This window comes from Nocardiopsis flavescens, assembly GCF_900141985.1.
GTDB lineage: Bacteria > Actinomycetota > Actinomycetes > Streptosporangiales > Streptosporangiaceae > Nocardiopsis > Nocardiopsis flavescens.
The window spans coordinates 165603-275240 of record NZ_FQZK01000001.1 but is presented as its reverse complement, the minus strand read 5'-3'; the positions used below and the strand labels follow the sequence as shown (position 1 = coordinate 275240).

At 75.6% G+C, this 109638-nt stretch carries 117 protein-coding genes (2 of these 117 running past the window's edge); 60 read left to right on the top strand and 57 right to left on the bottom strand.

The window, feature by feature from the left end; genetic code table 11:
* On the bottom strand, positions 1 to 154 hold the 5' end (the start) of the coding sequence (locus BUE45_RS33710; RefSeq protein ID WP_073374080.1) for a TetR/AcrR family transcriptional regulator. 425 nt of this gene lie to the left of the window's left edge; only the first 154 of its 579 coding nucleotides appear in the window; it begins with the start codon at positions 152 to 154; its stop codon lies off the left edge, out of view.
* A gap of 184 nt (positions 155 to 338) precedes the next feature.
* Here BUE45_RS33710 and BUE45_RS01385 point away from each other — a divergent pair, with 184 nt between their 5' ends.
* The gene (locus tag BUE45_RS01385) at positions 339 to 1658 is read left to right on the top strand and encodes an MFS transporter (protein WP_073374078.1); all 1320 of its coding nucleotides are present in this window, start codon (positions 339 to 341) and stop codon (positions 1656 to 1658) included.
* Here the strand turns inward: BUE45_RS01385 and BUE45_RS01380 are convergent.
* Positions 1598 to 2464: an AraC family transcriptional regulator gene (locus BUE45_RS01380; RefSeq protein WP_073374076.1), complete on the bottom strand. Its 867-nt coding sequence runs from the start codon at positions 2462 to 2464 to the stop codon at positions 1598 to 1600. The two genes, BUE45_RS01385 and BUE45_RS01380, sit on opposite strands and share 61 nt — an antisense overlap.
* Positions 2465 to 2711: 247 nt before the next feature.
* Here BUE45_RS01380 and BUE45_RS01375 point away from each other — a divergent pair, with 247 nt between their 5' ends.
* The gene (locus tag BUE45_RS01375; RefSeq protein WP_073374074.1) at positions 2712 to 3857 is read left to right on the top strand and encodes a baeRF2 domain-containing protein; all 1146 of its coding nucleotides are present in this window, start codon (positions 2712 to 2714) and stop codon (positions 3855 to 3857) included.
* 102 nt (positions 3858 to 3959) lie between these two features.
* On the opposite strand, the gene BUE45_RS01370 is transcribed toward BUE45_RS01375, so the two are convergent.
* From BUE45_RS01370 to BUE45_RS01345, 6 genes are all read right to left on the bottom strand, one after another.
* Entirely contained in the window at positions 3960 to 4925 is a 966-nt protein-coding gene (locus BUE45_RS01370; RefSeq protein ID WP_073374072.1) for an exonuclease domain-containing protein, read from the bottom strand.
* Between the two features lie 95 nt (positions 4926 to 5020).
* On the bottom strand, positions 5021 to 6244 hold the full coding sequence (gene thrS / locus BUE45_RS01365) for a threonine--tRNA ligase (RefSeq protein WP_073374070.1): 1224 nt from the start codon (positions 6242 to 6244) through the stop codon (positions 5021 to 5023).
* 247 nt (positions 6245 to 6491) lie between these two features.
* The gene (locus BUE45_RS01360) at positions 6492 to 7145 is read right to left on the bottom strand and encodes a hypothetical protein (RefSeq protein WP_143173230.1); all 654 of its coding nucleotides are present in this window, start codon (positions 7143 to 7145) and stop codon (positions 6492 to 6494) included.
* Positions 7135 to 7479 (bottom strand): helix-turn-helix domain-containing protein, encoded by a 345-nt coding sequence (locus tag BUE45_RS33985; protein ID WP_342745978.1) that lies wholly within the window; start codon positions 7477 to 7479, stop codon positions 7135 to 7137. The genes BUE45_RS01360 and BUE45_RS33985 overlap by 11 nt, the downstream gene beginning before the upstream one ends.
* Positions 7476 to 7688, bottom strand: a complete 213-nt coding sequence (locus BUE45_RS01350) for a BldC family transcriptional regulator (RefSeq protein WP_073374066.1) — start codon at positions 7686 to 7688, stop codon at positions 7476 to 7478. The genes BUE45_RS33985 and BUE45_RS01350 overlap by 4 nt, the downstream gene beginning before the upstream one ends.
* 253 nt (positions 7689 to 7941) lie before the next feature.
* Complete coding sequence (locus tag BUE45_RS01345) at positions 7942 to 8226, bottom strand: hypothetical protein (RefSeq protein WP_143173229.1); 285 nt, start codon at positions 8224 to 8226, stop codon at positions 7942 to 7944.
* Positions 8227 to 8322: 96 nt separating this feature from the next.
* Here BUE45_RS01345 and BUE45_RS01340 point away from each other — a divergent pair, with 96 nt between their 5' ends.
* The 5 genes from BUE45_RS01340 (at position 8323) to BUE45_RS01320 (ending at position 11888) form a co-directional block, all read left to right on the top strand.
* Positions 8323 to 9084, top strand: a complete 762-nt coding sequence (locus BUE45_RS01340) for a Scr1 family TA system antitoxin-like transcriptional regulator (protein ID WP_073375240.1) — start codon at positions 8323 to 8325, stop codon at positions 9082 to 9084.
* On the top strand, positions 9081 to 9260 hold the full coding sequence (locus BUE45_RS01335) for a DUF397 domain-containing protein (protein ID WP_073374062.1): 180 nt from the start codon (positions 9081 to 9083) through the stop codon (positions 9258 to 9260). The genes BUE45_RS01340 and BUE45_RS01335 overlap by 4 nt, the downstream gene beginning before the upstream one ends.
* A 295-nt stretch (positions 9261 to 9555) precedes the next feature.
* Positions 9556 to 9726, top strand: coding sequence for a DUF397 domain-containing protein (locus tag BUE45_RS01330; RefSeq protein ID WP_073374060.1), 171 nt, complete (start codon positions 9556 to 9558; stop codon positions 9724 to 9726).
* A gap of 331 nt (positions 9727 to 10057) precedes the next feature.
* Positions 10058 to 11227, top strand: coding sequence for a sensor histidine kinase (locus BUE45_RS01325; RefSeq protein WP_073374058.1), 1170 nt, complete (start codon positions 10058 to 10060; stop codon positions 11225 to 11227).
* 19 nt (positions 11228 to 11246) lie between these two features.
* Positions 11247 to 11888, top strand: coding sequence for a response regulator transcription factor (locus BUE45_RS01320; RefSeq protein WP_073374056.1), 642 nt, complete (start codon positions 11247 to 11249; stop codon positions 11886 to 11888).
* Positions 11889 to 11900: 12 nt separating this feature from the next.
* On the opposite strand, the gene BUE45_RS01315 is transcribed toward BUE45_RS01320, so the two are convergent.
* The 4 genes from BUE45_RS01315 to BUE45_RS01300 form a co-directional block, all read right to left on the bottom strand.
* A complete protein-coding gene (locus BUE45_RS01315) occupies positions 11901 to 12752 on the bottom strand; it encodes an NAD-dependent epimerase/dehydratase family protein (protein ID WP_073374054.1) in 852 nt (283 codons plus the stop codon).
* 269 nt (positions 12753 to 13021) lie between these two features.
* Positions 13022 to 14323, bottom strand: a complete 1302-nt coding sequence (locus BUE45_RS01310) for an ABC transporter substrate-binding protein (protein ID WP_073374052.1) — start codon at positions 14321 to 14323, stop codon at positions 13022 to 13024.
* A 22-nt stretch (positions 14324 to 14345) separates the two neighbouring features.
* Positions 14346 to 15218 carry a carbohydrate ABC transporter permease gene (locus tag BUE45_RS01305; RefSeq protein ID WP_073374050.1) on the bottom strand — a complete coding sequence of 291 codons (873 nt, stop codon included), beginning with the start codon at positions 15216 to 15218 and terminating at the stop codon, positions 14346 to 14348.
* Positions 15208 to 16173: a carbohydrate ABC transporter permease gene (locus BUE45_RS01300; RefSeq protein WP_073374048.1), complete on the bottom strand. Its 966-nt coding sequence runs from the start codon at positions 16171 to 16173 to the stop codon at positions 15208 to 15210. Before BUE45_RS01300 ends, BUE45_RS01305 begins: the two co-directional genes overlap by 11 nt.
* 421 nt (positions 16174 to 16594) lie before the next feature.
* Here BUE45_RS01300 and BUE45_RS01295 point away from each other — a divergent pair, with 421 nt between their 5' ends.
* From BUE45_RS01295 to BUE45_RS01275, 5 genes are all read left to right on the top strand, one after another.
* On the top strand, positions 16595 to 17908 hold the full coding sequence (locus tag BUE45_RS01295) for a Gfo/Idh/MocA family protein (protein WP_073374047.1): 1314 nt from the start codon (positions 16595 to 16597) through the stop codon (positions 17906 to 17908).
* Positions 17905 to 19065: a Gfo/Idh/MocA family protein gene (locus tag BUE45_RS01290; RefSeq protein ID WP_073374045.1), complete on the top strand. Its 1161-nt coding sequence runs from the start codon at positions 17905 to 17907 to the stop codon at positions 19063 to 19065. Before BUE45_RS01295 ends, BUE45_RS01290 begins: the two co-directional genes overlap by 4 nt.
* Positions 19062 to 19901, top strand: coding sequence for a DUF6807 domain-containing protein (locus tag BUE45_RS01285; RefSeq protein ID WP_073374043.1), 840 nt, complete (start codon positions 19062 to 19064; stop codon positions 19899 to 19901). Before BUE45_RS01290 ends, BUE45_RS01285 begins: the two co-directional genes overlap by 4 nt.
* A 54-nt stretch (positions 19902 to 19955) precedes the next feature.
* Positions 19956 to 20849, top strand: coding sequence for an NAD-dependent epimerase/dehydratase family protein (locus BUE45_RS01280; RefSeq protein WP_073374042.1), 894 nt, complete (start codon positions 19956 to 19958; stop codon positions 20847 to 20849).
* An 82-nt stretch (positions 20850 to 20931) separates the two neighbouring features.
* Complete coding sequence (locus BUE45_RS01275; RefSeq protein ID WP_073374040.1) at positions 20932 to 21966, top strand: LacI family DNA-binding transcriptional regulator; 1035 nt, start codon at positions 20932 to 20934, stop codon at positions 21964 to 21966.
* Positions 21967 to 22083: 117 nt separating this feature from the next.
* On the opposite strand, the gene BUE45_RS01270 is transcribed toward BUE45_RS01275, so the two are convergent.
* From BUE45_RS01270 to BUE45_RS01240, 7 genes are all read right to left on the bottom strand, one after another.
* Entirely contained in the window at positions 22084 to 23160 is a 1077-nt protein-coding gene (locus BUE45_RS01270) for a mandelate racemase/muconate lactonizing enzyme family protein (protein ID WP_073374038.1), read from the bottom strand.
* 137 nt (positions 23161 to 23297) lie between these two features.
* Positions 23298 to 24194 (bottom strand): sugar phosphate isomerase/epimerase family protein, encoded by an 897-nt coding sequence (locus BUE45_RS01265; protein ID WP_245832698.1) that lies wholly within the window; start codon positions 24192 to 24194, stop codon positions 23298 to 23300.
* Positions 24191 to 25351, bottom strand: a complete 1161-nt coding sequence (locus BUE45_RS01260) for a dihydrodipicolinate synthase family protein (protein WP_073374036.1) — start codon at positions 25349 to 25351, stop codon at positions 24191 to 24193. The genes BUE45_RS01265 and BUE45_RS01260 overlap by 4 nt, the downstream gene beginning before the upstream one ends.
* A complete protein-coding gene (locus tag BUE45_RS01255) occupies positions 25348 to 26502 on the bottom strand; it encodes a Gfo/Idh/MocA family protein (protein WP_073374035.1) in 1155 nt (384 codons plus the stop codon). The genes BUE45_RS01260 and BUE45_RS01255 overlap by 4 nt, the downstream gene beginning before the upstream one ends.
* A gap of 403 nt (positions 26503 to 26905) precedes the next feature.
* Entirely contained in the window at positions 26906 to 27757 is an 852-nt protein-coding gene (locus tag BUE45_RS01250) for an alpha/beta fold hydrolase (protein ID WP_073374033.1), read from the bottom strand.
* Positions 27754 to 28233: a GbsR/MarR family transcriptional regulator gene (locus tag BUE45_RS01245; protein WP_073374031.1), complete on the bottom strand. Its 480-nt coding sequence runs from the start codon at positions 28231 to 28233 to the stop codon at positions 27754 to 27756. The genes BUE45_RS01250 and BUE45_RS01245 overlap by 4 nt, the downstream gene beginning before the upstream one ends.
* Positions 28234 to 28327: 94 nt before the next feature.
* Positions 28328 to 29998, bottom strand: a complete 1671-nt coding sequence (locus BUE45_RS01240; protein ID WP_073374029.1) for a serine/threonine-protein kinase — start codon at positions 29996 to 29998, stop codon at positions 28328 to 28330.
* Positions 29999 to 30175: 177 nt separating this feature from the next.
* Between BUE45_RS01240 and BUE45_RS01235 the strand changes: the two genes are divergently transcribed.
* The 3 genes from BUE45_RS01235 to BUE45_RS01225 are packed head-to-tail and all read left to right on the top strand — an operon-like array spanning position 30176 to position 32765.
* Entirely contained in the window at positions 30176 to 31117 is a 942-nt protein-coding gene (locus BUE45_RS01235) for a metal ABC transporter substrate-binding protein (RefSeq protein ID WP_073374027.1), read from the top strand.
* Positions 31114 to 31881, top strand: a complete 768-nt coding sequence (locus BUE45_RS01230; protein WP_073374025.1) for a metal ABC transporter ATP-binding protein — start codon at positions 31114 to 31116, stop codon at positions 31879 to 31881. The genes BUE45_RS01235 and BUE45_RS01230 overlap by 4 nt, the downstream gene beginning before the upstream one ends.
* Positions 31869 to 32765 carry a metal ABC transporter permease gene (locus BUE45_RS01225; RefSeq protein ID WP_073374023.1) on the top strand — a complete coding sequence of 299 codons (897 nt, stop codon included), beginning with the start codon at positions 31869 to 31871 and terminating at the stop codon, positions 32763 to 32765. Before BUE45_RS01230 ends, BUE45_RS01225 begins: the two co-directional genes overlap by 13 nt.
* A 324-nt stretch (positions 32766 to 33089) precedes the next feature.
* Here BUE45_RS01225 and BUE45_RS01220 read toward each other — a convergent pair whose 3' ends face one another.
* On the bottom strand, positions 33090 to 33704 hold the full coding sequence (locus tag BUE45_RS01220; RefSeq protein ID WP_245832697.1) for an ABATE domain-containing protein: 615 nt from the start codon (positions 33702 to 33704) through the stop codon (positions 33090 to 33092).
* Positions 33705 to 33798: 94 nt separating this feature from the next.
* Between BUE45_RS01220 and BUE45_RS01215 the strand changes: the two genes are divergently transcribed.
* Positions 33799 to 34560: a metallophosphoesterase gene (locus BUE45_RS01215; protein ID WP_073374020.1), complete on the top strand. Its 762-nt coding sequence runs from the start codon at positions 33799 to 33801 to the stop codon at positions 34558 to 34560.
* 536 nt (positions 34561 to 35096) lie between these two features.
* Here the strand turns inward: BUE45_RS01215 and BUE45_RS01210 are convergent.
* The gene (locus BUE45_RS01210) at positions 35097 to 35912 is read right to left on the bottom strand and encodes a thioesterase family protein (protein WP_073374018.1); all 816 of its coding nucleotides are present in this window, start codon (positions 35910 to 35912) and stop codon (positions 35097 to 35099) included.
* Between the two features lie 141 nt (positions 35913 to 36053).
* Here BUE45_RS01210 and BUE45_RS01205 point away from each other — a divergent pair, with 141 nt between their 5' ends.
* Positions 36054 to 36818, top strand: a complete 765-nt coding sequence (locus tag BUE45_RS01205; protein WP_073374016.1) for a MerR family transcriptional regulator — start codon at positions 36054 to 36056, stop codon at positions 36816 to 36818.
* A gap of 70 nt (positions 36819 to 36888) precedes the next feature.
* Here the strand turns inward: BUE45_RS01205 and BUE45_RS01200 are convergent, their stop codons facing one another.
* A complete protein-coding gene (locus tag BUE45_RS01200; RefSeq protein WP_073374014.1) occupies positions 36889 to 37782 on the bottom strand; it encodes an NADP-dependent oxidoreductase in 894 nt (297 codons plus the stop codon).
* 72 nt (positions 37783 to 37854) lie between these two features.
* Between BUE45_RS01200 and BUE45_RS01195 the strand changes: the two genes are divergently transcribed.
* Positions 37855 to 38493: a class I SAM-dependent methyltransferase gene (locus BUE45_RS01195; protein ID WP_073374012.1), complete on the top strand. Its 639-nt coding sequence runs from the start codon at positions 37855 to 37857 to the stop codon at positions 38491 to 38493.
* A 291-nt stretch (positions 38494 to 38784) separates the two neighbouring features.
* Here the strand turns inward: BUE45_RS01195 and BUE45_RS01190 are convergent, their stop codons facing one another.
* The gene (locus BUE45_RS01190) at positions 38785 to 39570 is read right to left on the bottom strand and encodes a DUF4253 domain-containing protein (protein WP_073374011.1); all 786 of its coding nucleotides are present in this window, start codon (positions 39568 to 39570) and stop codon (positions 38785 to 38787) included.
* Between the two features lie 98 nt (positions 39571 to 39668).
* On the opposite strand from BUE45_RS01190, the gene BUE45_RS01185 reads away from it, so the two are divergent.
* The gene (locus BUE45_RS01185; RefSeq protein ID WP_342745976.1) at positions 39669 to 39929 is read left to right on the top strand and encodes a CsbD family protein; all 261 of its coding nucleotides are present in this window, start codon (positions 39669 to 39671) and stop codon (positions 39927 to 39929) included.
* 123 nt (positions 39930 to 40052) lie between these two features.
* Here BUE45_RS01185 and BUE45_RS01180 read toward each other — a convergent pair whose 3' ends face one another.
* Positions 40053 to 41039 (bottom strand): GNAT family N-acetyltransferase, encoded by a 987-nt coding sequence (locus BUE45_RS01180; protein ID WP_073374009.1) that lies wholly within the window; start codon positions 41037 to 41039, stop codon positions 40053 to 40055.
* A gap of 143 nt (positions 41040 to 41182) precedes the next feature.
* Between BUE45_RS01180 and BUE45_RS32345 the strand changes: the two genes are divergently transcribed.
* The 4 genes from BUE45_RS32345 (at position 41183) to BUE45_RS01165 (ending at position 46574) form a co-directional block, all read left to right on the top strand.
* Positions 41183 to 41359 carry a hypothetical protein gene (locus BUE45_RS32345; RefSeq protein WP_178378419.1) on the top strand — a complete coding sequence of 59 codons (177 nt, stop codon included), beginning with the start codon at positions 41183 to 41185 and terminating at the stop codon, positions 41357 to 41359.
* A 211-nt stretch (positions 41360 to 41570) separates the two neighbouring features.
* The gene (locus tag BUE45_RS01175) at positions 41571 to 42971 is read left to right on the top strand and encodes an MFS transporter (RefSeq protein ID WP_073374006.1); all 1401 of its coding nucleotides are present in this window, start codon (positions 41571 to 41573) and stop codon (positions 42969 to 42971) included.
* Positions 42968 to 45055: a molybdopterin oxidoreductase family protein gene (locus tag BUE45_RS01170; protein WP_073374004.1), complete on the top strand. Its 2088-nt coding sequence runs from the start codon at positions 42968 to 42970 to the stop codon at positions 45053 to 45055. The genes BUE45_RS01175 and BUE45_RS01170 overlap by 4 nt, the downstream gene beginning before the upstream one ends.
* Before the next feature lie 67 nt (positions 45056 to 45122).
* Positions 45123 to 46574, top strand: coding sequence for an FAD-dependent oxidoreductase (locus tag BUE45_RS01165; RefSeq protein WP_073374002.1), 1452 nt, complete (start codon positions 45123 to 45125; stop codon positions 46572 to 46574).
* A gap of 198 nt (positions 46575 to 46772) precedes the next feature.
* Here the strand turns inward: BUE45_RS01165 and BUE45_RS01160 are convergent, their stop codons facing one another.
* Positions 46773 to 47261 carry an anthrone oxygenase family protein gene (locus BUE45_RS01160; RefSeq protein WP_073373999.1) on the bottom strand — a complete coding sequence of 163 codons (489 nt, stop codon included), beginning with the start codon at positions 47259 to 47261 and terminating at the stop codon, positions 46773 to 46775.
* A 217-nt stretch (positions 47262 to 47478) separates the two neighbouring features.
* On the opposite strand from BUE45_RS01160, the gene BUE45_RS01155 reads away from it, so the two are divergent.
* The 4 genes from BUE45_RS01155 to BUE45_RS01140 all read left to right on the top strand — a co-directional run bounded on the left by BUE45_RS01155 (position 47479) and on the right by BUE45_RS01140 (position 53401).
* On the top strand, positions 47479 to 50385 hold the full coding sequence (locus tag BUE45_RS01155) for a helix-turn-helix transcriptional regulator (protein WP_073373997.1): 2907 nt from the start codon (positions 47479 to 47481) through the stop codon (positions 50383 to 50385).
* Between the two features lie 86 nt (positions 50386 to 50471).
* Positions 50472 to 52058 carry an OmpA family protein gene (locus BUE45_RS01150; RefSeq protein ID WP_073373995.1) on the top strand — a complete coding sequence of 529 codons (1587 nt, stop codon included), beginning with the start codon at positions 50472 to 50474 and terminating at the stop codon, positions 52056 to 52058.
* 10 nt (positions 52059 to 52068) lie between these two features.
* Entirely contained in the window at positions 52069 to 52785 is a 717-nt protein-coding gene (locus tag BUE45_RS01145; protein WP_073373993.1) for a hypothetical protein, read from the top strand.
* Positions 52769 to 53401: a Fic family protein gene (locus BUE45_RS01140; protein WP_073375227.1), complete on the top strand. Its 633-nt coding sequence runs from the start codon at positions 52769 to 52771 to the stop codon at positions 53399 to 53401. Before BUE45_RS01145 ends, BUE45_RS01140 begins: the two co-directional genes overlap by 17 nt.
* A 13-nt stretch (positions 53402 to 53414) precedes the next feature.
* Here BUE45_RS01140 and BUE45_RS33705 read toward each other — a convergent pair whose 3' ends face one another.
* From BUE45_RS33705 to BUE45_RS01125, 3 genes are all read right to left on the bottom strand, one after another.
* Positions 53415 to 54548, bottom strand: a complete 1134-nt coding sequence (locus BUE45_RS33705; protein WP_084736748.1) for a barstar family protein — start codon at positions 54546 to 54548, stop codon at positions 53415 to 53417.
* 25 nt (positions 54549 to 54573) lie between these two features.
* Positions 54574 to 55437, bottom strand: coding sequence for a CPBP family intramembrane glutamic endopeptidase (locus tag BUE45_RS01130; protein WP_073373991.1), 864 nt, complete (start codon positions 55435 to 55437; stop codon positions 54574 to 54576).
* Positions 55438 to 55718: 281 nt separating this feature from the next.
* Positions 55719 to 56096 carry a winged helix-turn-helix transcriptional regulator gene (locus BUE45_RS01125; protein WP_073373989.1) on the bottom strand — a complete coding sequence of 126 codons (378 nt, stop codon included), beginning with the start codon at positions 56094 to 56096 and terminating at the stop codon, positions 55719 to 55721.
* A gap of 83 nt (positions 56097 to 56179) precedes the next feature.
* Here BUE45_RS01125 and BUE45_RS01120 point away from each other — a divergent pair, with 83 nt between their 5' ends.
* A complete protein-coding gene (locus tag BUE45_RS01120; RefSeq protein ID WP_073373987.1) occupies positions 56180 to 56590 on the top strand; it encodes a RidA family protein in 411 nt (136 codons plus the stop codon).
* 24 nt (positions 56591 to 56614) lie between these two features.
* Here the strand turns inward: BUE45_RS01120 and BUE45_RS01115 are convergent, their stop codons facing one another.
* Genes BUE45_RS01115 through BUE45_RS01105 form a run of 3 tightly spaced genes read right to left on the bottom strand, consistent with a single transcriptional unit; the run spans position 56615 to position 58917 of the window.
* On the bottom strand, positions 56615 to 57856 hold the full coding sequence (locus BUE45_RS01115) for an RNA polymerase sigma factor (protein ID WP_073373985.1): 1242 nt from the start codon (positions 57854 to 57856) through the stop codon (positions 56615 to 56617).
* A complete protein-coding gene (locus tag BUE45_RS01110; protein WP_073373983.1) occupies positions 57853 to 58224 on the bottom strand; it encodes a YciI family protein in 372 nt (123 codons plus the stop codon). The genes BUE45_RS01115 and BUE45_RS01110 overlap by 4 nt, the downstream gene beginning before the upstream one ends.
* Positions 58225 to 58266: 42 nt before the next feature.
* On the bottom strand, positions 58267 to 58917 hold the full coding sequence (locus BUE45_RS01105; protein WP_073373981.1) for a DUF998 domain-containing protein: 651 nt from the start codon (positions 58915 to 58917) through the stop codon (positions 58267 to 58269).
* A gap of 124 nt (positions 58918 to 59041) precedes the next feature.
* Here BUE45_RS01105 and BUE45_RS01100 point away from each other — a divergent pair, with 124 nt between their 5' ends.
* Complete coding sequence (locus BUE45_RS01100) at positions 59042 to 59494, top strand: hypothetical protein (protein WP_245832687.1); 453 nt, start codon at positions 59042 to 59044, stop codon at positions 59492 to 59494.
* 46 nt (positions 59495 to 59540) lie between these two features.
* On the opposite strand, the gene BUE45_RS01095 is transcribed toward BUE45_RS01100, so the two are convergent.
* Together BUE45_RS01095 and BUE45_RS01090 are read right to left on the bottom strand one after the other, a co-directional pair.
* Entirely contained in the window at positions 59541 to 60140 is a 600-nt protein-coding gene (locus BUE45_RS01095; protein ID WP_073373977.1) for a dihydrofolate reductase family protein, read from the bottom strand.
* Entirely contained in the window at positions 60137 to 60988 is an 852-nt protein-coding gene (locus tag BUE45_RS01090; RefSeq protein WP_073373975.1) for a metalloregulator ArsR/SmtB family transcription factor, read from the bottom strand. Before BUE45_RS01090 ends, BUE45_RS01095 begins: the two co-directional genes overlap by 4 nt.
* 118 nt (positions 60989 to 61106) lie before the next feature.
* On the opposite strand from BUE45_RS01090, the gene BUE45_RS01085 reads away from it, so the two are divergent.
* Entirely contained in the window at positions 61107 to 61655 is a 549-nt protein-coding gene (locus BUE45_RS01085) for a PadR family transcriptional regulator (protein WP_073373973.1), read from the top strand.
* Positions 61652 to 62704: a serine hydrolase domain-containing protein gene (locus tag BUE45_RS01080; RefSeq protein ID WP_073373971.1), complete on the top strand. Its 1053-nt coding sequence runs from the start codon at positions 61652 to 61654 to the stop codon at positions 62702 to 62704. The genes BUE45_RS01085 and BUE45_RS01080 overlap by 4 nt, the downstream gene beginning before the upstream one ends.
* Before the next feature lie 37 nt (positions 62705 to 62741).
* On the opposite strand, the gene BUE45_RS01075 is transcribed toward BUE45_RS01080, so the two are convergent.
* Complete coding sequence (locus BUE45_RS01075) at positions 62742 to 63590, bottom strand: helix-turn-helix transcriptional regulator (RefSeq protein ID WP_073373969.1); 849 nt, start codon at positions 63588 to 63590, stop codon at positions 62742 to 62744.
* Positions 63591 to 63676: 86 nt separating this feature from the next.
* Here BUE45_RS01075 and BUE45_RS01070 point away from each other — a divergent pair, with 86 nt between their 5' ends.
* From BUE45_RS01070 to BUE45_RS01045, 6 genes are all read left to right on the top strand, one after another.
* On the top strand, positions 63677 to 64480 hold the full coding sequence (locus BUE45_RS01070) for an SDR family NAD(P)-dependent oxidoreductase (RefSeq protein ID WP_073373967.1): 804 nt from the start codon (positions 63677 to 63679) through the stop codon (positions 64478 to 64480).
* A gap of 93 nt (positions 64481 to 64573) precedes the next feature.
* Positions 64574 to 64867, top strand: coding sequence for an ArsR/SmtB family transcription factor (locus tag BUE45_RS01065; RefSeq protein ID WP_073373965.1), 294 nt, complete (start codon positions 64574 to 64576; stop codon positions 64865 to 64867).
* On the top strand, positions 64864 to 65250 hold the full coding sequence (locus tag BUE45_RS01060; protein WP_073373963.1) for a VOC family protein: 387 nt from the start codon (positions 64864 to 64866) through the stop codon (positions 65248 to 65250). The genes BUE45_RS01065 and BUE45_RS01060 overlap by 4 nt, the downstream gene beginning before the upstream one ends.
* 426 nt (positions 65251 to 65676) lie before the next feature.
* The gene (locus BUE45_RS01055; protein WP_245832686.1) at positions 65677 to 66180 is read left to right on the top strand and encodes an NUDIX domain-containing protein; all 504 of its coding nucleotides are present in this window, start codon (positions 65677 to 65679) and stop codon (positions 66178 to 66180) included.
* Between the two features lie 104 nt (positions 66181 to 66284).
* Positions 66285 to 67508, top strand: coding sequence for an alcohol dehydrogenase catalytic domain-containing protein (locus BUE45_RS01050; RefSeq protein ID WP_218619474.1), 1224 nt, complete (start codon positions 66285 to 66287; stop codon positions 67506 to 67508).
* Positions 67509 to 67568: 60 nt separating this feature from the next.
* Positions 67569 to 68159, top strand: a complete 591-nt coding sequence (locus BUE45_RS01045; RefSeq protein WP_073373959.1) for a TetR/AcrR family transcriptional regulator — start codon at positions 67569 to 67571, stop codon at positions 68157 to 68159.
* A 16-nt stretch (positions 68160 to 68175) separates the two neighbouring features.
* Here BUE45_RS01045 and BUE45_RS01040 read toward each other — a convergent pair whose 3' ends face one another.
* Entirely contained in the window at positions 68176 to 68580 is a 405-nt protein-coding gene (locus tag BUE45_RS01040) for a hypothetical protein (RefSeq protein WP_073373957.1), read from the bottom strand.
* A 138-nt stretch (positions 68581 to 68718) separates the two neighbouring features.
* Here BUE45_RS01040 and BUE45_RS01035 point away from each other — a divergent pair, with 138 nt between their 5' ends.
* The 5 genes from BUE45_RS01035 (at position 68719) to BUE45_RS01015 (ending at position 73818) form a co-directional block, all read left to right on the top strand.
* Positions 68719 to 69966: a DUF418 domain-containing protein gene (locus BUE45_RS01035; RefSeq protein ID WP_073373955.1), complete on the top strand. Its 1248-nt coding sequence runs from the start codon at positions 68719 to 68721 to the stop codon at positions 69964 to 69966.
* 319 nt (positions 69967 to 70285) lie between these two features.
* Entirely contained in the window at positions 70286 to 71059 is a 774-nt protein-coding gene (locus BUE45_RS01030; RefSeq protein ID WP_073373953.1) for a GbsR/MarR family transcriptional regulator, read from the top strand.
* Between the two features lie 323 nt (positions 71060 to 71382).
* Positions 71383 to 71910, top strand: a complete 528-nt coding sequence (locus BUE45_RS01025; protein WP_178378418.1) for a DUF1062 domain-containing protein — start codon at positions 71383 to 71385, stop codon at positions 71908 to 71910.
* Between the two features lie 148 nt (positions 71911 to 72058).
* On the top strand, positions 72059 to 73096 hold the full coding sequence (locus BUE45_RS01020; RefSeq protein WP_245832684.1) for a hypothetical protein: 1038 nt from the start codon (positions 72059 to 72061) through the stop codon (positions 73094 to 73096).
* Between the two features lie 395 nt (positions 73097 to 73491).
* Complete coding sequence (locus tag BUE45_RS01015) at positions 73492 to 73818, top strand: hypothetical protein (protein WP_073373949.1); 327 nt, start codon at positions 73492 to 73494, stop codon at positions 73816 to 73818.
* A 30-nt stretch (positions 73819 to 73848) separates the two neighbouring features.
* Here BUE45_RS01015 and BUE45_RS01010 read toward each other — a convergent pair whose 3' ends face one another.
* Entirely contained in the window at positions 73849 to 74238 is a 390-nt protein-coding gene (locus tag BUE45_RS01010; RefSeq protein WP_073373947.1) for a VOC family protein, read from the bottom strand.
* A 153-nt stretch (positions 74239 to 74391) separates the two neighbouring features.
* On the opposite strand from BUE45_RS01010, the gene BUE45_RS01005 reads away from it, so the two are divergent.
* Positions 74392 to 75258: an alpha/beta fold hydrolase gene (locus tag BUE45_RS01005; RefSeq protein ID WP_218619473.1), complete on the top strand. Its 867-nt coding sequence runs from the start codon at positions 74392 to 74394 to the stop codon at positions 75256 to 75258.
* An 84-nt stretch (positions 75259 to 75342) separates the two neighbouring features.
* Complete coding sequence (locus BUE45_RS01000; protein WP_449406657.1) at positions 75343 to 75717, top strand: HU family DNA-binding protein; 375 nt, start codon at positions 75343 to 75345, stop codon at positions 75715 to 75717.
* A gap of 93 nt (positions 75718 to 75810) precedes the next feature.
* On the opposite strand, the gene BUE45_RS00995 is transcribed toward BUE45_RS01000, so the two are convergent.
* Positions 75811 to 76773 (bottom strand): NmrA family NAD(P)-binding protein, encoded by a 963-nt coding sequence (locus BUE45_RS00995; RefSeq protein ID WP_073373941.1) that lies wholly within the window; start codon positions 76771 to 76773, stop codon positions 75811 to 75813.
* A 131-nt stretch (positions 76774 to 76904) separates the two neighbouring features.
* On the opposite strand from BUE45_RS00995, the gene BUE45_RS00990 reads away from it, so the two are divergent.
* The gene (locus tag BUE45_RS00990; protein WP_073373939.1) at positions 76905 to 77468 is read left to right on the top strand and encodes a TetR/AcrR family transcriptional regulator; all 564 of its coding nucleotides are present in this window, start codon (positions 76905 to 76907) and stop codon (positions 77466 to 77468) included.
* Between the two features lie 289 nt (positions 77469 to 77757).
* On the opposite strand, the gene BUE45_RS00985 is transcribed toward BUE45_RS00990, so the two are convergent.
* The gene (locus BUE45_RS00985) at positions 77758 to 78957 is read right to left on the bottom strand and encodes a DUF418 domain-containing protein (protein WP_245832682.1); all 1200 of its coding nucleotides are present in this window, start codon (positions 78955 to 78957) and stop codon (positions 77758 to 77760) included.
* 325 nt (positions 78958 to 79282) lie between these two features.
* Here BUE45_RS00985 and BUE45_RS00980 point away from each other — a divergent pair, with 325 nt between their 5' ends.
* Both BUE45_RS00980 and BUE45_RS00975 read left to right on the top strand, forming a co-directional pair.
* Complete coding sequence (locus BUE45_RS00980) at positions 79283 to 80263, top strand: GntR family transcriptional regulator (protein WP_073373935.1); 981 nt, start codon at positions 79283 to 79285, stop codon at positions 80261 to 80263.
* Positions 80264 to 80302: 39 nt separating this feature from the next.
* A complete protein-coding gene (locus BUE45_RS00975; protein WP_073373933.1) occupies positions 80303 to 80893 on the top strand; it encodes a DUF7691 family protein in 591 nt (196 codons plus the stop codon).
* Between the two features lie 63 nt (positions 80894 to 80956).
* Here the strand turns inward: BUE45_RS00975 and BUE45_RS00970 are convergent, their stop codons facing one another.
* From BUE45_RS00970 to BUE45_RS32340, 3 genes are all read right to left on the bottom strand, one after another.
* Positions 80957 to 82084, bottom strand: coding sequence for a hypothetical protein (locus tag BUE45_RS00970; protein WP_245832679.1), 1128 nt, complete (start codon positions 82082 to 82084; stop codon positions 80957 to 80959).
* Between the two features lie 172 nt (positions 82085 to 82256).
* A complete protein-coding gene (locus tag BUE45_RS00965) occupies positions 82257 to 82898 on the bottom strand; it encodes a DsbA family oxidoreductase (protein ID WP_073373931.1) in 642 nt (213 codons plus the stop codon).
* A 16-nt stretch (positions 82899 to 82914) separates the two neighbouring features.
* Entirely contained in the window at positions 82915 to 83079 is a 165-nt protein-coding gene (locus tag BUE45_RS32340; protein ID WP_178378417.1) for a hypothetical protein, read from the bottom strand.
* 86 nt (positions 83080 to 83165) lie between these two features.
* On the opposite strand from BUE45_RS32340, the gene BUE45_RS00960 reads away from it, so the two are divergent.
* The gene (locus tag BUE45_RS00960; RefSeq protein WP_073373929.1) at positions 83166 to 83567 is read left to right on the top strand and encodes a winged helix-turn-helix transcriptional regulator; all 402 of its coding nucleotides are present in this window, start codon (positions 83166 to 83168) and stop codon (positions 83565 to 83567) included.
* Between the two features lie 3 nt (positions 83568 to 83570).
* Here the strand turns inward: BUE45_RS00960 and BUE45_RS00955 are convergent, their stop codons facing one another.
* Positions 83571 to 84056, bottom strand: a complete 486-nt coding sequence (locus tag BUE45_RS00955) for a DUF6194 family protein (protein WP_073375218.1) — start codon at positions 84054 to 84056, stop codon at positions 83571 to 83573.
* Positions 84057 to 85291: 1235 nt separating this feature from the next.
* On the opposite strand from BUE45_RS00955, the gene BUE45_RS00950 reads away from it, so the two are divergent.
* Positions 85292 to 86197, top strand: a complete 906-nt coding sequence (locus BUE45_RS00950; RefSeq protein ID WP_073373927.1) for an ADP-ribosylglycohydrolase family protein — start codon at positions 85292 to 85294, stop codon at positions 86195 to 86197.
* A gap of 811 nt (positions 86198 to 87008) precedes the next feature.
* Entirely contained in the window at positions 87009 to 87950 is a 942-nt protein-coding gene (locus BUE45_RS00945) for a CPBP family intramembrane glutamic endopeptidase (protein WP_218619472.1), read from the top strand.
* A gap of 82 nt (positions 87951 to 88032) precedes the next feature.
* Here BUE45_RS00945 and BUE45_RS00940 read toward each other — a convergent pair whose 3' ends face one another.
* The 5 genes from BUE45_RS00940 to BUE45_RS00920 all read right to left on the bottom strand — a co-directional run bounded on the left by BUE45_RS00940 (position 88033) and on the right by BUE45_RS00920 (position 92722).
* Positions 88033 to 88542: a GNAT family N-acetyltransferase gene (locus tag BUE45_RS00940; protein WP_073375215.1), complete on the bottom strand. Its 510-nt coding sequence runs from the start codon at positions 88540 to 88542 to the stop codon at positions 88033 to 88035.
* 200 nt (positions 88543 to 88742) lie between these two features.
* Positions 88743 to 89840, bottom strand: coding sequence for a ribosome small subunit-dependent GTPase A (gene rsgA, locus BUE45_RS00935; RefSeq protein ID WP_073373924.1), 1098 nt, complete (start codon positions 89838 to 89840; stop codon positions 88743 to 88745).
* Between the two features lie 329 nt (positions 89841 to 90169).
* Positions 90170 to 90643 carry a hypothetical protein gene (locus BUE45_RS00930; RefSeq protein ID WP_073373922.1) on the bottom strand — a complete coding sequence of 158 codons (474 nt, stop codon included), beginning with the start codon at positions 90641 to 90643 and terminating at the stop codon, positions 90170 to 90172.
* Positions 90644 to 90857: 214 nt separating this feature from the next.
* A complete protein-coding gene (locus BUE45_RS00925) occupies positions 90858 to 91541 on the bottom strand; it encodes a hypothetical protein (RefSeq protein WP_073373920.1) in 684 nt (227 codons plus the stop codon).
* A gap of 308 nt (positions 91542 to 91849) precedes the next feature.
* Positions 91850 to 92722 (bottom strand): ketopantoate reductase family protein, encoded by an 873-nt coding sequence (locus BUE45_RS00920; RefSeq protein ID WP_073373919.1) that lies wholly within the window; start codon positions 92720 to 92722, stop codon positions 91850 to 91852.
* Between the two features lie 70 nt (positions 92723 to 92792).
* Between BUE45_RS00920 and BUE45_RS00915 the strand changes: the two genes are divergently transcribed.
* Positions 92793 to 93422 (top strand): TetR/AcrR family transcriptional regulator, encoded by a 630-nt coding sequence (locus BUE45_RS00915; protein WP_073373917.1) that lies wholly within the window; start codon positions 92793 to 92795, stop codon positions 93420 to 93422.
* Positions 93423 to 93734: 312 nt separating this feature from the next.
* Here the strand turns inward: BUE45_RS00915 and BUE45_RS00910 are convergent, their stop codons facing one another.
* Complete coding sequence (locus BUE45_RS00910; RefSeq protein ID WP_073375213.1) at positions 93735 to 94688, bottom strand: AraC family transcriptional regulator; 954 nt, start codon at positions 94686 to 94688, stop codon at positions 93735 to 93737.
* Between the two features lie 128 nt (positions 94689 to 94816).
* Here BUE45_RS00910 and BUE45_RS00905 point away from each other — a divergent pair, with 128 nt between their 5' ends.
* Complete coding sequence (locus BUE45_RS00905) at positions 94817 to 95569, top strand: SDR family NAD(P)-dependent oxidoreductase (RefSeq protein ID WP_073373915.1); 753 nt, start codon at positions 94817 to 94819, stop codon at positions 95567 to 95569.
* 218 nt (positions 95570 to 95787) lie between these two features.
* Here the strand turns inward: BUE45_RS00905 and BUE45_RS00900 are convergent, their stop codons facing one another.
* Positions 95788 to 96096: an ArsR/SmtB family transcription factor gene (locus BUE45_RS00900; protein WP_073373913.1), complete on the bottom strand. Its 309-nt coding sequence runs from the start codon at positions 96094 to 96096 to the stop codon at positions 95788 to 95790.
* A 61-nt stretch (positions 96097 to 96157) separates the two neighbouring features.
* Between BUE45_RS00900 and BUE45_RS00895 the strand changes: the two genes are divergently transcribed.
* On the top strand, positions 96158 to 97162 hold the full coding sequence (locus BUE45_RS00895) for a zinc-binding dehydrogenase (protein ID WP_073373910.1): 1005 nt from the start codon (positions 96158 to 96160) through the stop codon (positions 97160 to 97162).
* A gap of 91 nt (positions 97163 to 97253) precedes the next feature.
* Here the strand turns inward: BUE45_RS00895 and BUE45_RS33085 are convergent, their stop codons facing one another.
* A complete protein-coding gene (locus BUE45_RS33085; RefSeq protein ID WP_342745973.1) occupies positions 97254 to 97694 on the bottom strand; it encodes an HIT family protein in 441 nt (146 codons plus the stop codon).
* A 226-nt stretch (positions 97695 to 97920) separates the two neighbouring features.
* On the opposite strand from BUE45_RS33085, the gene BUE45_RS00885 reads away from it, so the two are divergent.
* The 5 genes from BUE45_RS00885 to BUE45_RS00865 all read left to right on the top strand — a co-directional run bounded on the left by BUE45_RS00885 (position 97921) and on the right by BUE45_RS00865 (position 103846).
* Entirely contained in the window at positions 97921 to 99573 is a 1653-nt protein-coding gene (locus tag BUE45_RS00885) for an alpha/beta fold hydrolase (protein WP_073373908.1), read from the top strand.
* Between the two features lie 564 nt (positions 99574 to 100137).
* A complete protein-coding gene (locus tag BUE45_RS00880; RefSeq protein WP_073373906.1) occupies positions 100138 to 101043 on the top strand; it encodes an NADP-dependent oxidoreductase in 906 nt (301 codons plus the stop codon).
* Positions 101044 to 101094: 51 nt separating this feature from the next.
* Positions 101095 to 101817 carry an alpha/beta fold hydrolase gene (locus BUE45_RS00875; protein WP_073373904.1) on the top strand — a complete coding sequence of 241 codons (723 nt, stop codon included), beginning with the start codon at positions 101095 to 101097 and terminating at the stop codon, positions 101815 to 101817.
* Between the two features lie 168 nt (positions 101818 to 101985).
* The gene (locus tag BUE45_RS00870; RefSeq protein ID WP_073373902.1) at positions 101986 to 103128 is read left to right on the top strand and encodes a Gfo/Idh/MocA family protein; all 1143 of its coding nucleotides are present in this window, start codon (positions 101986 to 101988) and stop codon (positions 103126 to 103128) included.
* Between the two features lie 268 nt (positions 103129 to 103396).
* Positions 103397 to 103846: a VOC family protein gene (locus tag BUE45_RS00865; protein ID WP_245832677.1), complete on the top strand. Its 450-nt coding sequence runs from the start codon at positions 103397 to 103399 to the stop codon at positions 103844 to 103846.
* Between the two features lie 124 nt (positions 103847 to 103970).
* On the opposite strand, the gene BUE45_RS32335 is transcribed toward BUE45_RS00865, so the two are convergent.
* On the bottom strand, positions 103971 to 104363 hold the full coding sequence (locus tag BUE45_RS32335) for a class I adenylate-forming enzyme family protein (protein ID WP_073373898.1): 393 nt from the start codon (positions 104361 to 104363) through the stop codon (positions 103971 to 103973).
* Positions 104364 to 104786: 423 nt separating this feature from the next.
* On the opposite strand from BUE45_RS32335, the gene BUE45_RS00855 reads away from it, so the two are divergent.
* A complete protein-coding gene (locus BUE45_RS00855) occupies positions 104787 to 105692 on the top strand; it encodes an NADP-dependent oxidoreductase (protein WP_073373896.1) in 906 nt (301 codons plus the stop codon).
* Between the two features lie 203 nt (positions 105693 to 105895).
* On the opposite strand, the gene BUE45_RS33700 is transcribed toward BUE45_RS00855, so the two are convergent.
* From BUE45_RS33700 to BUE45_RS00840, 4 genes are all read right to left on the bottom strand, one after another.
* Positions 105896 to 106024: a hypothetical protein gene (locus BUE45_RS33700; protein ID WP_281256315.1), complete on the bottom strand. Its 129-nt coding sequence runs from the start codon at positions 106022 to 106024 to the stop codon at positions 105896 to 105898.
* A gap of 143 nt (positions 106025 to 106167) precedes the next feature.
* Positions 106168 to 106434: a hypothetical protein gene (locus tag BUE45_RS00850; RefSeq protein ID WP_073373894.1), complete on the bottom strand. Its 267-nt coding sequence runs from the start codon at positions 106432 to 106434 to the stop codon at positions 106168 to 106170.
* Between the two features lie 183 nt (positions 106435 to 106617).
* Entirely contained in the window at positions 106618 to 107415 is a 798-nt protein-coding gene (locus tag BUE45_RS00845; RefSeq protein WP_073373892.1) for a methyltransferase domain-containing protein, read from the bottom strand.
* 100 nt (positions 107416 to 107515) lie between these two features.
* Positions 107516 to 107974, bottom strand: coding sequence for a helix-turn-helix domain-containing protein (locus BUE45_RS00840; protein ID WP_245832675.1), 459 nt, complete (start codon positions 107972 to 107974; stop codon positions 107516 to 107518).
* 139 nt (positions 107975 to 108113) lie between these two features.
* On the opposite strand from BUE45_RS00840, the gene BUE45_RS00835 reads away from it, so the two are divergent.
* A complete protein-coding gene (locus BUE45_RS00835) occupies positions 108114 to 108599 on the top strand; it encodes a VOC family protein (protein ID WP_073373890.1) in 486 nt (161 codons plus the stop codon).
* Between the two features lie 43 nt (positions 108600 to 108642).
* Here the strand turns inward: BUE45_RS00835 and BUE45_RS00830 are convergent, their stop codons facing one another.
* Positions 108643 to 109410: an SAM-dependent methyltransferase gene (locus BUE45_RS00830; protein ID WP_073373888.1), complete on the bottom strand. Its 768-nt coding sequence runs from the start codon at positions 109408 to 109410 to the stop codon at positions 108643 to 108645.
* A 93-nt stretch (positions 109411 to 109503) separates the two neighbouring features.
* On the bottom strand, positions 109504 to 109638 hold the 3' portion of the coding sequence (locus tag BUE45_RS00825; RefSeq protein ID WP_245832673.1) for a (2Fe-2S)-binding protein. 627 nt of this gene lie beyond the right edge of the window; only the last 135 of its 762 coding nucleotides appear in the window; its start codon lies off the right edge, out of view; the stop codon is at positions 109504 to 109506.

Sequence of the window (109638 nt, the reverse complement as noted above, 5' to 3'; positions counted from 1 at the left end):
AGCCCAGGGGGACCCGGGCTCGGGTGGCGACCTTGCGGTGGGTGAGGTGGGCGGCGCCTTCGGTGACGATGAGGTGGGCGGCGGCCTCGATGATGGCCCGGCGGCGGCCCTGGGGGTCGCGGGGGCGGGGGGTGCCGGGGGCGGCCGGTTCCATGGGTGCACCTCGCGGGGTCGGAGGACGAACGTAGGTGTACAACTGTACATGTACGTTTGTTCGGTTTCGCCCGTCCTGCTGTGCGGGGGCGGTCCTCTGCCGTCCGCAGAAAGGCTCCCTGCGGGGCGGGGGCCCGTGCCACGATGGCGCCGACCCCCTCTTTCCCCGGACGGCGAGGACCCCCGTGGACGCACCCCGTACCGCTCCCCCTGCCCTGGGCCCGGGCTACGCCCGCCTGCTGGGCGCCGGGCTGCTGGGCAACCTGGGCGACGGCATCGCCCTGGTGGCCCTGCCCTGGTACACCGCCACCCTGACCGGCGACCCGGTGGCGGTGGCGGTGGTCGCCGCCGCCGGGCGGCTGCCCTGGCTGGGGGCGCTGGTGGCCGGGGCGGTGGGCGACCGCGTGGACCGGCGCCGGCTGATGGTCGCGGCCGGGACCGGCAAGGCCGCGGTGCTGCTGGCGCTGACCGCGCTGGTGGCCGCGGGGGCGGCGACGGTGCCGGTGGTGGTGGCCGCGGCGCTGCTGGTGGGGGCGTGCGAGGTGTTCTTCGACAACACCGCGCAGGCGGTGATGCCGATGGTGGTGCCGCGCGAGCGGTTGGAGCGCGCCAACGGGGTGCTGTGGAGCGTGGAGGAGATCGCCAACCGGTTCGTGGGCGCCCCGGTGGCCGGGGTGCTGCTGGCGGCGGGGGCGGCGGCCGCGTTCGGGGCCCAGGCGCTGCTGGCGGCGGGGGCGGTGGGGGTGCTGCTCGCCCTGCGCGGCGACTTCGCCCCCGCTCCCGCGCCCGGGCCCGCGCCGTCGCTGTGGTCGGGGGTGGGCGAGGGGCTGCGGTGGCTGTGGCGGCACCGGGTGCTGCGCACCCTGGCGGTGCTGCTGGCGCTGTCCAACTTCGCGGCGGCGATGAACCTCGCGGTGCTGGTGCTGTTCGCCCGCGACGTGCTGGGGGTGGGCGCGGCCGGGTACGGGCTGCTGATGACGGCGGTGTCGGCGGGGATGGTCCTGGGCGCCCAAGTGGTGCACCGGCTGGTGGCCCTGGTGCCGCCGGGGGCGGCGCTGGCCGCCGCGCTGGCGGTGCAGGGCGGCGGGTACCTGCTGGTGGGCCTGGCGCAGCAGGTGTGGGTGTTCGCGGTGTGCTTCGTGGCGGTGGGGTTCTTCACGATGTGGTGGAACGTGCTGACGGTGTCGCTGCGCCAGCGCATCGTCCCGGACCGGCTGCTGTCGCGGGTGCTGGCCGCCTACCGGACGGTGGGCTGGGGCACCGTCCCGGTGGGGGCGCTGGCGGCCGGGGCCCTGGCGGCGGGCCTGGAGCCGGCGGTGGGGCGGGTGTGGGCCCTGTCGGCTCCGCTGCTGGCGGCCGGGGCGCTGAGCCTGGTGCTGGCGGCGGCCTCGGCGGCCGTGCTGACCACGCGGGCGGTGCGTGCCGCCGAGGCCGCCGCGCCCGGTCAGAGGCGTTCGACGGGCAGCCACAGCTCCCCGGAGGCCGTGGACCCGTCCTCGTCGTAGTCGACGGTGAGCAGTTCGGGGCCCGGGGCGCTGCGGTGGGTGGGGTGGGAGGGGAACCACTGGCCGAAGGCGTCGGCCCACACCCGCTGGATCCCCTCGGGGAAGGAGGCCCCGGTGAAGGGGAACACCGCCCAGGTGCGGGCGGCGACCTCCAGTACGTCGGTGCCCGGGGGCGCGGGGGCGGTGGTCACGGCCGCCTGGTAGTAGTCCAGCAGGCTGCCCTCCTCCCGTTCGGGCTCGATGGCGTCGACCACCGAGACCACCCCGCCGGGCTCGCCGTCGGACAGGGCGGCCAGCAGTCCCCAGTGGTCCTCGCCCAGGCCGCGCACGAACGCGTCCATCTGCGGGTTGTGGCCCTCGTACACCAGAGGTACGCGGGCCCGGTACCCCACGAGCCGGAACGGCTCCTTGTCGACGATGCGGTACCGCACGGCGGTACCCCCTTCCACGGTCAGGCGGAACGTCATCCGCGGCTGGGAGGTCAGGACGGCGCCGGTGCGCCGGGCGTGGCCGGGGCCCACCCCGTGCTGGGCGCGAAAGGCCCGGGCGAAGGCCTCGGCGGAGGTGTAGCCGTGGCGGACGGCGATGTCGAGCAGGGTGGCGTCGCCGTCGACGACCTCCACCGCGGCCAGGGTGAGGCGGCGCCGCCGCACGTACTCCGACAGGGGCATGCCCGCCAGGGCGGTGAACAGCCGCCGCAGGTGGTACTCCGAGGTGAGCGCCAGGCGCGCCATCCGGGCGGTGTCCACCGGGTGCGCGGTGTCCTCCTCGACCAGCTCCAGGGCCCGGTTCAGTGCCTCCAGCACGGTCCCCTCCTCTCGTTCGCCCCCGACGTTACGGGCCGGCGCGGGGCGTGCGCCCGACAGCGCGGGTGCGGGTGGTGTCGGGTCCGCCCGGCTTCGGGCAAGGGCGGGGCATCGTTGGGCAAGGACTTGCGTGACCCCCGACGTGGGCGGTTACGGTGGCATCACCGTCCCTTGAGGATGGCCGCGACAGGCCGACCACGAGAAGGAGGTGGGCGGGGCGGGGGCCCGACCCGCGTCCCGCGGATACATGGACCTTGGTTTTCTGCGACCGCTGTACGACAACGACGCCCCGGTGGCCTCGGTGCACCTGGACACCAGCCGCGACACCACCGACGCCGACAAGAAGACCGAGCTGCGCTGGCGCCACCTGCGCGAGCGGCTGAGCGGTCAGGGGGCCGACGAGGCCACCCTGGACGTGCTGGAGGAGGCGGTCGGGGAGGGTGCCTCGCGGGCCTTCGGCGACCACGGCCAGGCGCTCTTCGCCTCGCAGGGCAGGCTCCTGGGGGAGTACACGCTGGGTGATCCGCCGCTGCGCGACAGCGCGCTGTGGTCGCCGGTGCCGGACGTGCTGCCGGTGGTGGTGGACCGGGGCCGGCACCTGCCGTACGTGCTGGTGGCCCTGGACCGGGTCAAGGCCAAGGTGTTCGCCTACGGGGGCGACCCCGACCCGCGGCCGGTGTCGGAGCGCGACTTCGTCGGCGCCGACCTGCACGACATCGACACGATGGGGCGCGGCGGGCCCGGGAGCCTGGGCGGCTACAACGGCGACTACGTCCGCAAGCAGTACCCGCTGGAGACGTGGCGGGAGAACACGGCGCGGCTGGCGGACATCGTGCGCGAGGCGGTGGCCGAGGTCGGGGCGAGCATCATCATCGTGGGCGGGGACGACGAGGCGATCTCCTACCTGCGCGACAACATCGGTGAGCGCCGCCTGTCGCTGCCCATCCAGGTGGTGTCGGGCGGGCGCGGGGGCCGTGACGCCCAGGAGCGGCTGCACCGCGAGGCCGCCCGGGCGCTGCGCGAGTTCGTGTTGAACGCGCAGGTGGAGGCGGTGGAGGAGTTCGAGGAGCGGCTGGGCCGGGACCAGGCGGTGAGCGGGACCGGGCAGACGCTGCCGATGCTGTCGGAGGCGCGGGTGCGCACGCTGCTGCTGGGCGCCGAGCGCGAGGGGGAGGGCGACCTGTGGGGGTCGCTCACCGAGCCGGTGCTGGTGGCGGCCAAGCCGCGGGCGCTGGGGGATGAGCAGGCGGCGTTCCAGGCCCCGGCCAGCGCGCTGATGCTGCGCTCGGCGGTGATGTCCGACGCCGGGTTCGCGGAGGTGCTGAAGGAGGGGGAGCCCTCGGCGGGCAGCGGGGCGATCCTGCGTTTTCCCCGCCAGCGCTCGGAGCGGTGAGCGGGCGGCCGGCCCGGGGCGGGCCGGCGCGCGCGAAGGGGGGGTCGTCCGCGGTGCGGGCGGCCCCCTTCCGCTGTTCTTCGGTGTCCGGTCGGGGCGGGGTCAGGAGCCGGTGGTCATGCCCAGCTGGAGGAGCAGGTCGGCCTCGGTGAGGAAGGCGATGCGCTGGCCGCGTTCGGCGTAGGTCTGGGCCTGGCGGTGCTTGGAGGTCATGCCGGGGCCGTCGTGGGCGCCGGTCACCAGGACGTCGGTCTTCTTGGTGACGTTCTTGGCGGGGGTGGCGCCGGCCTCGGCGATGCGCCGCCACACCTCGGGCTTGTCCATGGACTCCAAATCGCCCGAGACGCACACGACCTTGCCGTACAGGGGGCCGGAGGGGTCGGCGTCGGGTGCGGGCTCGGGCAGGGCGGCCTGGGCGTCGCGCTGCCAGCGGGCGAAGCGGTCCTGGCCGGGCGCCTCCCGCACGGGGGCGGGCAGGGGGACGGCGGGGGCCGCGGCGGCGGCCAGGCGGCGCAGCCCGCTGCCGGCGGAGCGGGCCAGGTCGGCCAGGGAGGTGGTGCCGTGGCGGGCCATGGCGGCGATGGCGATGCGGGCGGCGGCCTCGGCGTCGGCGTCGGCCCGGTGGTGGCGGGTGAGGAGGTGGCCGATGTGGGCGCTGACGGTGGGCAGGCGGTGGTCCGACAGCTCGGTCCAGGTGCGCCGGGACAGCGCCAGGGTGCAGGCGTAGGCCCAGGCGGGGCTGGCCAGGCCGGTGCGGGCGCAGGCCTGGGTGAGCACGCCCATGTCGAAGGGGGCGTTGTGGGCGACCAGGGGGCCGCCGTCGGCGAACTCCACGATGCGGGCGTGCACGGCCTCCCAGGAGGGGGCGTCGGCGACGTCGTCGGGGGTGATGCCGTGGACGGCGATGTTGTGGCGGGAGAAGAAGTCCAGGCCCGCGGGCGGGCGGATCAGTGTGGTGTGGCGGTCCTCGATCACGCCGTCGCGCACCTTGACCAGGCCGACGGCGCACGCGCTGCCCCGGTCCTGGTTGGCGGTCTCGAAGTCGATCGCGGTCCAGCTGTCCGACACCCTTGTCCCCTCCCCGCACACGTGTGACGCGTCGAGGCTACCGGTGTATTCCGCCGCCGGGGACCGAACGGGCCCGTCCCCGGCGGCGGGTTCTCTCAGGCGTCCCAGAGGGCGGTGGTGTGCCGGGCGGCCAGGGCGGCGGCCCGGTCGCAGAACTCCTTCACCGGCAGGGGCGGCAGGCGGCGGCCGTCGCGCAGGCGCACCGCCACGGTGCCCTCGGCGGCCTCGCGGGCGCCGACGACCAGCTGGTAGGGGACCAGGCGGTGTTCGCGGATCCGGGCTCCCAGGGGGCCGCGGTGGGCGGGGGCGGTGTCGGCGCGCAGGCCGCGCCGACGGGCCAGGCCGGCCAGGTCGGCGGCGGCCCGCTCCTGGTCGGGGGAGACCGGCAGGACGACCGCCTGGAGGGGGGCCAGCCAGGCGGGGAAGGCGCCGCGGTGCACCTCGACGAGGTGGGCGACGGCGCGCTCGACGCTGCCGATGAGGCTGCGGTGCACCATGACGGGCCGGTGGCGGGCCCCGTCGGGGCCGGTGTAGTGCAGGTCGAAGCGTTCGGGCTGGTGGAGGTCGACCTGGACGGTGGACAGGGTGGACTCGCGTCCGGCCGGGTCGGTGATCTGCACGTCGATCTTGGGCCCGTAGAACGCGGCCTCGCCGGGCGCCTCCTCCCAGTCCTGTCCGGTGTGTTCCAGGGCGGCGGTGAGCAGGGCGGTGGCCCGCTCCCACCGGGCGGTGTCGCCCGCGTACTTTCCGCCCGGCCCGGGCAGGGAGAGCCGGTGGCGGGCGGGGGTGATGCCCAGGGCGCGGTGGGCGCGGGCGATGAGGTCCAGGGCGGCGGCGGTCTCGGTGACGACCTGGTCGGGGGTGCAGAAGACGTGGGCGTCGTTGAGGCGGATGGCGCGCACGCGGGTGAGCCCGCCCAGGGACCCGGAGGGCTCCTGGCGGTACATGTCGCCGATCTCGGCCACGCGCAGGGGCAGCTCCCGGTGGCTGCGGGACCGGGACCGGTAGAGGAGGGCGTGGTGCGGGCACAGGCTGGGGCGCAGCACGAGCGGGTCGGCGCCGTCCTCCAGGGGCGCGAACATCGCCTCGCGGTAGTGGGACCAGTGCCCGGAGGCCTCGTAGAGGGCGAGTTTGCCCAGGGCCGGGGTGTACACGTGCACGTGGCCGGCGTCGCGTTCCAGGCCGCGCACGTACTCCTCCAGGGTGTGGCGGACGGTGGCGCCGTCGGGGAGCCAGAAGGGCAGTCCGGCGCCGATGAGCGGGTCGGTGCCGAACAGGTGCAGGTCGCGGCCCAGGCGGCGGTGGTCGACGGTGGTCACGGGTTCCTCCCGAGGGTGCGGGGGCGGAACACCGGATGCGCGAAGCCCCGGGGCGGTCCGCCCCGGGGCTTCGTTGGGTACACGAGTCAGCGCGCCGGTGGCATCTCCGGCGTCGTCGTGCTGTGGGCGCGCTGCGTCATGCCGCGACCGTAGCAGAGGGGTGCGGGTCCTGTCCCGCGCAAAACCGCGCCCCCGGTCCGATGGGGCGGGCACCGGGCGGGAGCGCCCGTGCGGGTGCGGCCGGGGTTCAGCCGTCGAGGGCGATGCGGAGGGTGGTGTGCCCGGGGCGGGTGTCCAGGGTCCAGGCCGCACCGGAGGCCACCACCACGACCAGGCTGCCGGGGGCGGCGACCAGAGCCGCCACCGGGCCGGGGCCGGTCCCGGCAGGGCCCGCGGTGCGCACCTGCACCGGAACCGGTGCGCTGATCACCACCGCCGCTCCCTCCTGCCCGGGGTCCGGTGCCGCACCCCCTCCCGGGGGCGGGGCGGTCCCGGGCGAGGGCGGGTCGGTGGCAGACCTTTCCGGGAGCGGTGGCGCGGTGTCCCACCACATCCGGGGGGCTCCCAGGTTGGCCAGGCTCTGGCGGATCAGCGCCAGGGAGGTCAGGCAGGTCAGGCCGCGCAGCTCCCTGCCGATCGTGGTCTGGCCCCGCCCGGTGAGGCGGGCCAGGGTGCGCTGGGACAGGTACCACGGCGGGCCGTACAGGGCGGTGAGGACGCCGCGCAGGTCACCGGCCTGCGCCAGGGCCCGCAGCCGCGGATCGTCCCAGAACCCCTCGGGAATGCAGGAGCACCGGGAACGGGCACTGCGGTGCCGGCGCGAACGCCCGCAGGCCGGGCACACGGTCACCTCGCCGGGCAGGGGGCGTCCGTGCGGGTCCGGTCGGGACTCAGTGCTCAAGAGTGCTCCAGACCGTGTCCATGCCGGAAGGGGCGCCGGTGGTCCGCGCGGCGTCCGGTTCCCCGACCGGTGTCGCGGTCGCGTCGCGGGGCGTGTGGGCGGCGTGCCCGGGTCCAGGGTGCGGCGGGTCTAGCGCTGTCGCCGCGGTGCCGACGGTTTCGGGGACCAGGTACGCCTCCACTTCGGCGCGCAGGAAGCGGCGGTGCCCGCCCGGGGTGCGAAAGGAGGTGAGTCTGCCCGTGTCGGCCCAGCGGGCGACGGTCACCGCGGTGACGCGCAGCATCTGTGCGACCTCGCCGGAGGTGAGGACCTCGGGCGGTCCGGGCCGGGTCACGGGGTGGACCCGCTCTGGTGCAGGAGGCGGTCGATGTCGTGGCGGCGGAACCGGTGGTGGCCGCTGGGGGTGCGTACGCCGGGGAGCCTGCCCGACAGGGCCCACCGGGTCACGGTCTTGGCGTCCACGCCGAACAGCGCGGCGACCTCGCCCGGGGTGACCAGCTCCGGCAGGGGCGGGAACGGCGGCTCGGGTTCAGGGGTGTGCATCGGGTGTCCTTTCCCGCAGTCGGGAGCGTCGGAAGGGCGGAGGGTCAGGGGACGTTCAGGGTCACGCCGCACCGGCGACAGCGCTGGGTACGCGCACCCGTCGCCCGCTGCCAGTCATGCGGAGGACAGGCAGGCAAGGCCGCGTTGCGGCGAGGAAGCGCAGGCCGCTCCGCCGACCGGGGCGCAGGGACCGGGCGGCGCCGGGGCCGCGTCAGCCTGGCGAACTCGGCGAAGGAAAGGCCTTCCGGGGCGCTCACAGGTACCCCATGAGTTCGTCGGTGAGGTGGCGGGCGATGACGTCCTCGGCCCCGCGGGCGCCCATGTTCACGGCGGTACCGGTCTGGTCGGGGGCGGGGCGGTACCAGCGGTGGGCCATGAGGCGCAGGGTGACCACGCGGGAGTGGTGCGAGACGACGACTCCGCCGGTGATCGCGGGGTCTGGTTCGGCTTTCAGCCCCCGGCGGCGGCACGCGGAGAGCAGGGCCATGAGAGAGGTCTCGGCATCAGAGGCAACGGGAGTACGTGTGGTCTGACTCATGTCCCCAGCGTGAGCACGCGCGGCCGACTTTCCCAGTGTTCAGGAAATTCAGGGAATAGCGGTGCGTCCACGGAACGCTTCAGGCATCCTGTGCACATGCCGCTAAACCCCTTCGCGGAGGCCCTCGTTGAATACCGCGAGCTTGCAGGGCTCACGCAAACACAGCTGGCCAAGCGCGTCGGCGTGTCCGTTTCCTCCGTGAACCGCTGGGAGCACGGACATTCGCCACCCAAGCGCGACAATGTGGAAAAACTTGATGATTCATGCAATGCAGGCGGAAAAATCGTCACTGCGTGGCAAGCTCACACGTCTCGATCTGGACTGCCGGAGTGGGCACGAGACCTCGCAGCGATCGAACCAGCCTCTCGGCACGCAACGTTGATCACCGCTGCTGGCGTACCGGGGTTGCTGCAGTGCGAAAGCTACGCCCTTGCCGTGTTTCGCTCTGCAAGGCCCACAGCGAAGCCGGAAGATCTTGCAGACCTGATCGCCCTGCGCACGGGCAGGCTGGCCTCGCTGCCAGACCTCACCGTCACGGCCGTGTTCCCGGCAATGGCTGTGGGAGGGCTGCCGACCGCCCTCTGCCGCGACCAGGCGAAGCACCTCCTGACATGGGCGGAATCCGGCCGGGTAACCATATGTCTGACGCCCCCGACAGCCACAATGCTCGTCCCGCCTGCCCCCGTCATGATCTACAGCATGCGGTCAGGAGAACGCATTTTCCTCAGTGACCACGCGGACGGTACGGTGTTGCTGCACGCTGAATCGGCAGGTCGGATGGACGCCATGACCACCGCCGTCCTCATGGAAGCGCTGCCCGCCGCGTCGTCCCTGGAATACCTGGAGAGTCTCGTATGAGCACCCCCGCCGAGTGGCACAAATCCAGCTATAGCGCCAACGGGCCCAACTGCGTCGAGGCGCGAGAGGGCGCCCACGGTGCGGACGTGCGAGACACGCAGAACCGCGAGGCCGGACACCTCAGCTTCAGCCGCACGGAGTGGCTTGCCGCCCTCGCCGCGACCGTCACCAAGTAGGACCCACGACGCGGGCCCCGGGGAGCCCCGGGGCCCTTCGCATGCACAAGACCACTGTCCCTCCCTTCGTTGGCGACCCGTACCGGTCCGAGGCTGGAAACCGGGGTGAGCAGCCCCGATGGCCTTGCTGATGTTCCGCCTGCGTGACGGCTCCACGCTGGCGTCCAGCGATCACGCGAACGGCGATTTCGTGTATCGCGAGGCAGGGGATGGAACGATTGACGGAACCAGGGAAGCGGTTCGTGCAACCCGCACTCCCCGACCGGGAACCTCACGAAGCTCTGGAGGAACTACGTTGAGCGACTGGCACAAGTCCAGCTACAGCAGCACTAGTGGGCAGTGCGTCGAGGCGCGCGAGGGCGTCCACGGCGCGGACGTGCGGGACACGCAGAACCGCGAGGCCGGACACCTCAGCTTCAGCCGCACGGAGTGGCTTGCCGCCCTCGCCGCCACCCTCACCAAGTAGGACCCACGACCCGGGCCCCGGGGTTCCCCCGGGGCCCTTCGCATGTCCACGACCACAGCCCGTGCCTTCGTCCGAGGCCGGGAACCGGGCTGAGCAGACCCGATGGCCTTGCCCGACCGTCACATACGGGGGCCGCTGCGGCGCCCGTACGACCGGACGGAGACGCCGCCGGTGGCGGCAACGGTGTTCGTGGCGCCGGTCCGGTGACGGTGCCGGCGGGGGTCGGCCCCTGCCGGGCGGGCGTGGTACTGCTGTGCTGGTCGGCGGTGGCGCCGACAGCAGTGGGCACCGGTGTTCTCGCACCGGGACGCCTGAGAAGCGGAGGGCAGCGGTGGCGGGTGGTGGGCGGGGGCCGGTCGCGGCGGCGGCCCGGCGGTGCGTGCGCTCGGTGGCGGGCGCCCTGGCCGGGCAGGTGACGGCGGCGGCCTCACTACTGTGGCTGCTGGCGTCGCCGGTGGCGCTGTGGGCACCGCTGCGGCCGGTGTGGACGGGGTGGGGGGTACGGCTCTCCGACGCCGATCTGCGGCGCCTGGCGCGCTTCCACGGCGGGGCGGTACGCCCGGACCCGGGGGCGCGCCCCCGGGTGCTGTACCTGCTGGCGCGGCTGCCGGTGGCCGCGGCGGCGGGCGTGTGGATGTTCGTGCTGGGCGGGCTGGCGGTGCTGTTCGCGGTGGGCCTGGTGTGGGACGCCCTGACCGGGGGCGCCTCGGTGGTGCACATCCGGATGACGGGGGTCAGCCTGAGCGTGTCCTCGCTGTCGCTGGGCGCGCTGTTCGGGGTGGGCACGGGGCTGCTGCTGTGGGCGGGCACCGAGGCGGCGGGCGCCGCGGAGGGGGCGCTGGCGCGCCGCCTGGTGGGGCCCAGCACCCGGGACCTGATGGTGCGGCGCATCGACGAGCTGACCCGGACGCGCTCGGAGGTGGTGCGGGCGGTGGACGAGGAGCGGCGGCGCATCGAGCGGGACCTGCACGACGGGGTGCAGCAGCGGGTGGTGGCGCTGTCCATGCTGCTGGGCCGGGCCCGCCGGGGGCGGGACGCGGAGCGGGCGGCGGGGCTGGTGCGCGACGCGCACACCGAGGCGCTGGTGCTGCTGGAGGAGCTGCGGGAGGTGGCCTGGCGGGTCTACCCCAACGCGCTGGACACCCTGGGGCTGGAGGCGGCGCTGACCGAGGTGGCCGACCGGTGCCCGCTGCCCGTGGAGGTGCGGGTGGAGGCCGACCCGGTACCGGCCGGGGTGCCGGCCACGGCACTGTACTTCGTGGCGCGGGAGGCGATCACCAACGCGGTCAAGCACGCGGGGGCGGGGCGGGTGGCGGTGCACCTGGGGGGCGGCCCCGGGCAGTGGGAGCTGGTGGTGCGGGACGACGGGCGGGGCGGCGCGGACCCGGCGGGGGGCGGGCTGACCGGGCTGGCGCGGCGGATCGCGGCGCTGGACGGCACACTGTCGGTGGACAGTCCCGCGGGCGGGCCCACGACGGTGCGCGCGGTCGTTGCGGGGTGAGATGAGGGGTGGAGGGCTCGTGCGGTTGGTGATCGCCGATGACTCGGTGCTGCTGCGGGAGGGGCTGGTGCGGCTGCTGGAGGAGGAGGGGCACGAGGTCGTGGCGGCGGTGGGGGACGCCGCGGCGCTGGTGGAGGAGGTGGGCCGGCACGCCCCGGACGCGGCGGTGGTGGACGTGCGGATGCCGCCCACGCACACCGACGAGGGGCTGCGGGCGGCGCTGGAGATCCGCGCCGCCCACCCGCGGGTGGCGGTGCTGGTGCTGTCGCAGTACGTGGAGCGCCGCTACGCGACCGAGCTGTTGACGGGTTCGCCGGGCGGGGTGGGGTACCTGCTCAAGGACCGGGTGTCGCAGGTGGGGGAGTTCCTGGAGGCGCTGGAGCGGGTGGCGGCGGGCGGGGCGGCGTTCGACCCGGAGGTGGTGCGGCGGCTGCTGGCCCACGCCGGCGCGGACCCGCTGGGGCGGTTGACGCCGCGCGAGCGGGAGGTGCTGGAGCAGATGGCGCAGGGGTGGAACAACCCGTCGATCGCCGGGCGGCTGCACGTGTCGCTGAGCGCGGTGGAGAAGCACGTCAACGCGATCTTCGACAAGCTGGACCTGGACCACGCCACCGGGCACAGCCGGCGGGTGCGGGCGGTGCTGCGCTACCTGGGGGCGTGAGCGGGCGGCGGTTCAGTCGCGGGGGCGGGCGCGGCGCGGCGGGCGCTCCTCCAGCCGGTCGGTGTCCAGGGCGGGGTCGCAGAAGGAGCCGCCGAGCAGGTGGTGGGGCGGGCGGTGCGGGTCGGGTTCGCCGCCCTCGCGGGCCACGATGGCGGGGGCGAACACCTCGGAGTCGTCGGCGGGCGCGTATCCCAGGGCGCGGGCCTCGGTGAGGGACCACCAGCGGCGGGTGTTGTCGGAGACCCCCCACAGGACGCGAAAGCCCGGGGAGGGTGCGGCCAGCAGCGCCTCGACGAGGCGGGCGCAGTCGTCGGGGGACAGCCAGGAGGCGAGCATCCGGGAGTCGCGCGGTTCGGGGAAGCAGGAGCCGATGCGCACGCACAGCACGTCCATGCCGTACCGGTCGTGGTAGAGGGAGCCCAGCGCCTCGGCGGCGGCCTTGCCCACCCCGTAGTGGGTGTCGGGGCGGGGGAAGAGGTAGTCGCCGGGGTCGCCGTCGGCGCGGGGGTGAAAGCCTACGGCGTGGTTGGAGCCGGCCAGGACGACCCGGTGGGCGCCGGCGCGGCGGGCGGCCTCCAGGACCTGGCGGGTGCCGTGGATGTTGACCTCCAGGATGTCCTCCCACCGTTCCTCCAGGCTGAACCCGGCCAGGTGCAGGACGGCGTCGGCGCCGGTGAAGGCGGCCTGCATGGCGGCCAGGTCGGTGATGTCGCCGTGCAGGACGCGGACGGCCTCGCCGGGGGCGGCGGGGGCCTGGGGGGCGGTGTCGATGAGGCGCAGGTGGCGGCCGGGGCGGGCCAGGCGGGGGCGCAGCAGGGTGCCGATGTTCCCGGCGGCCCCGGTGAGGGCGATGGTCTGGGTCATGTGGGCGGCTCCGCTCCGGGTGGGACCAGGCCCCTGGGCCGGGGTGCGGTGCGATGCTGGCAGGTGCGGTGCCCGCGCGCAAGCACCCGGCCCGCGCGGTGGCGCGGGGCAGGGGCGTGGTCGGAGCGGCGCCCCCGGGGGGCGGGGCGGGTGCTCCGGCGCCCGGTGCGCCCGCCCGGGGGCGGTGACGGCGGCGGGGCCGCACCCCGGTGAGGGTGCGGCCCCGCGTGCTCAGGACCGGCGCGGGCGGGCCCGGTGCCGGCCGTCCGTCACTGGGTGCCGGTGGCGGACTCGACCTCGGAGATCCACTGCTGGGCGGCCTCCTCGGGGGTGAGGTCGCCGAAGGCCATCGCGTCGGTGACCCGCTTGGTGATCTCCACGACCTGGCCGGCGCCGATGGGCGGCGGCGGGTTGCCGTCGACGATGTCGCCCTCGATCTCGGACAGGAACACGGCGCTGCGCTCGTCGGCCGGGGGCAGCGAGCTGAGGATGTGGCCGCGCACGTCCACGTTGGCGGGCAGGCCCAGGTCCGACAGGATCAGCTCGGCGGCGTCGGTGCCGTTGAGCATGAAGTCGACGAAGCGGGCCGCCTCCTCCGGGTGGTCGGAGCCGGCCGAGACGGAGTAGAACATGGCGGGCTTGAAGTACATGCCGGTGCGGTCGCCCGTGCTCTCCCCCGGGTAGCGCAGCAGCTCGATCTCGCTGCCGGAGGACTCGGTGATGCCGCCCAGCTGGTTGGTCCAGAAGTGCGCCATGGCGCCGGTGCCGGCGGAGATCACCGACTGGTCGGGGCCGCCCGCCTCGATCTCCACGCTCTGGGAGGCCTCGGGCTGGCCGCCGTTGTCCAGCAGTTCCTGGGTCATCTCGAACCAGGCGGTGAGGGTCTCCTCGGAGAAGCCCAGGCTGCCGTCCTCGGCGTAGAGGTTCTCCCCGTGCTGGCGGGCGAAGATCTGGAAGCCGGACTCGTTGTAGGCCATGCTCTGGGTGCCCACGATGTCGCCGCCGCTGGCCTCGGTGATCTCCGCGGACAGGGCGATGTAGTCCTCCCACGTCCAGGTGGTGTCGTCGGGCAGCTCCACCCCGGCGGCCTCGAACGCGGCCGGGTCGGCCAGGATCGCGTAGGCGTTCACGCCGCTGGCGATGCCGTAGGTGACCCCGTCCAGGTCGCCGCTCTCGGCGACCAGCGGGTCCACCTTGGACAGGTCCAGGCCCTCCAGCTCCGACAGGTCGGCCAGGGCGCCGCGGTCGCCGTACTCCCGCAGGTAGCGCTCCTCCTGCATCATGATGTCGGGGGCGTCGCCGGCCGCGGTGGAGGTGGCGAGCTTGTCCCAGTAGGAGCCCCAGTCGGTGTAGTCCCCGACGATCCGGATGTCGGGGTTCTGGGCCTCGAAGATGTCGATGACCTGCTGGAGCGTGGAGTGGCGGTCGTCGGCGCCCCACCAGGAGTAGCGGAGTTCGACGACGCCGTCCTCGGAGTCGGAGCCGCCGCCCGCGCAGGCGGTGGAGGCCAGGGCCAGGGCGAGGGCGGTCGCGGCGAGCGCCAGGGGGCGGCGCGGTTTCACGGGGGACATGGGGGGTGGGTCCTCTCGATCTCTACTTGATGCCGGTGGTCGCGATGCCCTTGACGAGGTAGCGCTGGCCGGCGAGGAAGAATCCGAACACGGGTCCCAGGGCCACGACCGACATGGCGAACAGGGGGCCCCAGGAGGTCTGGGAACTGGAGTCGACGAAGGTGCGCAGCGCCACCGGGACCGTGTACATGTCGGGCCGGGTGAGGAAGATGAGCTGGCTGAAGAAGTCGTTCCAGGTCCAGATGAAGGTGAAGATCGCCGTGGTGGCCAGGGCGGGCATCGACAGCGGCAGGATGATGCGCAGGAAGATCCGCACGTGGCCGCAGCCGTCGATGCGGGCGGCCTCGTCCAGGTCGCGGGGCAGTCCGCGGATGAACTGCACCATGAGGAAGATGAAGAAGCCGTCGGTGGCCAGGAGCTTGGGCACGATCAGCGGGTAGAAGGTGTTGATCCAGTCCAGCTGCGCGAACAGGATGTACTGCGGCACGATCACGACGTGGATCGGCAGCATGATGGTGGCCAGCATGACCGCGAACAGCAGCCGCTTGCCGCGGAACTCCAGGCGGGCGAAGGCGTAGGCGGCCATGGAGCAGCCGATGAGGTTGCCCACGATCGAGCCGCCCACCACCATCGCGGAGTTGAGCAGGTAGTGGTGGAAGGGGTATTCGAGTGCGGTCCACCCCTCGGAGTAGTTCTCCGGGGTGAAGTTCCAGGGGATGAGCCCGGGTTCGCGGAAGATCTCCGAGGTGGGCTTGAAGGAGCTGGAGACCATCCACAGCAGCGGGTAGAGCATCACCAGGCCGAAGGCGATGAGGCCGATGTGGGTCAGGAGCCGTCGTTTGCGGTCGCTGCGCTCGCGGGGGGCGCGGGCGGGGGCAGTGGTGTCAGTCGCCATAGAAGACCCAGAACTTGGAGGCGAGGAAGTTCACCGCGGTGAATCCCCCGATGATCATGAGCAGGAGCCAGGCCATCGCCGAGGCGTAGCCCATGTGGAACGCGCCGAACCCCTCCTGGTAGAGGTAGAGCGTGTAGAAGAGGGTGGAGTCGGAGGGGCCGCCGGTGCCGCCGCTGACGATGAACGCCTGGGTGAAGGTCTGGAAGGCGTTGATGATCTGGAGCACCAGGTTGAAGAAGATGATGGGCGTGAGCATGGGCAGGGTGATGTGCACGAAGCGGTGCACCGGGCCCGCCCCGTCCACGGCCGCGGCCTCGTAGTACATGGCGGGGACCTGGCGCAGCCCGGCCAGGAAGATGACCATGGGCGCGCCGAAGGTCCACACGTTGAGCACGATCAGGGTGCTCAGGGCGTGGTCGGGGTGGGAGACCCAGCCCGGCCCCTGGACGCCGAAGAGCGCCAGGACCTGGTTGACCAGCCCCTCGGCTCCGAAGACCTGCCGCCACAGGATGGCGATGGCCACGCTGCCGCCCAGCAGGGAGGGCAGGTAGTACACCGACCGGTACAGGGCCAGTCCCCGCACGCCCCGGTCCAGGACCATCGCCAGGGCCAGGGCCAGGGCCAGCTGGAGCGGCACCGACACGAACACGTAGACGAAGGTGACGCGCAGGGCGCTGTGCAGGCGGGCGTCGTCGAGCATGCGCTCGTAGTTGGCCCAGCCGATGACCTCGTGGTCGCCGATGAGGTTGTAGTCGGTGAAGGAGAAGTACAGCGAGGCCAGCAGGGGGCCGGCGGTGATGAGCGCCAGTCCCAGGAACCAGGGGGCCAGGAAGCCGTAGGCGGCCAGGGACTCGCGCTTGCGGCGGCCGGTGCCGCGCGCCGCGGTGCGCCGGCGGCCCGCGGCCGGCGCCGCGGGGGAGGCCGGGCGGGTGCCGCGCTGCAGGAGCGCGCTCACAGGGATCCGCCCCCTGTCGGGGCGGGCTCCGACCGTGAGGTGGAGACACGTGTACCGGGGTGCATGGTCACGGACCGCCAATCTGATCGGGAAGGGGGGTGGAACGGGGCCGTTGGCCCTGTGTCCGAGAACACTGCGGAAAGGCGCAGGTTATGGGTTGGTAAGCGCTATCCAGCTACTAGGATGTTCAGTTTCTAGCACCGGGTTACAAGGGTGTCAACGCCCGGTTTCCCCTTGGCGGGCAAGCGCCGCCCGGATCGTTACCTTCCCGGACCCCGGCGGACGCGGGGTTTTCGCCCCTCCGCCCTGTCCTCTTGCGGTGCTTTCGTCCCCTTGTTCACCCCGTGCGCCCCACCCGTCTCGGCACCGTGTTCGCCCCCGGGCATTGTGGTCGACGTAGGAAAGCGTTTACCATCCTGGTGTGAACCACACCACGCAACGCAGGTACGCGATCGTCGGCACCGGTTCCCGGGCCCGGATGTACACCCGCGCCCTCACCGGCGCACACCGCCGCCACGGGGTGCTGGTCGCCCTGTGCGACACCAACGCCACCCGCATGGCCGTCCACAACCGGATCGTCGCCGAGGCCGGCCTGGACCCCGTGCCCGCCTACCCCGCCGACGCCTTCGCCCGCATGCTCACCGAGCAGGCCGTGGACGAGGTGATCGTGTGCACCGTCGACCACACCCACGCCGACTACATCGTCGCCGCCCTGGAGCACGGGGCCGACGTCGTCACCGAGAAGCCCATGACCACCGACCTGGACGGGCTGGGCCGCATCGAGCGGGCCCGCGAACGCACCGGCGGCCGGGTCACCGTCGGCTTCAACTACCGCTACAACCCCGTCCACCGCCGGGTGCGCGAGCTCATCGCCCAGGGCGCGGTGGGCGAGGTGGGCTCGGTCCACTTCGAGTGGATGCTGGACCTGCGCCACGGCGCCGACTACTTCCGCCGCTGGCACCGCGACAAGGCCAACTCCGGGGGCCTGCTCGTGCACAAGGCCAGCCACCACTTCGACCTGGTCAACTGGTGGATCGGCGCCCGCCCCGAGGAGGTCTACGCCTCGGGCCGGCTGTTCTTCTACGGCGAGGAGAACGGGCGCCGCCACGGCGTGGCCGCCGACTACGAGCGCGGCCACGGCGCGGCGGCGGCCGACGCCGACCCCTTCGCGCTGCACCTGGCCGACAGCCCCGACCTGAGCGCCCTGTACCTGGAGGCCGAGCACGAGGACGGCTACCGCCGCGACCTCAACGTGTTCGGCCCCGGCATCACCATCGAGGACGACATGTCAGTGCTGGTGCGCTACGACACCGGGGCGCGCCTGAGCTACCACCTCACCGCCTACGCCCCCTGGGAGGGGTACCGGCTGGCCGTCACCGGCAGCCGCGGCCGGCTGGAGCTGGACATGGTGGAGTTCGACCGCACCGTGGCGGGCCCCACCGAGGAGAACCCGGTGCGCGGCATGCCCGCCCCCAAGGAGGACACCACCTCCCGGCTGGTGCTGCGCCGCCACTGGAGCGCCCCCGAGGAGATCGAGGTGGAGGTCGGCGGGGGCGGCCACGGCGGCGGCGACACCGCCATGCTCGACGCCCTGCTGGGGCGGCTGGACGACGGCATCCGCCCCGACCACGCCGACGGCGGCAACGCCCTGCTCACCGGGCTGGCCGCCAACGCCTCGATGGCCTCGGGGGCGCCGGTGCGCGTCGCCGACCTGCTCGCGGGGAAGGGGGCGTGAGCGCCGGCGGCCCGGTGCCGGTGCTGCTGGTGGGGCTGCACGGACACGGGCGCTCGCAGCTGCGGTCGCTGCTGCCGCTGGCCAGGGCCGGGACGGTGCGGCTGGCGGGGGTGTGCGACCGGGTGCCGCCCGCCCCGGGCGACGACCTGGAGGGGCACGGGCCGGTCCCGTTCTTCGAGGACCTGCCCACCGCGCTCAGGCGGACGGGGGCGCGGGTGACCGTGCTGGTGACGCCCATCCACACCCACCTGCCGCTGACGCTGACCGCCCTGGAGCACGGCTCGCACGTGCTGTTGGAGAAGCCCACCACCGCGACGCTGGCCGAGCTGGACCGGCTGGTGGAGGCGGTGGACGCCTCGGGGCTGGCCTGCCAGATCGGGTTCCAGAGCCTGGGGTCGGCGGCGGTGGACGCCGTGCGCGCCCTGGTCGCCGAGGGCGCGGTGGGGGCGGTGCGCGGTATCGGCGGGTCGGGGGTGTGGGTGCGCACCTCGGCGTACTACGCCCGCGCCCCCTGGGCGGGGCGCCGGCGCCTGGAGGGGCGCGACGTGGTGGACGGGGCGATCACCAACCCGTTCGCGCACGCCACGGCGACGGCGCTGGCCCTGACCGGGGACGGCGGGCAGCCGCCGGTGGGCATCGAGCTGGACCTGTACCGGGCCCACCCCATCGAGAGCGACGACACCTCGGCGCTGCGCCTGCGCACCGCGCAGGGGACGCCGGTGGTGCTGGCCACGACGCTGTGCGGGCCGCAGGAGTCGCCGCCGCGGCTGGTGGTGCACGGGGTGCGGGGCCGGATCGAGCTGGAGTACACCCTGGACCGGGTGACGGTGCACCGGCCGGGGCGGGCGCCCCGGACGGCCGTCCACCCGCGCCGCAATCTGGTGGCGGACCTGGTGGACCACGTGCGCCACGGGACGCCGCTGCTGGTGCCGCCGGCGGCCACGCGGGGGTTCATGCACGTGCTGGAGGCGGTGCGCACCGGCCCCGACCCGCGGCCGATCGGCCTGGAGCACCAGCGGGTCTGGGAGCAGGACGGGGCCGTGCACCGCACCGTGGACGGTGTCGCCGAGCTGGTGGGGCGCGCCGCCGAGTCCCTGTCGCTGTTCCGTGAGCTGGGTGCCCCCTGGGCCCGTGCCGTGCCGGAGGTTCGACCGTGAACGTGGAGATCGAGGGCGTCGAGGTGGCGGTGTGGAACGACGGCGCGGGCGTGGAGCCGGTGCTGTCCCCGCGGCCGTACCTGCACCCGGTGCGGACGCTGGGCGGGGCGGTGGTGACCGAGGAGGTGCCCGCCGACCACCGCCACCACCTGGGGGTAGGGGTGGCGGTGCCCGACGTGTCGGGTGCGTCGTTCTGGGGCGGGCGGACATTCACCCCCGACCGCGGCTCGGTGCTGCTGGACAACCACGGCCGCCAGCGGTCGGGCGGTCTGCGCCCCGGGCCGGAGGGTGAGGACCTGGTGGAGGAGGTGGTGTGGGAGGGCCCGGACGGGCGGGAGCTGCTGCGCGAGGAGCGCCGGTGGCGGGCGCGGCGCCTGGACGGGAGCGGCTGGGCGCTGGACCTGGAGTGCGCGGTGCGCAACACCTCCGGGCGGGACCTGTCGGTGGGCAGCCCGGCCACCAACGGGCGCGCGGGGGCCGGGTACGGGGGGCTGTTCTGGCGGGCGCCGATCGGTGCGCGGGCGCCGCTGGTGCTGGGGCCGGGCGGTGCGCGCGGCGAGGGGGACCTGCACGGGTCGCGGGCGGCGTGGGTGGCGCTGTGCGGCGGGGACGCGGCGGCGCCGTGGACGCTGGTGTTCCACCAGCCCGGTGGCCGCACGGACCCGTGGTTCGTGCGCGCGCGGGAGTACCCGGGGGTCGGTCCGGCCCTGGCGTGGGAGGAGCGGCTGGCGCTGCCCGCGGGACGGGTCCTGGTGCGCGCGCTGCGCACGGCGGTCCTGGACGGCCGGGTGGAGGACCCCGGGGTGCTGGCGGCGGCCGTGGCCGCGCCGGCCTGACGCCGGCCGGTGTCGATGTCGGTGTTCGAGAGCGAGAGAGAGGGAGTGCGCCGCATGCGCGTGCTGGTCACCGGAGGTTCGGGGCGGCTGGGCCGCAGTGTCGTGGCGGCCCTGGCGGCCCGGGGGCACGGGGTGGTCTCGGTGGATGTGGCCGGGGCCGGGCACCCGCCCGGGGTGGAGGGGGTGGTCGCGGACCTGTCGGACGCGGGCCGGCGCGGGGAGGTGTTCGCGGCGGCGCGTCCCGAGGCGGTGGTGCACCTGGCGGGGATCGCGGTGCCCTTCGCCCGTCCCGACGTGGAGACCTTGCAGGTCAACGCGGGGTTGGCGTGGGGGGTGCTGGGCGCGGCGGTGGAGCACGGGGCGCGGGTGGCGGTGGCGGCCTCCAGTCCGACGGTGTACGGGTACAACACGCCCGGGTGGCGGCCGCGGTACCTGCCGCTGGACGAGGAGCACCCGGTGGCGCCCTGGCACGCCTACGGGTTGAGCAAGCTGGTGGTGGAGGAGGCGGTGCGGGCGCTGGCGCGGACCTCTGGGGGGTGTGTGCTGTGCGCGGTGCGTCCGGGGTACGTGGTGGCGCCGGCGGAGTGGGCGGGTGCGCCCACGCAGCAGGGGCACACGATGGCGGAGCGGGTGGCCGATCCGGAGCTGGCGGGGGCGTCGCTGTTCAACTACGTGGACGCGGGTGACGCGGCGGACCTGTTCGCGCGGATCGTGGAGGAGCCGGGGCGGGCCGAGCACGGCGGGGTGTACAACGCGGTGGCGCCGGACCCGTTGGCGCCGGGGCCGGTGGACGCCCTGATGGCGCGGCTGCACCCGGGTTCGGCGCCGGTGGCGGGGGCGCTGGCGGACGGGCGGGCGGTGTTCTCCTCGGACAAGGCGCGCCGGGACCTGGGGTGGGAGCCGGCCGCGTCCTGGCGCGGGCTGCTGCGTGCCGAACGGGCGGGGTGAGTCGGTGCAGGATCGGGGCGCCGGCCGCTCGGCTACTCTGGGAAAGAGTTTTCCGGGACGTGGGACGAGAAGGGCCAGGGGCGTGGACTCCGGTTACGTAACGCTGGAACAGGTGGCCGAGCACGCCGGGGTCTCTTTGGCGACCGCCTCACGGGTGATCAACGGCAGTACCCGGCAGGTCAGCCAGCGGCTGCGGGACCGGGTGACGGCGAGCGCGCAGGAGCTGGGGTATCTGGCGAACGCGTCGGCGCAGACGCTGGCGCGCAACAGCAGTTCGCTGGTGGGGCTGCTGGTGCACGATATCGCCGACCCCTACTTCTCCTCGATCGCGGCCGGGGTGACCCGGTGCGCGGAGGAGCAGGGGCTGGTGCTGGTGCTGGGCAGTACGGGCAGGTCGGCGCAGAAGGAGGGCCGGGTGCTGGCGGCGCTGCGCTCGCACCGGGCCAAGGCGGTGATCCTGGTGGGGTCGCGGTCCACGGACGAGGAGAGCAACGCCCGTCTGGCGCGGGAGATCGAGGCGTTTCGCCGTCAGGGCGGGCGGGTGGCGTGCGTGTCGCAGCCGGGGTTGCCGGCGGACACGGTGAGCCCGGACAACGCGTCGGGGGCGGCGGCGCTGGCGCGGCACCTGATGGGGCTGGGGCACCGGCGGTTCGCGATCTTGGCGGGGCCCTCGGACCTGCGCACCGCGCGGGAGCGGTTGGACGGGTTCCACGGGGCGCTGTCGGCGGCGGGGCTGGAGCTGGACCACAACAACGTGATGCACGGGGCGTTCACGCGTGACGGCGGCTACGAGTCGACGCGTCGGCTGATGACGCTGGGCACCGACGCGACGTGCATGTTCGCGGTCAACGACGTGATGGCGACGGGGGCGATGGCGGCGCTGCGGGACCTGGGGATGAAGGTGCCCGAGGACCTGTCGGTGGCGGGGTTCGACGACATTCCGACGCTGCGGGACCTGACGCCGGCGCTGACGACGGTGCGGTTGCCGTTGGAGGAGATGGGGGAGCAGGCCGCGGGGCTGGCGCTGGACGCCGACCACGAGGGCGACTTCCGGGTGGTGACGGTGCCGGGTGAGGTGGTGGCGCGGGAGAGTACGGCGCCGCCCACGGTGCGCTAGGGGTTCTCGCCGGCCGGTCCGCGGTCGGGTCGTGGCGGGCCTGTTCGCGGGCCGGTGTGTCCTGGGCGCTGCGGCGGACCCCTCGGGGGGTCCGCCGCAGCGCTTTCCCGTCCGGTGCTAGGGGAGGGGGGTGAGCGTGTCGGCGAACACCAGGCCGTGGCCGGGTGCGGTGTGGGCCGTCAGCGCTCCGCGCTCCACCCGTACGCCGCTGGGGGCGGCCAATGCCCCCAGGGCGGCGAGGGAGGCGCGGTCGATGTCCTCGACCATGGAGGGCCGGGACAGGCACAGGGCCAGCTGTCCGGAGAGTTCGGGCAGCAGGTGGGGGGCGACGGGCACGCCGCGGCGGGCGGCGGTCTGGGCGATGCGCAGGAACGGGGTGATGCCGCCCACGCGTACCGCGTTGGGCTGGGCGATGTCGCACACCCCGGCGTCGATGTAGCGCTCGAACTCCTCGACGGTGCGCAGGTTCTCGCCCAGGGCGAAGGGGACGGCGGTGCGCGGGCGCAGGCGTTCGTGGGAGCGCAGGTCGTCGGCGGGCAGGGGCTCCTCGATGAAGTGGGGGCGGTGTTCGGCGAGGGCGTCCAGGGCGCGGGCGGCGGCGGGGACGTCCCAGCGCTGGTTGGCGTCGACCATGAGGAGCCCGTCGGGGCCCAGCAGGGTGCGGACGGCCCGTGCGCGGTCGGTGTCGCGGGCGGGGTCGGGGGAGCCGACCTTGATCTTGGCGGCGCGGTGGCCGGCGTCGATCCAGCCCTTGACCTGGTCTTGGAGGTCGGGGAGGGGGTAGTCGAGGTTGACGCCGCTGCCGTAGGCGGGGACGGTGTCGCGGCGCCGCCCCAGGTGGTCGACCAGGGGCAGGCCGGCGGCTTTGGCGGTCAGGTCCCACAGGGCGATGTCGACGGCGGCCAGGGCCATGAGGGTCAGGCCGCTGGTGCCGGCCTCGCGCAGGTGCAGGCGGAGTTCGTCCCAGCGGGCGGGGTGGGCGGGCCCGCCCAGGAGGGCGGGCCGCAGGTCGTCGTGCAGGAGCGCGAGCACCGCGCGGGCGCCGATGAGCGGGGTCCAGGAGAAGCCGGTGCCGGTGAGGCCGGTGTCGGTGTCCACTTCGACCACGACGATGTCGTTGCGGTCCACGCCGCCGTCCCAGGCGCGGTGCAGGGGCAGGCGGTGGGCGCGGGCGCGCAGTGCGGTGACGCGCACGGGTTCAGCCCCTCCCGGCCGGGGCGGTGGCCGCCGCGCCGCCGTGGCGGTGGCCGGGGCCCGGGGGTGTCAGGGGCGGGGGCGGGGTTCCGTCGGCGTGCACGGCTCTCCTCCTCGGGGCGGTGGTGCGGGGGGTGTCACAGGACGTGTTCGACGTGGCGGCGGGCGGCGGTGGCGATGACGTCGTCGGGGTCGGCGGCCCAGATGTCGGCGTTGAAGATCTCGACCTCGATGTCGCCGGTGTGGCCGGCGGCCTCCACGGCCTCGCGCAGGGAGCGCACGTCGATGTGGCCGTCGCCGACCATGCCCCGGCCCAGGAGGGCGTCGGAGGGCAGGGGCAGGACCCAGTCGCAGACCTGGAACAGGGCGATGCGCCCGCCGCGGCCGGCGCGGGCGATCTGCATCTCCACCTCGGGGTCCCACCACACGTGGTAGGTGTCGATGGTGACGCCGACGGCGTGGGCGGGGAACTCCTCGGCCAGGTCCAGGGCCTGGCCCAGGGTGGACAGGACCGCCCGGTCGGCGCAGAACATGGGGTGCAGGGGTTCCAGGCCCAGGCGTACGCCGCGTTCGGCGGCGTAGGGGGCCAGGACGGCCAGGGCGTCGGTGACGCGGTCGCGGGCGCCGGGCAGGTCGCGGTCGCCGGGGGGCAGGCCGCCCACGACCATGACCAGGACGGGGGCGCCCAGGGCGGCGGCCTCGTCGATGGCGCGGCGGTTGTCGTCCAGGGCGGGGGCGGGATCGTGTCCGGTGAGGAAGCCGCCGCGGCAGTAGGAGGTGACGCGCAGCCCGGAGCGGCGTACCAGGGCGGCGGCCTTGTCCAGGCCCAGGTCGGCGACGTGTTCGCGCCACAGGCCCAGGGCGGGGACGCCGGCGCGCAGGCAGCCGTCGACGGCCTGGAGGAGGGTGCTGGGGCGCACGGTGGCCTGGTTGAGGGCGAAGCGGGCCAGGCGGGGGTCGCCGGGCCGGGGGGTGGGGACGGTGGCGGCGCGCCCGGTGGGCACGTCCACGGGTGCGGGGACGGGGGTGTTCACCGGTCCACCCCCGCCACGCGCAGCAGGGACCGGGTGCGTTCGAGGGCCAGGTCGGGGTCGGTGAGGACTCCGGCGGCGTCGGCCAGGCGCAGGGTGCGGGCCAGGTGGGGCAGGTCGCGGGCGGCCTGCATGCCGCCGACCATGTGGAACCCGTTCTGGTGGCCGTTGAGCCAGGCCAGGAAGGCGATGCCGGTCTTGTAGTGGGGGGTGGGGGCGGAGAAGAGGTGGCGGGCCAGGGGCACGGTGGGCTCCAGCAGGGCCCGGTAGCGGTCGGTGTCGCCGGCGTCCAGGGCGGCCAGGGCGCGGGCGGCGGCGGGGGCGATGGCGGCGAAGACGCCGAGCAGGGCGTCGGAGTGGCCGTGTTCGTCGCCCAGGATGAGGTCGGGGTAGTGGAAGTCGTCGCCGGTGTAGAGGCGCACGCCGGGGGGCAGCAGGCGGCGCAGGCGCACTTCCAGGGAGGCGTCGAGCAGGGACACCTTGATGCCGTCGACGCGGTCGGCGTGGTCGGCGATGAGGGCGGCCACGGGTTCGATGGCGTCGGCGGGGTCGGTGTACCCCCAGTATCCGGCGAGGGCGGGGTCGAAGACGGCGCCCAGCCAGTGCAGGATCACCGGGCCCTGGGCGCGGTGGAGCAGGCGGGAGTAGACGCGGGTGTAGTCGTCGGGTCCGGCGGCCAGGGCGGCCAGGGCGCGCGAGGCCATCAGGACGGGGGCGGCGCCGGCCTTGTGGACGAGGTCGAGTTGGTCGCCGTAGGCGGTGACAACGCTTTCCAGATCGGCGTGGGCGGGCTCCAGCGCGTCGGTGCCCACCCCGCAGGCCAGGGCGGCGCCGCGGGAGGCGGCCTCGGCGCCGGAGCGGCGCACGAGTTCGGCGACGGTGGCGGGGTCCAGGCCCATGCCGCGCTGGGCGGTGTCCATGGCGTCGGCCACGCCCAGGCCCTGGTCCCACAGGTGGTGGCGGAAGGCCAGGGTGGCGTCCCAGTCCAGGTGGGCGGGGGCGCCGGGGGCGTTGGGCCGCAGCGGGTCGGCGACCACGTGGGCGGCGGCGTAGGCGGTGCGGGTGCGGGCGGGGGGCAGGGGGGAGGCGTCGGCGGGGGCGCCGGAGGGGGTGAAGGGGGCGAGGGAGCCGTCGCCCTCGGGCAGCAGCAGGGTGTTCATCGGATGGAGACCTCGCCGAGTTCGACGGTGCGGCCGGTGCGGGCCGACTCCAGGCCGGCCTCGGCCATCTGGAGTCCGCGGGCGCCCGAGAGCAGGTCGTGGGGGAAGGGGGAGCCGGTGGCGACGTGGCGCAGGAAGTCCTCCCACTGGGAGCGGAACCCGTTGGGGAAGTCGGTGTTGTCGGGGACGGTCTCCCACTGGTCGCGGTAGGGGACGGCGTCGGCGGCGTCGGGGTCCCAGGCGGCGCGGGGGGTGACGGTGCGGTGCTGGACGCGGCAGGAGCGCAGGCCCGCGACGGCGCTGCCGTGGGTGCCGTCGACCTGGAACTCCACGAGTTCGTCGCGGTCCACGCGCACGGCCCAGGAGGAGTTGATCTGGGCGACGGCGCCGTTGTCCAGTTCGAAGATGCCGTAGGCGGCGTCGTCGGCGGTGGCGTCGTAGGGGGCGCCGTCCTCGTCCCAGCGCCGGGGGACGTGGGTGGCGGTGCGGGCGGTGACGGTGCGCACCGGGCCGAAGAGGTGCTCCAGGATGTAGTGCCAGTGGGGGAACATGTCCAGGACGATGCCGCCGCCCTCCTCGGCGCGGTAGTTCCAGCTGGGGCGCTGGGCGTCCTGCCAGTCGCCCTCGAAGACCCAGTAGCCGAACTCCCCGCGCACGGACAGGATGCGGCCGAAGAAGCCGGAGTCCACGAGGCGGCGGAGTTTGAGCAGGCCGGGGAGGAAGAGCTTGTCCTGGACGACGCCGTTGCGCACACCGGCGCGTTCGGCGAGCTTGGCCAGCTCCAGGGCGGCGTCCAGGGTGGCGGCCGTGGGCTTCTCCACGTAGACGTGCTTGCCCGCGGCGATGGCCGAGCGTACGGCGGCCTCGCGGGCGTGGGTGATCTGGGCGTCGAAGTAGACGGAGATCTCGGGGTCGGACAGGACGGCGTCCAGGTCGGTGGACCACCGGGTCAGGCCGTGCCGGTCGGCGATCTCGCGCAGTTTGCGCTCGGAGCGGCCGACCAGGACCGGTTCGGGCAGGAGCCGGGTGCCGTCGGGCAGGGTGATGCCGCCGTCGTCGCGGATGGCCAGGATGGACCTGGTCAGGTGCTGGCGGTATCCCATGCGTCCGGTGACGCCGTTCATGGCGATACCCAGTACGCGCTCGCTCATCGGTTGTGACCACCTCTCTTGTGAAAGCGCTTTCCACCTTAGAGCAAAGAACGGGAACGCACCAGGGGCGGACGGCGGCACCGGTGGTGGGGGCGGTGGGCGGCGCGGTCGCGGGGGGCCGGGCCTGCCTTCCCCCGGGCCGGCCCGGGGGAGCGGCGCGGCGGGAAAGGGCGGGCTTTTCGGGGGGTGGCGCGCGGGCGGTCCGCCCTTCTTTCCCGGTTTTCCCGCGGCGCCCCCGAGCTGCGCGGACATCCGCCGGGGGCGCCCCCGGGACGCGGGCGCGGGGCCGTTCCCCGAGAGGGCGGGGGTGCGCTCTCGGCTTCCCCCCGTCGCCCACCGGATTCGGAAAGCGCTTTCACTGCCCGGGCGGTCCCGCCGCCCCGGGGGCCGGGGCGGCGGGGGCTCAGGCGAAGAAGCCGCTGACCAGGGCCTCCACCCGCTCGGGGCGGTGGCGGCTGATCCAGTGCCCGCCGCCCTCGATCAGCTCCAGCCGCGCGTCCGGCACGGCGGCCGCCGCCGCGGCGGTGTGCGCGGGCTTGACGCCGACGTCGGCGGAGCCCTGGATGAACAGCGCCGGGCAGGAGATCTCGCCCAGGCGCGGGCGCAGGTCCACGTTCATGCGGGTGAAGCCGATGGAGGCGTTCTGCCAGTCGGAGGAGCCGGCCCCGTGGTCCCGGGCCTCGGCGAAGACCTCGTCGACGATGGAGTCGAAGTCCTCCACCGGCCCGGGGACCAGGGCCGCGCGCACGAACTTCTCCACCCCCGCGCGGGTGCGCATCATCATCCCCGGCACGGTCGAGTTGAGGAAGCGGCTGCGCGCGGTGAGCCACAGCGCCTGGTGCACCACGGGCGGGAAGGAGATCGTGCCCGCGGGGCACATCGCGACCAGGCGCTCCACCCGCTCGGGGCGCTCGATGGCGTAGGCCAGGGTCATGGCGCCGCCCTGGGAGAGGCCGGCCAGGCGGACCCGGTCCAGGGAGAAGTGGTCCAGGACGGTGTCGATGACGCCGAGCAGGGCGGCGTGGTCGGCGGTGCCGTTCCAGGGGCGGCTGCGCCCCTGCTTGGGCCAGTCGGGGGCGAACACGCGGTGGTCCCGGGCCAGGGCGGGCAGCAGGTGGCGCCAGCTCAGCAGGGCGTTGTCCTGGCCGGCGCCGCTGAGCAGGACGACGGGGGTGCCCCGGTCGCCCGCGACGGCGACGCTCAAGGGGCCCTCGGGGCGGGTGATGACGGTGCGGGTGAAGGGGTCGTTGGTCATGGTGAGGGGTCCTTTCCCCGGGTGCGCTGCCAGCGCTGGAAGAGGGCGGGCAGCTCCGCTTCCAGGAAGCGGTAGAGGTCGTTGACGTTGGCCAGGCGCTCGCGGCGCTGGTCGGAGGCCTCGCCCAGGACGCGCAGTCCCAGTTCGGTGACCTCGCGGAACCCCGCGGCGTGGGCGTAGCGGCGCTCTAGCATGCGGCTCCACCCGTCGGCGGAGATGCGCAGGTAGGCGTTGCGGTCGCCGGGGCGGCGCACGGTCTCGACCAGGCCGCTGGGGGTGAGCAGGCGGGCGGCGGTGCTCAGGGAGCTGCGGCTGACCTGGAGGGCCTCGGCGATCTGGGCGGGGCTCTGCTCGGGCGGGTCGCAGATCAGCAGCCAGCCGACCACCCGTCCGGAGATCAGCGGCAGGCCCTCGCGGGCGAAGAACTCCGCGACCCGGTCCACGAAGGCCGCTTCGTCGTCGGTGGGTGTGCTCATGCCCCCACGTTACCCTTGTTGCAGTCATGACTGCAACAAGAGGAATGAAGGCCGCCCCGGGTGCGGTCGCCCGGGGCGGTCGGACACGGGCCGCTCAGGCGGGGGCGAAGCCCTCCAGTGCGGCGTTGCGCATGTCCTCGTGGCCGGCCCAGGGGCCCGCGGGGGAGGCCCAGGCCACGGTGTAGTACTCGCCGGGGGAGACCGCGATGTTGCGGGCCAGCATCCGGCGGTCCTCCCCCGGGGCGCCCCAGGTGAACTCCCAGTCCGCGGCCGACAGGAAGGGGGTGGCGTCGGTGACGTCCTCGATCCGCACCCGCTCGTACCCCTCCAGGCGCACGGCGGTCGCCTCCTCCTGTCCCAGGACGTGGCCGTACTCGTCGTCGGTGGGGTGCGGTGTCCGGTCGACCTGGAGGTAGGCGGCCGAGTCGGGGGCGTCGTAGAAGACGCTGGCCTGCGAGACGCGCCGGATCCACCCCTGCGGCACCAGGATCGCGAACCCCTCGGGCTCCTGCGTCCAGACCATGCCGGCCTGCTCGGGCGCCTGCTGCGGCCCGGGCGACTCCTGCGGCGCGCCGTCCTCGGCGGGCTCCCCGGTCGCGGGCTCCTCGGGGGCGGCCGACCCCGCGTCGGAGGGGCGGGCCCCGGCGCCCTCGCCCCAGGGGTCCAGCACGACCACGGCCCCCACCCCGGCCACCGCCAGGGCCAGGCCCAGCGCCAGGACCGCCACCGGCCAGGACGGGCGCCCGCCGCGCCGGGCGGGCCGCGGCGCGGGATCGCCCGGTCCCTCCCGCCCCTCCGGGGCGGGGCGCGGCGGGAACGACGCGCCGGTCGGTACCGCCCGCCGGGTGGCGCCGGTGCCGGCGGGCCCGGTGCCGCCCGGGGGCGCGGCTGTGGCCGGACCCGGGGGGAGCGCCGCCGCGGTCCGGGCACCGGGCGCCGCGGGGTCCGCGGCCCGCGCCAGCAGGGCCCGGCCGCGCCCGGCGTCCAGGCGCCGCGCGGGGTCCTTGGCCAGCAGCCCGTGGACCGCGTCGCGCAGCGGCCCCGGGGCCAGCCGGTCCGCCGGCTCCTGGTTGAGGATGGCGTTGAGGGTGGCCGGGACCCCCTCCCGGCGGAAGGGGGAGATCCCGGTGGCCGCGTGGTAGAGGGTCGCGCCCAGCGACCACAGGTCGCCCGCGGGGGTGGCCGGGCCGTTGGAGAGCCGCTCGGGGGCCAGGTAGGCGGGGGAGCCCATGATGGCGGCGGTCTGGGTGACCGCGGAGGTGTCGGCGATGGTGGCGATGCCGAAGTCGGTGAGCACCACCCGCCCGCCGTCGGTGACCATGACGTTCTCGGGCTTGACGTCGCGGTGGGTGATGCCCTGGCGGTGGGCGGTGTCCAGGGCGTCGACCAGGGCCAGGCCCCAGCGGGCGACCTCCCCTGGCGGGCGCACGCCCCGGGTGCGGACCAGGTCGAACAGGGAGCACCCGGTGAGGAACTCCATGACGATCCAGGGGCGGCCGTCCTCCTCGAAGATGTCGTGGACGGTGACGATGTTGGGGTGCGCGCCCATCGCGGCGGCCTGGGCCTCGCGCCGGGCCCGGGCGGCGGCGCGGACCCGCCCCTCCTCGTCCAGGCCGGGGCCGAACAGGATCTCCTTGATGGCGACGGCGCGGTTGAGGTTCTCGTCGTGGGCCTTCCAGACCCGCCCCATGCCGCCGCGCCCGAGCTCCGAGGTGAGGCGGTAGCGCTCGCGCAGCAGGCGCTCGGATTCGGTTTCGGACCCCATGGGGCTCCTTCTCAAGGTGCGGACCGCTGTGGGCGGCGGCACGCGCGGGGGGCGGCCAGGCCACGATTGTAGTGAGACGCGGCCCCGTCCCGGACCCTGGCCGGGCGCGGGGCGGCGGCGGTGGGGAGGCGACTCCCGGCACGCATAGTTCGGCACGTACGTGGTAAAAAGTTAGGTGTGCCGAACTTCAAAGATCGGGCCCCTTTCCACCGCTGGTCCGCAGCCCCGCTCGTCCTGGCCCTGGCCCTGGCCGCCTGCACCCCCGCCGGGGACCCCTCCGGCGACGGGGACGACGGGCGCCCCCTGGTCCTGACCACGTTCACCGTCCTGGCCGACATGGTCGCCAACGTCGCCGGCGACCGGGTCCGGGTCGCCTCCCTCACCCGCGCCGGCGCCGAGATCCACGGCTACGAGCCCGTCCCCGACGACCTCGTCCGCGGGCAGGACGCCGACCTCATCCTGGAGAACGGCCTGGGGCTGGAGGCCTGGTTCGCGCAGTTCACCGAACGCGTGGACGCCCCCACCGCCGTGCTCTCGGAGGGGGTGCGGACCCTGCCCATCTCCTCGGGCGACTACGAGGGCGAGCCCAACCCCCACGCCTGGATGTCCCCCGACAACGCCCTGGTCTACGTCGACAACATCCGCGACGCCCTGACCGGCCTGGACCCCGCGGGCGAGGCCGACTACGCCGCCGCGGCCGACGCCTACAAGGCCGAGATCACCGAGGTCGGCGACTACCTGGAGGAGGAGCTGGCCGCCGTCCCCGAGCCCGCCCGCGCCCTGGTCACCTGCGAGGGCGCCTTCTCCTACCTGGCCCGCGACGCCGGGCTCACCGAGATGTACCTGTGGCCGGTCAACGCCGAGAGCCAGGCCACCCCGCGGCGCATCGCCGAGGTCACCCGGTTCGTCGAGGACAACGGGGTGCCCGCCGTGTTCTGCGAGAGCACCGTCAACGACGGCACCCAGCGCTCGGTCGCCCGCTCCACCGGCGCCGAGCTGGCCGGGCCCCTGTACGTCGACTCCCTGTCGGAGGCGGACGGGCCGGTGCCCACCTACCTCGACCTGTTGCGCCACGACGCCGAGACCATCGTGGCCGGGCTCTCCGGGGCGCGGCCGTGAGCGCCGCCGCGCCGCCGGGGGCGCCCGCCATCGAGGTCGTGGACGCCACGGTCCACTACGGCGACGTGCTCGCCCTGGACGGGGTGTCGCTGTCCGTGGAGCCGGGCCGCATCTGCGGGCTGCTGGGCACCAACGGCTCGGGCAAGTCGACCCTGTTCAAGGCGATTCTGGGGCTGGTGCGCACCGACCGGGGCCGGGTGCGGCTGCTGGGCCTGGAGGGCGCCGCCGCCCGCCGCCGGGGGCTGGTCGGGTACGTGCCCCAGGCCGAGCAGGTCGACTGGGACTTCCCGGTGAGCGTGCGCGACGTGGTGATGATGGGCCGCTACGGGCACATGGGACCGCGCCGGCGCCCCCGCGCCGCCGACCGCGAGGCCGTGGAGCGGGCGCTGGAGCGCACCGACCTGGCCGGACTGGCCGGGCGCCGCATCGGCGCCCTCTCGGGCGGCCAGCGCAAGCGCGCCTTCGTGGCCCGGGCGCTGGCCCAGGGGCCGGACGTGCTGCTGCTGGACGAGCCCTTCGCGGGGGTGGACCAGGGGTCGGAGGCCACCATCACGGCGCTGCTGCGCCGGCTGCGCGGGGAGGGCCGCACCCTGCTGCTGTCCACGCACGACCTGGCCCGGGTGCCGGAGCTGTGCGACGAGGCGGTGCTGCTCCAGCGGCGCGTGGTCGCCCGGGGGGCGCCCGAGGAGGTCCTGCGCCCGGAGACCGTCCTGGAGGCCTTCGGCGTCCCGGTGCGGGGGGAGGGGGAGCGGTGGAGTTCCTGACCGCGGCCGTCGACTGGTTCGCCGTGCCGATGCAGTTCGACTTCGTCCGCCGGGCGCTGCTGGTCGCCGTGGCGGCCGGGGCGGTGTGCGCGGTGCTCTCGTGCTGGATGACCCTGGTGGGCTGGTCGCTCATGGGCGACGCCGTGTCCCACGCGGTGCTGCCCGGTGTGGTGCTGTCGTACATGTTCGGGCTGCCGTTCGCGCTGGGCGCCCTGGTGTTCGGCACCGGGTCGGTGGCGCTGATCGGGGTGGTCAACCGGACCTCCCGGGTCAAGGAGGACGCGGTCATCGGGGTGGTGTTCACCGCGATGTTCGCGCTGGGGCTGGTGCTGGTGTCCGCGGTGCCCAGCCAGACGGACCTGGGGCACATCCTGTTCGGGAACGTGCTGGGGGTGTCCGACGCCGACATCGTCCAGATCCTGGTGCTGGCGGCGGTGGTGCTGGCGGTGGTGTGGTTCAAGCACCGCGACCTGACCCTGTACGCGTTCGACCGGGTGCACGCCCACGCGATCGGGATCGACCCGCGCCTGCTGGAGACGCTGCTGCTGGGGCTGCTCGCGGTGACCGTGGTGGTGGCCCTCCAGGCGGTGGGGATCATCCTGGTGGTGGCGATGGTGATCATCCCGGGGGCGACCGCCTACCTGCTCACCGACCGGTTCGAGCGGATGCTGGCGATCTCGGTGGGGGTCGCCGTGGCGGCGGCGGTGGCGGGGGTGTTCGCCAGCTACCACCTGAACGTGTCGACCGGCGGGTGCGTGGTGCTGGCGCAGGCGTCGGCGTTCACGCTGGCCTACCTGTTCTCGCCGCTGCACGGGGTGCTGGGCCGGCGCCGCCGGCGGCGCCGGGCACGCCCGGCCGCGGACCGGGGCGCCCCGCGCGGGTAGGGGCGGCGGCCCGGCCGCCGCCCGTGGCACCGCCCGGAGCGGCGGACCGCGCCCGTGCGGCGGTGCGCCTGCGGCCGGTCCCCGCATCGCCGACCGGTGGACGGGGGAGTCACCCCGCCCACCGGTCGGGGCCGGTGGGCGGTGCCGCCGGGCGCGACCCGCGCCCGGCCCCCGCACGGCCCGGTCGGCCCGGCCGCATCGGGGACCGGCTTCCTGCGGGAGCACGGCGCCCCGGACGCCGCCCGTGGCGGGGCGGTCGCGGCGCCGGTCCGCCGAGCCGTCACAGAGCCGCCGCGGCCCGGTGTCCCGGGGGCCGGGCGCCGCTCAGGTGCGGGCGGCGGCGTGGCGGCGGTAGTGGCGAGCGGCCCTGGCCCGGTTGCCGCAGGCGGTGCCGCACCACTGCTGGCGGCCGTGCGCCTGGACGAAGTAGCGCGCGCAGCTCGGGGCGGTACAGGCGCGCAGGCGGTCGCGCTCGGGGCCGTCCAGGAACACGATGGCGGCGCGGGCCAGGGCCGCGACCGCGTCGGGGCAGCCGCCGCCGGGCGCGTACTCCACGCTGGGCACGTCCGGTCCCTCCCAGCGCAGCCGCGGGACCACCGGCTGGCGGGCCGCCGCCGCGTTGAGCAGGGACAGCGCCTCGTCGGCGGGGGGCTGGAGGTGGGTGTCGGCGGGGCTGGGCGGGCCGGGGGCGACGGCGCGGGCGAACAGCGCGCGCACCGCCCCGCGCAGGGTGACCACCTGGGCGTGGATCTCCTCGTCGACCCGTGCGGGCGCCCCGTCCGGCAGCAGGGCGGCGACGGAGGCCAGCCAGCGGGCGGTGCCCCCGGCGCCGTCGAGGTCGTCGGCGACCCGGCCGGAGCCGTCGTGACGGATCGTCCCGGCCAGTTCGAGCGCCAGTCGGCCGTCCATGATCCCCCGCTCGTCCACCGGTTCCCCCACTTGCCCGCATCCTTCCCCACGGGCTAGCGTTCTAACGGTTAACAGTAACTTATCCGTTAGAACCTCGTCTCCGGTGAATCCGGAAGGGACCCCGATGACTCTTCTTCTCGCGCACATCAGCGACCTGCACCTGGACGGCTCGGAGCGCGCCACCGAGCGTGCCGGCCGCACGGTGGCCTACCTGCGCGACCTGCCGCAGGCCCCGGACGCCCTGCTGGTCAGCGGGGACATCGCCGACACCCCCTCGCGCGAGGAGTACGAGGAGGCGGCCGGGCTGCTGGACCTGCCGTTCCCGGTGATCGTGTGCCCGGGCAACCACGACGACCGCGAGGGACTGCGCACCCGCCTGCTGGGGGAGCCGGCCTCGGCGGAGCCGTTCAACCGGGTCCACCGTGTGGCGGGGGCGGCGGTGCTGGCCTGCGACTCCACGATCCCGGGCGAGGACGGCGGGCGGCTGGAGCCCTCCACCCTGATGTGGATCAACGACACCCTCAACGACCTGCCCGCCGGCACCCCGGCGCTGCTGGCCTTCCACCACCCGCCGGTGCGGGTGCACCACCCGCTGCCGGACTCGATGCGGCTGGGCAACTCCGACGACCTGGCGGGGCTGCTGCACGCGCACCCGGGGGTGGCGGGGATCCTGGTGGGCCACGCGCACACCGGCGGGGCGACCACGTTCGCGGGCCGGCCGCTGCTGCTGGCGCCGGGGGTGACGTGGACGCTGCGCATGCCCTGGGAGGGGGAGCCGGTGGCCGACCGCGAGCAGCCCCCGGGGGTGGCCTTCCACATCCTGGACGAGCACCAGCGGCTCACCACGCACTTCCGCGCGGTGATGCGCGCCGGCGCGGAGGTCTGAGCGGGCGGGGCCGGCGCCGTCCCGGCGGCCGGTGCCCGTGCGGCGCGAACGCGCGTTTCCCACAGCGGTACCGGCTGCGGGGCTCCCGGTACCGGACACCGAAGAGGGTGCCGCCGAGCCGCCCGGGCACGGGCCCGCGCGCTGCCGCGAACGCGTGGTTCCTCCTACGGGCCCGGGCACGGGGCCCGCGTCACCGGCCGCCGGAGACGGTGTGGTCGCGGTGGCCGGGCACGGGCGGGCAGGCCACCCGCCGCGATCGCGCGGTCGGCGCCCCCGCGGCCGGTGTGCGTCCCCGCGGACCCGGTGCGGGCCCGGGGGCGGTCGCCGGCCGGGACATACCTCGGGGCCGCCACGAGTCGGTGGCGGCCCCGGTGAGCGGGAGGCCCCCGACCGAACCGGTGGCCGCGCGGACGCGGCCGGGTCGGGTCTCCTCCCGGTCCGGCGGGCCCGCGCAGGTCGGGCCGGGCGCCGTCGGACCCGTTGGGATTCTAGGCGAGCCGGGGGACCCGCCGGGACCGGTCGGGCGAAGCCGCCGGTCAGAGGAGCATGGCGAGCTGGCGGCACTGGGCGACCAGGGTGCCGGCGGAGTCCCAGATCTCCATGTCCTCCTCGTGCAGGCCTCCCGCGACGTGTTTGGTGAAGACCCGGCAGGCCAGCCAGCCGGGGGCGGGGCGGGCGCGCACGTGGACGGTCAGCTCGACCGTGATCGTCGTGAACTCGCCGATCTCCAGGACGGCGGGCGGGGCGAAGTCGACCATGGAGGGCAGGGCGTGCACGTCGGGTTCGCGGCCGTCGGCGAACCGCATCCAGAACTCGGCGCGGGGGCTGCCGTCCTTCTTCCCGTCGAGCCAGCCGGGCCGGGCGGGGTAGCGGTACTCGACGCTGTCGGCGATGCTCAGCCCCTGCGGGCCGGAGGCGAACTCGGCGGGGACGGGGCAGTCCTCGGGTGCGGGCAGGTCGGGCGGGGTGTCCAGGGTGAGCACGCGGGCCGCCGGGTCGGGGGCGAGGTCGCCGTAGGTGGCGGTGGCGCGCAGCACCTCCTTGCCGTTCTGCTCCAGGACCACCTGGCCGGTGGCGGTGCGCCGGCCCTCGCGGACCACCTCGGTGCGGGCGGTGACCGGGCCCGGCGCGGCGGGGCGCAGGAAGAACGCGGAGACCGCAAGCGGGTCGGGCTGTCCCAGGCCCTGGCGCAGCGCGTTGAGGGCGGTGCCCAGGACGTACCCGCCGTTGGGGTGCGAGGTGAAGGTGGTCCAGGCGTCGGTCAGGGCGGCTGCGAACTCGCCGTCGGCCAGCTTCTCGACGCGGGTGTCGCGGTCGAACCGGTACCGCTCGGTCGTGGGGTCAGGACTCATGCCCCGATGTTACCCGCCGGTAGGTTCGGGTGCGCCGCACGGACACGCGAAAAACCGGCTTGACCCTGACGCGACGTGAGCCCCTACCGTCGAAGACACCGGGGAGATCCCCCGCCACCTGCACGGACACGGGGAGGACCGATGGGCCGCACCGTGGGCGAGGTCGCCCGCCTGAGCGGACAGACCGTGCGCACCCTGCACCACTACGACCACATCGGACTGCTCGTCCCGGCGGAGCGCACCCCCGCCGGCCACCGCAGCTACGCGGACGGGGACCTGGAGCGGCTGCGCCGCATCCTCACCTACCGGGAACTGGGCTTCGGCCTGGAGGAGATCGCCGCGATCATCGACGACCCCGGTTCCGACACCCGCGCCCACCTGCTGCGCCAGCACCGGCTGGTGACCGAACGCATCGAACGCCTGCGCACTCTGGCGCACGGCCTGGAACGCCTTCTGGAGGCCGACACCATGCAACTGAACCTCACCCCCGAGGAACGCCTCGAACTCTTCGGCGACTTCGACGTGGACGCCCACGCCGCCGAGGCCGAGCAGCGCTGGGGCGCCTGCGACTTCTACCCCAAGGCCCAGCGCGACGTGAAGAACTACACCAAGGAGGACTGGAAGCGCAACCAGGCCGAGGCCGCCGAGATCTACCGGGCCCTGGCCGCGGCGATGGCCGAGGGCGCGCCCGCCGACGGCGAGCGCGCCACCGACCTGGCCGAGCGCCACCGCGACCACATCACCCGCTGGTTCTACGACTGCACCACACAGGCCCACCGCGGCCTGGGCGCCCTGTACGTCGACGACGAGCGGTTCACCGCCACCGTCGACTCCCACGGCAGCGGGCTGAGCGCCTACCTGCGCGACGCCTTCGCCGCCAACGCCGACCGCCGCGAGCGCGGCTGAGGACCCCGGGGCGGGGGCGCGGCGTCCGCGCCCCCGCCCCGGGCCGCGCCACCGGCCCACCGGTCCGGGGTCAGGGGATGAGGACGATCTTGCCCGACCCCCGCGCCTCCAGCTCGGCGTGCGCCTGCGCGGCGTTGGCCAGGCTCATCAGCCGCGGGTCGGGCAGGACCAGCCGCCCCTCGGCCTGCGCCCGGAACAGGGTGCGCAGCACCTGCGTGCTCCGCCCGCCGCCGGAGGAGAACCGCACCCCCAACTCCTGGGCGGCCCCGTCCACCAGGGTCAGCACCCGCTCGGCGGTGCCGCCGCGCAGCTCGACCGCCTGCGGCAGGATCCCGTGCCCGGCGGCGTCCAGCACCGCGTCCACGCCCCTCGGGGCGGCTGCGCGCACCCGGTCGGCCCACCCGGGGCCGTAGGCGACCGGGACCGCGCCCAGCCCCCGCACCCGCTCCAGGTTCGCCGGCCCGGCGGTGCCGACGACGCCCACCCCCGCGGCCACCGCGAACTGCACCGCCACCGCGCCGACCGTCCCCGACGCCCCGTGCACCAGCAGCGTCTCCCCGGCGTGCGGGGCCAGCTCCTCCAGCGCGCGCAGCGCGGCCTCCCCGGCCACCGGCAGCGCCGCGGCCTGCGCCCAGTCCAGTTCCTCGGGCTTGGGCGCGTAGGTCTCCAGCAGCGCGTACTCGGCGTAGCCGCCGGTCGCCGCCCAGCCCGCCACCGCCGCGCCCACCGCGGTGTCCGAGACGCCCTCACCCAGGGCGTCCACCGTTCCGGCCACCTCCGCGCCCGGGACGCGCGGCAGGGTCCCGAACCGCATCGCGCCAGAGCGCACCTTGAGGTCGAACGGGTTGACCCCGGCCGCCTTGACCGCCACCCGCACCTGCCCCGGGCCCGGTTCGGGCCGGTCGGCCTCCACCACGGTCAGCACGGAAGGGGGGCCGTACTCGGCGAAACGGACAGCGTGCATCAGGTCGTTCCTCTCGTCCCACGGGTCGCCTAGCCTAATCTGCCCGACCCGACCCGTCCCGAACGAGGAGACATGCCCGGACCCCTGGCCGCCGTCCACCGGTTCAACGACGCCCACCCCTGGGACCACAACGCCCACTACCACCGCCTGCTCCTGGACCGGGTCCCCGCGCGGGTCGGCCGCGCGCTGGACGTGGGCTGCGGCACCGGCGAGCTGGTGCGCGCCCTGGCCGACCGGGCCGGGGAGGTGGTCGGCGTCGACGCCGACCCGCGCGTGGTGGACCTGGCCCGCGCGGCGACGGGGGAGCGCCCGGGCGTCTCCTTCCTGGTGGGCGACGCCGGCCGGGAGCTGCCCGCGGGCCCCTTCGACGTGATCGCCTGCGTGGCGGTGCTGCACCACCTGCCGTTCGCGCCGACCCTGGAGCGGCTGCGCGGCCGGCTCGCGCCGGGCGGGACCCTGCTGGTGCTGGGCGTGCACCGGTCGTCCCGGTTCACCGACCACCTGGTGGATGCGGCCGCCGTCCCGGCCAACCTGGCCGTGGGCTGGGCGCGCGGGCGCCGGGCGCGGCCGGAGTCGATGACGGCGCCCACGGCCCCGGCGGCGATGACGCTGCCGGAGATCGCCCGCGAGGCGGGGCGGGTGCTGCCGGGGGTGCGGCTGCGACGCCACCTGTTCTGGCGGCACTCCCTGGTGTGGCGGGCGCCGGGGTGAGGAGCCCCGCGCCGTCCGGGAGGCCGGGCACCCCGGCGGGCGCACCGGCGGCGCGCGGGGCGGGTCCGACCGGTCGCCGCACCTCCTCGGCTCCGCGGGTGCCCGGGAGCGGGCCGCACGGCCGGACCGGACGGCCGGCGGGCCCCTCGCCTCCTCCACCGCCGCCGAGGGGACCACTCCCCGCGCCGGGAGGTGCGGCGCCGGTTCCGGCACCTCATCGCCCGGGGCGCGGCCGGCGGGAACACCGCCGCCGTCAGCGCCCCGCCGTACCCGTTGCCCGGCGTCCGGGGGTCAGTCCCACCAGAAGGACCAGGTCTCGTCGCCGACCAGCGAATCGGCGTAGGAGTCCAGGCTGCCCGTGCCCTGCCAGACGTTGTCGGGGCACAGCGCGAAGTGCTCGGCGGCCACCCGCGCCGCCTGCTCCCGGTCGGCGACGACCGAGGCCGTGCTCAGCGCCAGGGTGTCGAAACCGACCATGACCAGGCGTGTCCCGAACCGCTCCTCCCAGTCCGCCAGGACCGCGGAGAGCACCGTGACGTCGAGGCCGTGGTTGACCGCCCCCTGCCAGCCGATCACGCTCAGGGCCTCGGCGCCCGAGGCCGCCCGGACCAGGCCCAGGCGCGGGTTGGGCCGCCGGGCCAGCCACGCGGCGCTGCGGTCGGCGGCCTCGCCGGGGTCGGCGGTGAGAGGGGTGCGCGGGGCCAGGCCGGGCCACTCCACGCCGTGGGGGGCGGTCACGGCGAGCCGCTGCTCGGGGACGAGGTCGCGGTACTCCTCGTCGACCTGGGTGGAGTCGCGCCAGGCCTTGGCCAGGACCTCCGCCACGTCGTGGTCGCGCGCCGCCTCCGGGGCGGGTGGGGAGAGTTCCCCGCTCTCCCAGGGGCGGTCGCCGTCCTCGCCGGCCATGGAGGTCAGCAGCAGCGGCCACCAGCCGGACTCGGGGTGGGCGGCGCGCAGCCGCGCCCACAGCCCCTCCGGGGCGGGGCCGTCGCTGATCCACAGCACGGGGGAGCCGTCGTGGGCGGTGGCGGGCTTGCCCGGGGGCAGCGCGACGGAGAGGTCGGCCTGCGGTTCCATGGGGGGTCCTTCGCTTTGCTGAAGAGAAGATCGCCAGGGCAGGTTACCGACTTCCGGCGCCCGGCGCCCGCTCCGGCCACCGGCCCGGACCCGCCGCCGTGCATGAAAACCCGCGGAACGGTCAGTGGCCGCACCAGGACCGCGACGACGGCGACGACCGGGAGGTCACGATGGCCGAGGACGACAAGGGACCGAACAAGTTCGACGAGGTCCGGGGCAAGGCCAAGGAGCGGCTGGGCGAGGCCACCGGCAACCGCGAGCAGGCGGCCGAGGGCCGGACCGAGAAGAAGAAGGCGAAGGTCAAGCAGGCGGGGGAGAAGGTCAAGGACGCCCTCACCTCCGACCGCGAGCGCCCCTGAGCGCCTCGCCCCGGGAGCATCCCGCTCCGGTGCCCGTGCGGTGCCGTCCGGCCCCGGCCGGACGGCACCGCACCGCCGTTCGGGGCCCGGGTCGCGCCCGGCGGGCCCGGCCGGTCCGCGGGCTCAGGGGCGCAGGTCGTCCTCGACCAGGAGCCGCTCGGCGGTCCGGCGGTAGCCCAGCAGCCGGTTGACCTCCAGCATCGCGGTGTTCTCCCGGTTCAGGGTGACCGCCACCGCCTCCACGTGCGGGAAGTTCTCGTGCACCCGCAGGGTCTGGGTGGCCTTGACCCGGCTGGCCAGCCCCCGGCGCCGGTGGGCGGGGAGCACGGCGGTGTCGTGCTGGTCGGCCACCGGCCCGCGCGTGACGGTGCACACCGTCGCCGCCACCACCTCGTCGGAGGTGCGGTCCACCGCCGCCCCCACCAGCAGCCGCGAGCCGTCGTCGGTCATCCGGCGCTCCCAGCCGCGCACGTCCTCGGGCCCCCAGCGGCGCGGCTCCTCCTGGAAAGCGGCGCCGGGCGCGTCCAGCAGGTGGTTCATCACCCGCCCGAACGACGCCAGCAGCGGTGCGGGCGCCGCCCCCACCCAGTGGGTGAACCGGTACCCGCGCTTGGGCGCGGAGGCCAGCCGCCAGCAGCGGCCCAGCGTCTCCTCGTCGAAGGACTGCACCTGGAGTTCGAGGTGCAGCAGGGTGCGCAGGTGGGGGCTGGTGCGGGCGAAGGACTCCCCGGCCCGCCCGGCCAGGACGGTGCTCTGCAGGCGGGCCATGCCCTCGGCACGCGCCCGGTCCGCGGCGGCGGCGCGCAGCCGGGTGCCCAGGCCCCGGCGCCGTGCGGGCGCGTCCACGAACAGCCGCAGGAACCCGATCCCCCCGTCGTGGGGCTGGCGCCGCAGCTCCGCGGTGCCCAGGACCGGTCCCCCCTCGTGCACCCGGCCCGCCCAGCGCCAGCCGGGGCCGCCGTATCCGCGCCGCAGGCGCTCGGCCAGCTCCCCGGCCTCCGGGGAGCCGCCGGACAGCTCGCGCCTGCCCGCCGCGTGGACCGCGCTCCAGGCCGCCAGGTCGGCGGGGGCGGCCGCGCGGGGATCGAAGACCTCCACCACAGGACTCACCCGTCCACCGTTTCACACCCGTCCCGCTCCTGTCCCGGACACGGCCGGGCCGGGCGCGACGGCGTGCGCGCCCGGTGCGCGGGAACCGCACGGCGACCGGGCACGTCCAAGGACCGGACAGCACCGCACCCCCGGGAGCCCGCATGAAAAGCAAGAGCGCCGCCTTCTCCATCCCGATGGCGATCGTCTTCACCATCGTGTTCTGGATGCTCTTCGACAACCTCGCCCTGGGGATCGGCGTCGGCGTGGCCATGGGCCTGGCCATGGGCGCCGCCGCGGGTACCGGCGGCTCCTCCTCAGACCGCGGATCCGCCGGATAGCACCCCCGCGACCCCGGAGTGGCCAAGGCCACACCCGGCGCCGCCGGGCCCCGCGCACCCCCGCGACCAGCTGCTGCGACGGTGTTCTCACCACCGCCCCCGCCTCCGGGTGAGGCCACTGTTTCCCCCGTGTTACGGACCGACACCTCCAGGCAACGCCCCGTTCCTACCTTCGGTAACGTCAGCCGACACCGAATAGGAAGGGCCGGCCGTGACCTCCGATACGGGCCGCCGCGCACCGCGCACGGGCAAGAGCTGGATCTCCCGCTGGGACCCCGAGGACCCCGCGTTCTGGAACGGCGGGGGGCGCGCCGTCGCCCGCCGCAACCTGTGGGCCTCCATCGCCTCCGAGCACATCGGGTTCTCCGTCTGGAGCATCTGGTCGGTGCTCGTGCTCTTCATGGTCCCGGAGAACGGGTTCGCCTCCACCCCGGAGCAGAAGTTCCTGCTGCTGTCGGTGGTGACCCTGGTCGGCGCCGTCCTGCGGGTGCCCTACACCCTGGCGGTCCCCCTCCTGGGCGGGCGCAACTGGACCCTGGCCGCCACCGCGCTGCTGCTGGTGCCCACCGGCGCGGCGTTCTTCCTCATCCAGAACCCCGACACCCCGTTCTGGCTGCTCATGGTGCTGGCCGCCACCGCCGGCCTGGGCGGCGGCAACTTCTCCTCCTCCATGGCCAACATCAACGCCTACTTCCCCGAGAAGGAGAAGGGGTGGGCACTGGGCCTCAACGCCGGGGGCGGCAACATCGGGGTGGCCACCGTCCAGCTCGTGGGCCTGGGCGTCATCGCGGTGTTCACCACCGCCGCCGGGTACCTGGTGCCGCTGTTCTACCTGCCGCTGATCCTGCTGGCCCTGGTGTGGTCGTGGCGGTCCATGAACAACCTCACCCACGTGCGCAGCGACGTGCGGGCGCAGCTGGCCGCCACCGGCGACCGCCACTTCTGGATCATGTCGCTGCTGTACATCGGCACGTTCGGGTCGTTCATCGGGACCGGGTTCGCGTTCGGGCTGCTGCTGCAGTCCCAGTTCGGGCTGGCCCCGGTGCAGGCCGCGGGCGTGGCGGTGCTGGGCCCGGTCGTGGGCTCGCTGGTGCGCCCGGTGGGCGGGCGCCTGGCCGACACCCTGGGCGGGGCGCGCGTCACCCTGTGGGTGTTCTGCGCGATGGCGGTGTGCGCCGGGGTGCTGGTGCTGGCCGTGCAGGCCTCCCAGCTGGGCCTGTTCATCGGCGCGTTCGCGGTGATGTTCACCCTCACCGGCCTGGGCAACGGCTCCACCTACAAGATGATCCCCTCCATCTACGCGGCCAAGGCGGAGGACGCCATCGCCGCTGGGGAGCCGCGCGAGCGGGCGCTGGCCCGCACCAAGCGCGTGTCCTCCTCCATGCTGGGCCTGATCGGGGCGGTGGGCGCCCTGGGCGGGGTGGGCATCAACGTCGCCTTCCGCGAGTCGTTCGCGGCCTTCGGCACCACCGCCCACGCGTTCGCCGCGTTCGGCGTGTTCTACCTGCTGTGCGCGGCCGTCACCCGGGTCGTCTACCTGCGCCGCCCCCGCACCGCGGCCCCCGGCGGCGCGGACCGCGCCGCCGGCACGGCGGAGCCCGTCCAGCGATGACCGCCACCCACTGCCCCTACTGCGCGCTCCAGTGCGCCATGCACCTGGAGGCGGGCCCGGACGGCCGCCCCGCCGTCCGGCCCGCCCCCTTCCCCACCAACCGCGGCGGCCTGTGCCGCAAGGGGTGGACCTCCGCCGAGGTGCTGGGCGTCCCCGACCGGCTCACCCGGCCCCTGCTGCGCAAGGACCGCGCCGGGGAGTTCGCCGAGGCCGACTGGGACACCGCCCTGGACCACGTCGCCGAACGCCTGCTGGCGCTGCGCGCCGCCCGCGGCCCCGACTCCGTCGCGGTGTTCGGCGGCGGCGGGCTGACCAACGAGAAGTCCTACACCCTGGGCAAGTTCGCCCGCCTGGCCCTGGGCACCTCCCAGATCGACTACAACGGCCGGTTCTGCATGTCCTCGGCCGCCGCGGCGGGCAACCGGGCGTTCGGCCTGGACCGCGGGATGCCCTTCCCCCTGACCGACGTCGGCGCCGCCGGGGTCGTGCTGCTGGCCGGCGCCAACCCGGCGGAGACCATGCCGCCGATGATGGGCCACCTGTCGGCGCCGCGGCTGATCGTCGTGGACCCGCGCCTGTCGGCCACCGCCCGGGCGGCCCTGGACGGCGGCGGCCTGCACCTGGCGCCGCGGCCCGGCACCGACCTGGCACTGGCCCTGGGGCTGCTGCACCTGGCCGGGTCCCGGGGCTGGGTCGACCACGGCTACCTGGAGGCGCGCACCACCGGGTTCGACGCCGCGTGGGCGCACGCCGCCGCCTGGTGGCCCGAGCGCACCGAGCAGGTCACCGGGGTGCCCGCCGCCCGCCTGCGCGAGGCCGCCGACGTGCTGGGCGCCGCCGCCCGCGCCCGCTCGGCGTACATCCTCACCGGGCGGGGCAGCGAGCAGCACGCCAAGGGCACCGACACGGTCACCGCCTGGATCAACCTGGCGCTGGCCCTGGGGCTGCCCGGGCGCGAGGGCTCCGGGTACGGGTGCATCACCGGCCAGGGCAACGGCCAGGGCGGGCGCGAGCACGGGCAGAAGGCCGACCAGCTGCCCGGCTACCGGCGTATCGACGACCCCGCGGCCCGCGCCGACGTGGCCGCCGTGTGGGGGGTGGACCCCGGGTCCCTGCCGGGCCCGGGGCGCTCCGCGTTCGAGCTGCTGGACTCCCTGGGGGAGGGCGGCGGGGCCCGGGCGCTGCTGCTGTTCGGCTCCAACCCGGTGGTGTCGGCCCCCGACGCTTCCCGGGTGCGCTCCCGGCTGGAGTCGCTGGACCTGCTGGTCACCGCCGACTTCGTGCTGTCGGAGACCGCGGCCCTGGGCGATGTGGTGCTGCCCGTCGCCCAGTGGGCGGAGGAGTCGGGCACCATGACCAACCTGGAGGGCCGGGTGCTGCGCCGCACCCGCGCCTTCGACCCGCCCGAGGGGGTGCGCACCGACCTGGAGGTGCTGGCGGGGCTGGCGGTGCGGCTGGGCCAGCCCGCGGACCGCTTCCCCGCCGACCCCGACACCGTCCTGGCCGAGCTGGGCCGGGCCACCGCCGGGGCCCCGGCCGACTACTCCGGGGTCACCCCGGGGCGGCTGGCCGCGGGGGAGGCGCTGTACTGGCCGGTGCGGGCCGGGGACGCGCCCACCCCGCGCCTGTTCCTGGACTCCTTCGCCCACCCCGACGGGCGGGCCCGGCTGGTCCCGGTCGCGCACCGCCCGCCGGCCGAGACCGCCGACGCGGCCTACCCGCTCATCGCCACGACCGGCCGGATCATGGGCCACTACCAGTCGGGCGCCCAGACCCGGCGGGTCCCGGAGCTGGCCGGGGCCGAGCCCGGGGTGTTCGTGGAGGTGCACCCCGACACCGCGGCCCGCTGCGGGCTGGGCGAGGGGGACGCCGCCCTGGTCACCTCCCGGCGCGGGACCACCCGCGCCCGGGTGCGGCTGGAGCCGGGCGCCCGCCGGGACACGGTGTTCCTGCCCTTCCACTACGCCGGGGAGCAGGCCGCCAACAACCTCACCAACGCGGCGCTGGACCCGGTCAGCCGCATGCCCGAGTTCAAGGTGAGCGGCGTGCGCCTGGAACCGGCGCCGCCGGAGGCGGGACCGTGACCCCCGCGCACCGCACCCGCCCGTCCGGTGCCGTCCGGCCCCGCACCCCATCCCCAGGAGGCACCAGTTGAACACCGTGCACGGCGCGCGCCGGATCGTGGTCGTGGGCAACGGCATGGTCGGCGCCCGCTTCGCCGAGGAGGCCGCCCGCCTGGACCCGGCGGGCGAGCGCGTCCGCGTGAGCGTGGTGGGCGCCGAGCACCACCCCGCCTACAACCGGGTCCTGCTGTCGGGCCTGGTGGCGGGCGACTACACCGCCGAGCAGATCCGGCTGCCCGTCCCGGACTCCCCGGGGGTGGTGGTGCGCACCGGTGTGGCCGCCCTGGCCCTGGACACCGCCGCGCGGACCGTGGCGCTGGACGACGGCACCCGCCTGGACTACGACGAGCTGGTCCTGGCCACCGGCGCCCGCGCCGCGTTCCCGCCCGTCACGGGGGTCTCGGCCGCCGACGGCGCCCCGGGGGAGGGGGTGTGCGCGCTGCGCGACCTGGACGACTGCCGCCGCCTGCTGGCGCTGGTGCGCCCGGGAGCGCCGGTGGTGGTGCTGGGCGGCGGGGTCCTGGGCCTGGAGGCCGCGCGCGGCCTCCAGAGCCGCGGCGCCCGGGTGTCGGTGGTGGAGTCCTCGCCGTGGATCATGCGCCGCCAGATCGACCGGGCCGCCGCCGACATCCTGCGCCGGCGCTACGACGCCCTGGGGGTGCGGGTGCACTCCTGGCGGGTGGCCTCGCGGTGGATCCCCGGGACCGGCCTGGAGCTGGACGACGGGCGGGTGCTGGCGGGCGACGCCCTGGTGGTGACGGCCGGGGTGCGCGGCAACGTGGAGCTGGCCCGGGACGCCGGGATCGAGGTGGAGCACGGCATCCTGGTGGACGACACCCTGGCCACCTCCGACGCGCGCGTGCACGCCCTGGGCGACTGCGCCCAGCACCCCGGCGGCGGGGCGGGCCTGGTGCAGCCCGGGTGGGAGCAGGCGGCGGTGCTGGCCCGGCGGCTGACCGGGGCCGAGCCGCAGGCCCGCTACACCGGGTCGCGGCCGGTGACCCGGCTCAAGGCCGAGGGGATCGAGCTGACCGCGTTCGGGGAGGTGCACACCGACGACGCCCCGGAGGACGGGGGCCCGGAGACGCTCACCGTCAGCGACCCGCACGGGGGCCGCTACGCCAAGCTGGTGGTGCGCGCCGACCGGCTGGTGGGGTCGGTGCTGCTGGGGTTCCCCGAGGCCGCCGCGGTGCTGTCGCAGCTGCACGACTCGGGCGACCCGCTGCCCGCCGACCGGCTGGCCCTGCTCCAGGGCACCGCCCCCGCGCCGCCCGCCGGCGGGGCGGGGGAGCAGCGGGCCCCGCTGGTGTGCCGGTGCAACGCGGTGGGCCGCGACGAGCTGGAGCAGGCGTGGCTGGACGGGGCGCGCTCGCGGGAGTCGATCGCCGCCGCCACCCGGGCGACCACCGGCTGCGGCGGGTGCGTGCGCGACGTCGACGCGCTGCTGTCGGGGTGGGACACCCGCTCCCCGGTGGGCTGAGGCCGTGCCCGCCGCCCCGCCGACGGGGCGGCGGGGCGGCGGGCATGCGGAGTTCCCCGGCCGGCGCGGCACCGCCGCCCGCGGTGACCGCCCGGCGGCCCGCGCGGTGGCCCGGTGCGGGCCTTCGGACCGCCGCGCCGGGCGGGGTGCGCGCGGGCCCGGCGGAGGAGGGCGGGAAGGGGGCGGGGGCGCTCCCGGTCAGCCCGCGGTCACGGCCAGGGCGGTGCACAGCAGGGCGCCCGCCGAGGCCAGGGTGCGCAGGTGGTTCCAGCGCACCCACACCGGTTCGAAGCCCGCGCGCACGGCCGCGGGGTCCGCCAGCCGCGACGCCGTCCCGGCGCCGTCCAGGGTGTTGTTGCGTGGCACGTTGACCGCGAACGTCACGGCCAGCACCAGGACCAGCAGCACCAGGCCCGTGCCCGCCCACCAGGCCGCCGTCGTGCGCCCCACCGCCCAGTGCAGCAGCGTCTGCCCCAGCAGCACCACCGGCGCGCCGATGAACACCACCGCGAAGAACGGGTTGAGGATGGCGACGTTGATGCGCTGCATCGCCTCGATCATGACCCGGTCCCCGGTCCGGCCCAGCCCCGGCATCACCGCGATGGAGAAAGCGAAGAACAGCCCGGCGAACAATCCCGTCAACACCACGGACAGCACCGGCACCACCGCGTACACCATGTCCGCCATCTACCGGCCACCTCATGCTCTTTTTCCGTGGGTCCGCACCGCCTGGGCGGATTGTACGCCCGCGGCCACCGCCCCGGCCATGGCCTCAGGACCGGTGAGGATCCGCGAAATACCTCCGAGAAAGGTACGCATTTCTCAGCTTTCACGCGAATGCGACCACGGAATGTCACCGCCCTCCCCCCTTTTCCGGAACGCCGGGCCGCTATACCTTCGGGTGATGTGCTCCTCCCCGCTCGTGGGGCGCGAGCGGGAACGCAGGCTCCTGCGCGAGGCGGCCGCCCCCGGGACCCTCACCCTCCTGGCGGGGGCCGCCGGGACCGGCAAGACCCGCCTGGCCGGGGAGCTGCACGACCCGCCCCGGACCACGGTCCTGACCGGCCACTGCCCGCCGGGCGCCGAACCGTTCCCCTTCGCGCCCCTGGTCGAAGCCCTGCGCCGCGCCCCCGTCCCCGCGGGGCTCAGCCCCCTGTGCGGCGCCCTGCGCACCCTGCTGCCCGAGCACGCCGACCGCCTGCCCGCGGCGCCCGAGACGGCCGCCCACCCGGCCGTCGCTGACCACCGCCTCTACCGCGCCCTCACCGAACTCCTCGACGCCCTGCCCCCGGCCGTGCTGGTCCTGGAGGACGTGCACTGGGCGGACCCGGCCACCCGGGGCCTGCTCGCCTACCTCGCCCCCCGGCTGCCCGCCCGCCTGGCACTGGTCCTGACCTACCGGCCCGAGGACCTGCCCCGCACCTTCCCGGTCGCCGCCCTGGCCGCCCGCACGCCCCCCGGCACCGGCCACCGCGCCCTCACCCTGGGCCCCCTGGACCCCGACGACCTGCTGGACCTGGCCCGGCACGCCCTGCCCGGCGCCGCGCCCACCGCGGAGGACGCCCGCCGCCTGCACGCCTGGACCGGCGGCCTGCCCCTGGCCGCCGCCGAGACCCTGCGCCACCTGGCCGCCCGGAGCCGGGGCCCCGCCCCGGTCCCCGCGGTCCCCGACCGGCCGCCCGTCCCGCCGGCCCTGCGCGACTGGATCCTGCACCGCCTGCACGGCCTGGACCGCGACACCCGGCGCCTGGTCCGCGCCGCCTGCGTCCTGGACGGACCCGCCCCCGAGGCCCTGCTCGCCCGCGTCGCCGACCTGGGCCCCGCACGCACCGACAGGGCCCTGTCCCGCGCCTGCCGCAGCGGGCTGCTCACCCCCGCCGGCCCGGCCGACCTGGCCCCCGCCACCCCGCTCGTCGCCCACGTCTGCCGCGCCGCGCTGCCCCACGGCAAGCGCCGCCGCCTCAACCGCGCCGCCCTGGAGGCCCTGGCCGCACGGCCCGACCCGCCCCACGCCCGGCTCGCCCGCCACGCACGCGAGGCCGGGATGGCGCAGGAGTGGACCGACCACGCCGAGCGCGCCGCCGCCCGCGCCCTGGAACAGGGCGAGGACGCCGCCGCCGTCGCCCTGCTGCGCGACGCCCTGACCCGCCCCGACCTCGCCCCCCGGCGCCGCCGCGACCTGGCACTGTCCCTGGGCCGGGCCGCCCTCACCGGCGTCTCCGCCGAACACGCCGTCGCGCACCTGCGCGAGGTCCTGTCCGCGCCCGGCCTGCCCGCCGCCGAACGCGGCGAGCCGCGCATGGAACTGGGCCTGCTCCTGCTCAACCAGGCCTCCCAGAACCGCACCGCCCGCGGAGAGCTGGTCCGCGCCGCGGCCGAGCTGGCCGAGCGCCCCGACCTGGCCGCCCGCGCCATGTGCGCGCTGGCCGTGCCCCGCAGCACCCCCGACTCCGTCGACACCCACCGCCGCTGGATGGAGCAGGCCCTGGCCGCCGCCCACCGCAGCCGCGACGCCGCCGTCGCCCGCACGGTCGCCGTCAACCACGCCACCCTGCTCGCCCAGATCGGCGACCCGGCCGCCTGGGAGGCGCAGCCGCCCGCACCGGGGACCCGGACCGGCCCCGACTCCCTGGCCGACCGCCGCGAGTTCGCCCGCGGCTCGCTCAACCTGGCCGACGCCGCCGTCATGCTCGGCCACTACGAGCGGGCCGACCGCCACCTGGATGCCGCGGCCGCCTGGTCCGGCGCCGACGACACCCCCTACATCCACGAGAGCGTGCGCGCCCTGCGCCTGACCCTGGACTGGGCGCGCGGGCGCTGGCAGGGCCTGGCGCAGGAGGCCGACCGCCGGCGGGAGGCGCCCCGCCTGGCCCACCTGCACCCGGTCACCGCCGAACTCGGGCTGCTGCGCGCCGCCCTGGCCCAGGCCCAGGGGGACCCGGCGCTGGCCCGCGCCCTGCTGGTCCGCATCCGCCCCGAGTGCCCCGACGCGCCGCACGGCGACCCCGGACCCCGGCCCCGGGGCGCCGCGGACCGGGACGGGGAGCCCCGCCCCGACCACACCGTGCCGGTGCGGGCCTTCGCCGCCGGGCTGCTGGCCCGCGCCGCCACCGCCCGGGGGGAGCCCGCCCGCGCCTGGGAGCACGTGGAGGACCTGGTCTCCCTCATCGCCGCCAAGGGCATCTGGGTGTGGGCCGCCGACCTGGTCCCGGGGATGGAGGCGCTGCTGGAGTGCGGGCGCGGCGCCGTCGCCCGCGACCTGTGCACCCGCCTGCGCGCGGGGCTGCGCGGCACCGACGCCCCGGCCGCCGCTACCGCCCTGCTGCGCCTGGAGGCCGCCCTGGCCCGCCACCACGAGCGGTACGACCGGGCCCTGCTGCTGTACGCCGAGGCCGAGGACGCCTACCGCGCCATGCCCCGCCCCTACGACGCCGCCCAGGTCCGCGAGGCCTGCGCCCGCGTCCACTTCGCGCGCCCGCACGGCGAGGGGGCCGGGGCCGGCGTCACCGCCCTGCGCGCCGCCCTGGAGGGGTACGGCGAACTGGGCGCCACCTGGGACGCGGCCCGGGTGCGCCGCCTGCTGCGGGCCCGCGGGGTCTCCACGGCCGCCGTACCCGGCCGGCCCCACCGCGACCGCAGGCTCTCCCCGCGCGAGGGGGAGATCACCGACCTGGCCGCGCGCGGGCGCACCAACCGGGAGATCGCCGAACTGCTGCACCTGTCGCCGCGTACTGTGGAGACCCACGTGGCCAACGCCCTGTCCAAGCTCGGACTCCGCTCGCGCCGCGACCTGACCCCTCCCCCCGACTGACCGCCCCGCACCGCCCGCGGCCCTCCCGCCCCCGGACCGCGCGCCCCGGGCGCGGCGGCGCCGCGCCCCCGAGGAGACCGCGCCCGATGACCGCACGCGTGCCCGCGACGACCTGTGCCGCCGCGGCGCTGAGCCTGCTGCTGACCTCCTGCGGGATCATCCCCGGCCCGGGCGGCGACGGCGGCGGGCCCGACCCGTCCCCCTCGCCCGGCGGCGCCGCCCCGGCCCACCGGGAGCTGCCGCTGACCCGGCAGGGCCGCATGTCCGTCGACGGCGGCGGCGACCCCCTCCTGGAGGTCACCTTCCGCAGGCTCCAGGACGACGGCGAGTACCTCATGCTGGAGGTCGACCACGACCTCCTGGAGCCCCCGCGCACCGGCGGCACCGTCACCGACCGCACCGCCCCCGTCCGCCTGCTCGACCCGGTCTCCGGCGAGGTGCTGCGCGCCATCGAGGACCCCGCGAGCGGGGTGTCCCTGGGCACCTACTTCACCGAGGGCTCCGACATCACCCCCCTGCACCCGGGCGTGCCCCTCACCTTCCGCCGGTACTTCCCCTCGCCCGCCCACGGCGCCGAGCGGCTCACCTTCACCGGGGCCGGCCTGGGGCACGTGCCGGGCCTGCCGGTGGAGCGCGTGGACGCGTTCACCCCGGCCCCCGAGCCCGACGTCCACGACTACTTCAACGAGTACGCCGAGCGGACCGCCGACGAGCTGCCCGAGGAGCTGCACTACCCCGAGCAGGTCCCCGAGCCGGGGCTGGACGTGTCCGCGTTCCGCCAGGGCCTGGAGGGCTTCGTGGACACCCCGGAGTCGTCCACCGCCCGCTCCGGGGACACCGAGACGATCTCCCTGAGCGCCGACCCGATGTTCGAGGGGCGGACCGCCGAACCCACGCGGGAGGGGCTGCGGACCCTGCGCCGCGCCGCCCTGACCCTGCGGGAGGGCCCCAGGGAGGTCGCCGTGGTCGGCCACACCGACGACAGCGGCGCTCCGTCGGGCGACGACGACCTGTCGCTGCGCCGCGCCGAGGCCGTCCGCGACGCGCTGGCCGGGGAGCTGGGCGAGGGGTTCGCCCTCACCGCCGAGGGGCGCGGCTCCCGCGAGCCGGTCGCCGAGCAGGGCGGCGCGGACGACGAACAGGCGCGCGGGCGCAACCGGCGGGTGGACCTGGTGCGCACCGTGCCGGACCCCGACGCCGCCGCCCCGGCCGGGGGGCTGGACTCCGCGGCCCGGCACACGGCCGGCCCGGCGGTGTTCTCCGGGGACCCCGAACCCGTGGGGACCCTCGCCCACGGGGACGCCGAGCTGCACGTGTACCCGCTGGTGCGCGACGGCGCGTACCTGTTCCAGACGCTGGGCTTCGCCAACTCCACCCTCGCCGACCTGGAACCCGGCACGGGCGCCGGGGAGGGCGGGCCGGGCCTGCCGGACCGGGTGGGCGGGGGGTCCCTGGCGGGCCTCCGGCTCCGGGGGCCGGACGGGCCGGACCGGTACGCGGTGCGCCTGCTGACCGGCCAGGGCCGCGAGGACTTCACCGACGCGGTCCCCGTCCTGTCGCCGGGGGACGAGTACCCGGCCCTGGCGGTGTTCCCGGCACCGGGGGAGGACGTCTCCTCGATGACCCTGCACGCGGGAGTGTTCGGGGAGATCCCCGACGTCCCCATCCGATGACGGAGACCCGATGACCGCGAACCGCGCCCTGCTGCCCTACGACCTGTCCTGGGCGGAGGTCGACCCGGCCCGGCACCCCTTCGACCCGGCCGCGGCCCCGGCGGCGGTGCGCGGGCTGGAACCGGCCGCCCGCACGCCCGCCCGGCCTCCGGGACCGGTCGTGGACCCGGCCTTCGCCGCGTGGTCCTTCGACGTGGCCCGGGTGTGGATCGACGACCTGACCGCGGCCCTGGTGGAGCGGTACGGCCGCTGGGCGACGGGGTGGAGGTGGGGCACCGACGAGGCGGACGTGGGCGGCGGCCCGGTCCGGGCCTGGTGCTGCCCGGCCGACTCGGTCCACACGCCGCCGCAGACCCTGGAGCGGGCCGCGGCGGCGCTGTGCGAGTGGCGGGCCTGGCTGGAGGAGCTGGCGGAGCGGTTCGACCGGTACCCGCTGGACGCGCCCCGCGCCCGGGACCGGCGGCACGTGCGCGAGCGCGCCGTCGGGCACCTGGTGAACGCCGTGGTGGAGCGCACGGGGGCGGACGACGCCTGGTACGGGCACTGCTCGGTGGTGCTCACCTGGTACCTGACCCGGTGGGGGGAGGATCCCGGGACCGCGTCGGTCCGGGTGCGGGAGGCGATCGGCGGCCGGTTCGAGAGCTGGATCGGGCCCGCCCCCGGGCAGGTGGACGACCTCGCCCGGCGGCTCGGGGGCGGTGACGGGTCCGGTGGACCGCGGGTCTGACGCCCTGCGCACCTGGACAGGGGTGCGGGAGGCGGTCCCCTGGGACACGGCGCGGCCGGTGCGGGGGCCGCTGGTCCCCGTGCGGGACGGGGCGGTCCACGACGTCCTCGGCTTCGACCGGGAGCGCTCGCGCACACGGGCGGCGGGGATGCTCGCCGCCCTGGAGCGGGTGCGCGCGGACGCGGCGGCCGGGCTCCCGCTGTCGTTCGGCCTCCTCCAGGGGTGGCAGCGGCACGTGCTGGGCGGCCCCGCGCCGCTGCGCACCGGCACCGCCCACGCCAAGGCGGGCCGCGAGCGGTACGGGAGGCCGCCGGACCTGGCCCGGACGCTGGAGGCGTTCCTGGCCCAGGCCGGCGGGCCGGGGCCGCCGCTCAACGCCAGGGCGGCGCGGGCCTACCTGGACGTGTGCTTCCTGCACCCCTTCGAGGACGGCAACGGGCGGGCGGCGTTCCTGGCCCTGGTGTTCCTGCTGGCGCGGGAGGACGTGGCGCTGGACCAGGTCGGCCCGGTGCGGAGGATGGAACGCCACGCCCACGACGCGGAGGGGGCCCTGGGGCTGGCGGAGCTGCTGGCGGTCCTGGCCGACGCGGCCCGCCGCCGGGCGGCCCGGCGCTGAGGGGACGTGCGCGTCAGCGCTCCAGGACCTCGGCGCCCCGCTCGCGCAGGACCTCCAGGGCGGCGTCCGCCAGGCCCGGGAGCGAGCGCCGGGACTCCTCCAGGTGCTCCCAGACCAGGGTGAACGGGGGCGCGGGGCCGAACCCGCCGCGCAGGCAGTCGTCCAGGGCGTCCAGGTTCCACCCGTAGTAGCGCCCCGGTCCCGCGACGGCCTCGGACAGGGCGCAGTACAGGCCGGGCTCGTCGGTGGCCGCGCGCCCGTCCACCCGGAAGGGGCCCGCACGGCGGCCGGGAGGGGGCGTCCGGTTCGCCATGGCCAGGCGCAGCCACTCCCGCCGGGCCGGTGCGGGCAGCGCCCGCCACAGGCCCGCCTCCCGCGGGACCCCGCGGTGCCACAGCTCCCACACCGGCCGGGCCGAGGGGTCGGGGCGGTCGTCGGCCCCGTCCTCCAGGACGATGTCCAGGAGGGTCCCGCCCAGGACGGAGGGGCCCGTCCGGACGGTCTCGGATTCCAGGTCGACGTCGCGCAGGACCCGGCCGTCCCGGTCCAGGGCGCGCAGCCACCCGCGGAAGCCGCGCATGCGCCGGGGCCGGCGCAGCGCTTCGCGCAGCTCCGCCGTGGACGCGCAGCCCAGCAGCCGCAGCGGGGGCGCCGGCGGGGGGTCGTAGGTGTACAGGCCGTCCACCCGGCGGCAGGGGGTCCGCGACCCGTCGTCCCGCCCGTGGCGGGGGTGGACCGCGAACCGGGCGCCGGGGCCGGGCGGGTGGCGCGGCGGCCGGTCGCAGCCGACCACGTCGGCCTCCAGGAACACCTCCCACAGGTGCGGTTCGGCGGGGTCGGGGCGGCGTCCCAGCAGTCGGACACCGTCCAGCAGGACCCAGTGGGGGTCCTCCCCCCACCCGCCGTCGACCTCCACCGACAGGTCGCCCACCGGGTGCGGGCCGGCGGGGTCCAGGGCCTCGCGCAGCCGCCCGCGCGGATCGCAGCCCAGCAGCCGCACCAGGTCGCGCGGCGTGCGCGGGGGCGCGAACAGGCCCTGGGCCATCGCGCACCGCGCCCACACCACCTCCTCGCCGTCGGGGCCCTCGTGCAGCAGCAGGTATCCGGTCGGCAGGTCCCGCCCCGCGGGGCCCTCGTGCGCGTTCACGCGCCGCACCCTACCCGGGGCGCGGTCAGCGCGGGTCGGGGACCCGGGCCCGCCAGGAGGCCTCCTCCCGGGTGAGCAGGACCGCCACCAGCACCCCGAACACGAACGGCAGGGCGAAGGGGAGCAGCGCCGCGTCCGCGCCGCCGCCCACGGCGAACAGCTGTCCGCCCATCAGCGCCTGGGCCGCGGTCTGGAAGACCAGGTGGAAGCCCACGCACGCCCACAGGCTCCCGGTGACCACACGCAGGCAGCCCAGCACGATCCCCATTCCGGCGAAGAGCGGCGCCCGCTCGCCCAGCACCTCCCAGCCGTGGGTGATCACCCACAGCGCGGTCCCCCAGAGGCAGAACAGCGCGGCCTGGACCAGCACCGCCGCCAGCGCGGACATCGAGGCGTTGAGGTTGCGGAACAGGTGGCCGCGGAAGATCAGCTCCTCGGGCAGCGCCTCGAACAGGAACACCAGGCAGGCCAGCATGAGCACCGAGACCACGAGTTCGCCGGCCGGCAGCAGCGGCACGATCTCCATCCGGCCCAGGGCCCAGGCCCCCGCGATCCCCGCGAATCCCGGCAGCGCCCAGGCCAGCGCGCCGACCAGGAAGGGCCGCACGGACCCGCCCGGCCCCGCCGTCCACAGCCCGCGCCAGGGGCGGCGGTCCAGGTAGCGGCGCGCCGCCCAGACCAGGGGCACCGCCAGCGCGGTCACCATCACGGCGGTGGCCCAGCGGGAGGGGCCCACCTGGGAGCCCTGGGGGAGCAGGCCGGACACCCACGGCAGCAGGAGCCACCAGAGCGCGGTGGCGCCCAGCACGACGACGAGGATCCGCAGGGCCAGGGGAGGGCGGCGCCCGGCGTCGGGGACGGGGGCGCGCAGGGGGGTGTGGTCGTCCATACCCCGACCCTGGCACCCGGGGACCCCGCCCGGCCATCGGGGATCTCCCTGTCACCCCCCTGTCACCGCCCTGAGAAAGGGCCCCGCGGGGACGTCCCCGGGCGAGGGGAGCGCGGCGGCCGGGGCGGCGCGGGTGGCCGCGAAGGCGGGGAGGCCGCGTTCGGGGACCGCCGGTGCGGGACCGGTGCCGTAGCGCATGCGGTGACGGTGGCGCAGGCCCGCCGCGCACCAGGCCCGCGGGTGCCGGCGCCGCGGGGCCGTCCGGCCGTTCGGGTCCCGGTTCAGCCCCCGGCCCCGTCGAAGCGGTCGCGGGCCCGCTCGACGGCGGGCGTGTGCTCGCGGATCCAGTCCAGCAGCGCGTCGACCGGTGCGCGCATCGACTTGCCCAGCGGGGTGATCCGGTACTCGACGGCGACGGGGCGGGTGGCGACCACCTCCCGCTCCACGATGCCGTTGCGCTCCAGGCGGCGCAGGGTGGCGGTGAGCGACTTCTGCGTCACCGCCGGGATCGCGCGGCGCAGCCCGTTGAACCGGGAGGGGCCCTCGCACAGTACGGCCAGCACGTCCAGCGACCACTTGTCCAGGACCTGGTCCAGGAGTTCGCGGTGGGGTGCGGTGATCTCCAGGGCGTCGTGGGCCCTGGGGGAGGTATCCGGCATGACACCTGGTCTCGTTGAAGTTTCTTTCGGCTACCAGGTACCAAGGGTAAACCAGTTCGCCGCCCCTTTCCGAGGAGATCTCCGTGGCCGTCCACCGCTTCACCCCCGAGGGCATGATGCAGCCCGCCCCCTACCACCACGTCGCCGTCGGGACCGGCACCCGGCACGTGCACGTCAGCGGGCAGGTCGCCCGCACCGCCGACGGCGCCCCGCTCGCGCCTGGCGACCTCGCCGGGCAGGTCGCGCACGTGCTGCGCAACACCGCCACCGGGCTCGCCGGGGCCGGGGCGACCTTCGCCGACGTCCTGCGGCTGACCTTCTACGTCACCGACTGGGAGCCCGGGAAGATCGGGGCGTTCCTGGAGGGCGTGGAGCGGGTGGCCGGCGAGCTGGACCTGCCCCGTCCGCTGCCCCCGGCCTCGCTCATCGGGGTGTCCTCCCTCTTCGAGCCCGACGTGCTCGTGGAGGCCGAGGCCACGGCCCTGCTGGACTGAGGGGGCCCGCGGTGCGCGGGCGCCTCAGTCCAGGCGGTCCGCCCGGTCGAGCAGGTACCCCTCCTCGACCGGGTTGGCGGCCAGGGCCGCCGCCCGGCGGTAGGCCGCGGCGGCCGCGCCCGTCTCCCCGGTCTCCTCCAGCAGGTGGGCCAGGACGGCGGGGTGGCGGCGCCGCGTCAGCGGGTCCTGTGCCAGGCCGTGGCGCCGGTCGAGGTCGGCGAGCAGGGCCAGCCCGCGCCCGGCGCCGTACGCGCGGGAGACCGCCGCCACCCGGGCCAGCCGCACCGGCGCGCTCGGCGACAGCCGCTCCAGCCACAGGTACAGGACCGCGATCCGCGTCCAGTCGGTGTCCCGCGGGGACGGCGCCGCGGCGTGCACGGCCGCGACCGCGGCCTGCAACCGGTACGGCCCCGCCTCCCGCGGGTCCCAGGCCGCGTCGAGCAGCGCCGTCCCCTCGCGGATCAGGGCGCGGTCCCACCGGCTCCGGTCCTGGTGGTCCAGCGTCAGCAGTTCGTCGCCGCTCCCGGTGCGGGCGGGCCCCCGCGCCTCGGTGAGCAGCATCAGGGCCAGGAGCCCGGCCGCCTCGCCGTCGTGGGGCCGCAGCTCCCCGAGCATGCGGGCCAGCCGGATCGCCTCGCCGGACAGGTCCGTGCGGGACAGCGACGCCCCGGACGTGGCGGTGTACCCCTCGTTGAAGACCAGGTAGAGCACCTGCATCACGGACGCCAGCCGCTGTTCCAGGTCGTCGCCGACCGGCGGGGTGAACCGGGCCCCGGCGCTGGCCAACCGCCTCTTGGCCCGGCCGATGCGCGTTCCCATGGCGGCCTCGGTGGTGCCGTAGGCGCGCGCGATCTCGGCCGTGGTCAGGCCGCCCACGGCCCGCAGGGTCAACGCCGCCCGGGACGCGGGCCCCAGCGCCGGGTGGCAGCACAGCAGGAGCAGGGTGAGGCTGTCGTCGGCCTCCGGGGCCGGGGGCGCCGACCGGCCCGGGTGGAGCAGGGCCGCCTCGGCCGCGCCGGCCCTCTCCTCGCGCAGGCGCCGGGACCGGTCCGAGCGCAGGAGGTCGACCATGCGGCGGTAGCCCACCCGGATGAGCCAGGAGCGCGGCTCCCGGGGCACGCCCTCCCGCGGCCAGGACCGCGCGGCGGCCAGCAGCGCCTCCTGCACCGCGTCCTCGGCGAGGTCGAAGCGGCCCAGGCGCCGCACCAGGGCGCCCAGGACCTGCGGCGCCTCCGCGCGCAGCAGGTCCTCGATCTCGGGGCTCACGCCGCGAAGTCCTCGCCCATGATCGGCCGGACCTCCACGGGCTCGCCCAGCGCCTCCACGATCCGCGCGGCGATCTCGACCGCCCGCTCGTGGCCGGACACGTCGAGCACGGCGAAGCTGGCCAGCACCTCCTTGAGCTCGGCGAAGGGCCCGTCCGTGGCGACCACCCCCTCGGGGGTGCGGCGCAGGGTGGTGCCGACGGCGGGGTGCCCCAGCCCCTCGGTGGCGACGAGTTCGCCGCTGTCGAGCAGCTCCTCCTCCAGCCTCCGGTAGGCGGCGAACGCGGCGAGCGCGTCCTCGGACGGGGTGTCGGCGGTCTCGGGGTCCCAGGCGTGGGCCGGGGTGTACCCCAGGAGCAGGTATTTCACGGTGTCCTCGTTCTCCGGTCGCGGTGTGGGCACGGTAGCCGGTCAGGCGGCGCGGCGCAGCCACAGCGCCACGGCGGTCGCCCAGGTGAAGGCGACCAGGCCGTTGACGGCGATCTGGACGCTCATGTGGTCGGGCGACATCGGCAGGAACAGCACGAGCGCCGCGGCCCCGCCCAGCACGGCGGGCGGGACCGCCCGCCGCCGGGCGTGGCGCACGGCCAGCACCGCGGCGGCCAGGGCCAGCGCGGTGAAGGCGACGGCGGCGGAGGCCGAGTGGGCGATGCCGTGCCAGGACATCTGCGCCACGGGGCCTTCGGGGGTGCCGGCCGGGAAGCCGTGCTCGGGGTCCATGGTGAACACCCCGGCCGCGACCAGGCCGGCCCCGAAAACCGCGGTCAGCACCGGCAGCGCCCGCCGTCCGAGGCCCTCGGTGAGGGTGCGCGCGATGCCTGCCGCCAGGGCCAGGGCGCCCAGGCCCGCGGTGACGAAGGTGGCGATCTGGATCCAGCCCAGGTCTCCGGTGGCCAGCTGGCTGATGGGGTGCCGGGTGATGTCGAAGCCCTCGCGGGTGAGCATCTGGGCCAGGGCCGAGGTGAAGAAGACCGGCCCGGCCAGGGCTCCGGCGGCCAGCAGGCGGCGGGACGTGCGGCGCCCGGCGGCGGGGGCGGTGTCGGTATCGGCGGTGGTGCTCACGGGGCCTCCTCGGTGGGTTCTCACCGCCACCTCGGGGCCGCCGCCGGGATTCCGACACCCTGGACATGTGACGTGTACCACATTGGCGGGGTGTCGGGATGCGGGCCCCGGCCCCGAGGTGTCCGTGCAACCCCCGAACGAGGAGGACGACATGGACGAGGACATCCGGCCGAGTGCGGCGGTCACGGCCCTGGGACGGCTGGTCGGCACCTGGGAGGTGACCGGCGGCGCCGCCGGCACCGTGCGGTACGAGTGGATGGAGGGCGGGTTCTTCCTGCTCCAGCACGTGGAGCTGGAGCAGTTCGGCGCGCCGGTCACCGGCCTGGAGGTCATCGGGAACCTGCACCCGTTCGGCGAGCCGGTCGGCACGGACGTGGCGTCCCGCTTCTACGACGCCCGGGGCAACACCTTCGACTACGTCTACGAGCTGGTCGGCGACACCCTGACCATCTGGGCGGGGGCGCGCGGCGGGCCGGCCTACTTCGAGGGCGTCTTCTCCGCGGACGGCTCCACCGTGGCCGGCGCCTGGGTCTACCCCGGCGGGGGCGGCTACGAGTCCACCATGACCCGGGTCTGATCCGGGCGCCCCTCCCGGGCCCGCGCACGCGGGCCCGGGAGGGACCTCAGCGCAGGCGGTCGTAGACCAGGGCGAGCGCCCCGTCCCCGCCCGCGGCGTGTGAGGCCAGGGACCACCGGTGCGCGGGCAGTCCGTCCTCGAACAGGCGCGGGCCGCCGCCGACGAACTCGGGGACGACCATCAGCGCCAGCCGGTCGACCCGGTCGGCGGCGAGCAGCGGCCGGATGAGGCTGGCGCTGCACGGCACCAGGATGTCCCCGCCCTCCCGCGCCCTCAGGGCGTCGACCACCGCGGCGGCGGGCGCGTTCTCGACCCGTACGCCCTCCCACGGGGAGGCGGTCAGGGTGCGGGACAGGACCACCTTCTCGGTCCGGGCGAGCCAGTCGCCGAACCCCCGGTCGCGGGGGTCAGCCCCCTCGTCGCGGGCGACCGGCGGCCAGTACCCCAGGAAGCCCTCGGCGTTGACCCGCCCCATGAGCGCGGTGGTGGCGGTCCGCCACAGGTCCGTGAGGTGGTCGCGGGCCAGGTCGGTGACGGCGTAGGGCACCACCCAGGCGTGGTCCTGCGGGCCGGCGGGCCCGCAGTAGCGCCCGTCGAGGGTGAGGTTGAGGTTGGCGACGACCCTGCGGCCGGTGTGCTCGCTCATGTGCTGCTCCGTGAGGTGTCGGTCGGTGTCGCCCCGTGCGGGGCGCCGTCGGCCAGGGACGCGGCGAACCGGTCCAGGGACTGCTCCCAGCCCGCCCCGATCCCCGCGACGAAGTCGGCGGAGGCCACGGTGGTGTCGGTGATCCGCAGCCGCACGCCGAGCCGGGTCCCGCCGCCGGCGTCGGCGAGCACGAACGTGTAGTGGCCGGTGAAGGCGGCGCCGCCGCCGGGCAGCAGCGGGGAGAGGCGGAAGTCGAGGCGCTCACCCTCGGCCGCCGCGTCCACCGTCCCCTCGGCGCGGCCCACGACGCCGTCCGCCCCGGTGGCGTCGGCCGCGTCGCGGTAGGCCAGCACCGCCCGGCCACCGGGCCGGGGCTCCAGGGCGGCCTCGGTGACGGCCAGGTCGTCCGGCGCCCACCAGCGGGCCAGCAGGACCGGCTCGGTGAGGTGGCGCCACACGGCCGCGCGCGGCGCGGGCAGCACCCGCTCGAAGGCGAAGGCCCGCTCGTCGGCCCAGCGCTCGCGGTCGGCGGCGCGCGTCTCGGCGGCCACCGCGGCGGCGTGGGCGTCGAAGGCGCCGCGGTGCTCCCGCGCCCGCTCGGCGAGGCCGCCCAGCAGGCCGCCGAGCTCTCCCAGCGGCCCGGGCTCCAGCGCGTAGATGCGCCGGTTGCCGACCCGGTACGAGGACACCAGGCCGACCCGTTCCAGGCGTTGCAGGTGCTTGGTGGCCTGCGGCTGGCGCAGGCCGGTCCGCTCGGCGACCACCCCCACCGACAGCGGACGCTCCGCCAGGGCCCGGGCGATGCGCAGCCGGGCGGGTTCGCCCAGCGCCTCCAGTCGTTCGTGCATGACCCGAGTATTCCCCGATGGGAATATTCCAGTCAAGGCATATTCGAGGATCGTTCTCGGAACAGAAGGAGACCATGCATATAGAGGACCATGCACATATGTGCGCTAGCATCTATCCATGTCTCTGCGGCACGCCATCCTCGGGATCCTGTCCGTCAAGCCCATGAGCGGCTACGAGCTGAAGAAGGTGGTCGACGGCAGCGTCGGCCACTTCTGGACCGCCGACCGGTCGCAGATCTACCGCACCCTGTCCGCCCTGGTGGAGGAGGGCCTGGCCTCCCGCGGGACCGTCGTGCAGGAGGGGCGCCCCACCCTGCACCCCCACACCGTCACCGACGCCGGCCTGGCCGAACTCGACCGCTGGCTCGCCTCGCCCCTCCAGGCCCCGCCCACCCGCGACGCCTTCCTGGCCCGGCTGTTCTTCGCCGACCGCCTGCCGCCCGAGCGCGTCCGCGCACTCCTCGACGCCCGCCACCGGGAGGTCGCCGAGGAGCTGGCCGAGCTGGAGGCGATCGAATTCCCGCCCCGCGATGCCCTCCCCGAAGGCGTCACCGAGCTCGGCTACGCGCTGCGCGAGGCCGCCCGCGACCACGGCCTCGCCCACGCCCGCGCCGAACTCGCCTGGATCGACGCCACCCGACGACGCCTGGAACGGATCACCCCATGAGCACGCCCCTCGCGGCCCACCTGCACCGGACCGCCGCCCGCTACGCCGCCCGGCCCGACGTCACGGCGTTCAGCGCCGCGATCGAGCAGCCCTCCACCGGGTTCTCCTGGAGCCACGGCGACACCGACCGCCCCTACTTCATCGCCAGCATCACCAAGCTGTACACGGCCGCCGTGGTCATGCAGCTGCGCGCGGAGGGGGCGCTCACCCTGGACACCCCCGCCGCCGACATCGTCGGCGCCCGGGTGATGAGCGGGCTCAACACCCACGGGGGCCGAGACCACGGCCCCCGGATCACCGTGCGCGAACTCCTGTCGCAGACCTCCGGCATCCCCGACTACTTCGAGCAGCGGCGCCCCGGCGGCGGCACCTTCCTGGACGACATGCTCCGCGCCGACGGCTCCTGGACCTCCGACGAGCTCATCGGCATGGCCCGGGGCCTGCCCGCCCCGTTCGCCCCCTCCGCCCCGGGCCGGGCGTTCTACAGCGACACCAACTGGCAGCTGGTGGGGCGCGTGGTCGAGACGGTCACCGGGGGGAGCCAGGAGGCCGCCCTGCGCACCCGCATCACCGGACCGCTGGGCCTGCACGACACCTGGATGCTCACACCGGACTCGCTGGACCGCTACGGCGAGGTCGCCCCCGTCCTGCACGGGCGGCGGGCCCTGCACCTGCCCCGGGCCATCGCCTCCTTCCCGCCCGACGGCGCGATCGTCTCGACCGCCGCCGACCAGGTGCGGTTCCTGCGGGCGTTCTTCGCCGGGGAGCTGTTCCCCGGGCACTACCTGGCGGAGATGACGGCCCGCTGGAACGGGGTCTTCTCCCGCCTGGCGCCCATGGACTACGGGATGGGCGTCATGCGTTACCGGGTGCCGCGCCTGGTGTCGCCGTTCACGCCGGTCCCGGCCATGGTCGGCCACTCCGGCGCCTTCGGCAACGCGCTGTACCACGTCCCGGAGCGGGACCTGTACGTGTCCGCCACCGTCAACCAGATGGTCCGGCGCTCCCTGGTGCACGAGCTGGTGGCCCGGCTCGCGGCCCGCTTCTGAGGGCCGCCCGGCTGAGCCCGGCCCGCGCGGGCCGGGCTCAGCCGGGCGCGTCCATGCGCTGGGTCCCCACCACCGAGAGCAGCCGCAGCGCGCTCTCGGCGGGGGACCCGGGCTCGGGCGTGTAGATGACCACCCGCTGGTCGCGGTCGGCGACGTCCAGGACGTCGCAGTCCAGGGTGACCGGCCCGACCAGCGGGTGCAGGACGGTTTTGCGCAGGTCGGCCGCGGGGTCCACGTCGTTGGCCGCCCACAGCTGGACGAACTCCTCGCTGCCCGAGAGCAGGTCGCCCACCAGGGACGCCACCCCGGGATCGTCGGGGTAGCGGGCGGCGGCGGCCCGCAGGTCCTGGACCGCGGCCCGGGAGAACGCCGCCATGTCCGACATCCGGTACCGCCGCTCCGCCCCCGGCGGTGCCAGGAAGACCTGGCGCACGAAGTTGCGCTCGCGCGGGGGCACGGCGGAGAAGTCCCCCAGCAGGGCCGCCGCCAGGTCGTTCCAGGCGATCACGTCGTAGGTCGCCGTCAGCACGACCCCGGCGGATCCGGGCAGCTTGCGCAGCAGCCGCAGGATGCTGGGCCGGACCTCGCGGGAGGGCCCGGGCGGCGGGCCGGGCGGTGTGCCGGCCAGGTGGTGGAGGTGGTCGCGCTCGGCGTCCGACAGCCGCAGGGCCCGTGCCAGCCCGGCGAGCACCTCCCGCGAGGGGCGGGGACCGCGGGCCTGCTCCAGCCGCGTGTAGTACTCCGTCGAGATGAACGCCAGCTGCGCCACCTCCTCGCGGCGCAGCCCCGGGGTGCGGCGCCGCGTCCCCGCGGGCAGCCCCACGTCGGCGGGGGCGATGCGCTCGCGCCTGCCGCGCAGGAAGCCGGCCATCTCTCCTCTGTCCATGCCCCCAGTGTGCCCGGGGCCGCACGGCCCATCCAGGTACCGCGGGTGCCTGGATACGTCCCGGCGACGGCAGGAGGCTGACCGGTATGAACGACACCGCACGCAACCTCACCGCCACCACCGACACGCGGGGCCTGCTGGAGGGCAGGACCGTCCTGGTCACCGGGGCCGCCCGCGGCATCGGTGCCGCCGCGGCGCGCCTGTTCGCCGCGGAGGGCGCCCGCGTGATGCTCGCCTCCCGCACCGAGGAACGGCTCAGGGAGGTCGCCGAGGAGATCCGCGGGGCCGGCGGCACCGCCGACCACACGGTCTGCGACCTGGGCGACCCGGACGGCGTCCGCGCCGCGGTCGAGCGCACCGTCCAGGTGTACGGCCGCCTCGACGGAGCCTTCAACAACGGCGCGACCATTGTGCCGCCGGGGCCGGCGGACCTGGTCCCCGAGGCCGACCTCGACCACGTCTACACGGTCAACTTCAAGGGCACCTGGGTGGCCCTGGCCGCGCAGGTCGCCGCGATCCGGGCGACCGCGGGCACGGGCGCCATCGTCAACAACTCCTCCGTCGGGAGCCTGCGGGGCAACCCGACCCTGCCCGCCTACGGGGCGATGAAGCGGGCGCTCAACAGCCTCACCGAGTCGGCGGCGGTCACTTACGGCCCGGAGGGCATCCGGGTCAACGCCGTCGCCCCCGGTACCACCCTCACCGACATGGTGGGCGCCTGGGAGGAGGCGGTGCCCGGCATCATCGACGTCCTCAACGAGCGGACCCCGCTGGGCCGGGCCGCCGCGCCCGGAGAGATCGCCCAGGCCGCCGCCTGGCTGCTCAGCGACCGCGCCTCCTACGTGAGCGGGGTGGTGCTGTCGGTGGACGGGGGCGCGGGGGTGATGTGACCGGGTCCCGCGCGCCGGTCCGCGCGCCACGGCGCGGACCGGCGCGCGGGACCCGGATTGACAGGCAAGTAGATACTTGCCTATTGTGCGGGTGTGGGAGACGAACTGTTCAAAGCCCTGGCCGACCCGACCCGCCGCACCATCCTCGACGAGCTCGCCGAGCGGTCCGGGCAGACCCTCTTCGAGATCTGCACGCGGCTGAACATGAAACACGGCATCGGCATGTCGCGCCAGGCGGTCTCCCAGCACCTGGCCATGCTGGAGGCCGCGGGTCTGGTCAGGACCCGCCGCGAGGGGCGCTACAAATTCCACGACCTGGACACCACGCCGCTGCGCCGCATCCACGAGCGCTGGCCCGGGTCCCAGACATCGGAGAAGGACTCATGAGGATCCACGTGACCAGCGTCTTCGTCGACGACCAGGAGCAGGCCCTGCGCTTCTACACCGAGACACTGGGCTTCGTGAAGAAGCACGACGTCCCGCTGGGGGAGGCCCGGTGGCTGACCGTGGTCTCCGCGGAGGAGCCCGAGGGGATCGAACTCCTCCTGGAGCCCTCCGGCCACCCGGCGGTGGGCCCCTACAAGCGGGCGCTGGTCGCGGACGGCATCCCGGCCGCCTCCTTCGCCGTGGACGACGTCCGGGCCGAGCACGACAGGCTCACCGCCCTGGGGGTGCGCTTCACCCAGGAGCCGCTGGAGACGGGCGGGGTCACCACCGCCGTGCTGGACGACACCTGCGGCAACCTGATCCAGATCGTGCGGGCCGCCTGACCCGGCCCCCGGGGTGCGAAACCGCCGGGCCCGGAGCGGATCCCCGGTCGTCCGCGCAGTTCAGGAGGCCCCGCGAAAAGTGATGTCCGGACCGGATGTTTACCTACGGATGAACGGGTAGATGTCCTGACACGTACTCGCGAGCCACGCGGGCCACGGGGGGCGGCCTTCCCGGCCGCCGAGCCCGCGGCGGCGTCGAACGGGTACCGGGTCGCAGCCTTCGGGGGAGGGCACGGCCCGCGCCGACCCTCCGTTTCGGGGGATCCGGGGGTCCGGCGACATCGCGGAGGCCCCCGCGCGGTACCACCGCGCGGGGGCCTTTCCGCGTGCGGGGGCGGGCCGGCGGCCCGGCCTCCTTGACCCACCCGCGGCGCGGGCGCCGCACCACACGGCGGCATCCGCCGGACACGCCCTATGCTCGGTCCCGTGAGCGGACCGGGCGGGGACGAGGAAGCGGAGCGGCGGTTCTTCGCGGGCCTGCCCGCGACCCGGGGCGCCGCCGGGGCACTGGTGCTGTCCCCGGCCGGGGAGGTGCTGCTGGTGGAGCGCCCCTACCGGCCCGACAGCCCCTGGGGCCTGCCGGGCGGCATCATCGAACGCGACGAGTCCCCGCTGGCGGCCTGCCGCCGCGAACTGGCGGAGGAGCTCGGGGTCCAGGCCCGCCTGGGGCGGCTGGTCGCCGTCGACTGGGTCCCGGGCGAGGGCGTGCGCACCACCGCCCTGCACTGGCTGTTCACCGCCGGCCTGCCCGCGGGCGCCGAGCCGCGCCTGCCCCCCGGGGAGCTGTCGGGGTGGACCTGGGCGGCCCCCGCCCGCGCCGCCGTCCTGCTCTCGCCCGGCACCGCCCGCCGGGTCGCGGCCGGACTGGCCGCCGCCGCAGCGGGGGAGACCGTCTACCTGGAGGACGGCCGCCCGCCCCTGGACCGCTGACCCCGCGCTGTCGCCCCCTGGAGGCGGGGACGCCGCGCACCTTCTTTTTATAACGAGTGTTATATTCGGTCGGTCCCTCCCCGCCCACCCCTGACGAGGCCGCCGTGACCCCTGCCCCCGCCCCCGACGACACCGTGCGGGAGCTGCTCTTTCGCCGCTCCGGACTCCTGGAGTGGGGCGAGCGCCCCGCCCCCGCACTGCGGGAGGGGACCGACGCGATCGTGCGCCCCTTCCTGGCCGGGCGCTGCGACGGCGACACCCTGCCGATCCACCGCCCCGTCTCGCGCGCCATGCAGGCCGGGATGGCCCTGGGCGCGGTGGACCCGGTGGTGGGGAGCATCTGCGGCCGGGTCCCCTTCCGGGGACCCTTCGCGATCGGCCACGAGTGCGTCGCCGAGGTCCTGCGGGTGGGCGCGGACGTGCGCGGGCTCGCCCCGGGCGACCGCGTCGTGGTCCCCTGGTCGGTCTCCTGCGGTACCTGCGCGCGCTGCCGCCGCGGCCTGACCTCCAAGTGCTCCACCACCGCCCGCTCCACCCTGGCCGCCTACGGGTTCGGGCCCGCCAGCGGCGACTGGGGCGGCATGGTGACCGACGCCCTGCGGGTCCCCTTCGCCGACCACATGCTCGTCCCCGTCCCCGACGGCGTCCCCTCCGAGCGGGTGGCCGCCGCGAGCGACAACCTCGCCGACGCCTGGCGCACCGTGGCCGGCCCCCTGGCCGAGCGGCCCGGGGGCACCGTGCTGGTCCTGGGCGGGGGAGCCAGGAGCATCGGGCTGTACGCGGCCGGGCTCGCCGTGGCCCTGGGCGCCCGCGAGGTCGACTACTTCGACGACGCCCCCTCCCGGCGGGCGATCGCCGAGGCGTTCGGCGCCCGCGCCCGGCCGATGGAGGGCGCCCGGCCCCGGCGCGGCGGCTACGACGTGGCGGTGGAGGCCACCTCCGGCACCCGCGGCCTCCATCGGGCGGTGCGCGCCTTGGCCCCGGGCGGGGTGTGCACCGCGGTCGGCTACTACGTGGCCCCCGCGACCCGGGTGCCGCTCATGCACATGTACGCCACCGACGCCACCCTGCGCCTGGGGGTGTCCCACCCGCGCGCGGTGCTGGAGAAGCTGCTGGCCTTCGTGGCGCGCACCGGGTTCGAGGCCGAGCGCGTCACCACGGTGACCGCCGACTGGGAGCAGGCCGCCCGGGCCTACGCCCGGCGCGCCACCAAGGTCGTGCTCCGGCGCGCCCCGCTCCTGGCCGCCGAGCCCGCACCGGCGGGGGACACGGCCGTCCCGGTGCCCGCGGCACACGGCACCGCGGCCCCGGAGCAGGGGCGGACCTAGACTCTGACGACCGCCGCCGACACGGGCGACCGCGGCGAACACGGAGCGGGGGAGACCGGTGTGAGCGACAAGGGGGACGACGCGCGGCGGCGCATCGTGGCCGGGGCCGCCGACCTGCTGGGCCGCCGCGGGCCGGGCGCCACCAGCATCCGGGAGACCGCCAGGCACGCCGGCGCACCGCTCGGCTCGACCTACCACTACTTCCCCGGCGGCAAGGACGAGCTGCTCGCCGAGGCCGTGCGCCACGCGGGCGCCACCGTCGCCGCGGGGCTGCGCCGCGCCCTGCGCGAGGGGCCGGAGCAGGGCCTGCGCTCCTACCTCGCCCTGTGGCGCTCACTCCTGGTGGAGGGCGACTTCCGGGCGGGCTGCCCCGTCCTGGCCGTCGCCGTGCAGGAGCCGGGACGGGAGGGGCCGTCCCCGGCCCTGGAGGCCGCGGCCGAGGCCTTCGACACCTGGCAGGGCCTGCTGGAGGGGTCGCTGCGCGAGCACGGTGTCCCGGACGGGGAGGCGGGCGAGGTCGCCGCGCTGGCCGTGGCCGCGGCCGAGGGCGCCGTCGCTCTGTGCCGCGCCCGGCGCACCACGGACGCCCTCGACGCCGTCGAGGCGCGGCTGGGCGCCCTCATCCGCGCCGCCACGGCCGGCCGGCCCTGAGGTCCCGGCGCCCGCGTCAGTCCCACACCACGGACCACACCGCCATGCCCTCCGGCACCGGAGGGACCTCCCGGTAGTCGTCCACCAGGCCGGCGACCACGCCGTCCGACTCCAGCCCCTCCACCCACGCGGCGCACTCCCGCTCGCCGGCGGCGGTGCACACGGCCACGGCCTCCCCCGAGAGCCGTTCCGCCTCGACCGTCTCGGGGTGGGGCTGGACCCGCACCCACGCCACGTCGGCGCGGCGCTCGATCCCGCGCAGCCGCCCGGCCAGCACCGACAGCGGCGGGCGGCCGTACCCCCACCGGTTGGGGGCGATGCACTCCTCGTCGTCGTTGCCGTCGAAGAACTCGGCGAGCGTGAGCAGGGGCATGGCGCCCGCCTCGGAGGTGCGGGCGATCACCCGCGAAACGGAGATCATGGGACGATCCTCGCACGGTCCCCCGTCCCGCCCCGGTACCCGGCACGGCCCGGCGGCGCACCAGTGACACCGCGTCACGGGGAAGTGGTGATACCGCCGCACTGCACCGGCCCCCCGCCCGCGGGAGACGGTGGGGGCATGTCCTCCAGCACCGAGAGCCCGCCCGCCGCACCCGAGACCGCGGCCCCGGGCCGCTCCACCCCGGTCTCCGAACGCATCCTCGCGCCCGACCTCGCCCGCGGCATGATGCTGCTGCTCATCGCCCTGGCCCACGTCCCGTGGTTCATCTACGACGCACCCGGCGGCACCGCGCTGCTGCACCCCACCGAGGGGAACCTCGCGGACCGCATCGCCCAGGCGCTCACGATCATCGTCGTGGACGCCCGGACCCACACCATGTTCGCCTTCCTCTTCGCCTACGGCATCGGCCAGATGTACACGCGCCAGCGCGCCCGCGGCACGGGGGACCGCGAGGCCCGCACGATCCTGCGGCGGCGGCACCTGTGGCTGCTCGCCTTCGGCGCCGTGCACGCCGCCCTGCTGTGGCAGGGCGACATCCTGGGCACCTACGGCCTGATCGGCCTGGTCATGCTCCCGCTGTTCCTCCACCGCAGCGACCGCACCCTCAAGGTCTGGGTGGTCGTGCTGCTGGTCCTGGGCGCGCTGTTCAGCCTGCTCAGCGTGGCCGGCGCCCTGCTCGCCGACCCGGACGCCGCCACCCTCAACGCCGCCGACATGCAGCGGATCAGCATCGCCGAGCCCGGCTACCTCCTGTCCGCCGCGGTCCGCCTGCCGACCTGGGTCTTCGGGCTGTTCTCCGGGGTGTTCACCCTCGCCCTGCCCACGGCCTTCCTGCTCGGCCTGCTCGCCTCCCGGAACCGCCTCCTGGAGGAGCCCGCCCGCCACCTGCCGCTGCTGCGCCGGGTCGCGTTCTGGGGCATCGCCGCCGGGTGGACCGCCGGCGCGGTGCTCGCCCTCCAGCACGTGGGCGTGCTCGGCCAGGGCTACATGGCGGCGACCTCCGGCGTGCACTTCTACACCGGGATCTTCACGGGCGTGGGCTACGCCGCGCTCTTCGGCCTCATCGCCCACCGCATCGCCGCCCGCGGAACCCGGGACCGGCTGCCGGTGCGGGCCCTGGTGGCCCTGGGCCGCCGCTCCCTGAGCGGCTACCTCGCCCAGTCGCTGGTGTTCGCACCGTTCCTCGCCGCCTGGGGCCTGGGCCTGGGGCTGTACCTGTCCAGCTGGTCGGCGGTGCTCGTGGCCGTGGGCACCTGGGCGGCCACCGTGGCGATCGCGTTCCTGATGGACCGCGCCGGGGTGCGCGGCCCGGCCGAGACCGTGCTGCGCAGGCTGTCCTACCCGCGCGTCCGCGAGGACGCCTGAGGGGCCCGCGCGCCCCGGGGCGCGCGGGGAGGGAGGGGGACCCGGGCCGACCGGGTCCCCCTCCCGCGTGCCCGGCGCGCCCCGCCCCCCGCGGTTCGGCCGGAGCGGGCCGGTCCCCCGCCGACACACCGTTTCCCACCCCTGAAACGCTACGTTGCGTTCACGTGTGCGACAACGACTCATGCCCACCCGATAACAGCAGAATCGGGGAAGTGAGCCGGGATCGACGATGCAACGGTGCCCGCCACCACCGTTGCAATGGCCCTTGTGCGAACGCTAGGCTGGGCCGCCCCGGACCCGACCGCACGAGGAGGACGCGATGCCCGGTGGCAGGCTCACCCAGCAGGAGCGCCGACGGATCGAACAGGGGCTGGCCGAGGGCCTGGCCTACGCGGAGATCGCCCGGGGCCTGGACCGCCCGACCTCGACGGTCACCCGCGAGGTCACGCGCAACGGCGGCCCCTCCTCCTACCGCGGCGACCTCGCCCACCGCGCCGCCGGGCAGCGCGCCCGCCGCCGCGGGAAGGCCGCGCCCCGGACCGCGGAGCCGGCCCCGGCCGGGCACGGGCGCGACCCCGGGCGGGTGCGCGAGTACGAGGAGGCCTTCGCCGCCGTCTTCACCCACCAGGGCCTGCCCCGGACCGCCTCCCGGGTGCTGGTGAGCCTGTACACCACCGACGCCGGGAGCATCACCGCCGCAGAACTCGCCGGGCGGCTCCAGGTCAGCCCGGCGTCGGTCTCCAAGGCGGTCTCCTTCCTGGAGGAGCAGGGCCTCATCCGCCGCGAGCGCGACGGGCGCCGCCGCGACCGCTACGTCGTCGACGACGACGTCTGGTACCAGTCGATGCTGGCCAACGCCCGGGCCGAGGCGCGCCTGGTGGAGACCGCGCGCCGGGGCGTGCACGTCCTGGGCGCGGGGACCCCGGCCGCCGTCCGGCTGGAGAACATCGCGCGCTTCGTCGAGTTCGTCTCCGAGAGCATCGTGCGCGCGGCCGAACAGGCCCGCGAGGTCCTGTACACCGCACCGCGCGATCCCGGCCCGGACCGGACCCCGGACGGCCCCGGGGCGGAGGCGGCCCGGCCCCCGGCGTGAGGGCCCGCGCCCCGGCCCCCGCGCTTTCCGCGCAAAGCCCCTTGGAACCCTCGAAGGCGGCGTCGATGCCGGGGGCGCCGGCACCGCGCCCGCCCCGCCGGGCGGACCCGCGGAAAAAGGGGTGGACCCGGCGCAGGGCGGCCCCCTACCCTCGGCCCCCTACCCCCTCCCCGACAGTGAGGACCCGGCGCACATGACGCCCCCCGCTCTCTAGACCCGACATCCCCGGGCACCGGACGCCGACGGACGCCGTCGGCCCCCTTCCGCGTGCTCTCCGTCAGGTCTTGAAGAGAGATCGGGTCTTGTCCTCACATCCTCATACCGTGCTGTCCTGGGCCGTGCGGCGCACCCGCCTGCCCCTGCTCGTCCTGCCGTGCGCGGACTGCGCCCGCGAGCGCGCCACCACCGGGCGCGGCAGGTTCCGCGTGAACGCCAACGGCAAACTGCTCCAGGTCTGGCTGCTGGTCGGCTGCACCGGCTGCGACCGGACCGGCAGGCTCACCGTCCACGAGCGGGTCCCGGTCCGCTCGCTGCCGGCCGACCTGCTGGCCGGGTACACCGCCAACGCGCCGTCCCTGGTCGCGTCCGTCCTGCTCGACCCGGCGACCGCGCGCCGCAACCGGTTCTCGCTCGACTGGGAGGGGTGCTGGGAGCTGGACGCGCCCCCGGTCCCCCAGGGCCCCCGGCCCGTGCGGGTCGACGTCGCCTTCGAGGACCCCGTGCCGGTCCGGCCCGAACGGCTCATCGCCCGCGCGCTGGGCATCAGCCGCGCCGAGACCGCCCGCCGGGTCGAGGCGGACCTGCCGCTCGAACGAAGGAGGGCGAGGGACTTCTCCTTCCTGCTGCTGTGACCCGCCCCGCCGGGTCCCGGCCGGGACCCGGCCGGGACCCGGCGGTGGTAGGTTCGCCCCAACGACCTACCTGATCCGCAGGGGAGTCCGCGCCGCGCCGCGGCGTGCCCTGAACCGGAAGGCCGGTCCGTTGCACTCCTCCCCGAAGGTGACCGCCCCCCTGCCCCTGTGGGACATGCTGGAGGGCACCGCCCCCCGCGGCCTGCTGGGCCTGAGCGACCCGAACGTGCACCGCGTCGGCGACCGCTGGTCCCTGTTCGTCGGCGGCTTCTCCACCTCCTTCCGCAACCGCCTGTACCGGGCCGACCTGCCCGCCGGCGAGGACGTGCGCCTCACCGGATGGCGGCTGCGGACCACGGCGGGCGGACGCCCCGTACCCCTGGTGCCCGACCCGCCGCGCGGCTCCTGGGACGCCGGGGGCATGCACACCCCCTGCTACGTGCCGCCGCACCGCGGGGCGCCCGCGCGCGTCTACTACGCCGGACGGCGCGGGAGGCGGCACTACGGTCCCGGCAGCGCCTACGCGGTCGGCGTGCTCGAACAGCGCCCCGACGGCTCCTGGTCCCGCGCGGCGCACCCGGTGGCGACCGGCACCCCCGACCGGCCCAGCGCCCTGGAGCCCGCCGTCGTCCCCGTCGCGGACGGCTACCGGATGTGGTTCCTGTCCGCCCCCCACGAGGTCGGCCCGGGAGAACAGCCCGACTTCGAGCTGCGCGCCTCCGACAGCCCGGACGGGATCGTCTGGTCCCGGCCGCGGACGTTCGCCTCCCGCCGGGAGGGGTTCTTCGACACCGCCCTGTACCACGGCCCCGACGGGTGGACGATGCTGCTGGCGCGGGGCACCGACCTGCACGGCACCTCGCCCTTCCCGGAGCAGGGGCTGTGGGCGATGCGCGCCGACACCCCCTCGGCGGACCGGGCCGACTGGTCGCCGCCGGTGCGGGTGCTGGACACCGGGGCCCCTGCCACGCCCCGCTGGATGGGGCGCGGCGTGTGCGGGCCCTCCGTCGCCCGCACGGCGGACGGGGGCCTGCTGGTCTTCTTCACCGGGACCCACGACTCCCGGAGCTGGTGGCGGGAGGCGGCGGCCCGGATCGCCGCCCTGCGCCGGCCGCCCGTGCCGGCCCCCTATTTCCTCGCCACCGGCGGTGCCCGGCTGGAGCCCGCGGGGCGCGCAGGCCGGTGAGCAGGGCCCGGTCCGCCGTCCGCCCCGGCCGCGCGCACGGCGGCGGGGACGGCCGCTCGGCTCCTGGAGGAGGCCGATCCGGCCCAGGTGTGTGCGCGGCGGCCCCGCCCGGGGGCCGGGGAGGGGAATCCGCCCTCCCCGCCCCCGCGGGGGGTGCGGACGGGTACGGGTCGCACCGGACGTGAGGAGTGCGCGTTCGCGGGTACGCTGGCCGCCGATCGCACCCGCGGCCCCTCCCCCCCCCGAGAACCATGAGGTCGGACCGCGGACGGGCGGCAGGACGGCCCCGACCGCAACGGCGCGGCGGGGTCCGCGCGGACCCCGCCGGCCCCTCCCCGGGGGCGCGGTGCCCGCACGCCCGCCCCCGGGCCCCGTACACAGAGGAAGGCGACACGATGACGGAGACGGACAGGTTCCCCGCGGCGCCGCCGCGCCGGATCCCCGCCCCCACCCGCTTGACCGCCGCCGTGGCCGCGGCCCTGCTGCTCGTCGGCGGGGTCGTCGTCCACGACCGGTACCAGTACGCGTCCGGACACGACTACGGCACGGAGCGGGACGTCCTGCGGGTGCACGTCTTCGACGGCGACCGCCCCGGGGGCGACGTCTCCGCCCACGTGGGCCCCGCGGAGCAGGAGTGCGCCGAGCACGGCGCCGACGACGGCGAGGGCACGGGGTCCCCCCGGTGGCTCCAGGGGTGCGTGGACGCCGTCCTGGGCCGCTGACGGCGGGAGCCCGCCCGCGCCCCGCCCGGGTCAGGGGTGGCGGCCCGCCAGGACACAGAACTCGTTGCCCTCCGGGTCGGCCAGCACGACCCAGGTGACGTCCTCGCCCTGGCCGACGTCGACGCGGCGGGCGCCCAGGTCGAGCAGGCGCCGCACCTCCTCCGCCTGGTCCCTGTCGGTGGGGTTGACGTCGACGTGCAGCCGGTTCTTGCCGCTCTTGCCCTGCGGCACCCGCGCGAACGTCAGCGCCGGCGGCACCGGCCCGACCCGCTCCCGGCCCTCGGGCACGGCGGGCGATCCGATGGAGATGAAGTCGTCCTCCTCGCTCTGCACCTCGTACTCCAGTACCGCGCACCAGAAGCGGGCGAGCGCGGAGGGGTCCGCGCAGTCGAACGCGAGCTCGGTGAACTTGGCGGCCATGTCTTCTCCCGTTTTCGGCGGTGGTCCCGGCCCTCCCACTCTGCCGGATCACGGGTGTCGGCGCCCGGGTTTCCCGCGGCCCGGCGAAGCCCTTCCGGCCGGCGCCCGGTTCCGCCGTCCGTCCACGGTGTCGGGTCCGGTAGGTTCGCGTCCGTGACCCTTCCGCGGACGCACGGCCTCACTCCGGTGGGCGACGGCGCCCGGCTGCACTGGACGGCGCTCGGCCACGCCCGCGGCCGCCCTCCCGTGGTGCTCCTGCACGGCGGCCCAGGCCTGCCCGACTACCTGGGCGACCTGGCCCCCATGGTCGCCGACCTCACCCGGGTGCACCGCTACGACCAGCGCGGCACCGGCCGCTCGCCCTGGCGGGGCCGCCACACCCTCGCCCGGCACGCCGACGACCTCGCCGCGCTGCTCGACGCCTGGGACGCGCCCTCCGCGGTCCTGGTCGGTCACTCCTACGGCGCCGACCTGGCCGCCCGGTTCTGTCTGCGCCACCCCGGCAGGGCCGCCGCGGTGCAGTTCGTGTGCGGCCCCTTCACCGGGGACTGGCGCGCCGGGTACCGGGCCGAGCGCGCCCGCCGCATGTCCCCGCGGGAGCGGGAACGCCTGGTCGCCCTGGAGGGGATGCATCGCACGGGGGAGCAGGAGGTGGAACTGCTCACCCTGGCCTGGTCCACCGACCACGCCGACCCGGAGCGGGGCAGGTCCCGTGCGGCGCGAGCCGCCCGGCTGCGCCGCCCGGTCAACTGGGCCATGAACGCGGAGCTGGGGGAGCAGGCGCGCCGGGACCCGCTCGACGCCCGCCTGGACGAACTGGGACGGTGCCTGCCGGCACGGGCCGCGATCCTGGCCGGCGCCCGGGACCCCCGCCCGGTGTCCGCGCTGGAGGCGCTCGCGCGCCGGCTCTCGCTGCCCCTGGTCCAGGTGGGGGACGCCGGGCACGAGCCCTGGCTGGAGCGGCCGGAGGCGGTGCGCGCCCACCTGAGGGGGTTCGTGCGGGACGCGGTCACCGCATGAGCCGGGCGGGCCCTGCAACGCACGGCCCGTTCAGCCTCCCCACGGCGGCTGAAACCTGAGGATGAGCCCCGAAAACAGTGCAATGTGACCCGAATCTCCGCGCCACAGGTCCCGAACCCCCGCGAACCCGGCACCCGTGGCGTGTCGTACTCGCCTCGGCGGACCACAGCCGATAGGCAGGACACCATGAACAAGAGCGAACTCATCGACACCATCGCGGAAACCGCCGACCTGCCCAAGGCGCAGGCGGCCAAGGCCCTGGACGCCACCATCGCGGCCATCACCGGCGCCCTGAAGCAGGGCGACGACGTCACGCTGGTCGGTTTCGGCACCTTCGAGGTCCGGGACCGGGCCGCGCGCACGGGCCGCAACCCCCAGACCGGCGCGGAGATCAAGATCGCCGCCGCCCGGGTGCCCGCCTTCAAGGCGGGCAAGGGCCTCAAGGACGCGGTGAACTGACCCCTTCCCGGGCCCCGGCCCGGCCGTGACCCGCCCCCGCGCACCCGTGCGCGGGGGCGTTCGTGTGTCGGGCCCCGGCGGCACCCCGCCCGCTCAGCCGCGCCGCGGGGCGAAGGCGTCCGCGTGCTCGCGGACCCACCGCTCGAACGGGGTCACGTCCAGCCCCAGCCTCCGGGCGTCGGCGGGGCGCCCCGGCTGGGGGACCGCGTTCAGCCAGTCGTGGCCGACGGCCGTCGGGTGCAGCCCGGCGGCGAGCGCCTGCTCCAGCGTCATGTCCGGGGCCTGCAGGTCCAGGCCCAGCACCCGCGACAGGGTCGCCGCGATCTCGGCCATCGACAGGTGGTCGCCGGCCAGGTCCAGCTCCACGCCGTGGAACCGCTCCGGATCGGCGACGGCGGCGGCCACGGCCGCGCCGATGTCCTCGACCGCCACGAGCGCCAGGCGGGTGCCCGGCCTGATGACGGAGACGAGGCCCTCCCCGACGCCGCGCGGGAACATGAACTCCTCCTCGGGCAGGAAGTTCCCCATGAAGGTGCCGGGGCGGATGATCGTCCACCGCGGGAAGCCCGCCGCGCGGAGCCGGTCCTGGAGCGCCGCCTTGGTGGAGTACACCGGCTCCATCGCCGCCCACCGCCCCTCGGCCCACCCGGGGGCCCCGGTGTGGGAGCCGGCGCTGGAGACCGAGGTGTAGACGAACTGCGGGACGCCGGCCTCCAGCGCCGCCCCGATGAGGTTGGTGCCCTGTTCCAGCTCGCCCTCGAACCCGCCGGTGGCCGGGTCGGGCATCTGCACCGAGAACACGGCCCGGGCGCCGCGGGCGGCCCGTACCAGGGAGCCGCGGTCGGCGAGGTCTCCGGTGACGGTCTCGGCGCCCAGGGCCGCCACCGCCCGCGCCCGCGCCGTCCCGGGGTCGCGGACCAGGGCCCGTACGGGCGTGCCCGCCGCGAGCAGGGCGCGGGCCGCGGCGCCGCCCTGGCGGCCGGTCGCCCCGGTGACCAGGACGGGGCGGCCGTCGGCGGCGGCGTCGGCCGGACGGGGCCCGGGTGTGTCGGACATGGTGCCTCCAGGGTGGGAGCGATAAACGGCGGGGCCCGCCGTTTGGAGTCGCTAACATAACGGAGGGCCCCGCCGTTTGGCAACGCGCACGGACCGCACCGGGCCCGGCGGAGGAGCGGAGAGGAGACGACATGGCGGTGGTCAAACGGGCCGACGCCCGGCGCAACCACGCGCGCATCCTGGAGGTGGCCGAGGCGGAGGTCGCGGCGCACGGGGCCGACGCCTCGCTGGAGAAGATCGCCCGGGTGGCCGGGGTGGGGTCGGCCACCGTGCGCCGGCACTTCCCCGGGCGCCGGGAACTGCTCCAGGCGGTGTTCGCGCAGCGGATCGGGGCGCTGGCGGAGTACGCCGTGGAACTGGCCGCGGACCCGGACCCGCGCCGGGCCCTGGTGCTGTGGCTGGAGGCGTTCACCGACTACGGGACCTCCTCGCGGGGGATGGCCGGGGCCCTGGTCGCGGAGGGGCTCGTGGAGGACGGCGACGACGAGGGCTGCACGGTCCGGCTCTCGGCCGCCGCCGCTCCGCTGCTGGAGCGCGCCGCGCGGGCCGGCGCGGTGGCGCCGGGGGTGACGACGGAGGACCTGCTGGCCCTGGTCACCGGCATCTCGCTGGCGACCGAGGGCCGCCCCGACCCCGCGGAACAGGGGCGGCGGCTGCTGCGGCTGACCCTGGAGGGGGTGCTGGCCCCCCGCTGAGCCCGGCCCGGGGGGAACACCGGAGCGCCCCGGGGCCGCCGCCCGGCGCGCGGTCCCGGGCGGTCGTGCTCCGGAGCGCCGGCGGCCTCCCGCGGCGGAGGCGTCCCGTGCGCACGCCGCGGCCCCGCCCGGAAGGCGGACCATGTGCGCCGACCCCTGGTCGCGCCGTGGAACGGGGACCGCGCCGGAGGTGTCCGGCCCTGGTCTGCGACGCGGTCCTGGAGGGGCCCGGTCCGCCGCCCGCGGGCGGCGGACCGGGCCCCTCCAGGAGTGACTCAGGGCACCCGGGTCACCGGGACGCCCGGGAGTAGGTGAGGCGGCGCAGCGCCACCTCCGCCGGGCCCCGCGTGCCGCGGCGGCGCATGAGGTCGGCGGCCACCGCGCTGCACACCCACACCGCCACCGCGATCCCCACGCCCTCCGGCGGGGACACGTGCAGGTGCAGCGTGTAGGAGGCGAACAGCACCGTCCACACCACCGACTGCGCCAGGTAGAACGTCAGCGACCGCTGCCCCAGAGCCGACAGCGCCGTCACCACCGGCCCCCGCCGGTCCGCCGCGCGCACCGCGAACAGGGCGATGAGCGCCGCGTACCCGAGGCCGCCCGCGTAGCCGGTCACCTGGTGCGCGCCGACGGACAGCAGCGCCTGGAGGTCCGTGGGGTCCGTCCACACCCCCACCTTGGCCAGCGCCATGGGCAGGCCGCCCAGTACCGCCAGCGGGATGCCGGCGAACGCGGCCGACCGCAGCAGCCGCAGGTGCCGGTGCGGCTCGTCCAGCAGCCGGTGCCGGGCGGCCAGGACGCCGATCACGAAGGGCACCACGGTGCTCGCGAACATCAGCACCGAGATGAACGGGAACACCATGAGGCGGTGGACCATCTCGTTCAGCACCCCGGGCTCCGCGGGCGGCAGGTAGCTGGCGCCGGAGGTGAACCGGGAGTACCCCTCCAGGGCGCTCGCCACCAGCGGCAGCGGCAGCCACAGCACCGCCAGCGTCACCAGGGAGCGGTCCCTCCAGTACAGCACCCCGGCGAAGACCAGCGCGATCGTCCCGTAGACGGCCAGGATGTCGCCGAGGAACAGCAGGGCGGCGTGCGCGACGCCGAACACCACCATCCACGCCCCGCGGCGGCGCACCAGCGCGCTCACCCGGGGCCGGGGCAGGCCCTGGGCGGTGCGGCGCGCGTGGATCTGCGCCAGGCCGTAGCCGAACAGCGCGGCGAACATCGGGTACGAGCGGAAGTCCACGAGCATGATCGTGGCCGCCGTGACGACCTGGTCGGCGACGGTGTCGCGGGCGCTGTTCTCACCGCCCACGAACAGGCTGAAGATGTGCACGTGGGCCAGGGCGATGAACAGGAGCATCACCCCCCGCGCCAGGTCGGGCGCGAGCAGGCGGCGCGAGACCGGGACAGGGCTCGCGCTCCCGCTCCCGTCCGCGGCGGCGGGCCCCGGGGCGGCGGGGTCGTGGACGGGCGTGCCGGTCATGGCGGTCTCCTGGAGGGTCGGGCGTCGGCCGGGGCCGGTGGTGTCGAGACGATGTACGCGCCCACGGGCCCCTCGCGGGGCACCAGGGCCGAACACCTGATGCGTACACTATAAACACATGATCGGCGGATCGGTTAACCCTGAACAGTAGGGTTTTTCGAGATCAGAGCACTAGTGCGCCACTAGTGCACCGACGTGATCGGAGTACCGGCAACCGGGGACCCGTCGCCGAGCAGCGGGGGAGTGCGGGGCACGGTGCACTAGTACACTGGCCGCGCGGGTCCGGACCCTCCGGAGAAAAAAGAAACCGACACGGGAGCCGCCGATGACCGAGCAGCCGCAGCGCGACCCCTCGCCCTACGAACGGGTCGTCGCCGACATCCGGGCGCGCATCGACTCCGGCGCGCTCGCCCCGGGCGAGCGCGTCCCCTCCACCCGCGAGATCACCCGCGAGTGGGGCGTGGCCATGGCCACCGCCACCAAGGCGCTCACCGCCCTGCGCGCCCAGGGGCTGGTCGAGGCGGTGCGCGGGATCGGCACCGTCGTGCGCGACCCCGCCGGCACCGCACCGTCCGACGCCCCCGCGCGCCCCGCCGCGCCCCGGCCACGGGCACGGCGCCCGCAACTGCCCGCCGTCCGCCGCCGTCCCCCCGACCCCGGGCTCACCAGGGAGGCCATCGTCGACACCGCGATCGCCGTCGCCGACGCCGAGGGCGTCCAGGCCCTGTCCATGCGCCGGGTGGCCACCGACCTGGGCGTGAGCACCATGGCCCTGTACCGCCACGTCGCCAGCAAGAAGGAGCTCGTGGCCGCCATGATCGACCGGGTCTACCGGGGGCTGGACCTGCCCGACCCGGCCCCCGAGCCCTGGCGCGCCGCCCTGGAGCTGTTCGCGACCCGGGAGTGGGCGCTGTACCGCGCGCACCCGTGGGCGGTTCCACTGACCACGGTGGGCGGCCCGGTCTTCGCCCCCGCGATCCTGGCCAGCGTCGAGTGGGGCATGCGGGTCCTCGTCGCCCAGGGCCGTTCCCCCGACGCCGCCCTGGACATCATCGCGATCCTGTCGGCCTACACCTCGGGCATGGCGCTCCAGGCCACACAGGCGGTGGTGGAGGAGGACGAGCTGGGCGTGGGCGTCGAGGACTGGTGGCAGGCCCGGGTCCCCGAACTCCTGGAGTACGAGGCCGAGGGCGACTACCCGCTGGTGTACAGCGTGACCGCCCCCACCCACGTCGACGGGATCTTCGCCTGGGGCCTGGAGCGCCTGGTCGACGGCCTCGCCCCGCTCGTCGAGCACGGGGCCTGACCTCCCCGCCGTGTCCCCGGCGCCCGCTAGCGTGCACGCATGAGTTACTCGCTGACGACCTACGTGGTCGACCTCGACGTCCTGCGCGCCTCCGTGGGCTCGCGGGACGACAAGCTGCGCCGCATGATCGGCGGCCGGTTCAAGCGGCGGCTGGAGGACTTCGACGACCAGGTCGGCGGGGACGGCGGGCCCTCCGTCCGCGACGCGATCCGCGCGGTCGTCGAGGGCGGGCCCTTCGAGGCGGGGCACGGCGCCGTGTACGGCTACGCCTACAAGTGGATCTGCGAGTTCCACGGGCGGTACCTGAACAACAACGAGTTTTCCCCGATGCGGTCCGGCTGGCCGGAGACGGTCGACGAGGGGCTGCGCGCGCTCGGCGTGACCGCGGTGGGCGTCGCCGACTTCCAGTTCGGCCGCGCGCCCGATCCGGTCCCGGCCCCCGACCTCCTGCCCGGCTACGGGGAGTGGAGCACGGCCCAGTGCCGCGCGGCGCTGGAGCAGTGGGCCGCGGTCTCCGACGCCGACAGGGCCGGGATCGACCCCCGGGTGCTGCGGGCCGCCGAGTCGTGCATGGACTGGTGCCGGGCCGCGGACGCGGCCGGCCGGGGCGTGGCGGGCTTCTTCAGCTGAACACCCCGCGGCCCCGGACCCCCGTCCACGGGGTCCGGGGCCGCGGGGCACGGGCGCCCGCGCTCAGGCGGCGGCGCGCAGGTCGTGCGGCTCGGCCTCGGGCAGGCCCCTGCCGCACACGGAGCACGCGCCGCGGCGGCGCACCGCGTAGGCCGCCACCGCCACCGCCAGCGCCGCACCCCACACCGCCATGCCCAGGAACACCCAGGTGTGCAGGTCCGACGAGGACGTCATGCCCTGCTGGCCCAGGGCGAGCTGCACGATGATGCTGCGCCCCATCGCCACCAGCGCGACCGCCACCGCGGTCGCCGGGACCACGGCCAGCGCCACCGGCACCCGGCGCCCCGCCAGGCCCACCGCCCAGAACGGGAACCGCACGCCCCAGCGCAGCACCAGCCCCGTCGTCAGGACGGTGCCCGCCACCGCCGCCGAGCCCAGGCCGACCCCCAGGAGCAGGGTCCCGGGCTCGGCCCGCAGCACCCCGGCGAAGTCGTCGCCCATGCCGGGGGTCAGGCCCAGCAGCCAGGGGAAGCGCAGCGCCGGGTACGCCAGCGAGCTCAGGCAGGCGACCGCCACCGCGATCCGGCCCACCCGCAGCGCCCGCACCCGGGTCGCGTGCTCGGCGCCCGGGGTCCAGCCGTGGTCCCGGCCGCAGTCCGGGCAGGCGCCGCGGGCCGCCCGCAGGGCCGACAGTCCGGCCACCGCCCACAGACCGGCGCCCGCGGCGAAGAAGAACAGGCCCAGGTTCTCGGGGTCGAGCACCTGCTCCACCCACATCCCGGGCAGCCCCGGCACGAACCAGCCCACCACGGGCATGATCATCGAATAGCCCAGGAACGCCAGCAGGCTCCCGGTGACGAACAGGACCACCACCGCCGCCGACAGCCCCCAGGCGGCGCAGGCCGTGGCACGGCCGCCCCGGCCCGGACGCATCATCACCACCGCGCACACCGCCCCGGCGGCGCCCAGGGCCAGCGTGATCCAGGCGGCGGCCCCGGTGCCCCAGGCCCGGTAGAGGGAGCCGAACCCGTCGTCGGCGGGGACCCCGGGCGGCAGCAGGCCGGCGGCCCAGCCCAGGCCCAGGGCGAGGGCCACCGCCGACCAGGCCAGCACCGCCCAGGCGACCGGTGCGGCCCGCGGCGGTGCCGCGGCCTCTGTCGTGCGGATCTCGGGGGGTGCCGGACTGTCCACGGCGGGCTCCTCACAGGCTCTCGGTGTCTTCTCTCCGAGCCTGTCGCGGCGCGCCCGCCCCCGCCTCACCTCGGCGGGGGAACCGCCTCCCCCGGCCGGGGGAGGCGGGAACGCCGTCGGCCCCGCACCCGGGGGAGTCCCGGGCGCGGGGCCGACGGTGCCGGGAGGGGTCTCAGCCCCGGGCGGCCTGGTGGGCCTTCTCCAGGGCGGAGGCGAACACCTCGACCGGCTGCGCGCCGGACACCCCGAAGGCGCGGTCCATCACGAAGAACGGCACCCCCGTCGCACCCAGTTGCCGGGCCGTGTCGATGTCGGCCTCGACCTCGGCGGTGAACGCGTCCCCGGCCAGCACCTCGCGGACCTCCCCCTCCTCCAGCCCGATCTCCACCGCGACGGCGACCAGGTTCTCGGGGTCGGACAGGTCCCTGGCCTGCACCAGCTGGGCGTCCATGAACCGCTCGTGGGCGGCGTCGCCCAGGCCGCGGCTCTGGGCCAGGTGCACCAGGCGGTGGGCGTCGAAGGTGTTGACCATGACGCCGGAGGCGAAGTCGTACTCCAGGCCCTCCTGCGCGGCCACCTGCGTGACCTGCTCGGTCATGGCGCGCACCTGCTCGCGCGGGGCGCCCATCTTGGCGGACAGCGCGTCGTAGACCGGGACGCCCTCACCCCGGGGGAAGCCCGGGTCGAGCTGGAAGCTGCGCCAGGTGACCTCGACCTCGTCGGCGTGCTCGAACGACTCCAGCGCCTTCTCGAAGCGGCGCTTGCCGATGTAGCACCACGGGCAGACGATGTCGGACCAGATCTCTACCTGCACGGAACGAACTCCCCACTCACAAGCACACGCCGTCCGAGCACGCGGGCGCGTCCCCGGTCCCCACGGTCACCAGGCCGGCGACCGCGGCCAGGGGTGCGGCCGGCGCCGGGTCCGGTGCGGACGTGTCCTCGCGCTGGTCGGCGGTGCCGGTGGCCTCCTGCGACGCGGTCTGCTCTCCCACGACGCCCCCTTACTTACATATTGTGCGTAACCACATTATCAGTGAGTATGGAGGAGCCACAGGCCGCGGGACAAGGAGGCACAGAGATGTCCGGAACGCACACCCGTGTTCCCACGGGCCTGGGGGCCGGCCCCGTGAACCCCGAGGACTGCCCGGTGCGCGAGGTCCTGGACCGCATCGGCGACAAGTGGAGCGTGCTCGTTATCGTGCTGCTGGGGCGGCGCACCCACCGCTACGGCGAACTGCACCGCACCATCGACGGCATCAGCCAGCGCATGCTCACCCTCACCCTGCGCGCCCTGGTCCGCGACGGCCTGGTGGAGCGCACCGCCCACGCGACCGTCCCCCCGAGGGTGGAGTACTCCCTCACCGGGCTCGGCCGCACCCTGCTCGAACCGCTGACCGCGCTGGACCGGTGGGCCGTCGAGCACCGCGACGACATCCGTGGCGCCCGTGAGCGCCACGACCGCGAGCAGGCCCGGACCTGAGGCTCAGCCGCGGCCGGCCCGCCGGGCGCTGCGGGCCGCGTCGCGGTCCCGGGCCGCGGACAGCAGCCCGCGCAGCCGGGCCGAGGTCGCCTCGCCGGGGCAGACCACCGCCACCCAGGCCTGGGCGGCGTAGAGGGGGTGGGCCATGATCCGGTCCGCCTCCGCCGGGTCCACACCGCCGGCATGGGCGGCATGGGCGGCGGGGGAGTGGCCCACCAGCTCCTCGAACAGCTCCTTCCCCACGCAGACGTTGACCCGGAACACCCCGGGGCGGTCCAGCCGCGAGTCGGTGTCGAAGCCGGGGTAGTCCTTGACCACCACGGTCGCGAAGGGCATGGACCTGCGCCGCGCGGGGTCGCCGTCCGGCTCGTGGAAAAAGAACACGTCCCCCCAGGCCGCCTCGGGCGCCCCGTTCTCCGGTCCGGCCCGCAGCACGCCGACCTCCGGCAGCGCGGCGGTGAACTCGATGATCTCGTCCTGGGTCGTCATCACCAGGGCCTCCCTTTCGGCTCCGGGGCCCCGCACGGGGCCCTGCCTTCCATCGTGGCCTTGAACTCCTTTCGGAACCCTGATGCCGGAAAACCCGGAGTGACACCCACCGGCAGAGCGAAAACCCTCCAAACGCACACCAAGGCGGGCCGCGACCTCCGCCACGGGGTTCTCCACCCGACCGCGGCGCTGGGGCGCAGTCGTCGAGGTGACCGGGGGGTGTGCCGTGGTGGTTGTTCACCCGGCCGGGGTGCCCGGGCACTGGCGGAGGGCGTCACGCCGACCCTGGCGGCAGGGGGTGAGGGCCGTGCGTGCCTGCGTGCTCGCGGCCTCGGTGCGTCGTGGTGCGGGAGGGCGCTTGGGTGCTGGTTACTGCGTCTGGGGTTGGTGTTCCAAGCGAGGTCGGGAGCGACCGCGCGGCCCCGGTCGGACCTTTCCTCCCTTTCCGCGTGGTCGGGCGGGGCAGGCCTCGCCCGGACCCGCCCCCGGACAGCACACCCCCACCACCCGGGACGTGCACCCAACGCTTCTGCCTGGTGGTCTGCCGTCCGTTGCATCGTGGGGGCGGATCCGGCTCCGCCGGTCTGTACCTTCCCAAGCGGCGGGCGTCCTGGAAACCAAAGGTTCTGGTCGGGCGCGACCACAGACCGCCGTTCCCACGGGGTGACCGTCCTGGAGACCTCCAAGTCCGCCTCACCCCCTCGGGTGGAGGTTCCGGGAGCGTGCCCCGAAACCCCCTGCGGCGGACCGGGCGAGTACCCGCGGCCCTACCCCGCGCGACCCGGCGTGGAAGGGATGCCCTCCGGCTACGGCTGAGGGCTCCAGGCGGGTGGACACCCCCCACCGGCGCGGCGGGCAGATACACCGCGGCCCTCACCCCCGTGGGTCCGCGGAGCCGAGTACGCCCTCCCCGAATCCCTGGAGCCGGGGTGCCGATCCATGCTCACCGGCTGTGCCCGGGGCCCGGGGCCCGGAGACAGCGCACGCTTCACCACCCACGGCGTTAAAGCGGCTGAACAACCCCACGCGCCCCAGCGCAGGAGCGCCACCCTCCGGCTGGGGCTGAGCGCTCCCAGTGGGCGGACAACCCCCGTGGCGCGGCGGGCAGGTACGCGCGGCCTTCACCCCTGTGAGTCCGGAAATCCCGGGGCGCCCCACAGCGGCGAAGCCCGTGACCCGCCCGCATCTGCGCCCCCGTAGACCGGACCCCCCGACCCGGGGCAGGATGGCGAACGATGACTTCCTCCTCTCCCGACCCCGCATCCGCCGCCGGCCGGCGCGCCCTGTCCAGCCTGTCCGCCCTCGCCGTCGGCGACGCCTTCGGCTCCCAGTTCTTCGTCCCCGACAACCGCTTCCGCCACCGTGCCCGGGAGCTGCCGCCGGGCCCGTGGGAGTGGACCGACGACACCGAGATGGCCGCGTCGGTGTACCGGGAGGTCGTCCTGCACGCAGACGTGGACCCGGACCGGCTGGCGGCGTCCTTCGCCGCCCACCACGACTTCGACCGCGGGTACGGTCCGTCCACGGGGCGCCTGCTGCGGCTGGTGCGCGAGGGGGCCGACCACCGGGGAGCGGCGGCGGAGCTGTTCGACGGGGCCGGGTCGTGGGGCAACGGCGCGGCGATGCGCGTGGCACCGCTGGGCGCGTTCTTCGCCGACGACATGGCCGCGGTGACCCGCCTGGCCGCGGTGAGCGCGCGTGTCACCCATGTCCACCCCGAAGCGGTCGATGGAGCCGTCGCGGTGGCGGTGGCCGCCGCCCTGGTGGCGCGCGGTGGAGCCGTCGCGCCCGGGACGTTCCTTCAGGAGGTGGCCGCCCGGCTGCCCCCGGGGGCGCTGCGCGACGGGCTCCGCGCCGCCCGTGCTCTGCTGATCGTCCCGGAACCGGTGGGGGCGGCGCACCGGCTCGGCAACGGGTCCCGGGTGCGGGCCCTGGACACGGTCCCCTTCGCCCTGTGGGTCGTGGCCAAGCACCTGCGGGGGTCCCTGGAGTCCGCGCTGTGGGCCGCCGTGGCGCCGGGCGGGGACATGGACACCGTGGCCGCGATCGTGGGCGGAATCCTGGGCTCGGGGTCCGCCGGAGCGGTGGACCCGGAGTGGGCGGGGCGCACGGAGGCGCTGCCGGGGTGGGCGCTGGGGTGACGGCGGGGTAGGTGCGCGTGGGCTTACCCCGCTGTGGCCCGGGGCGGCGCGACACCCTCCGGTTGGGGTCGGGGGCTCCGGGCGGGCGGACAACCCCACTGGCTGGGCGGGGTAGGTACGCGCGGGCTTCACCCCCGTGTGTCTGGGGAGCCGAGTACTCCCTCGTCAACCCCCTGGGGGCGGGGTATGGATCAACGCTGACCGGCTGTGCCTTGGGCCCCAAGACAGCGCACGCTTCACCCCCTACGGCATTGGGAGGGCATGGGTGGGCTCTACGTACGGGCCGCTCCTCGCGCCCACCGCCCTTTGCAGGGGGCATTCCTCCCGCCGCTGGGTCTGAGCTGGGATCGCCTCGCTCGACCCAGCCCCGGAACACACCCCCACCACTGACGACGTGCGCCCAACGCGCAGCACTGAAAATCTGCCGCCCGCCGACTGCGCCGGGGCCAGGTCCACGCTCCGCTGGCCGCCCTCTCCAAGCGGCCGGGCTTTTGGAAAACTCCGGTCGAGCTCTCATCCCCGCGACCTGAACTGGGAGCGACACCCTCCCGCTGGGGCTGAGCGCCCCGGTCAGGGGAAAGCCACGTGGCACAGGCCGCGGTCCGCCGACCGGCGGGGGCCGGGCGCTCCGGTTCGGAGAACAACCACCACGGCACACCCCCCGGTCACCTGCCCTGTACCGATCCGGGCGACCGACCACCCCCTTTCCAACACACTGTATTGGAACCCGTGCTACAGTCGGCCACCTCGGCAACACACTGTATTGCCGCGTGTCGGGAAGCCCGTCCGGAGAACACTGAAGGAGATGCCCGTGACCACCGCACCCGCCCGCCCCTGGCTGCTCAGGCCCGTGGACACCGCGCACCGACCCCCGCGGGTCCCCGCGGGGGTGGAGTACCACCGCGTGCTCGCCGGGCCCCGGCGGCGCATCCTCCGCGGGGTCCTGGCCATCTTCCTGGTCCTGCTGGGCCTGGTGGTCTTCTCGGTCGCCATGAACGCGCTCAGCGCGAGGGCCGACGCGATGCTCGGCAACGACCCGACCGCGTACACCCCGCTGCGGCACGCGGGCGCCATGGTCGGCCTGGCGCTGCTCACCCCGTGGAGCATGCTCGTCCAACGGGTCCTCTACGGACTTCCGGCCGCGTCGCTGCACTCGGTGGTCTCGCTCTTCCGGTTCGACGTCATGGGCAAGGCCCTGATCGTCTTCGGCCCCCTGTTCCTGGCCGCGAACACGGCCTCCTACCTGCTCCCGGTCGAGAGCGTCCCGTGGTCCCAGGCCGAACTGGTGGCCATGTTCCTGGCCACCCTGCTGCTGACCCCGCTGCAGGCGGCCGGGGAGGAGTACGGCGTCCGGGGCCTGGCGTTCCGCGTTCTCGGAAGCTGGACCCGCAGCCCCACGGCAGGGCTGGTCCTCGCGATCGCGGTCACCAGCGTCGGCTTCACCTTCATGCACGGATCCATGGACCCCTACATCATCGTCTGGTACATGACGCTGTGGACCTCGCTCGGCATCATCACCTGGCGCACCGGAGGCCTTGAGGTCGCCATCGTCCTGCACGCGGTCCTCAACACCTTCAACTTCGCCGCGGCCTTCCTGCTGCACATCGACTTCGGCAGCGCCATCCAGGGCCGGGCCGAGGTCACCGGCGCGGATTTCCTGCTGTTCCCCGCCGGGGTCGTCGCCGCCATCGCGGTGGCCATCTGGTGGCACACCCGCACCAGCGGCCCCGCCCGCACCCCGGCCGACACCTGACCGCGACGGTTCCCACCGCTCGGCCGCCGCCTGGGGAGCGGGCCCCGTCCCCGGAGGTCTCCCCCCGGGGACGGGGGAGGGGTCAGACTCCGAACGCGGCGGGGTAGCCGATGGTGCCGGTCGGAACGGCGCGGTCACCGTCCAGGGCCAGGGCCATCATGGCCTCGTCGGGCACGTCGAAGGGCGGTCGGATACCGAAGCGGGACGCCGGGACGAAGCCGAACCGCGGATAGTAGTCGGCGTGGCCCAGGACGAGGACGAGGTTCTCGCCCCGGGCCCGTGCGGCCTCCAGCGCCGCGCGGATCGCGGCCGAACCGGCCCCGGTGCGCTGGGCGCAGGGCAGCACCGCGCACGGGGCCAGGGCCAGTGCGGGCGCGCCGTCGACACGGCAGCGGCTGAGCAGCGCGTACCCGACCGGGTCGCCCTCCGGGGTGGCGGCGACCATCGACAGGTCCCCGATCCACGCCCCGGGGTCGGCGCGCAGGGCGTCGACGATGTCGGCCTCGGCTCCGGTGGGGAAGGCGGCCAGGAGGATGTCGCGGATGGCCGGGATGTCGTCGGTGGTCTCGGTGCGGACGTTCCAGGTGGTCATGGTTCCGTTCTCGGTGGTGTCGTCGGGGTGGGGCGGGTGGGCGGTGTGGTCCCCGCCGTCTCGGCGTCGCGCGCCGCTCTCCTGCCGGTGCGCGTCCCGCCGGTCGCTTTCGGGCCGTGGGACGGCGGCCCCGGGCCCGCGGCGCGCGGTGGCGTCCGCCGGGGCCTCGCCGGCACCCGGGCGGGTGGTGTCGGTGTCCTTCACCGCTGACGCCCCCGGAACCGGTAGGTGGCACGCAGGTGCCGTGTGATGTCCTTCCTGGTGGTCTCGCGGTCGGCGCGCAGCCGCTCGTCGGTGCGGGAGGCGGCGTGGTCGTTCTCCCGGAGCAGCCGGCGGTAGCCGTCCAGCCTGCGCTGGGGCAGCCGCCCCTGCCCGACGGCGGCCAGCACCGCGCAGCCGGGTTCGCCCGCGTGGGCGCAGTCGGTGAACCGGCAGTCCTGCGCGAGGTGCTCGATCTCGGCGAAGACCTGCTCCAGGCCGTTCCGGGCGTCGTGCAGGCCGATCGCCCGCAGGCCGGGGGTGTCCAGCAGGACGCCTCCGCCGGGCAGCGGGAGCAGTTCCCGGCTGGAGGTGGTGTGGCGCCCCTTGCCGTCCGCCTCGCGCACGGCGCCGGTGGCCAGCCGGTCCTGGCCCAGCAGCCGGTTGCCCAGGGTGGACTTGCCCGCCCCGGAGGGGCCCAGGAGCACGATGGTGCCGTGCAGCGCTGCGGACAGGGTGTCCAGGCCCTGCCCGGTCCCGGCGCTGGTGACCAGCACGTCCACCCCGGCGGCGACCTGCGAGACCTGCGCCTGCGCCGCGACCGGGTCCGCGCACAGGTCGGCCTTGGTCAGGACCACGACCGGTCGGGCGCCGCTCTCCCATGCCAGGGCGAGCATGCGCTCGGTGCGGCCGTCCTTGAGGGGTGCGGCCAGGGACACCGCCACCACGACGGTGTCGACGTTGGCGGCCAGGGTCTGGCCGTGCGAGGTCCGCGAGGCCGAGGCGCGCACCAGGGCGGTGCGCCGTTCCAGTAGGGCGTGCAGGACCGGTGCGGCTCCGGCGACGGGGCGCAGGGCCGCCCAGTCACCGGTGCACGGCGCCGCCTGCGGATCGCCGTGGTCCGCGTTACCGGGGAGGTCCGCACGGACCGTCCCGGTGTCGGTGACGGCTTCGCACGAGCCGCGGTCGGCCCGGACGATACGGGCCGGGACCAGCCCGTCGGCGCGGTGAGGGGCGAAGGCGCGTTCGTACGCCCCGTCCCAGCCGTAGTCCGCGAGGGAGTACGGCTGAGCATGATGTGGATGTGAAGAGTGGGACAACGTAGAGACCCTTGAGAAAAGGGGCCCCGATGAGTACGGAGATCCGCCTCCTGTGGGCCGTCACGGCTCCGACAGGGGATCGGTGTCAGGTCAGACCGGGGCCCGGGACGTGAGGATGGTCCGACGGGCGCTGCACAGGGCAGCGGCCTTCACCGCAGACATCAACTCACCTCCCACTTCTGGTCCCGCAGTCGACCGGGTCGTCTCTGCTCCGCGGATTCTAGCATGCAGGTGCCGGGCGGTGGGTCCTTCCGGCGGTGCCCTTCCCGGCCTCGCCGCCCCCTGCTCCGGGCGGTCTCGGCGGGCGCACCGGTTCCGGCGGCCCGGGGTCAGTCGGCCCGCGGGGCGGCCCGGTCGACGCGCTCGACGCGGAAGGCGTCCACGACCGCGTCGGCGATCAGGGCGGGCATCTCGCCGACCGGGCGCTCCACCCCGAGCCGCGCCTCGATCTCCCGCGCGATCACGGCGGCGAGTTCGCGGGCGGTCCCGCGCCCGTCCGCCGCGCCGGGGGCACCGTCCCGCCCTGTGCCGTGCGGCGTGGCGGACCGGAAGGGGCCCGGGTCGACGGCGGCGTAGGCGCGGTCGAGCGCGGCCTGGTAGCCGGCGGTGCCCAGGCCCGGGATGAGCGGCGCGAGCGCCTGCTGTACGTCGGACAGCACCTTCTGCTCGACCGGGCGCTCCGGTGCGATCTCGGTCAGGTCGTGGGCGAACTCCGCGAAGGCGATCAGCTCGTGCAGCACGGTCGCCTCGGCCCGGGACATGCCCAGGCTCACGGACCCGTCGGGGGCGTCGGTCGCGCGCATCGCACCGCTCCTGTTCAGACGTGTCGATCGTCTCGGAGGTCGACGGCGTCGCCGTCGGCCGCCGCGTACCCGGGCGGTCCGAAGGGTATCCCCGGCCGGGGGTGAGGGCCCTCACCCGGGAAGCGCCGGGGACGCGCCCGCCGGTCGGAGAAGGCGGACCACGGCGCGAAGTGCCGGCTGCGGCACGGCCCCCGGCCGGGGGCCGTGCGCGCCTTCAGCCGGAGCCGGGCGCCCGTACGTGCGCGCACCGGCCCGTGTCCGTGTCCACCCGCCACCCGGCGGCGCGCAGCGCGTCCGCGTAGGCGCGGACCTGCGCGGTGAACCACCCCCCGTCCTCCCGCTGCGAGCGCAGGCCCTCACCGTGGTAGACGTACAGGAGCGGCCCGCGCTGCTCCACGTAGAAGCCCCGGGGTCCCCCCACCGCCGTCCAGTCCATGGGCGCGTGCCCGGCCGCCCGCAGCACGGCCACCGCCCCGAGCACCTCGGGCGGGGAGCCCTCCCACGCCGGTGTCCCCTGCCCGGCCCACCACTCGATGCCCGCCGCCTCCACGGGCGCGGCCTCGCCCCTGGCGCGCCGCGCCAGGGCCGCGTCCAGCCCGGCACGGGAGGCCAGGACCCCGCGCTGGATGCCGTACTCGTTCCCGGAGCGGTGCGCAAGCCCCTGGGACTCGCGCTCCTCCAGGAAGTCCAGGTGCTCGCGCAGGGCGGCCAGACCCGCCTCCGTGATGCGGAAGGCGTAGCCGCGGTCGAGGGGGTCGCACGCGGCGAGGAGCCCGGCGTCGATCAGCCACTCCCGGCGCCGCCGGTCGCCGACGGAGGCGCGGTAGGGGAGGAGGTGCGGTCTGGCGCCCAGGTCGTAGAGGTCGACGAAGCGGGCCGGGGTGAGGTGGCCGGGCATGGGGGGTCTCCCTCGTGTCGGGGTGTGGTGGGGCGTCCGCCCGGGGGCGGCGAGGACGGCCACCGCCACCTTGGCGGGTCCCTCCGACGTTCCGCACCCCTCCCGGGGCGGCGCGGGCTCCCGGCCATGGTGGCAGGGTTCCCCGCCGGCCGCTCCCCGGGAGGGCCGCAACGCCCCCGCCACAGGGGTCTTCCACGGCCGCGGGGGGCGGCGGGCCCGATCTCCGGTGGTCCCGGACGGTAGGCGGCGGGCGGACCCCGCGCCCGCCCGCGGGCGTGGAAGGACAAGGGGGCGGGGCTGCCCGCCGCCTACCGGGCCCGCGTGCGGGCGCCGAGCTGCTCGGCCAGCCGCGCGAGTTCGGCCGCCTCCGAGGGCGAGGTGTTGCTGAGGCCGCTGTGCACGGCCGTCCGGCTCCGCAGGAAGCGCCGCAGCACGCCCACGAGCAGGCCCTCCGGCAGGGTGTGCAGCGCGGCGAGCCCGCGGGGCACCGGCGGCGCGGGCAGGTCGGCCAGGCTCCGCCGCATGAGGCGCACCATGGCGCGGACCGCGTCCGGGTCCCGGGACAGCGCCACCGGGCCGCCCGCCGCGTGCACCGCCTGCCCGAGCGGCACCGCGAACGCGGCGTGCGACGTGAGCCAGGCGTCCATCCTCGGCTCGATCCTGGTGTTGACCCCGGCGGCGCGGAGCGTCCGCGCGATGCGCTCCAGCCGCGGGGTGGTCCGGCCGTCGGGCTCGCCGATCGGCATCGCGACCCGGCGGGTGAGGAGACCGGGGGCGCGGTGGCGGACCACGTCGCCGTCCATCGTGCCGCCGGCGGTGCCGAAGCCGAGCAGCACCCGCTCGTGTCCGATCACCGCGCCCAGCGCCTCCGGGCCGCCCGCCCAGTGGTGCAGGAACAGCACGTCGCCGTCGAGGCCGGCGAGCGACTCCAGCACCGCGTCCGCCTGGTGGGCCCGGACCAGGACCGCGGTCAGGTCGTACCCGCCGTCCGGGTGCTCGACCACCGGGACCGGTACCCGCCGGACGGCCGGGCCGTCCTCCTGGGCGAGCTGCACGCCGTGCCGGCGCAGGGCGGCCAGGCGGGCGCCCCGGGCGAGGAGGGCGACGTCGTGCCCGGCCTCGTGCAGGCGGGCGGCGAACACGCTGCCGAGGACCCCGGCACCGTAGACGAGTATTCTCATGGCCACCTTTTTCGTACGTTCGTTTAAATCATACGTTCGTTTGAATCAAACGTCTGTAGTGTACGCAGGCATGGCACCACCTGACACCCGCACCCAGATCCTCGACGCGGCCGAGCACCTCTTCGCCGAGCGCGGCTACCGCGGCACCTCGGTCCGCGCGATCACCGACCGCGCCGGGGCGAACCTGGCCGCCGTCGGTTACCACTTCGGGTCGAAGGCGGAACTCATGTCCGCGGTCGCCCGGCGGGTGGTCGAGCCCATCATCGCCGCCCAGTCCGCCGGGCTCGACCGGCTGCTGGCCGGGACCGCGGAGCCCGGGGTCGCCGAGCTGGTGGAGGCGTTCGCGGGGCCGCTGTTCGACGGGATGCCCGCCGGCGACGAGGGCGGCGCCCGCAGGTCCCGGCTGATCGTGATGATCCTCAGCGACCCGGCCGAGGAGGTGCGCGGCTGGGCCGGTGCGGACCAGGACGCGGTTCGCGAGCGCTACCTGGCCGCCTTCGCGCGCGCACTGCCCGCCCTCTCGCCGGAGGAGCTGTGGTTCCGGATCCGGGGGGTGCTCGCCGTGACGGCCGTGGACCGCGTCGAGGTCCACCAGCGGCCCGCCCCGGACTGCCCGTCCCCGGACACGGGCGAGGCGGCCCGGCACTGGGCGGTCACGTTCCTGGCCGCGGCGATGAGCGCGCCGCCCACGCGGACCTGACGGACCGGTGCCGCCGGCCGCGGCCCGCGGGACGGTGTTCGGGAGGGCCCCGAACCGGGAGCGCGGCCCCTTCCGCCGGCCGGGGAGCGCGGGACCGCGCGCACGGGTCCGTCGAGCCCGTCGACAGGGGCGGCGTTCGGGGGTCCCGGCCCGGGGCGGGGGCCGTACTCACGGAGCGGCGGCTCCGCGCCCGGCCGGCCCTCCGGGGCCGTGCGCTCCCGGGGGCGGCGGGGCGGGGACCCGCCACCCGTGTGCCGCGAGCCGGCGGAGACCGCCCCCGGCGCGCCGGAAGGACGGGGACCTGGCGGCGGTTCAGGCGGTCAGATGCTCCGGCTCCCGGGCCGCGGCCCGCTCCCCGGCGCGGAACTTCGCGGGGGAGACCCCGACCACGCGGCGGAACGCCGTGCTGAACGCGCTCTCGGACCCGTACCCGGTCGCCGAGGCCAGCTCGGAGATCGACAGCGTCCCGTGGCGCAGCGCGTCGCGGGCCAGGCCCATGCGCCACTGGACCAGGTACTCCAGCGGCGGCATCCCGACCCGGGACCGGAAGGCCTGGGCGAACGCCGAGCGCGACATGTGGGCGGTGTCGGCCAGCTCCCTGAGCGTCCAGGGGCGCGCCACGTCCGCGTGCAGGGCGCGCAGGGCCGCGCCGACGGCGTCGTCGGTGAGCGCGCAGAGCCAGCCGGCGGTGGTGTCGTCGCGGTCCGCGTGGGCGCGGAGCATGTGGACGAGCATGATCTGCCCCAGGTGGTTGAGGACCAGCGGGCCGCCCACCGCCGCGGCGTCCAGCTCGCCGACCAGCAGTTCGCTCACGAGCGCCAGGTGCCTGCCGCGCCGGTCGTCGGCGCGGATGACCACCAGATCGGGCAGGACGTCGGTCAGGACCGAGGCGTTGGCGTCCTCGAAGGTGAACCGCCCGTCGCACACGTAGGTGTCGTCCTCGGCCTCGGGGCCCAGGCGCGCTACCCCGTCCACGGCGCTCTCCCGCACCGGCACCGCCGTGCCCGGGTCCGCGCCGGGCGAGCCGGACAGCACGTACGGCCCGGGGGCGCCCAGCAGGTAGTAGTCGCCCTTCTCCAGCGGCACGGGCTCGCGCCCCCGGAGGGTCAGCCAGCACGATCCGCGCACGACGAGGCCGATCTTGACGTGCGCGCACCCGTCGAAGCGGGCCGCCCACTCCCCGGTCGCCCGCACGCTCGGCCCGATCGTCGTGCGGGGCCGGAGCAGGCCGATCGCGTCGGCGACGGGATCACGGAAACCCAGCACCACATCCTCCTGGACTCTCGATAAAGAATCGTGGATCTTGCGTTATGGATAGTACTCGCTCGCCGCAGCATGATCGGGGGTGGAGCGGGCCGGTACGGACCGGCGCGCACGAGTACGGAGGCACTCCCATGGGACGGCTCGACGACAGGACAGCGGTGGTCACCGGCGGCAGCACCGGCATCGGCCTGGCCACCGCCGTACGGCTGGCGGACGAGGGCGCGTACGTCTTCATCACCGGGCGGCGCAGACCGGAGCTGGAGGCGGCCGTGGAGGCCGTCGGGCCGGACCGGGTCACGGCCGTGGCCGGCGACATCGCCGTCCCGGCCGACCTGGACCGGCTCTACGACGCGGTCCGGGCGCGGGGGAGGGGGCTGGACGTCCTCGTCGCCAACGCGGCGATCGGTGCGTTCGCGACCCTGGAGCAGACCACCGAGGAGCACTTCGACGCGACCTTCGCGGTCAACGTCCGCGGCACGCTGTTCACCGTGCAGAAGGCGCTCCCGCTGCTCAACAACGGGGCCTCGGTCGTCCTGACCGGTTCCACGGCCGCCGACCGCGGCCTGGACGCGTTCGGCGCCTACGCCGCGTCCAAGGCGGCCGTCCGGTCGTTCGCGCGGACCTGGTCCACCGAGCTCAAGGGCCGCGGCATCCGGGTCAACGTGGTCTCGCCGGGCATGATCGACACCCCCGGGAACACCGCCGTCCTGGGCGGCGAGGAGAACATGCGGGCCGCCAAGGAGAACGCCGCCGCCATCGTGGTCAAGGGCCGCATGGGGGAGTCCGAGGAGGTCGCCGCGGCGGTGGCGTTCCTCGCCTCGCCGGAGAGCGGCTACGTCGTGGGGTCCAACGTCTACGTCGACGGCGGTGTGAACCAGGTCTGAGCGGGCCCGCGGGCCGCTGTCCGCCCGCGTCCGGGCCCACGTCAGGCGCTCCGGCCCGCCGGGCGTTCGATCCGCGGGCGCTCCGGCCCGGGGCCCCTCGCGGGCATGCACCGCTCCGGCCACCGCCGTCCACCCCCCCGGGCGGGCCGCCCGGGGGGGGTGGACGGCGGTGGCCGGAGGGGGTGGCGGGCGCGCACCGCCCCGGGCCGCGCCGGGGTTCAGAACACGTCGCCCAGGGTCTCCAGGAGGCGGGCGATGTTAGCCTCGTCGCGGCGGTAGTAGGTCCACTTGCCCCGCCGGGTGGCGACGACGAGTCCCGCCCGCCGCAGCATGGCCAGGTACTGCGAGGTGGTCGACTGCCCCAGGCCCGCGCGCCGCTGGATGTCGGTCACGCAGACGCCGATCTCGACGTCGCCGGGCTCCTGTCCGGGGAAGCCCATCGGCTCCTTGAGCCACACCAGCATCTGGCGGCGGGCCGGGTTGGACAGGGCCCGGAACACCGTCAGCAACTCCGCCTCCGAGAACATGGGGTGATCGTAACGCACGATCATATTGACGATTCGGGATATGACGATCTAAGGTCGGCGCATGCCTACTTCGATGCGTGCGGTGGAACTCGTCCGCTTCGGTGACGCGGACACCGCGTTCGCCACCCGGGAGCTGCCGGTGCCCGAACCCGGACCCGGCCAGGTTCTGGTGCGCGTGCTGGCCACGTCCGTGAACCCCCTCGACCTCCAGACCCGGCGCGGCGACTACCGGGACCAGGTGGCACTGCCCTCGGTGATCGGCAACGACGTGTCCGGGGTGGTGGTCGCCACCGGCCCCGGCGCGGACGACTTCCGGCCGGGGGACGAGGTCTGGTACCTGGCGCCGGTCTTCGCCGGGCAGGGGACCTACGCCGAGTTCCACGTGGTCGACCAGGCGCTGGCCGCCCGCAAGCCCGCGCGGCTGTCCCACGTCGAGGCGGCCGGGCTCGCGCTCGTGGGCGTGACCGTGTGGGAGGCGCTGGTCGAACGCGCCGGGGTGCGGCCCGGGGAGCGGGTCCTGGTGCACGGCGGAGCGGGCGGGGTCGGCTCGGCCGCCGTCCAGCTCGCCAGAGCGCTGGGCGCCGAGGTGGTGACCACCGCGCGGGCGAGGGACCACGCGTTCGTCACCGGGCTGGGAGCCGACACCGCGATCGACTTCTCGGCCGGAGACCACGTGCCGCGGGTCCGCGCGCTGGGCGGGGTGGACGTCGTGCTGGACACGGTGGGCGGGGACACCCTCTCCCGCAGCCCGGAGGTCCTCGCCGACCGGGGCCGCGTGGTGTCCATCGTGGACACCCCCGAACCCCAGAACCTGCTCGCCGCGTGGGGCGTGAACGCGACCTACCACTTCCTCTTCGTCAGCCCCGGCAGAGCAAAGCTCGAAGCCCTCGGCCGACTGGTCGACCGGGGGGAGCTGCGGCCGGTGATCGGCGCCGTGCTGCCGCTCGCCGACGTCGCCCGGGCGCACGCGCTCCTGGAGGGCGGCTCCTCCGGCGGGCGCCCGCGCGGCAAGATCGCCGTCGCCGTGCACCCCGAGGCGGACGGCCGGTCGACGCCCGCGCCGTGAGCGGCGCGGGCGTCCCGGACCGGGGCGGCCCCGGCCGCCGGGGCCGGACGGGCCGCGCCCGCGCGCGGGACCCCTCCGAACGCGCACGGGTTCAGGAGGGGGCGGGCCCCGGCGGCGGGCACCCCCAGGGCATGCACCGGGTCCCGCCCAGGCACCCCCACAGGTGGATGTGCAGGTGGAACACGGTCTGGCCCGCGGCGGCGCCGGTGTTGACCCCCACGTGCGCGCCGGGGACGAGGAGTTCGGCGGCCCGCCGCATGGCGGCGGCCGTGACGCCGGGGTCCCGGGCGGCGTCGACGACGTGGACCCGGGGGATGACGAGCACGTGGTCGTCGGCCACCGGGCGCCGGGGGCGGATCGCCAGCGCGTCCGGCCAGTCGCGCACCACCGTGGCGGGGGCGCGACCGGCGACGACCTCGCAGAACGGGCAGGGCGCGCTCACCGGCCCGCCGCCGGGCGGGGTGTCGGCGCCGGTGTCCGGCCGCTTCTCGGGGTGTTCGGGGACACGGCGGGCCGGGGTCGGGTGCCGCACGGGGACCTCCTCCGGGAGTACGGGGCGACCCTCGGAAGGTAGGGGATCCCGGGCGCGGGAACCGGGGCGGGGAGGTGGCCGCTTCCGGACAGTTTCCCGGTGTATCTGGTGATTCATGACCTTCGCCCGTGTCGTCGGCCGTGACGGGTGCGTACGGTGGCCGGGCCGATGCACGCCCCGGCGTCGCCCCCGCGGCCCCGGCCGGAGAAGCAAAGGAACACCCCCCGTGCGCACAGCACCCCTGCTCACCACCGCGGGCGCCCTGGCGCTCGCCCTGGCGACGTCTCTGGCGGCGGCCCCGGCCGCCGCAGACGACCCCCTCCGTGAATTCCACGAGCAGGAGGTCGTCTGGGCCCCCTGCGAGGAGCACCTCCTGCGCGAGGTGGAGTGCGCCTGGATCGAGGTCCCCCTCGACTACGCCGCCCCCGGAGGCGAGCGCGCCTCCATCGCGATCAGCCGCAACCGCGCCACCGACCCCGACCGGCGCCGCGGCATCCTGCTCACCAACCCCGGCGGCCCCGGCGGCACCGGCCGCCAGATGGCCGTCGGCGACCGCCCCGACCACGACTTCTCCTCCCTGGGCGCCCAACGGGTCGCCGAGGTGTACGACATCATCGGCATGGACCCCCGCGGCGGCGGCGCCTCCACCCCCTACCTGGACTGCGGGACGCACTATCCGTTCCCGTGGTCCCGGCCCACCGACGAGGCGCTCTCCGGCCACACCCGCGCGGTGATCGCCACGCAGCGGGCCTGCGAGAGCGCCCACGGCGACCTGATCCCGCACATGACCACCGCGAACACCGCCCGGGACATGGACGTGGTCCGCGCCGCCCTGGGCGAGGACGAGATCTCCTACCTCGGCCGCTCCTACGGCACCTACCTCGGCGCCGTGTACGGCAGCCTGTTCCCCCAGCGCCTGGATCGCAGCGTCCTGGACGCCGCCGTCCCGCCCGAGGGCATGTGGCGCGACGTGTTCACGCAGCAGAGCGAGGGCTACCGCGCCAACATGGAGCGCTACACCGCCTGGGTGGCCGAGCACGACGACGTCTACGGCCTGGGGGACACGCCCGAGGAGGTGGTGGCCACCTTCGAACGGACCCGGGCGCGGCTGGTGGAGCACCCCCGCTACGAGTACTGGCCGGGCGACCCGGAGCCGTTCGTGTACACGGCGGACCTCTTCGACTACGCGGTCGGCGTCGCGGCGCGTTTCCAGAACGAGTGGGCCTACCCGACCGCCGATTTCTGGTACATCGTCAACGACCTGCCCTACCCCGAGGCCGAAGTACCCGAGGAGCCCGGGTTCCCCGACGAGGAGGAGTGGCCGGAGCCCGGGATCGAGCCCGACAACCCCTCCCTGATGATGGCGGTGCTGTGCGAGGCGCCGTGGCCCACGCGCCTGTCGGACTACTACGCCGACGTCCGCGAGGTCCGCGAGTACAGCCCCTACGGCGTCGGGGCCGGGTGGCACGCGCCCCAGCCCTGCACGTTCGCCTCGCACACCCCCGACCCGCTGGTGGAACCGGAACGCGACGGCTACCCGCGCGGCCTGGTCATCGGGGGCGAGTACGACGCCAACACCCTCTACGAGGCGTCCGTGCGGATGGCCGGCCGGCTGGACCACGCGCTCGTCACCGTCGCCGACGAGGGGGACCACACCTTCTACGGCCGCGAGGGGATGGACTGCGTGACGGCGGCGGTGGACGCCTACCTGGTGGACGGCGCCGCGCCGCGGGACGCCCTGTGCGCCGGGCGCCCGCGCTCGGTTGACCCCCTCCCCCCGGAGGAGGAGATGGGGGGAGCGGCCCGGGCCCCGGACGCCGGACCGCTCCACGGCCCGGTACGCGAGGGTCCCCCCGTCCAGGAGTGGCCGCGGAGCTGACCGCGGCGCACGGGGACGGCCCGCACCGCGGGTGCGCCGCGCCCCGGAGCCGGAACGGGTCCTTCCCGGTCCGGCTCCGGGGCGCACGCCCGTGCGGGGGCGCAGGGCCCCGCCCACCGCGGGTGCCGCTCCGGGGCCCGGCCCGCAGCCGAGGCCGGGTCGCGGTGCCGGGCCCGGCCCGCGACACCACGAACGGCACCCACCACACCCCGGGTTTCCAGCACACTGCCCACAGCAGCCGTCTCATCGCCCGAGTCGGACAAGCCTCCCGGACCGGCGTCCGGCAGTGACGCCACCGCGCCTGGCGGCACCGTGCATCACCGCCGTGACGGATACGGCGACCGATCCGCGGGCACGGGCGGCCGACATAGGTTCGGACCCGCTGAAGGGTTTCCGGGGCCCGCCCCAGACCGGGTACCACGCGTACACCGTGCCGGGATCGATCCGCCTCGAACGGCTCCGGCCCGACCATCGCCTGCGGGGCGAGAATCCTCCGGTCTTCCCGACCCGACACCGTTCTGAACGGTGCGAGCGAACGACCCTTGTATAGGAGTAGGGATCATCATGAAAGCCGCCGTCATCACCTCGTTCGGCGAACCCTCGGTGTTGCGGGTCGCGGAGGTTCCGCGACCGGTGCCGGGTCCGGGCCAGGTACTGGTGCGGGTTCACGCAGCCGGGGTGAACCCGGCGGAGATCCTGGCACGCTCCGGAGCGTTCCGCCTGCCTGCTCCCGCCATCATCGGATTCGAGTTCGCCGGCGTCGTCGAGGCGGTCGGCCCGGGCGTCGACCAGGGCGTGGTCGGCGACCGCGTCGCCGGGTGGCCGGACTCCGCCACCCAGGGCTCCTACGCCGAGTACACGGTCAGCGGCAAGTTCGCGACGATCCCCGACGGCGTTTCCTTCGAGGAGGCCGCGGCTACCGTCATCGGCGCCGACAACGCGGCGAGGGCTCTCGGGCTTTTGGACATTCGCCCGGGTAACACGCTCGTGGTCACCGGCGCGAGCGGTGCTCTGGGCGGCGCCGCCGTGCAGTTCGCGCGACAGCGCGGTGTGACGGTGATCGGCGTCGCCGGGACCGCCAACGCCGACTTCGTCAGGGGTCTCGGAGCGACCCCTGTCGCCCACGGCCCGGGCCTGGTCGATCGCATCCGTGCCGCCGCTCCGGGCGGGGTCGACGCCGCGCTCGACACCGCCGGCAAGGGGCTCCTCCCCGCCCTCGTCGAGCTTCTCGGCGGCCCCGACCGAATCGTGACGCTCGCCGACCGCGACGCCGCACGATACGGCGTCGCGTTCAGCCCCGGGGGCAGTGGGAACCGCGACCGCGGCCCTGTCCAGGAAGCCCTGGATCTGATCGCCGCCGGCGCATGGACCGCGCGCATCGGCCGGACCTTCCCGCTCGACGAGGCCGCGGACGCCCATCGCCTCGTCGCCACGGGCCACACCCACGGCAAAGTCATCCTCCTTCCCTGACCCGGCCGACCGGCCGTCCAACCACGACAACAGACAATCGGAGAATTCGAAATGCCCGCAGTCCTCGTCCATGGTGTACCTGACACCCACCGGCTTTGGGACACCGTCCGTTCCCATCTTCAACGCGAAGATATTGTGACGATCGATCTCCCCGGGTTCGGCGTACCCCTGCCGGAGGGATTCACGTCGACGAAAGAAGAGTATCTCGAATGGCTTATCGAGAGGGTCGAAGAAATCGGCGAACCCGTCGACCTGGTCGGCCATGATTGGGGGTCTCTGCTCACGGGCCGTCTCGCGTCCGTCCGACCGGATCTGGTGCGGACATGGACGGGCATCAGCGGACCGATCGATCCGGAGTACCCGTGGCACTATCTTGCCAAGATCTGGCAGACGCCGGGCGAGGGCGAGCAGTGGATGGCGGACCTCGACCTCGAAGCGTTCGCGGCAAGCCTCAACGAGGCGCAGATGCCGCGCGACGCGGCGAACGAATCGGTCCGGCATATCGATACCACTATGAGAGCAAGCATTCTCGCCCTGTACCGTTCGGCGATCGAGGTCGGGGCGGAGTGGAAACCGGGTTTGAGCGACGTGACCGCACCGGCATTGGTGATCTGGGGCCTGGACGATCCGTTTCTTCCTCACCGCTTCGCCGACGAGCTCGGTAATGCCACACGCGCACGTGCCGTCTTCAAGCTGCGCAGCTCGCACTGGCCGATGATAGAGCGCCCGGCCGATGTCGCGCGCGAACTCGAAGCCCACTGGGCCCACGTGTAGAACCCGCGCTCGGGTCACTCGGGCTCCAACCCCGCGGCCGTTACGCGAACGGCGATCATCGCCCGCTCGCCATGGTGGGCCCGAGTGCCCGCGCATTGTCCCGGAAACGAATCATCGCGACGAAGCCCGGAGAGCGTTGCCGGGGCTGCGCACGGCAGGAGCATCCTGATGAAGAATTCAGCGGATAACCGGATCGGCGTCGGCCTCATCGGGGCCAGTGCCGATCGGGGTTGGGGCGGAATCGCTCACGTCCCGGCGCTGCAGGCGCTCGACGCGTTCCGGATCCGCGCCGTCAGTACGACTCGTATGGAGAGCGCGAACGCGACCGCCCGTCGGCTGGGCGCCGATCTCGCCTTCGACACGCATGAGGCCCTGGTCGTGCGACCAGAGGTCGACCTGGTGGTGGTCGCGGTCAAGGTGCCCGAGCACGGGCGGATCGTTTCCGACGCGCTGGCCGCCGGCAAGATGGTGTATTGCGAATGGCCGCTCGCGAGAAACCTGTCGGAGGCCGAAGCGCTGGAGGGGTTCGCCCGCGAGCGACGGCTGCGGACGGTCGTCGGATTGCAGGGCGGCCTGCACCCGCCGGTCCTCTTCCTTCGCGACCTCATCGCGCAAGGCGTGATCGGCAAGCCGCTCAACACGAGCATCCGAGCGCATCTGGCCGACGACATGTGGGTCGGCCGCTATGACCCGCCGGTCGAGTACATGGCTCGCGCGCAGCACGGCGCCACGCTTTTGAGCATCATGCTCGGCCACGGGCTCGAACCGCTTGCGCGCGTGCTCGGCACGTTCGAGAGCCTGTCCGCCGTCGTCGCCAATCAGCGCGGTGACGGCGTCCGCCTCTCCGACGGCGCGCCGCTGCCGAAGGACGCGCCGGACGAGATCGTCGTCGCCGGCGTTCTCGAAGGCGGGATCGCCACTTCGCTGCACTACAGTGCCGGGCGGTCCGCCGGCCCGGCGATGGTATGGGAGATCCAGGGCACCGAGGGCGGTGTGCGTGTGGAGTCGGCGGCGGGCTACCTCCATTTCACCGATTTCACCATCACGCTGCGCCGCGGCGACGAGCCCGTCCAGGTGCTGCGGGTCCCGCCCGCCTATGCGGCTCCCGACCTGCAACTGGACGCACCCGCAGCCGGGGTCGCCCGCCTCTACGCCCGGTTCGCCGCCGACCTGCGCGACGGAACCGCCGATGCGCCGGATTTCGCGGTCGCACTCGATCGCCACCGGGTACTGGACGCGATCACACGGGCCGCTGAAACAGGTCATCGGCAGCATCTGTCCCGGCCCGACCGAAGGAACTCCTGTCTTTGAACCCGGGAGGGGCACCGCCGCAGGACCCGGCTCCCACCGGCCACGACAAGCGGGTGGAGCTGCTGCGCCGGGCCGGCCGAGGACGGGGGTCTGGACGCCGCGGAGGATATCGAGTCACATGAGACGTCGACCTGGTCGAACACTCTGTGGCGAGGGGGCTGAACGGCGGGCCGGATCGTTGATCCACACCGTCTCGGGCAGCCCGGGTGGTTCCGGCCGTGCCGCGGGGCCGTCTGTCGGAGCGGCCGGGGATGCTCGGTGCATGGAGATGACCCTGCAACTGACGATCGACTGCGCTGACCCCCGGGTGATGGTGGACTTCTGGTCCCAGGCCCTGGGCTACGTTCCCGAGCCCCCGCCGGAGGGGCACGCCACGTGGCGTGCCTACTGGGAGGCCTCCGGGGTGCCCGGGGAGGAGCTGCCGCCCGGCGCCGGGGACGCCCCGGAGTCGATCGTCGACCCCGCGGGGCGGGGACCGAGGGTGTGGTTCCAGCAGGTTCCCGAGCCCAAGGCCGGCAAGAACCGCTGGCACTTCGACCTGAAGGTGGGCGGGGGCTCCGGTGTGCCCCGCGACGTCCGGGTGCGCCGGGTCGACGCCACGGTGGAGCGGCTGGTCGGGGCCGGCGCCACCGTGCTGCGGACCGGCGGCGACCCCGGCACGGGTTTCTACGCCGTGGCCATGCGCGACCCCGAGGGCAACGAGTTCGACGTCGTCTGAGGGTCGGCGCCGCGGGGCCCGGCACGGCTCCCGGACGGGGCTTCCGGGAGCGGCGGCCCCCGCCGGCGGTGCGGCGCGGAGGAAGCCGGTGTTCCCCGCCACCCTCGCCGGCCGGGAACCGGGTTCAGCGCGGCAGGGGTCCCGGCGGGGTGCCGGGCGTTCCGGGGACCTGTGCGCCGGGACCTCCCGTCGGGAAGCGGGTCGCGGCCTCCGGGGAGGCGCGCCACCCCGGGTCCGCGAGGCGGGCCCGGTCGAGGTCCCCCCGCGGGGACCGGGGCAGGGCGGGCGGAAAGTGGACCCGGACGACGGCCGGGCACGATCCCCGGGCCAGGACCCTGCGGACCTGCGCGGCGGCCTCCAGCCGGGCCGCCGGACCCGGGACGACCACGAACACCTCCAGGCCCTCCTCCCCGTCCTCCCCCTCACCGGGGGAGACGGCCGCTTCGAGCACGCCGGGGACGGCCGCCGCCAGGGCCTCCGCCCGGACGTGCTCCTCGGGTATTTCGCCGGGACCCATCGCACACTCCTCGACCGGCGGGCCTTCCGGCCGCCTCGACCTCCGGGACGGCCCCCAGCCTGCCACCGGACCCGCCCCCGCGGCCACACCCGCACCGTCACATTCCGGGGCCGGTGGTCTTCGCGCCGCCGCCGCCGGGGTGCCCCGGCGGGGAGGGCACGGCGGTGCCCGGCGGACCGCCGCCGGATCGGCCGGACGCGGGCGTCCATACCGGCCGAGAGCGGGTCCGGCCCTTGCGGCGGCCCGATACCCGTGTGCCCGGTCCCGCCGTCCGCGCGGCCCCCTCCACCCGGGCCGCCCGTCCGATTTGCACCTCACATCAATGTGAGGTCCTAGCGTGGTCGCGGCACCGGCGGGCGCCGGTCGCTCCCCGCACCGATCGCACGAACGGCCTGCTCAGGCCGCTCGGAAAGGCAGAACGTCATGCGTGCAGTCCGCTATCACGAGTACGGCGGCGTGGAGACCCTCGTGGTCGAGAAGGCGCCGGACCCGCGTCCCGGCCCCGGCGAGGTCCGCGTCCGCGTCGCGGCGGCCGGGGTCAACCCCATCGACTGGAAGGCGCGCTCGGGGGCGTTGCGCGACCTCCTCCCCGTGGAGCTGCCGGCGATCCCCGGGCGCGACGCCGTCGGCACCGTCGACGGGATCGGCGAGGGCGTGCGGGGGGTGGACCCGGGGGACCGCGTCTTCGGGCTGGGCGGCGTCACCGGCGCGACGGCGGAGCTGGCCGTGCTCTCCGCCTGGGCCCACGCGCCCGAGGCCTGGACCGACGCGGAGGCCGCCGGGGCGGGCCTGGCCTCGGTGACCGCGCTGGGCGGGCTGAACGCGCTCGGCCCGCTGCGGGGTCGCACCCTGCTCGTCGAGGGCGCCGCCGGGGGCGTGGGCAGTGCGGCGGTGGAGATCGCGCTGGCCCGCGGCGCCACCGTGGTCGGGACGGCGAGCGGGCGCAACCACGGGTTCCTCTCCTCGCTGGGAGCCGTCCCCACCACCTACGGCCCCGGCCTGGCCGAGCGCCTGGCGGCCCTGGCCCCGGGCGGTGTCGACGCGGTGCTGGACACCGCGGCCTCGGGCTCCCTGGCCGGCCTCGTCGCGATCGCGGGCGGCCCCGACCGCGTGGTGACGGTCGCCGACCACGCCAACGCGCCCGCCCTGGGCGTGCGCGTGGCCGACGCGGTGAACGACCCCGCGCTCCTGGCCGAGGCCGCCGACCTCGGGCGGCGGGGCCGGTACACCCCGCGCGTGGAGCGGACCTACCCGCTGGAGCGGATCGCGGACGCGCACGCCCACTCCGCGGGAGGACGCACGCGGGGCAAGGTCGTGGTCCTGCTCTGATCCCGGCCCGCCGGCGCGCGGGGCGCCCTCCCACCGGCCCCTCGCGGCCCCGTCCCGTCCGCCCCCGGCGGGGGTGTTCCGCGGGCCGAGCCGCGGCTCCCCGCTCCGGACAGGGCCGGGCCCGCGGCGCGGCCGGAGGGGAGCCCCGGCCCACGGCACAGCGGTGCCCCTCCCCCGTCCCGGGAGGGGCACCGTGCGTTCTCTTACGCCCAGATGTTGGCGTCCTGCGTGACGACGCCGCCGGCGAAGTGGTCGCCCGCGTGCGCGGGGGCTCCCAGGGCGAGGGCGGCGAAGGCGGCCAGGGCCGCGGTGGCGAGCAGTCGGCGGATCATGTCCTGTGTCTCCCGGGGTAGACCGTCAGTGCTCTTCGAGCATCGCAGGATCCCGTGGAGCCGTCCTTGACCCCGCGTCGCCACCTCCTTGATCCTGCCTGCACCGCCGCCCCGGACGGGCCGCCCGGTGACCGCGGCGGCCCTCAGACGTCTCCGCGGAGGTAGACCTCGAAGCACAGGTTGATCCCGGCGACGACGAGCCCTGCCAGCAGCGCCCACGGGCCCACCGTGAGCGCACCCTCGATCCCGTCCAGGACCAGCCCCGCCAGGACGCCCAGGAGGGTCAGCGCGAATATGCCCCACACCCAGAACACGATCCTGCGCCGCAGCAGCCGGCGGCGCTCCTCACGCAGCCGGGCGTCGATCTCCGCACCGGCGGCGCGGGCACGGCGGTCGCGTTCCCCGTCCATCTCGCGGTCTCCTCGCAGGGGTGCGCCCCCGCACCGCGGGGGCGGCGGGTCCGGCCGGAAGGTCACTATCGCGCGCGGGGCACGGCCGCACAAGCCACCCGGGGAAGCCGCTCCCCGTGCCCGGGGCGGCGCGGGACGGCGTCCCGCCGCCCGGTCCCCGGCCCCCGGGCCGCCGGGCGGTCCTCACCCGCGGCACAGGACGGTGCCGCGGGGGATGACGAACACGGCGTCGGGGTCCCGGCTCCAGGCCGCCCAGCCGGCCGAGATCCGCTCCAGGTCGGCCCGGGTGGCGTGCCCCTCCTCCACCGCCTGGCGGGCCAGGTCCGACTCCAGGACGCGCCGCGACCACATGCCGCCCCACCAGGCGCGGCGCTCGGGGGAGGAGTGGTCCCACACCTCGGCGGCGTAGGAGACCTCGGTGAACCCGGCGGCGCGCGCCCAGGCCGACATCCGCCGCCCCGCGTCGGGCTCCCCGCCGTTGCGGCGGGCCACCCGCTGGTACAGGTCCATCCACGCGTCCAGCTCCGGAAGGCGCGGGTACCAGTACATCCCGGAGTAGTCGCTGTCGCAGGCCGCCACCACGCCGCCGGGGGCGGTCACGCGCCGCATCTCGGCCAGCGCCCGCACCGGGTCGGCCACGTGCTGGAGCACCTGGTGGGCGTGGACCACGTCGAAGGAGGCGTCGGGCAGGTCCAGGGCGTGGACGTCGCCCACGCGGAACTCGATGCCGCCGACCCCCGCCTCCTCCGCGGTGGCGCGGGCCAGCTCCACCGCCTCGGGGGAGGAGTCCAGCGCCACCACCCGGCCCGGCGCCACACGGGCGGCCAGGTCGACGGTGATGGTGCCCGGACCGCAGCCGATGTCCAGCAGGGACCGGCCGGGGGTCATCTCGGCCAGCGCGTACCCTGCCGAGTTGGCGGCGTCGCGCCAGCGGTAGGAGTCGGTGACCGTGGGGTGCTGGCCGTGGGTGTAGCGCGTCATCTTCGTCTCTCCGTGGGCGTCCGAGGCGTCGGCGGTGCCCCGACCCTACACCCGACATCTCTTTCAGTGAGATGATCATCCCGGAATGTGAGACGACGGGTCAGTCGGAGGCGGCCATCTCCACCAGCTCCAGCAGGGCCGCCGTCCCCGCCGCGTCCCCCAGGATCACCAGCCGCAGGCTGTGCGCCGCCGCGTCGTGCACCGCCTGGACGTGCACCGGGGGGCGCCCCCGGCCCGGCGTGGCCGCGGCGGCGGTGACCAGCGTCGTCACCCGGTCGACGCGGTTGCGGTCCACCCCCTCCAGGCGCACCACCGTGGAGACCTCCACCGCCACCGGTCCCGAGGGCGCGCGCTCCTCCACCGGACCGCCGCTGAGCGCCTCCAGGTCCTCGCGCCGGATCCGGTACTGCTTGCCGATGCGCGTCGCCGCCAGCCGCCCGTCGCGGATGTAGCCGCGCACGGTCTTCACGTGCAGCCCCAACAGCTCCGCCACCTGGTCCACCGAGTAGTACCGCTGCTCCACGAAACTCCCCTCCACCACCGGATATCCCCTGATCATAGGACGCCGCAGTGGAGGATGGGGGAGCTTGGCGAAGGCGGAGCAGCACCCGAGAGAACCGCGTCGACCGCGATGAGTCCGCACCGGACCGCGGGTCGGTACAGGTGACGGAACACCGCGCCCCGAAGGGACCAGGACCATGACCGAGCTCAACAAGATCGTCCCCTGCCTGTGGTTCGACACGCAGGCCGAGGAGGCGGCGAACTTCTACGTCGGCGTGTTCGACGACGCGCGCATCCTCAAGGTCACCCCGTACGGGCCCGGTCTGCACCGCCCCGCCGACGCGGTGCTCACCGTCGACTTCGAGGTGCAGGGCCAGCAGCTTACCGCCCTCAACGGCGGGCCGGAGTTCACCTTCAGCGAGGCGTTCTCCCTCCAGGTGCTGTGCGACGACCAGGCCGAGTCCGACCGCTACTGGTACGCCCTCACCGAGGACGGCGGCCGGGAGAGCCGGTGCGGCTGGCTCAAGGACCGGTACGGATTCTCCTGGCAGGTCTTCCCGCGCGAGCTCAACGACCTGGTCGGCGACCCCGACCCGGCGCGCGCCGAGCGGGCCGTCAAGGCCATGCTCGCCATGGGCCGCATCGACCTCGCGCAGGTGCGCCGCGCCGCCGACGCGGGCTGAGGGCGCCGACGGGCGGGCCGCCGTGTGCGGCCCGCCCCGCCGCTCACACCCGCACCAGGGTCAGGTAGGCCATCCCCATGACCTCGCGCCAGCCGTCCACGCGGGCGACGCGGTGCCGGTCCGCGCGGGCGCGGACCTCCTCGGCGTCCGGGGAGCCGGGGTTGGCCGCCAGCCAGTCCTCCCAGCCCCGGGCGTGCCGGTTCTCGAAGTCGTCCCACTCCTGCGGGGAGGCCTGCGATAGCTCCCGCAGCCGGAACCCGTACGACAGGGCCATGTCCACCAGGGCGCGCATCGTCCGGTACTGCTCGCGGGGGGTGTCGTACATGGCGGCCAGCTCGGCGCCGGTGGGCTCGCGCAGCCAGAAGCACTCCCCGAACAGCAGCCGCCCGCCCGGCCGCAGCAGGCCCGACAGGGCCTCCAGGGCGTTGGCCGTGTGCTCCACCGGCTCACCGCCCCAGGCGTGGGTGGAGCCGATGTTGAACACGACGTCGGCAGCGGTCCCGGACCCGGCCCGCGTCCACTCCCCGGCGTCGCCCTCGACCAGTTCCACCCGGTCGGCCAGCCCGCGCGCGGCGGCGCCGGCGCGGCCGTGGGCGAGGGCCTCCCCGCCCAGGTCGATACCGAACCCGGTGGCGGTCGGCGCGCGCTCCAGGGTGCGCAGCAGCAGCTCGGCCCACCCGCACCCCACGTCCACCACGTGCGCGCCGTCGAGCGGGCCCAGGCCGTCGATGAGCCGTGCCGCGCGGGCGTCCGAGAGCGGCCCGTTGAAGTCGCAGTCGCGGTACAGGGGGGAAAGAGCGGGAGTGACCATCCGGGCAGGGTGCCACGGCGGCCCCCCGCTGTCACCCCGTTTTCCCGGCGCGGCGCCGCCTCGGGCGGGCCGCGCACCCCCGGGCCCCGGCGCTCAGGCGCCGGGCCCGCGCCCCGGGGCGGTCAGCGCGCAGTCGCCGCAGTACCCCGAGCCGGGCACCCGGTAGTACAGGCAGCAGGTGGTGCGCCGGAACACCGCTGCCCCGCCGGCGTCGCGACCGGTGTAGGA

Bases quoted from the DNA above. Each gene is read 5' to 3' on its own strand.
- BUE45_RS01375 (WP_073374074.1), top strand. From the start codon at position 2,712: ATGGACCTTGGTTTTCTGCGACCGCTGTACGACAACGACGCCCCGGTG.
- BUE45_RS01350 (WP_073374066.1), bottom strand. From the start codon at position 7,688: ATGCACACCCCTGAACCCGAGCCGCCGTTCCCGCCCCTGCCGGAGCTG.
- BUE45_RS01345 (WP_143173229.1), bottom strand. From the start codon at position 8,226: ATGAGTCAGACCACACGTACTCCCGTTGCCTCTGATGCCGAGACCTCT.
- BUE45_RS01340 (WP_073375240.1), top strand. From the start codon at position 8,323: ATGCCGCTAAACCCCTTCGCGGAGGCCCTCGTTGAATACCGCGAGCTT.
- BUE45_RS01335 (WP_073374062.1), top strand. From the start codon at position 9,081: ATGAGCACCCCCGCCGAGTGGCACAAATCCAGCTATAGCGCCAACGGG.
- BUE45_RS01315 (WP_073374054.1), bottom strand. From the start codon at position 12,752: ATGACCCAGACCATCGCCCTCACCGGGGCCGCCGGGAACATCGGCACC.
- BUE45_RS01310 (WP_073374052.1), bottom strand. From the start codon at position 14,323: ATGTCCCCCGTGAAACCGCGCCGCCCCCTGGCGCTCGCCGCGACCGCC.
- BUE45_RS01305 (WP_073374050.1), bottom strand. From the start codon at position 15,218: ATGGCGACTGACACCACTGCCCCCGCCCGCGCCCCCCGCGAGCGCAGC.
- BUE45_RS01280 (WP_073374042.1), top strand. From the start codon at position 19,956: ATGCGCGTGCTGGTCACCGGAGGTTCGGGGCGGCTGGGCCGCAGTGTC.
- BUE45_RS01260 (WP_073374036.1), bottom strand. From the start codon at position 25,351: ATGAACACCCTGCTGCTGCCCGAGGGCGACGGCTCCCTCGCCCCCTTC.
- BUE45_RS01255 (WP_073374035.1), bottom strand. From the start codon at position 26,502: ATGAGCGAGCGCGTACTGGGTATCGCCATGAACGGCGTCACCGGACGC.
- BUE45_RS01250 (WP_073374033.1), bottom strand. From the start codon at position 27,757: ATGACCAACGACCCCTTCACCCGCACCGTCATCACCCGCCCCGAGGGC.
- BUE45_RS01245 (WP_073374031.1), bottom strand. From the start codon at position 28,233: ATGAGCACACCCACCGACGACGAAGCGGCCTTCGTGGACCGGGTCGCG.
- BUE45_RS01240 (WP_073374029.1), bottom strand. From the start codon at position 29,998: ATGGGGTCCGAAACCGAATCCGAGCGCCTGCTGCGCGAGCGCTACCGC.
- BUE45_RS01215 (WP_073374020.1), top strand. From the start codon at position 33,799: ATGACTCTTCTTCTCGCGCACATCAGCGACCTGCACCTGGACGGCTCG.
- BUE45_RS01210 (WP_073374018.1), bottom strand. From the start codon at position 35,912: ATGAGTCCTGACCCCACGACCGAGCGGTACCGGTTCGACCGCGACACC.
- BUE45_RS01205 (WP_073374016.1), top strand. From the start codon at position 36,054: ATGGGCCGCACCGTGGGCGAGGTCGCCCGCCTGAGCGGACAGACCGTG.
- BUE45_RS01200 (WP_073374014.1), bottom strand. From the start codon at position 37,782: ATGCACGCTGTCCGTTTCGCCGAGTACGGCCCCCCTTCCGTGCTGACC.
- BUE45_RS01195 (WP_073374012.1), top strand. From the start codon at position 37,855: ATGCCCGGACCCCTGGCCGCCGTCCACCGGTTCAACGACGCCCACCCC.
- BUE45_RS01190 (WP_073374011.1), bottom strand. From the start codon at position 39,570: ATGGAACCGCAGGCCGACCTCTCCGTCGCGCTGCCCCCGGGCAAGCCC.
- BUE45_RS32345 (WP_178378419.1), top strand. From the start codon at position 41,183: ATGAAAAGCAAGAGCGCCGCCTTCTCCATCCCGATGGCGATCGTCTTC.
- BUE45_RS01170 (WP_073374004.1), top strand. From the start codon at position 42,968: ATGACCGCCACCCACTGCCCCTACTGCGCGCTCCAGTGCGCCATGCAC.
- BUE45_RS01160 (WP_073373999.1), bottom strand. From the start codon at position 47,261: ATGGCGGACATGGTGTACGCGGTGGTGCCGGTGCTGTCCGTGGTGTTG.
- BUE45_RS01155 (WP_073373997.1), top strand. From the start codon at position 47,479: ATGTGCTCCTCCCCGCTCGTGGGGCGCGAGCGGGAACGCAGGCTCCTG.
- BUE45_RS01150 (WP_073373995.1), top strand. From the start codon at position 50,472: ATGACCGCACGCGTGCCCGCGACGACCTGTGCCGCCGCGGCGCTGAGC.
- BUE45_RS01145 (WP_073373993.1), top strand. From the start codon at position 52,069: ATGACCGCGAACCGCGCCCTGCTGCCCTACGACCTGTCCTGGGCGGAG.
- BUE45_RS01130 (WP_073373991.1), bottom strand. From the start codon at position 55,437: ATGGACGACCACACCCCCCTGCGCGCCCCCGTCCCCGACGCCGGGCGC.
- BUE45_RS01125 (WP_073373989.1), bottom strand. From the start codon at position 56,096: ATGCCGGATACCTCCCCCAGGGCCCACGACGCCCTGGAGATCACCGCA.
- BUE45_RS01095 (WP_073373977.1), bottom strand. From the start codon at position 60,140: ATGAGCGAGCACACCGGCCGCAGGGTCGTCGCCAACCTCAACCTCACC.
- BUE45_RS01090 (WP_073373975.1), bottom strand. From the start codon at position 60,988: ATGCACGAACGACTGGAGGCGCTGGGCGAACCCGCCCGGCTGCGCATC.
- BUE45_RS01085 (WP_073373973.1), top strand. From the start codon at position 61,107: ATGTCTCTGCGGCACGCCATCCTCGGGATCCTGTCCGTCAAGCCCATG.
- BUE45_RS01080 (WP_073373971.1), top strand. From the start codon at position 61,652: ATGAGCACGCCCCTCGCGGCCCACCTGCACCGGACCGCCGCCCGCTAC.
- BUE45_RS01075 (WP_073373969.1), bottom strand. From the start codon at position 63,590: ATGGACAGAGGAGAGATGGCCGGCTTCCTGCGCGGCAGGCGCGAGCGC.
- BUE45_RS01070 (WP_073373967.1), top strand. From the start codon at position 63,677: ATGAACGACACCGCACGCAACCTCACCGCCACCACCGACACGCGGGGC.
- BUE45_RS01060 (WP_073373963.1), top strand. From the start codon at position 64,864: ATGAGGATCCACGTGACCAGCGTCTTCGTCGACGACCAGGAGCAGGCC.
- BUE45_RS01040 (WP_073373957.1), bottom strand. From the start codon at position 68,580: ATGATCTCCGTTTCGCGGGTGATCGCCCGCACCTCCGAGGCGGGCGCC.
- BUE45_RS01035 (WP_073373955.1), top strand. From the start codon at position 68,719: ATGTCCTCCAGCACCGAGAGCCCGCCCGCCGCACCCGAGACCGCGGCC.
- BUE45_RS01030 (WP_073373953.1), top strand. From the start codon at position 70,286: ATGCCCGGTGGCAGGCTCACCCAGCAGGAGCGCCGACGGATCGAACAG.
- BUE45_RS01015 (WP_073373949.1), top strand. From the start codon at position 73,492: ATGACGGAGACGGACAGGTTCCCCGCGGCGCCGCCGCGCCGGATCCCC.
- BUE45_RS01010 (WP_073373947.1), bottom strand. From the start codon at position 74,238: ATGGCCGCCAAGTTCACCGAGCTCGCGTTCGACTGCGCGGACCCCTCC.
- BUE45_RS00995 (WP_073373941.1), bottom strand. From the start codon at position 76,773: ATGTCCGACACACCCGGGCCCCGTCCGGCCGACGCCGCCGCCGACGGC.
- BUE45_RS00990 (WP_073373939.1), top strand. From the start codon at position 76,905: ATGGCGGTGGTCAAACGGGCCGACGCCCGGCGCAACCACGCGCGCATC.
- BUE45_RS00985 (WP_245832682.1), bottom strand. From the start codon at position 78,957: ATGACCGGCACGCCCGTCCACGACCCCGCCGCCCCGGGGCCCGCCGCC.
- BUE45_RS00980 (WP_073373935.1), top strand. From the start codon at position 79,283: ATGACCGAGCAGCCGCAGCGCGACCCCTCGCCCTACGAACGGGTCGTC.
- BUE45_RS00975 (WP_073373933.1), top strand. From the start codon at position 80,303: ATGAGTTACTCGCTGACGACCTACGTGGTCGACCTCGACGTCCTGCGC.
- BUE45_RS00960 (WP_073373929.1), top strand. From the start codon at position 83,166: ATGTCCGGAACGCACACCCGTGTTCCCACGGGCCTGGGGGCCGGCCCC.
- BUE45_RS00955 (WP_073375218.1), bottom strand. From the start codon at position 84,056: ATGACGACCCAGGACGAGATCATCGAGTTCACCGCCGCGCTGCCGGAG.
- BUE45_RS00950 (WP_073373927.1), top strand. From the start codon at position 85,292: ATGACTTCCTCCTCTCCCGACCCCGCATCCGCCGCCGGCCGGCGCGCC.
- BUE45_RS00940 (WP_073375215.1), bottom strand. From the start codon at position 88,542: ATGACCACCTGGAACGTCCGCACCGAGACCACCGACGACATCCCGGCC.
- BUE45_RS00930 (WP_073373922.1), bottom strand. From the start codon at position 90,643: ATGCGCGCGACCGACGCCCCCGACGGGTCCGTGAGCCTGGGCATGTCC.
- BUE45_RS00925 (WP_073373920.1), bottom strand. From the start codon at position 91,541: ATGCCCGGCCACCTCACCCCGGCCCGCTTCGTCGACCTCTACGACCTG.
- BUE45_RS00920 (WP_073373919.1), bottom strand. From the start codon at position 92,722: ATGAGAATACTCGTCTACGGTGCCGGGGTCCTCGGCAGCGTGTTCGCC.
- BUE45_RS00915 (WP_073373917.1), top strand. From the start codon at position 92,793: ATGGCACCACCTGACACCCGCACCCAGATCCTCGACGCGGCCGAGCAC.
- BUE45_RS00905 (WP_073373915.1), top strand. From the start codon at position 94,817: ATGGGACGGCTCGACGACAGGACAGCGGTGGTCACCGGCGGCAGCACC.
- BUE45_RS00900 (WP_073373913.1), bottom strand. From the start codon at position 96,096: ATGTTCTCGGAGGCGGAGTTGCTGACGGTGTTCCGGGCCCTGTCCAAC.
- BUE45_RS00895 (WP_073373910.1), top strand. From the start codon at position 96,158: ATGCCTACTTCGATGCGTGCGGTGGAACTCGTCCGCTTCGGTGACGCG.
- BUE45_RS00880 (WP_073373906.1), top strand. From the start codon at position 100,138: ATGAAAGCCGCCGTCATCACCTCGTTCGGCGAACCCTCGGTGTTGCGG.
- BUE45_RS00875 (WP_073373904.1), top strand. From the start codon at position 101,095: ATGCCCGCAGTCCTCGTCCATGGTGTACCTGACACCCACCGGCTTTGG.
- BUE45_RS00870 (WP_073373902.1), top strand. From the start codon at position 101,986: ATGAAGAATTCAGCGGATAACCGGATCGGCGTCGGCCTCATCGGGGCC.
- BUE45_RS00865 (WP_245832677.1), top strand. From the start codon at position 103,397: ATGACCCTGCAACTGACGATCGACTGCGCTGACCCCCGGGTGATGGTG.
- BUE45_RS32335 (WP_073373898.1), bottom strand. From the start codon at position 104,363: ATGGGTCCCGGCGAAATACCCGAGGAGCACGTCCGGGCGGAGGCCCTG.
- BUE45_RS00855 (WP_073373896.1), top strand. From the start codon at position 104,787: ATGCGTGCAGTCCGCTATCACGAGTACGGCGGCGTGGAGACCCTCGTG.
- BUE45_RS33700 (WP_281256315.1), bottom strand. From the start codon at position 106,024: ATGATCCGCCGACTGCTCGCCACCGCGGCCCTGGCCGCCTTCGCCGCC.
- BUE45_RS00850 (WP_073373894.1), bottom strand. From the start codon at position 106,434: ATGGACGGGGAACGCGACCGCCGTGCCCGCGCCGCCGGTGCGGAGATC.
- BUE45_RS00845 (WP_073373892.1), bottom strand. From the start codon at position 107,415: ATGACGCGCTACACCCACGGCCAGCACCCCACGGTCACCGACTCCTAC.
- BUE45_RS00840 (WP_245832675.1), bottom strand. From the start codon at position 107,974: ATGATCAGGGGATATCCGGTGGTGGAGGGGAGTTTCGTGGAGCAGCGG.
- BUE45_RS00835 (WP_073373890.1), top strand. From the start codon at position 108,114: ATGACCGAGCTCAACAAGATCGTCCCCTGCCTGTGGTTCGACACGCAG.
- BUE45_RS00830 (WP_073373888.1), bottom strand. From the start codon at position 109,410: ATGGTCACTCCCGCTCTTTCCCCCCTGTACCGCGACTGCGACTTCAAC.